Genomic DNA, 87,393 nt, shown 5'->3' on the forward strand with positions numbered 1-87,393 from the left:
GCGCACACCTTGTGCCGCGCCGGTCCGCCCCTTTCATTCAGCTCGCCTCGATGATTTTGATTTGACTTGCTTTGAGCCCTGTCTCCTCCATCACGATCTCGCTGATTTTTGCCGTGTCTGCGTCGGCGAGCGGCGTTCCGTTGTTGGACACCACCACGCTGATGCTGTTATCGTTGAGAAACGCCACACAGTCGCTGTATCCCTTTGCCGTGACCAAATTTTCAATATTGGCTTCGGCCAGTGTATAGGTGGCCATCGCCTGGATCGTAACGTTGGCCTGGTCTACCGAGGCTTGATCCGCCTTCTCGTCGGCTGCGGCCTCCTGGAGGAGAGAGAGGGCGCTGTCCCTGGCCTGCTGACGGTTCAAACGCGCACTGGCAAAATAGCCGCTGGAGTTGCTCTGTCCCTCTTCTCCCGCCGCAGGACTCTCGGAAGGCGCGGGTGATGATGCGTTCTCTCCCTTGAGCAGCGGATCCGTGGCTTTGCCGCCCACCAGGGCCGCCTCTCCCAACACCTTCCCCGTATCCGCGGTCTCTCCGGCTCCATCCTGGCTGTAGGACCAGTTGAGATATACCGCCACACACACAAACAGCACGATGGCGGCCACCACCGCGTTCCGCTTCCAAAGTTTCATCTCAAGTCTCCTCCTTACTTTCCTTTACAAATTGAAATTTTATCGCTTCCCAGGCCGGTCAGGGCAGAGACCGCCTCCACTAGCTTGAGCCGTACCTCCGGGTCGCTTCCCCCGGGGCAGACCACCAGAGCGCCTTGAAACTGCGGATATATCTGCTGAAGCGGCACAGCCTCCTCCCTGCCGGAACCCTTGGAGACCACTACGGTGGTCCTCCCCTCATCCACCGCCCCTTCCTTTTGAGAGGAGGTGATGTCCTGGGCCAGCACTTGGCGCGTGCTGGCCTTCACAGTAAGGACCACTGAGACCTCTCCCGCTCCCTCTACTTCCGAGAGTGTATCGGACAGTTTTTTTTCCAGACCCTCCAGGTCGAAGGCCAACTCCGACGGAGGATCAGTTCTTCCTGAGCCTCCTGTTCCATCTCCCCCTTCAAAGGTGGGTAGCAGGAGCAGGAGAATACCAGCCAGCAGGACCAGCAGCACGAATTTATATTTTTCCAGCAGCTCCATCAGCCGCCTGCCGCCCTTGGCGGCCATATCCGTTCCCCTCATGATGCTCCATCCCCGCTTTCGTAAGTTTGACATTCCTCGGGAATCGCCAAGTCCGCCTCTATGATACGTGCCAGGAGGCGTCTCTCCTCCCCGCCAGGCGCTCCCGTGATGGACACTGCGGAGGGATAGGGCACGCCGTCCTCTCCTACTGTGCATGTTACGGTCACCCTCTTGCAGGGGACCCCCAGTGCTTCCGCCTTGTCCAGAATATATGCGCCCGTCTTCTCTCCTATGATGGTTTTCATCAGTTCCAAATCAGTTTTTTCCAGCTCATTCTGCGTACTCTCCAGCTCTATCTGGACGGCGGACGCTGCCAGAACGCTGAAATCCACATGCAGGACCGGCTGGACCACAGCAACCAGGAGCAATAAGCCTCCCGCCATCCTCCCGATCTTCCTCACGGTACCAGACGGTGTAAGACTGTCCGCCAGCGCCACGATCATAGCTGCGCAGGTGATCCCAACCAGCCACTGCCGCAACAATTCCATCATGGCGTCACCATAGACACTGCCGATACCATGGATACCAAGAGCAGCATTGCGGAAGCTCCCGTCATACCCAGGATGAGTCCGAATGCACCGCCAAGACCGTCGATCAGTCCGGAGGTCCTCCCATCCGCCACCGTGGCCGCCAGGGCGGCGGTCAGCTTATAGGCCAGGTAATGTATCCCCAGTTGCAGGAAAGGGACCACACACATGGAGAGAATCACCAGCATGCCGAACACCCCCACCGCATTTTTCAAAATTCCTGCGCCGGCCAGAACGGTCTCCGCCGCGTCGGAAAGGATACCGCCCACCACAGGCACCATGCTTGAGACCGTAAATTTGGCCGCCTTGACCGCCACTGCATCCGCCGTCCCTGCAATGACCCCGCTGACTGTGAGATAGCCCACAAATACCAACAGCAATACTGTAAGGATCGAGGTGACCGTCCACTTGAGCACCCCGGCAATGCGCTTGAGCCCCTCGTTCCCCACCGCCGCATGGGCCACACAAGCGGCAATATACCCATACACAAGGGGTAGGAGCAGCTTGGTGATCAGGCTCATCAGCACCGTGGAGAAGAGCATGGTAGCCATCTGTCTGGCCGCCGCCCCGCCGGGCGCCCCGCTGGCAGCCGTGGCCACCGCCATGGTAGGCAGCAGTATCTTGGAAAAAGCGGTCATATTGTCCAGCGCCTCTCTCCCCATTCCAATCAGGGAATGGACATCTGCGACGGAAATGGCCGTGATGGCCAGCGCCTCCACCAGCGGAACTACCTGAAGTCCCCCGGGATCTCCAATGGCCTCGCACGTTCCCTGCGCGAGAGAACACAAGAGCACCACGGTCAAAAGCAGCACACCGCTCCGCACCGCCTTGCGGAGGACACCCGCCAATTGGTCGCTGCCGGTATCCAACAAATCCTGAAGCCCGGCATCCAGATCCACCCCAGTCACAGTATCTCCGGGGCTGTACTCGCCCGCCGCCTCTGCCAGTTTGTCCAGCCCCAGCACCTTGGACTGCTCGTCCAATACGTCCTCAGATGAGGATGCCGCCGCCGGAAGAACAAAAAGGCAGGTGAAAAGGATCAGCATCAGAATTTTTTTAATTTTCCTATGTATTCCCGTCATCCGTCGCCCCTCTTCCCTCCGGCCGGACGCCGCTATAGGAGCCCTGTCACCATACTCAACACCGTCTTCAATAGAGGAAGAGACACAAGCAGCGCCGCCGCCGCGCCCGCCGTCTCTACGAACGCGGCAATCCCCCCCTCTTTCGCGTCCCGGCAGAGCTCTGCCGAGACTCTGGTCAGCACTGCGATCCCTACTGTTTTGACAACGGGCGCCAATACCGCAGGCGAGAGTCCCGCCGTATCCGCCAGGGTGTCCATCAGCTCCTTGACTCCCTCCAGCGCTCCCAGCGAGCAGCTCAGGATGATCGCTCCGGCGCACAGCGCCAGCACCATCCCCAGCTCGGCCACATTCTTTTTGACCACCACTGCGCACAGTGCGGCGGCCACCGCAATGGCCGCGATCTTTACCATATCCGGCATAGACTACAGCCCAAACAGGTTCTTTACCAGGTTGAAGAGATCGCTGATCTCCTGGACCACCATCATGAGAACCACCACAAGACCCGCCAGTGTGGTCATGGTGGCCTGCTCGTCCCGCCCGGACCGAGTGAGCACCTGGTTGAGCACCGACACCAGTATCCCGATCGCCGCAATTTTGAATATGAGGTCTACGTTCATGCCTTCTCCACATCCCCGCATTGATATCAGTCATAACAACAGAATAACCAGCATGGCCCCGGAGCCCAGTCCCAGCGTGGTGTAGACCCTTCCCAGCCTCCGCTGCTCTTCTTCCGCCCCGGCGAGACATCGCCCCAGCTCCAGCACCGAATTCCGCAGGGCCCCGCTCTGTCCTTCCACGTCATATCTCCCCAATACTTCGCCCAACTCGAGCAGGATCTGACTTTCCCGTTCGTCCAGTAGGAGGTCAGGTTCGCCGTCCAGCGCCTCTCTCCATAGCTGGCCAAAGCTCTTTTCGCCCAGCTCCCAGAGGTGGTCCCTGCAGTGTGCGAACAGATAGGCCGCCGGCCCCTGTGACTGCCGTGCCAGCCGCTCCATCAGCTCCGGCATCGGCGTAAGGCGAAACGTAAGCTCCCTCTCCAGTTGACCCAGGGCCCCCACCAGGGAGCGCAGACTGGCCACTCTTGTCCGAAGCTGTGCCGCCGCGCCTAAGCCCAGACCTGCCGCGCCCGCCATCAGGAGGAGCGCTCCAATCCACCGGATCATCTCAACCCCTCCTCCAGCGGCACTACTCGGTAGTTCCGCCTGCCCCCGCGCAGCTCGATGAGAACCGCCTGGCGAAAGATACCGCCTGCCAGAAGCCGGCGGTACAGAGGACGCCGCCGCAGGTCGTCCGGCGTCCCCCCGTGCGCGCTGCACAAGAGGGCGACTCCACAGCCGGCTGCCTGCTCCAGCGCCTCCACATCCTCCGGCGCCGTGATCTCATCCGCCGCCAGGACCTGAGGGTTCATCCCGCGCAGCAGCATCATCAGACCTGCCGCCTTGGGGCACCCGTCCATCACATCCGTTCTTATCCCCACTTGTGTCATTGGGACGCCGTTATACATGGCGGCAAGCTCCCCACGCTCGTCGACCACCCCCACTCGAAGGGGCGGCCCTCCAACACCGTCGGAAATGCGGCGAATCAAATCCCGCAGGAGAGTCGTCTTCCCTCCGCCGGGCGGCGAGAGAAGGAGCGTACTCTGCAGGGTGCCTGCCTCCCACAACTGCGGCAAGACCTCAGCTCCCGCCCCCGGGACCTCCCGGGCGATCCGGATGGCAAGCGAAGAGATCTGTTTTACATTGCATACTTCTCCATCCTTCATCACCGCACTTCCACATAGACCCACCCGATATCCGCCCCGGACAGTAACAAAGCCGCTTTTTACCCGGTCCAATACCGTATGTGTCGACGCCTGACTGGCAACCTCCAGTACTCCCGTCAGATCGGCGGCGGTGATCGGGCATTGACCGCAGCCCGGTACCGTCCGTTCCCCCGTCGGATCTGCAACCATCGGCGGTCTGCCCGCCCGAAGCCGAAACTCTTCTGCTCTGGCCTTCTCTGCTGTCGAAAGCCTCTGCACCCCTTCTCTGAGTTCATGCGGTAGCAGCGCCGCCGCCTGTTCAAACCGCTCGACCGCATATGCCTCTTCCGGAGCCCGCACCTTTTCCAGCTCCCTTCTTCTGTGTGATGCTCCATTCTATGTGGGGTTGTCCATGTCTATGACAGCCGGAGAAAAATTTCCCTCACTAAATGGCATAGCCGCCGGAATCACAATGATTCCGGCGGCTATGCCAAGGCAGTAAATCTATCTATGTTCGTTGTATTCCCGCACCCACCGTACTAATGATGCAAACTATCTGCGTCGTTTAAATTGCCATTCACATATGCTCGACTCAAGCATACCAACAGGCTGTATCACAGCAATATGAATCAATACTAGCTTCGATAACAGACTGTTGGGATCATTGGAAATCATGGCTATAGTTTCTGGCGGCGCTACTTTTGATAAAATAAAGAGTACTAACATTATGTACAAGTATATCTGAGCTACGATGGCAATAACACTAATCCTAATTTCCTTAAATGAAAATATGAGCAGCAAGTATCTACATTTGTCTGAGATTTTCACGCCAATATAGCTTCTATTATCCGCTATATACCGAACACTAATGCACATTGCTATAAAGTAGGAAAAGAAATAAAAAGGATCACTCATCTTAATCACTCCACATATATGAATTTAACCACATTATCTGTAACAATTATTTGCGTTAATGATCCTTTAGTCATCCCTTTGCTTAATGATTTAGCTGCGGCTTCGGCCGTTGCTCTTGAAGAGTATGTTAGATATACAACCGAAGTGTTAACACCTCCAGCACCAACTATTTTTCCATATACTGTTTTTACTGGAGCAGAAGCACCTTCTCCACCAACAAAACCAGCAAGTCCACCAATTCCTGCACTAATCCCAACTTGTTTCCAATTAATATCGCGTCCATAAAGTTTATCCTGTAACGCCGATTCTACACCACTAATCACGGCATTAAATCCCACTTGCCCTAATAGTCCAATCGGAGATCCAGCAATACCTCCTGAAACTGCACCTGCTGAAAACGATACTCCAACACTTGCCCAATTAAGATTTTGGAAAGAAACTCCATCACTTATTTGTCGCCATACGTTAACTCCCGCATTGATTACTCCGCCTATTATTGCACCTACAATAATACCAGTTAGTGCTATGCTTTCACCATCTAAATAGCAGCAAGAGTGATAAGGGACGGGCCGAGGGTGTTGCCCGTCCCTTATTTCTACAATTTTAAGAATTTCCGCATCCAGCAGATAATTTTTTGACTTCTACCAGTGCTTTCGATTTTTTACCATAGACAAATTCATAAGTCTCATTTGACTTTAGTTCAAAATATTCAACTGAAGTAAATATTTTAATTCCACTTCTAGTTTTTGCAACAACTTTGTACTGATATATTCTAACATTTTTAATATTTCTCTTTTCGTATACACATTTATCCAAATACGAAGTTGACCTAAAAATATATTGCTCCAAAAAACGGGCCGATTCTGTAATGTAATTTTTCGTTATTAAATCTACAACAACCAATATGTCGAATACAATAAAGGTAAAAACATATCCAATGAGCCAAATACTCAACAAAATTACAAATAAAACCACCGTTGTGGACCAGTTAATTCTAATTGCGTCTGTACATAGAAAAAAGAGATTTAATCCTATTACAATAGTTAAGAAAACAATAAATTCCTCTATATGTGGACCCAATTTTTTCCAATACATGCTCCACCTCATTGTATCGCAGTCGCTGTGGTAGATGATACAAATGCGCTTATGATAACATCATACCCATACCTACTTACCAATCGTGGCGTAAAGCCCCTGCCTTTAGGCATGGGGATATAAGCCACACCTTGCTCCCCCGCAAAGAGATTTTGCGCGGCTTGCATTAGATACCGTTGAATGGTATAATGTAGTCATGGAATATAAAAGTAATCATAATGTGGTGTACTCCTGTAAATATCATGTGGTCTGGTGTCCAAAATATCGCCGTAAGGTCTTGGTCAATGGTGTCGATGTGCGCTTAAAGGAACTCATAGAGGAAATCTGCAATGAGTACCATATCGATGTCATTGAGATGGAGATCATGCCGGACCACGTACATTTGCTCATGGAAGTAGATCCGCAATTCGGTGTTCATAAGGCTGTCAAACAGATTAAGGGCCGTACTTCTCGGGTGCTGCGGCAGGAATTTGGCTGGCTCCGCTCACGGCTTCCAACACTATGGACAAACTCGTACTTTGTATCTACTGTGGGTGGTGCGCCATTGTCGGTGATTAAGCAGTACATAGAGAATCAGAAGAATGTGTGAGGTGGGAAGATGGAATACAGCTATAAATTCCGCTTGTACCCAACAGCAACGCAGCAGGAACAAATGGCTCGGAATTTTGGTTGTTGCCGCTATGTGTTCAACCACTTTCTTGCCCAGCGGCATGAACAGTATAGGGAAAACGGAAAGGCCCCCACACGATTCCAGCAGGACAAAAGTCTCACGGCACTCAAACAAGAATTGCCATGGCTGAAAGAAGTGGATTCTACATCTCTGCAAGCAGCCCTGCAAGACCTGGATACCGCCTATCAGAACTTCTTCCGACGTATGAAGCAAGGGGAGAAGCCCGGATACCCCAGGTTCAAGAGCAAACACAACCACCGGCAGAGCTACAAGAGCAAATGCGTAGGGACGAACATCAAAGTTCTGGATCATGCCGTACAGTTGCCAAAACTGGGCAAAGTGAAGTGCCGTATTTCAAGAGAGGTCAAGGGCCGCATTCTCTCCGCCACGATATCCCGCAATCCCAGCGGCAAGTATTTTGTTGCCCTGTGCTGTACGGATGTGGAAATAAAACCACTGCCCTCCACCGGGGCCGCTGTGGGTCTCGATATGGGTATCAAGTCTTTCGCTGTCACTTCAGATGGCGTGGAGCATCCCAACCACAAGCATCTTGCAAAATCCGAGAAAAAGCTAGCCCGGCTCCAGCGGCAGCTCTCCCGAAAAACAAAGGGGAGCAACCGCCGGGAGAAAGCAAGGCTTCAGTTGGCAAGACTGCATGAGCACGTCGCCAACCAGCGACAGGATATGCTCCACAAGTTGTCCACTGACCTTATGCGCCAGTACGATCTGATCTGCATTGAGGACTTGGCACCCAAGAACATGGTCAAGAACCACAGGCTGGCCAAGTCCATCTCAGATGCATCGTGGGGTGAGTTCCGGCGGCAGTTGGAATACAAGTCAAAGTGGTATGGAAAACAGGTGGTCACGATAGACCGCTTCTTTCCGTCCAGCCAGCTTTGCTCTGTATGTGGTGCTCAGTGGCCCGGAACGAAAGACCTTTCTGTGCGGGAGTGGTTTTGCCCGGTTTGCGGTACAGTCCACGGCCGGGACATCAACGCCGCGAAGAACATCCTCAACGAAGGTCTGCGCCTGCTGGCGTAGATAGAATATATGGTAGGGCGGGACACGCCCGAACCGATACGCTCGGGGAGACCATGTAAGACCTCGCATGGTGCAGGCTGCGGTCAGCGAACCGAGAATCCCCCGGCTTTAGCCGTGGGGAGTGTCAATAGCTCATCTAATTCCGTACTACTAATACCTTGCTTAAATGCTTGCCTGATTTGTGTTAATTCTCTATTGGTTATATGTCCAATATTATTCAAAATATTTTTTTGTTGGGCTCTGGTTAATGTTTGAAAATAAAGTTGAAACTCTTTAGACAGCAAATCTGCTGAACCTTTACCTATAATTCCGGCCGCCGCCCCAGCTCCCAATGCAGATACCACATCTTTAGCTGACTTTACTTCTCCAGCAATCATTTGTCCAGTTAAGTTCCCAGCCGCACCAGTCACCGTGACAACTACCCACGCATTAACACCTGGAATTGGAATTACAGAAATTGCTCCGCTAACACCTCCCGCAAGAAGCGCTTTCCCCAGTCCCTTTGTCCAAGTTTCACCACTTTTGATATTTTTAAATATTTGAAGCCCTCCGCTTACCAATGCTCCTATTCCTGCTCCAATAGCAATTGTTGCAAGTACTCCTATCTCCCCATCCCTATCGACATACATTACCGGGTTATTCGCACAGTATGCATACAGATTCCCGCTTTGCATGACTGCGGTTACATCGGGTATAGGTCCGGAGGACATCTCGACCGGATTATCCCCATAGATTCTGTTTGTGGGATTCCAATGCGTATCCTCTGCAAGGAAGCGACCTATTGTCGGGTCATAATATCTAGCCCTGAGGTAGTAATTTTGAGTTTCCCTGTCCAGATATTCTCCGCAATAGCCAAAACCGCTCTTTACGATGCTGGAGTCCCTCACGCCAAATGCGTCATACCACTCCTGACCGCTAAATATGTACTCAAATTCGCTTGGGTCGGGTTTCCGCTGTACCGCCCCCTGATCCTCCTCTTCCAGTGCAGAATTAGCGGTATAATTGATCGCCCGGTGTGACGTCGTGACTACATTTCCGTGCGCATCATGAAAATAATATACCTCATCAAATTCATAATCAGTTAATTCTGCGATCAAATCCAGGCCATAGAAATACCGGGTATTTCCCTCCAGTACAAGCTCCCCGCCGCTCCACACATAAGAGACTGATCCCTTCCCGGTACGCAGTCCGTCGGGACCATAGGTGTAGCTGGTGCTCACCCCGTTCACAGTAGCGGAGGTCTGCCGGTTAAAGCCATCGTATCCATAGACGATACTGTTTGTCCCCTGACTCTTAGTAAGTCGTATAGCTATAATAACGCGAATCTGATCACATATTTCTTCCGGCGTGTACCCTCTCTCTGTCTCCTGCGCAGCATTGGCAGAAAGCGCTTTTGGTTCGTTTGTATTTCTGTAAAATTGCTGCGCGCCTGTGTATACGCAGTTTTCAGCGATTCGATGTTTTCGATAGAATCCTCCAAAAATGTATCCAGTGTGATATAGGGGATGCCCATCAGCGCCGCAAGTGCTTTCCGTTCCTCCTCCTGACCGTCTTCAACAAACACCTTCTCTGCACGTTCGCGTCCTTCCGTAATCTCGGTTTGCTTGTCACGAATAAGCTGATGTACCGACCTGTTCAAAATACCGCTCGATTACATATGCCGCGAAAGCCTGACTATTGGTATACCCTCCGAATATCAGGTCTAGAATGTCAGACTTTTCTCCCGGTTTCAGGCTGCAATATTTTTGTGCGGTTATGAATCCCTTTAATGACTTTTGGAGCGTTCCGATATTTCCATGATAAAAAATGGCGCTGTCGATTTCTTCATATGTGTATCCAAACCCATCCTGGATCATTTGGAGCTCTGGACGAATCTTAATATATCTGCACGATTTCTGCCTGAAGCTCATACACGGGGTCAAGCTCTACCGTATTCGCTTCTGCATATGTGATCTGGCCAAAAAGACTTTTTACTTCGCCTGGCGTCAAACCTGCATTCTGTTCCAGATGGACAGACGCCGTTCATCCGTTGCCATCCAGAGAAATATCTGTACAGGCCAACAGCTCCTCAAGGTCCCTGTCTACGGAAGTATCGATCCCAATGTGAAAATAATCGGCGTTTGTTTCTGCATACGGTTCAACGAATATATCGCCTTGCAAAACTTCAGAATCAGAATAAGAAGGAACATATGAGTACGCAGGATATTACGATCTTGAACATTCTTTTTCTTGACATATTATCCTCTCCCTATCGTTTCTTGTCCGCATACTAATTCCAAAGCTGTGTTGAGGCTTTCCAGGGTTGGCCTGCATTGAGGAGATGCACTCTATGACACATTCATTATATCGCCAAATTTTGTTCGTATCAACAATATTTTCTTGGGTTTATCCATGTTTTTTGTTGCAAATATACTTTTAATCCTGCAAAAAGCCGTGTGCAGATCAATCCGCACACGGCCTGTTTGTAGTAATAAACTTGGGGTCCAGTGCATCCCGCAGGCCGTCCCCTACCAGTTGAAGGCAAATGACAGTCAAGACGATGAACAGCCCTGGCGGGAGCCAGACCCAGGGCCTTCCGGTGAGGACCGCCAGATTGGATGCGTGCTGCATCAGATTTCCCCAACTGGCCTGGGGTGGACGGATACCCACGCCCAAAAAGCTCAGGCTGGACTCGGAGAGGATCGCCCTCCCCACCCGTTGGGCCAGGGCCGCCCAGACCGGGGCCACCGCATTGGGCAGCACGTTCCGGAACATGATGGTACGGCTCCTGGCCCCCAGTGCCTGTACCGCGATGATATACTCCTTTTCCCGGATCGCCAGCGCGTTCCCATACACCAGCCGGGCGATGGAAGTCCATCCCAAAAGTCCAATGACCAGAATGATATTGCACACGGACGGCCCTACGAGCGTCACCAGACACAGGATCAGTACAATGCTGGGAAAGGATTGGAACACATCGGCGCAGCGCATGATCCAGAACTCGCATTTCCCTCTGCGGTAGCCCGCCAAGAGCCCCAAAGGCACCCCCACCGCCATACTGATAGCGGCGGCGGAGAAGCCCACCAGCAGGGAAACGCGCCCGCCGTAAAGAAGCCTTGCGAAGACATCCCGCCCCACGTCGTCGGTCCCCAGCCAATGTTCCGCGGAAGGGGGCGCCCAGAAACCGGCGGCGCGGTCCGTCAAGTTGGGCTCCAGACCCAGCAGGGGCGGCAGTAAAAGAACGCACAGGACCTCCGCTCCCAAAATGCACAGCGCTGCAACGGAGCGCCGGTCCCGGCACAGGCGCCCCAGCGCGCGTTTAAATTCCCTCATAGCGCACCCTCGGGTCTACCATACCATACACCAAATCCAGCAACAGATTGGTACACAGCACCGCCAGCGCAATGACCACGGTGACGCCCATGATCACATTATAGTCCCGGCCGCTGATGGCGGAGAACATCAGACTTCCCATTCCGGGCCAGCCGAAGACCCGCTCCACTACCACGGAACCTCCAATGATGTGGGGGATATGGGTGAGAACGGTGGTGAGGACGGGAATGAGCGCCGTTCGAAATCCGTGGCGGAGCACCACCGCCGCTTCCTTCAGCCCCTTAGCCCTGGCGGTGGTAACATAATCCTCTCCCAGGACCTCCAGGCAGGCGCTGCGGGTCTGTTTCAGGATGCCTCCCACATTGCTCAGCCCGACAACGCCCGCCGGCAACAGCAGGTGTCGCAGCAAATCCGCAAGTGGGCCGGAGGAGCCGGAGGCGTACATACCGGAGGCCGGCAGCCATCTGAGCTTTACAGCAAAAAGGTAGATCGACACCAGTGCCAGGAAAAAGCCCGGGACGGCGGACCCTGCCACGGTGAAGAGATTGGAAAGGCGGTCCCAATGGGAACGCGGCTTCCAGGCCGACAGGATCCCCAACGGAATGGCCACCGCCACCGCCACCGCCACTCCGGTCCCTGTGAGAAGCAGTGATGGCCCAATGCGCTGCCCGATCAGGTGGGATACGCTCTGCCCCAGATGGTAGGACTCTCCCAAATCCCCGCGGAAAAGCCCCGCCAGCCACAGTACATAACGGGCCAGCAGGGGCTTGTCCAGTCCAAGGGCGGCTTTCAGCGCGGCCTGTTCCTCTGCACTGGAAGCCCCCTCCCCCATCAGGTCGGTGACCGAGCCTGGGGCCAGATTCATAAAGAAAAAAACAACAAGGGTAATACCAAAAAAGACGGGGACCGCGGTGATCAGCCGTCTGCGAATATAGTGCGCCATTCTGCTTCCTCCTGCACTTCCGGCCCCGCGCGGGGCACAGGCGGCCCCATAACAGGGGCCGCCCTACAGAGGTTATTTTTTATTCTTGTTTTTCCCACTCCCAGACATTCTCGTTGGAGAAGCTGGAGGAGGCGTAATCAATGCCGGACACCGTGGGCGACTGGGCATGAAGCGCTGTACCAAACCACAGAGGTACAAAGGGCCGCTCCTGGGCCAGATAGTCCTCCAGAGCCTGCACCAGATCCTGCTTGGCATCCGGATCGGTCTCCATTTGAATGCGTTGGATATAGACGTCGTACTCAGACAGGTCGGACACATGAAAGATATTATTGTTTTCCGTCAGGCGGGTCCCCACAAACCACAGAGGAAGCGGGCCGGGCGTATGGCTTGCGATCCCCATGTCGTAGGTGCCGTCCGACATGCCGGCGAACATGGTGGCCGAATCCACCGTCTCAATGGAAATCGAAATCCCGGCATCGGCCAGATTCTGCTGCATCAGGGCGGCCAATCCGGCCCGGTTGGAGGTACAGGCCAGACGGTAGGTCCTCCCGTCATAGCCCGCCTCTTCCAGCAGCGCTTTGGCCGCCTCTACATCCCGGCCGGCGGCGCTTCCCTCTCCCGCGTAGGGGCTGGTGGGCGGGATGCTGGAGTCCGTCACAGTACCCAGTCCGTTTGTGGAGTGCTGACACAACAGTTCCTTATCCAGCGCCAGCTCAACCGCACGGCGGATGCGGGCATCCGGGAGCGACGCCCCGTTGAGCATCAGCTCAAAAAAGGTGTTGGGTACCGTGCCGCGGAGTACGGTCAGCCCATTCTGCTCCGCCACCTGGGCGTCGTCTGCGGAGACGCTGCCGCCGAAAGCGTAGTAGTCCAAGTCTCCGGAAATCAGCGCCGTGAGAAGATTGGATTTATCCATCACGGTGATGACCAGGCGGTCAAACCCCGGCGTACCCAACGGATACGCCTTGTTTGCCTCCAGGATGAGCTGGCTGCCCGCCAGCTCAGAGACAAATTTACAGGGCCCGGAGCCCACCGGCGCCTTCCACAGGTCCAGGTCCATGAGGTCGGCGGAGGCGACCCCCTCCAGGAGGTGGGTGGGCAAAACATAAAACTCCCGGTTTTTATCCAGCAAAAAGTCCTCCGGAGATGTGGGATTCTTGAAGGTGAGCTTCAGCGTATACGCATCCACAGCCTCCGCCGCCACAGAATGTTCCGAAAGCGCATAGCCGTTCTCGTCTGTGCCGGCAAGGACGGAAAAGTTATCCCGCCCCAGCATGGGACAATCCGGATCGGTCATCAGGCGGAAGGTCTCCACCCAGTTTTGCGCCGTCACAGGGGTCCCGTCATGGAAGGAAAACCGCTCATCCAGCGCGAACTCTATCCCGTATCCGTCGTCCACGCTCTTCCAGCTCCTGGCTGCACGCGGGGACAGCGTGCCGTCGGCATGGACATAGGCCAGACGGTCATAGATCTTATCATAAATGATTCTGGCATAGTTGCTCCCCGATACACTGTTATAGGGCATCAGGGCATCCCAGGCGTTTGAGATCCCGTAGCGCACCACCACAGGATCGGCCGTGACCGTCCCAGTATCCTGCGGCGCCCCGTCGCTCCCGGCGGCACATCCCGCCAACAGCAGGGTAAAGGCCGCCGCCCATACAACAAACCGCTTTCTCATTCCACCGTCACCGACTTTGCTAGATTTCTGGGCTTATCGATATCACAGCCGCGCATCAGCGCCACATAGTAGGCAAAAAGCTGCATGGGCAGCACGTCCAGTGACGGGAGCAGCATAGGATGGGTGTCCGGCACCAAGATAGCGTGATCCACCGTCTTTTTCATCGCCTCTGCCCTGGACTCCACTGTAAGGCCCAGCACATCCGCCCCCCGGGATTTTACCTCCACCACATTGCTCATGAGTTTGTCAAAAAGCTGGGTACAACTGGCCAGAGCCACCACCAGCGTCCCCTGCTCAATAAGGGAGATGGTGCCGTGCTTCAGCTCGCCGGCCGCATAGGCCTCGGAGTGAATATAGGAGATCTCTTTGAGCTTCAAAGAGCCCTCCAGGCCGATGGCATAGTCGATGTTCCTGCCGATAAAGAAAATGGATTCGTGGTTAAAATAGATGGAGGCATAGTACTGGATGGCCTCCCGGTTTTCCAGGATGTGCTCCATCTTGGTGGGAATAGTCAGGAGTTCGGATACGATATGATCGTATATCTCCCCGCTGATGGTACCCAGCAACTCGGCAAAGCGGAGTGCGATCAGATAGATGACCGCCAACTGGGTGGAGTATGCCTTTGTGGTAGCTACGGCGATCTCCGGCCCCGCCCACGTATAGAGCACATCGTCGGACTCGCGGGCAATGGAAGAACCGACCACGTTGACGATGGAAAGTATCCGGGCGCCCAGACGTTTGGCCTCCCGGAGCGCGGCCAGCGTATCGATGGTCTCACCGGACTGACTGATGACAATGCAGAGCGTCTTCTCCGTCACCAACGGATCACAGTAGCGGAACTCGGAGGCCAGGCTCACCTCCACCGGTTTGCGGAGCAGCTTTTCCAGGATATACTTGGCCACCATGCCGACATGATAGGAGGACCCGCAGGCGATAATGTAGATCTTATCCGTCTCCCTCAGATAGTCTCCGTCCAGGTTCAGGTCGTCCAGCACCACTCTGCCGTCCTGGATGCGCGGAAATACCGTATCTCGAAAGGCCTTTGGCTGCTCCATGATCTCCTTTGCCATGAAGTGCTCGTATCCGCCCTTTTCCGCGGCGGACACCTCCCAGTCCACATGGTGTTTCTCTTTTTCCACCGGCTGAAGATAAGGGTGGTTAAAAACCCGGATACCGTCTCTGGTGAGAACGGCGATCTCGCCGTCCTCCAGATAGCACACCTCCCGGGTATACTTGATGACAGCGGTCACATCGGAGGCCAGAAAGTTGAACCCCTCGCCGTACCCTAGGATCAGCGGACTGTCCTTTCGGGCGGCGATCAGTTGATCCGGGCAGTCGGCGCAGATGATCCCCAGCGCATAAGCCCCCTCAATCCGGTGGAGGACCTTGGTGACCGCCTCCATGATGTTCCCACGGTAATAGTACTCCAAGAGCTGGGCCACTACCTCGGTATCGGTCTGGGAGACGAAGCCCACGCCTTTCGACTCCAGGAATTCCTTAATCTGTACATAGTTTTCAATGATGCCGTTGTGGACCACGGCGATGCGTCCTGAAGCACTGACCTGGGGATGGGAATTTACGTCTGAGGGCTCCCCGTGGGTAGCCCAGCGGGTATGTCCCAGCCCCACGGTCCCATGGATGTTCTTACCGCCCTCCACCAAGTCCGCCAGTACCCGGAGACGCCCCTTTGCCTTTACCACGCGGAGGCCGTCGTCCTGTGAATAGACTGCCAGTCCCGCGGAATCATACCCCCGATACTCCAGCCGCTCTAGGCCGTCAAGCAGGATCGGCGCTGCCTCTTCCGCGCCGATATATCCGACAATACCACACATAGCTTTATTCCCTCCGTTTTTCAGAGTCAACGGGTGATGTTGTGAACTGATGTATTATATCATTCCAGAACGGCCCCCACAACAAAAAATTTGAGAGGGGCGGCCTCAAACCAAGCCGCCCTCTCCCACGCATATACTGGCGTTCTTCACATCTGGCCGCTCAGGGCCTGGTCGAAATGCTCGTTGATCTGCTGAGTAAACGCCTGCGCCGCGTTATACCCCATTTTTTTGTGGCGGTTGTTCATCGCCGCCACCTCCACGATAATCGCCAGATTTCTTCCCGGCTTGACAGGCACCGTAAGGGCAGGCACCTTTACATCCAGGATCACCGTATAGAGCTCCTCCAGACCAAGGCGGTCATACATCGTGTTGTCGTTCCACTGCTCCAGATTGACCACCAGATCGATATCCTGGTCCTCACGCACGGCAGACATACCGAAGAGCTGCTGCACATCCACAACGCCGATACCCCGCAGCTCGATGTAATGGCGAATCAGTTCAGGCGCCGAGCCCACCAGCCGCTTGACGCCCACCCGCTTGATCTCCACCGCATCGTCCGCCACCAAGCGGTGGCCGCGCTTTACCAGCTCGATTGCCGTCTCGCTTTTCCCCACGCCCGATTCGCCCAGCAGTAGGACTCCCTCGCCGTAGACCTCCACCAGCACACCGTGGCGTGTGATGCGCGGAGCCAGGTAGTTGCGCAGCGCCGCGATCAGCGCGCCCATAAAGGCCGTGGTCGTCTCCTGCGTGCGGAGAATGGTACGGTTATACTTCTCAGCCATCTCCATGCACTCCGGAAAAGGCTCCATCCCGCGGGTGATGACCAGAGCGGGGATGTCATGGGCCAGGAGTTCGTCAAAGCTCTTGAGGCGCTCTTCCGGAGAGAGCTGGGCCAGATAAGTACTCTCCACTCTGCCCAAAAGCTGCATCCGTTTGGCGTCGAAGTAGTCAAAAAAACCCACCAATTGAAGGCCCGGCCTGTTCACGTCCTCCCGCTGGATCAGGACCTCCCGGTATCCCTCTGCACCTCGCAGCACATCCAGCTCAAAGTCCTCGATCAGTTTTCCCAGTTTGACGGAATAGTGACTGTCCACTTCCATCACCCCTCACACATTCAATGTCACGCTTAAGTATAACCGAATCTCCCAGATTTCGCAACTTCAATTCAAGTCATCCTATAAAAATAGAAAAAGAATGAAAATACTACTTGCATTTTTTCACTCAATCTGGTATTATATCATTCGATGCTTTGTGATAAGCTGATACTTTGACCAGCGAGGAGGTTGAAGGAAATATGGCCAAATGCGAGTTTTGCGACAAGGGTGTTGTATTCGGCATTCAGGTGTCCCACTCCCACCGTCGTTCCAACCGTCCCTGGAAGCCCAATGTGAAGCGCGTCAAGGCGATCGTCAACGGCACGCCCAAGCACGTGTACGTTTGCACCCGCTGCCTCCGTTCGGGTAAGGTCACCCGCGCTGTGTGAGTGATACTTGAAAAACTCCGCACCAGTTGGTGCGGAGTTTTTTTATGTCTGCCGGGAAGTAGCTTTAATTGTTAGTAAAGGAGCAGGACATCTTCACGGGGCACGCCCAACTCCTGCGGGAGTCCCTTTTTCCCATCCCGTCCGGGCCGGCTCCACCAGAGCTCCCCTTCCGTTTCCGCCTGACCCTCATACCGAAAACACATTTGCGTCTCAAACGGCAGCTCCATATGTCCGGTAAAGCTCACCGGGAAGCGATTCTCCGGGCATGTGTGGGAAAAAGCGCCGGCCCGCACCCCGACGGCCCGCACCCCCTCTTTCACCGGTCGCGCTGTGGCCAGGCGGATTCCCCACCCTGGGATTTCCACTTCATAGGCCCCCACCCTTCGGGCGGCCGAGGATATGTTCCGGCATCCGGTCAGGCGGGCTGCCGGGACGCTCCCCGGGTCCAGAAAAAGCAGCTCGGTTTCCCGGACGCCCAGGATGCGGCCCCCGTCCACCACCGCCGCTTTTTCACACATATGATAGGCCTCATCGTGGTTGTGCGTCACCAGCAGAATATCTCCGTCAAAGGTGTCCAGCAGTTTCTTCATCTGGATTTGCAGTTGATCCCGCAGATGTTCGTCCAGCGCGGAGAAGGGCTCGTCCAGCATCAGAAGCTCCGGCCTGCTCACCAGTATGCGGGCCAGCGCCGTCCGCTGCTGCTGCCCACCCGAGAGCTGGTCAGGCCGCTGCTCCTCGAGCCCTTGCAGGTGCAATAACTCCACCACCCGGCGGAGCTCCGCCGCGCGGCGGGCACGATCCCGTTCCCAGCGTATTCCGCACAGAATATTTTGCCGCACGGTCATATTGGGGAAGAGCGCATAGTTTTGAAAGAGATATCCGACCCGTCGTTTCTGCGGCGGCAGGTTAATCCACCGCTCTGAGTCGAAAAGCGTAACGCCGTTGAGCAGGATCTTTCCCCGGTCCGGCCGCTCGATCCCCGCGATACATTTCAGGGTAAGGCTCTTCCCGCTTCCGGAGGCGCCAAGCAGTCCCAGTGTTCCACCGTCAGCGCGGAAGGAGGCATCCAGGGAAAAGCGCCCCAGCTGCTTGTGGATGTCCACCGTAAGGCTCATGGCGCCGTCCCCCTTCTGTTTCTCCGCTCCAGCAGATTGACCGCGAGCAACACAACCGCGCTGATGGTCAGATTCACCATCACCCATCGAAAAGCGCCGCTCTCGTCATTGGTGCGCCAGAGCTGATAGACCGTGGTGGATATGGTGGCCGTCTTTCCGGGCGTATAGCCGACGAGCATGCTCGTCGCTCCATACTCTCCCAGCGCTCTCGCGAAGGCCAGCACAGCCCCCGCCAGGATGCCCTGACGGCACACCGGCATGCGGATGCGCCAAAAAATATAGGAATTGCTGAGCCCCAGGGTCTTCCCCGCGTAAGCCAGCGTCCCGTCGAAGCTCTCAAAGGCGCCCCGGGCGGTGCGGTACATGAGAGGAAACGCCACCACCGCAGCGGCCAGCACGCCGCCGTACCAGGTCATGACAAACTTGAAGCCGAATTGCGCCAGAAAAATCCCGAGGGGCCGTCGGTTTCCAAAGAGCAGCAACAGAAAGTAGCCGCACACCGTCGGCGGCAGTACCAGCGGCAGGGTGAGGACTACGTCCAGCAGCCCTTTCAGCGCCCGGGGAAGCCGGGCCACGTAATAGGCTGCGGCGATCCCCGCAAAAAAGACGATCACGCTGCTGATGGCCGCAATGCGCAGCGAGTTCCAAAGGGGATACCAGTCCATGCTGTCAGGAGGCCGAGAAGCCCACGCTCTCAAAGACCGCCATGGCCTCGCTTCCCGTCAGATAGTCCAGGAATGCCTGGGCTGCCTCGGCATGGGCGCTGCCTTTGAGAACGGCCGCCGGATAAATGACCGGTCCGCACATCTCCGCCGTGGCCGAATCCACCACGGTGAGTCCGGCGCTGAAAGCGTCTGTACAATAGACCACACCGCAGTCCACGCTCTGCTCAGAGACCTGTGTGGTGACCTCCTTCACATTGGTGCCGTAGCTGAGAACGCCGGAGGGGGCCAGCGCGTCCTCGTCCAGACCGTAGTAGCGCAGGATTTTTTGGGTGTACTGGCCCACAGGTACATCGCTGTTCCCCATCGCCATCAGGATCGATCCGTCGGAGAGCCCGGCGGCCATATCGTCAAAGCTCTGAATATCCTTGGGATTCCCATCAGGGACCACCAGGACTACGCGGTTCTCCAGCAGATCCACACGGCTGTCCGTGTCCACAAAGTCCAGCCCCTCGGTGTTCACCTCGGGGGAGGACGCGATATCCAGCTGATCCATCTGTTTCTGACCCGCTGAGATGAAGAGATCACAATCCGCCCCTTCCTGTATCTGTGTCTTCAAGGTACCAGAGGAGTCAAAGTTGAAGGTCAGGGTCACATTGGGAGCTGCCTCTGCATAGAGCCCCGCAATCTCCTGGAGCGTCTCCGTCATGGAGGCTGCGGCATACACGATGAGTTCGATGGATGCGTCGGAGGGTTCCGCCGGCGCAGGCGTATCCGCCTGGGACCCGGAGGTGCCTCCGCAGGCTGCAAGGGATAGAGTCAGCATCAGCGCAAGGGTAAGGGAGCACAGCCTTTTCATGAGTAACGCCTCTTTCCTTTTGATTCTTATGGATCACGCGCCTACTGCGCGTCGACCGATCGGGTTCATCCCTCCATCCGGGACATGCCACAGTCCACGGCTTCCCCCCGGAGTACCTCCAAACCATGGGGCAGCACCTCCAGGAAACAGTCCAGACTCTCTTCCACAGCCTTGACGCTCCCCGGCAGATTGACGATCAACGTCCCGCCCCGCAGTACGGACACACCGCGGGACAACATGGCTCTGGGCGTAATGGAAAGGGAGTGGGCGCGGATGGCCTCGGCTATGCCGGGCGCCTGCCGCTCGGCCACAGCCAGGGTGGCCTCCGGCGTCACATCCCGGGGGCTGAAACCTGTTCCGCCGGTGGTGAGGATGAGGTCCGGCTGCCGCTGGTCGCAGAGCCGGATGAGTTGTCCCCGCAGTGGTTCCAACCCATCCGGGAGAAGCAACCGCTCGATGATCTCATAGCCGGAGGCCTCCAGGCGGGCGGCTATGGCCGGGCCGGAACGGTCCTCCCGTCTCCCCGCCGCGCCTTGGTCCGAAAGGGTGATCACCGCCGCCCGATAGGGCCGGCCGCCGAAGCGCGGCTCCACCGTCAGCACATCTCCCTCTGCGAGGTCGCCGCCTTCCACCACGCGGGCAAATACCCCTTCCCTGGGCATGATGCACTCCCCCATCCGCTGGTGAATGGCGCAGTGGCTGTGGCATTCCTTTCCAATCTGTGTGAGCTCCAGCAGGACCTGGCCGCAGCGCATCCGAGTCCCCACCGGAAGGGCCCGCAGGTCCACCCCTTCCACCACTAAGTTCTCACCAAAGGCGCCGTATTCTACCCCGGCCCCCCGCGCATTGAACGCCTTGATTTTCTCCGCGCTCAGCAGGCTGACCTGCCGGTGCCAGTCTCCGCCGTGGGCATCACCCACAAGCCCCCACTCCGGGGTGAATCGGCCGGCCCCCACGCGCCTTTTCTCCGTGCCCCGGGCGGGGCTGGCGCAGACCGCAAGAATCCTTCCCATCCGTCATCCTCCAATTTCATGCATGCCCCGCGCCTCGGTCACGGCGCCGCCCTCGCCGAAGCCGTGGGCATCCGGCTTTTGCAGGATACAACAGGCCATCGCTTCACGGAGGGCCCGGTCCGTCCCGCCGTTGCGCAGCAAAGCTCGTAGATCCGTCCCGCCGCCGTAGCAGAGGCAGGGCTTGAGTTCCCCCGTGCTGGTGAGCCTCACTCGATTGCAGCTGCTGCAAAAGGCCCGGCTCACCGCGCTGATCAGCCCCACCCGCGCCCGGAGACTGGTACTGCCGTAATACCGGGCGGGGCCGTTCCCTCTGCGCTCCCCTGTGGGCTCCAGGTCGGGCCAGCGCGTCCGCAGACGCTCTAGCGCCTCAGAGGCTGGGAGACCTTTCCTTCCCTTCCCTGCGCCAATCGGCATGAGCTCAATAAAGCGAATATCGGCAGGTACCGTATCCGCCGCCGCCGTCAATTCCACAATTCCCTCTACCGTTTCCGGAAGCAGGACCGCATTGAGCTTCGTATGGATTCCCATCGCGGCGGAGGCCGCCGCCGCGCGCCATACCAGGGCAGCGGTGCCGGGCGGCGCTCCGGTGAGACTGCTGTAAAGGCCGTCGTCCAGCGTATCCAGGCTCACATTGATCCCGTCCACCCCCGCCGTCCTGAGCGCCTCCAGATGGTCAGGCAGCAGGATGCCGTTGGTCGTCAGCGTAACCTGCTCCACACCCCGCAGTTTTTTGAGCTCGGCCAAAAAGCTCATGCAGTCCCTGCGGACCAGCGGCTCGCCTCCGGTCACCTTGAACGCATGGATACCCAGCCCCGCGGCCAGGCCGCACAGGCGCAAAAGCTCTTCATACCGCAGCACCTCGGCATGCTCCACACTGGGGACCCCGCCGGGCATGCAATACCGGCACCGCAGGTTGCAACGGTCTGTAACGGAGACCCGAAGGTAATCGATCTCCCTCCCCATCCGATCCCTCATGGCGCGCTGCTGAAGAGAAAGCGCCCGCTCTTGCCGCCCTCCTTCTCCACGAGATGGATGTCCCTCAGCACCATGCGCTTGTCAATGGCCTTGCACATATCGTAGATAGTGAGCAGGGCCACCGTTACCCCGGTCAACGCCTCCATCTCCACTCCCGTTTTTCCGTCGCACTGTATGGTACAGACCGCCTCGATCTCGCTGCTTTCCGGGTGGAGGAAAAATTGCAGGCCGCTTGCAGTCAGTCCCAGGCCGTGGCACAGCGGGATGAGTCTGGAGGTCTCCTTCGTGGCCATGATGCCGGCCACCTGCGCCACCCCCAGCACATCTCCCTTGCGGGCCGTCTTGTCCCGCACCGCGGCGAAAGCCTCCTCGTTCATGCGGATGGATCCGGCGGCCACGGCCCGGCGATGGGTGGCCGCTTTCTCCGTCACATCCACCATCACGGCGTTCCCGTCGGCGTCAATATGGGAAAAACACATGGGTCTATCCCCCTTTTCCAAAGCCGCAGTTGGGAAAATGGCACTCAGGGCAGTCCAGGCACAGTCCCCCCTGCCCCAGCCCGGCCAACCAGTCTGCCGTGATCGGCACATCCGCCAGAAGCCGGGGCAGCGCCAGATCGAAGATGGTGCGCTTGGCGTACATCACACAGCCGGGCAGGCCGCAGATGGGCCGGCCGTCCCCCGTGTAAGCCACCAGAAACATGGCGCCCGGCAGCACGGGAGCGCCGTAAGAGATCACGTCCGCCCCGGTGTTCCTGATGGCCAGTGGGGTGTGGTCGTCCGGGTCCACGCTCATACCGCCGGTACACAGCACCAGCTCCGCCCCCCGGTCCAGCATGTCGGTAATAGCGGCGGTGATGGCGGCGGGGTCGTCGTCCAACACCGTATGGAACGCCATTTCGCACCCATACTCCCCCAGCTTTTCCAGTATCACGCCGGTAAAGGTATCCCGGATACGCCCGTGGAACACCTCGCTCCCCGTGACGACGAGCCCATACCGCTTGGGACGCATGGGCAGCAGCTTCAAAAGCGGCTCCGTTCCCACCACCGCCTTGGCCCGCTCCATCCTTTCCCGCGCGATGACCAGCGGGATCACACGGGTGCCGCAGAGCTTATCTCCCGTTTTGACGGGGAAACCCGCAAAACGGGTAGCGATCATCATATCCCCCAGTGCATTTACCGCCCGCAGACGCTCGGTGTCCACCAGAAACAGGCCGTCACAGCCGGCGGTGAGTTCAATCTTTCCCTCCTTGGGGGCGGAGGCCTTCATATTCGGTCCCTGGCAGAGCCCCCGCAGGATCTCCGCCGCCTCGTCCTCATGGAGAATCGTCTCATCGTTTTCCCATATGTACAGATGCTCTTTGCCCACACTGAGGAGGATGGGGATATCCTCCTCAGTGACGATATGCCCTTTGCGGAAAACAGGCCCTTTCGAAATGTCCCGGATGATCTGTGTAATGTCGTGGCACAGGACCTGCCCCACGGCCTCCTCGGTTCTGACCAGTTTCATCTCATGTTCTCCCCCTCTTCTCTCTTCCATACCCGGCCTTTCCTCTCGGCCCTGAGCTGTACAAGCTGGGCGGCCACGCTCAAGGCGATCTCCGCCGGCGTCTCGCCACCCAGCGGGAGGCCAACAGGCGTTACGATACGGGAGAGCGCCCGGTCTGAGAATCCCGCCTCTCTCAGCCTTTCAAAAACAAATTCCTTTTTCTTGCGGCTGCCCATGACTCCGATATAGCCAACGGGGGTGGTAAGCAGTTGTTTCTGCACCTCCAGGTCAAAGAGGTGGCCTCGGGTCATCACAACGGCATAATCCCCCGAGCCTGGGGCAACCGCATCAAGAATATGTCCGAAATCAGCACAGAGGACCCCCTTCGCACCCGGAAAATCTGCAGGTACCGCAAATTCCGCCCGGTCATCCAACACCATAAAGCAAAAATCCAGGCGAGCCAAGAGCGGGGCCAGCTCACGGGCCACGTGGCCGCCGCCGAACAGATATACCGCGCCGGACCTTATCAGGCGCTGCGCAAACCATGGGTTCCCTTCCGCCTCAAACAGAACCTCGTCTGCCGCCTGCTGCCTCAAGGCCGAAAACCGTATCTCCGCCGCCTCTTTCTCCAGAAAAGAGAGGTCTCCCGCCTCTGCCGTGGACAGCCGGGAGACCAGCCAGCCGTCTCCACCGGCCCGGAGGCATCTCAGTGCGGCGTCCGTCGCTGCCAGCGGTCCCGCAGCACCGCCTGGGAGATACTGCACCGCCAGCGTCACGTCTCCGCCGCAGACCATTCCAATGCGCTCCAGCCCCTCCGCCCGTAGGCAGAACTCCCGCAAAGCCGACGTCCCCGAGCGCAGCGTCTCCATCGCCAGAAGCTCCGCCTCGTGCTCCACCAGCCCGCCGCCCACTGTTCCCCAGAGACGCCCCGAGCGCCCGACCAGCATTCGCGCGCCGGCGTCCCGGGGCGCGGAGCCAGAGCGCGCCACCACCGTGGCCAAGGCCACCCCATCTCCATCGGCAAGCAGGCCCCGAAGCGCCTCCAGAAACTTTTCCATTCGGTCTCCCTTCCCCGTTGGCTCTGCACTCAGTCGGCTTCCCCCTGAAAATATTTTATGTTTCCATTATATTTGTTTGACTTTGGAAAGTCAATATGTTATTCTCAAATGAGAATAACGATTGCGTGAGGAGGTCTGGAACATGCGCCTCTGCGAGGCACTTGGTCTCCCTGAAAGCGGTGTTCTTTCCCTGGTGGGCGGCGGCGGAAAGAGCTCACTTCTCCTCCGCCTGACAAAGGAGTGGTCGGTGGACCGGCGGGTCGTGGCCGTCACCACCACTCACATCACTCGCGCGCAGGGTGAGGCTCTTGGATTGCTCCTGCTGGGAGGATCGCCCGACGCCCTGCACGCCGCTCTGCGGGAGCACAGCGCAGTCTGCGCCGCCTTATCTGCGGAGGGCGACAAGCTCTCTCCTCCCCCGCCCGCCCTGCTGCGCGCCGCGCCCACTTTAGCGGATTGGGTCCTGGCGGAGGCCGACGGCGCCCACGGATTCCCCGTCAAGGCGCCCGCCTGTCACGAGCCGGTCCTGCTGCCGGGCGGATATGTTGTCGGCGTGGCCGGGCTCTCCGCCCTGGGCCGCCCCTTGTCAGAGGTGTGCCACAGGCCGTCGCTTGCCGCGGCACTCCTTGGCGTCCCCCCGGGTGCGGCGCTGACGCCATCGCTGCTGGCTGGATTGCTCACCTCTGAACACGGACAACGCAAGGGAGTAGAGGACCCCGCCCGCTTTCGGGTTCTACTCAACCAGGCCGACATGGTCCCCCGCCATCTGGCGTGCGCCGCGGCGGCTGAAATCGAACGTCTCCTCCCCGGTTGCCGGGTCGTCATTGCCTCACTCCGGGAAGAGGACTGCATCAAAGAGGTGTTTGACGGATGCTCGTAGTCATCAAAGGGGCGGGAGATCTGGCGACAGGCATCGCCTGCCGTCTGTTTCGCTGCGGCTTTGCCCTTGTTATGACGGAAACAGCACGGCCCACTACCGTGCGGTGCACGGTAGCCTTTTCACAGGCGGTTTACCGGGGAAGCGCTCAGGTGGAGGACATCCCGGCCCGCCTGGCCGCCGCTCCTGAGGAGGCGCTGGCCCTCACAGGGCGCGGATTCGTCGCCGTGCTGGTCGATCCCAGCGGGACCAGCGTGGAGGCCCTCCGTCCGGATGTAGTGGTCGACGCCGTCCTGGCAAAGCGAAACCTGGGCACGCATCTCACCGACGCCTCCTGTGTGGTGGGCGTCGGGCCGGGCTTTCTCCCGGGACGCGACTGTCATGCCGCCGTGGAGACCCAGCGCGGGCACGATCTGGGCCGCGTCCTCTGGGACCGAGCGCCGGCCTCCAACACGGGCGTTCCCGGTGAAATCGGCGGCTATACCGTGGAGCGCCTCCTGCGAGCCCCGGCAGACGGCGTATTTCTGCCCGCCGCGCGGATCGGCGACCTGGTGGAGGCCGGGCAGCCGGTTGGATACGTGGAGGGAACTCCTATGCGCGCCCAGATCTCCGGTGTCCTGCGGGGACTTCTGCCCGATGGCACTCCCGTCCACACCGGAATGAAGGCGGGCGATATCGATCCGCGCTGCCGCCGGGAACACTGTTTTTCCGTCTCAGACAAGGCAAGAGCAGTGGGAGGCGGCGTACTGGAGGCCATTTTGACGCAATATCATCGAAAGGAGGGCGGCACTTATGTCCGCTGATATCAAACTGACCCGGCTGGCCGAGTGCGCCGGCTGCGGCGCCAAGGTCGGTGCAGGAGTATTGGCACAACTGCTGGACGGGCTCCCCACCCGTACCGACGAGCGTCTTTTGGTGGGCTACGACACCAGTGACGACGCCTCGGTCTACCGCCTGTCCGACCAGCTCGCCCTTGTTCAGACCGTGGATTTCTTTCCGCCGATCGTGGATGATCCGTTCCGCTTCGGACAGATCGCCGCCGCCAATGCCTTCAGCGATGTCTATGCCATGGGAGGCGAACCCAAACTGGCGCTCAATCTGCTCTGTGTCTCCCCTGAGATGGATGATGAGGCGGTGCGTGCGGTGCTGCGCGGGGGATATGACAAGGCCTATGAGGCCGGCGCCATCATCACCGGCGGCCACACCATTCGGGATCTGGAGCCCAAATACGGCCTCGCGGTCTCCGGTTTTGTCCACCCCGACCACATTTTGCGCAATGACCGGGCGAAAGTGGGAGACATTCTGATTTTGACCAAACCTCTGGGCATCGGCGTTACCACCACCGCCGCTAAGGCCGGCCTTGCGGAGCCGTCCCTCCTGCGCCTTGCAGAGGAACAAATGGCCATGCTCAATCGGGCCGCCCGCGACATCCTGACGGATTTCCCAGTGGAGAGCTGTACCGATGTGACCGGCTTCGGCCTGTTGGGGCACACACTGGAGATGGCGAAAGGAGGCGGCGTTACCGCTGTTTTGGACAGCAGGCGCATCCCTCTGCTTCCCGGCGTTTTGGAGCTGGCCGTCATGGGGTTCCTTCCCGAGGGTATGTACCGCAACCGCCGTTTTGCAGAGCCCTATACCCGCGCGGACGACGGTATCTCCCGCGCCCTTTTGGATCTGCTGTACGACCCACAGACCTCAGGTGGCCTCCTGATATCCGTTCCTGAGAAGAGCGCCCCTCCACTCCTGCGCGCCCTTCGGGATCATCTGCCCTGCGCCGAGGAGATCGGTCATGTCGAGCCCAAGCAGGGCGACACCTTCCTGTGGGTGCGGTAACATGGAGGCGTGCTACTACCTTCTGACCTTCGATCGCTCTCAAAGCGCGCTCTCCGCCGAGCGCGTCCTGCGCCCTCGGGTCCCCGTCCAGGTGATGCCAACGCTCCGCCAGCTCTCGGTGAGCTGCGGTATCTCCCTGCGGGTGGAGCGGGAACACTACCCCGCGCTGGTAGCTGCCCTGAGGGATGCCCTTTTGTCCCCGGAAGAGTATCGGCTTTACTATGTGGATCACACGCAAATCAAAGAGATGAAAGAAGGCTGACCAAATGACACTGGAAATCGACGCGCTGGGCAAAGCCTGCCCTATGCCTGTAGTCTTGGCCAAACAAGCGTTGGATCAAGGCGCACGGGATATCACGGTCCTGGTCGACAACGACATTGCAGTCCAAAATTTGACCCGTCTGGCGGAAAGCCAGGGGATGACGGTCCGATCCGCTGCGGAAAGCGGCCGCTTTTCCGTCCGGATCTCAGGAGAGGGCGTAGCGCCTTCTCCCGCAGCAGCGGTCAAATGTTCCATCGGACCCGGCGCGCCCACCTTTTTCATCAGCCGTAGCTTTATTGGTAACGGTAGCCCAGAGCTGGGCCGGAACCTGATGAAAATGTTTCTCTATACGTTGGCCGAGGGCAGCATACCGCCCCGTGCGCTTATTTTTATGAATGGAGGCGTACAGCTCCCCGCCGGCGAAGACGAACAGATCGTCGCACATCTGAAGGCCCTGGAATCCAAAGGCTGCACAATTCTGGTGTGCGGGACCTGCCTCAACTTTTTTGGCTTGGCGGAGCACTTGAAGGTGGGCGTGATCAGCAATATGTATGACATCGTCGAGCAGATGCAGCACACTGAAAGGGTCATCACCGTCTGAAGCGGCTGACTTCCCTGCATGGACCGTTCCTGGCAATTCTTAATACAATATATCTGAGATAAGGCCGCCCTATTAAAGGGCGGCCTTATGATCTATCTATATGAAAAAGGGTGCCGCCCCCGGTATTTGCGTACCGGGGACGGCGGAAAGGAGCAGAAAAGCTTGGGGGCTATCTGCTCTTTTATTTTACCAAAAGATAGGAGGAAATGCAAGGGAAAGAGGGAAAAAGACTGTTTCCTCCCAGGCGCAGTTACGCTGCCATACTCTCTGCATGCGGAACAAGAGGGTCAACGCCCTCGAGGTAAAATCAAACCCAAGGCCATATAGGCTAATTTTTTACGACATTTGATAGTCGTAAGCAGCGGTTTTTCAGTAGTTGACAGCGACACACAAAAAACATAAGAAAACCCTTGCAATCACTAGTTTTTCTAGCAACTGCAAGGGTTTTCTTTTTGGCGGAGAAGGAGGGATTTGAACCCTCGCTCCGGTTTCCCGGACTACTCCCTTAGCAGGGGAGCCCCTTCGGCCAACTTGGGTACTTCTCCATGCCGACGGCAGGATGTGTGATTCATTTGAATAAAATTGGCGGAGAGAGTGGGATTCGAACCCACGGCTCTTGCGAGTCACCGGTTTTCAAGACCGGCTCCTTAAACCACTCGGACATCTCTCCACAAGCCGAGCGCCACCAAGCACACCAAACGCGAGTGTTATCTTACCATATCAGACGCGCTATGTCAACAGTTTTCAGGAAAAAACCGGGACCTCGCGGCCCCGGTCCCTTTCCTGTCACCCGAAAAATGCGTGCGCGCCAATTGTGGTCACGTAGGGCCGGTTCCGCTGTGCCCAACTGTTGGGCGATATACTGGGATTTACAAAATACAGGCTGTTTCCTCCCACTCTGACCCCTTCCAGGATCAGCTTGGCCGCGATCACGCTCTCAGCGTTGGGCTCACGGTAAATCGCACCATTCTGTACCGGCGTGAACTGGTTGGGTGCGCAGACGACCTCGTAAATCGTATTGGGAAAACGTGGGCTGTCTACACGGTTCATGATGACCGTGCCTACAGCCAGCTTTCCATCCAAAGACTGATTCCCACTCTCAGCGTTGATGATATGGGACAGCCAGTAGAGGGAATCGCTGTCGTAGTAACTCTCACCTGAGACGATGGCGCCGCTGCCGCTGTAGATCTCCACCTCTCCGGTTTCAGCGTTCCAGCCCACCCATGCGCCCATGGCCTGGGCAATGGTCCGCACCGGGACCAGAACACGGCCATTCATCGCAATCACACCGTTGAGGACATACAGATACCGGCCATTGGCTTCGACGTATTGATCCCCCACTCGGACACGGATCGTCAGGCCTTCGGCGCTGACCACCGCGTATTCCCCTTCCCACGTAATGACGGCGTCCGGCCGCAGAGCCAGAACCGCGTTCATCAGGGATACATAGGTGATATTGTTATATACCGTAAGACCAGGATCCTCATAGGCTATGCCATCCACAAGAAAATATGGGGCAGCTTCTTCCTCCGCCTGGATTCCCTCCGCCGCCAGAGCAAAGCTTCCCACCGGGAGTACGATAGCCAGGCAAAGCATGAGACATAAAAAACGCTTCTGCATGTCGCGTGCTTCCTCCTTACTGTTTCGTTGTAGTTTCTTGTTGCTATTGTAGCTTGTTATTTACTTTTTGTAACCAGATTGTAACCCATTTCCGAATAAATTGCAAGCCCAATTTTTTCTTTTATTTTGTCAAATGCCATGTATCCATTGCAGCACAATGTGTTCATCCTTCAAGCTTCCTTGCCCTCGCTTGCAAATTCAGAAATAATTTGTGGCGATTTTGCAAGAATCCCACTCATCTGCGGGGCCCGGATTCCCGGCCCGAATCCGTGTTCCCTGCCGGGCCAAACCGCCTCTCTGCCCCACGAATGATCCGAAGCAGTCCGTGGGTGTGTCGTGAGAGCATCACCAGGGTCAGCACCGCAGCAATCCCTCCGGCTTCGGCCCCCAGAAAAGAACCTGCAAATAGTAAAAACGTGCCTGGGATCACCACAGCGCCCAAGGGCAGGTATCCTGTGATCCATACCACGGCGAGCCCCGCCAAACAGCTTACGGCTCCCCATATGGGTGCGCCTAAAATCAAACATGTGCAGGTCACAGCCACCCCTTTCCCGCCCCGGAATCGGTTCCAAAACGGGAAATTATGTCCAAGTACAGCTCCCAATCCGGCCCAAAACACCCCCAATTGTCCCAGCTCCCGACACAGGAGCGCCCGACATAGCAGACATGCAAACGCGGTCTTGCCCACATCGCCCGCCAATACCGCTGCGCCGCATCGCAGACCGAGGTGCTCGGTGATGTTGGCCATGCCCGGGTTTCCCGAGCCGACGTCCTGCGCCCGTTTTCCCGTTTCCTTCCTGGCTACCAGCTCTGCAGTCAGGAAACAGCCGCAGAAATACCCTGCCAATAAGCAGAACGCTCGTTCCATTGGCCTCCTCCTCCAGGCAAAAGATGGTTTTTTCGCCCTTAGCATATTCTTTTTCCGCACTTTTATACGGGGACTGTCCGGACACATTCCCACGAGGAGCAGGGCTCCACTCGTGGACAGCGCTTCCGGCTTTGATGCCTTGCCCCTGCTATTTCCCGCAAAAAAGTCGAAGCAAGCGATATGACGCTTGCTTCGACCTGTCCTAAGCTCTGTTTTTCTACATATTAAATACGTTAAATACGGACTAAAAAGACCGGCAGGAACGCGCCAACTTCTCCAGGAAGTGTCTCCAACCTCATCTCGTTGCAAATCGGTTCATAAAGAAGTCGGTAAAAGCGGCCAGTTCTTCATCCTGTGACACATAAACATACAGCTTTTCATCTTCCAACCAATCATAGGCATTGATGCCGATATAGCTTTTTTTATCTGGGTAAATGATAAAGGCATCGGTGGGGTACTTGTTCCGGTAGGCTTTAAAGATTGCAGAACGACGGTAGTAGGTCGGGTCTCCACAGGCGGAAAGATCGGGGACGGTGGGTACGACTGTGATCGTCTGACCAGTCTCGTTCCAGCCGACAATCAAATTCCCAATTTTCGTTTTGCTTCCATGAACAAATCCGTAATTGAAACGGCTCACATCCGCGGTATATCCAAAAATCAGCCTGTAATCGTCTCCCCCTTCTACGACTTGGTTAAATAATACACGCATTTTCTCCGCGTTGGCGTCGCTCTTTTCCCTATCGATTTCGGGCCCCTTAAACAATTTGTTGAAAAATCCCATTATTTTTTCCTCCTAAATTTTGTTATTTTATGATCTGATTTTGCCTAGGTGCAAAAATAAATATAAATTTTTAATTTGTCTTTATTTGATTCAAAAGAAATCCGTCCGAATACAACGCCGGAACATCAGATTCAGACGGATCTCCTAATTTCCATTATTGGGGTTGCGGATTCTGCTCTTTTAAGATCTCCAGTGCGTCCACGATTGCATTGATTTGGAAGTCAACCGTTTCATCCACAACTTCGGGTATAAGCAAAGGAAGCGTATTGGGGATGGTTCTGCGTACGACCATCACTGTCAAACTTAGATTTGTGAATAGGCTGACCCTGGCCGTGTCCGCCCTGATTCCGAAGTTCTCCAGAATCTGCCCAAAAAGGCGGAGCTGCCTTCCACGGAACACCTGACAACTTTCCTTTGACAGGCGCTTAAAATAAGCTGTTGCTCCTCGATTGTCAAAACGGCAATCCCGTTTTTCTCTCCATAGCAGCAGGCATGGAGAAATTGCTTGACAGCGTCGCGCCAGCTTAAAGCGGGATCATTCATCAGTTCCTGCACATATGCAATGATTTTAGGCTGTTGCAAATACAGAGTTTCAACGATCAGATCTTCTTTCGTTGGAAAAAAAGAATAGAAGAAGGTTCGTGAAATACCGACTTTTTTATAGATCTGCGCAACGGTTGTATGCTGTATACCTTGCTTTGCCATCAGTTCAAGCCCAACTGTAATAAGCGCAGTCCTGATGCGCTCTCTATCCTCTTCGGAATAAGCCACCTTTGGCATTCCATTACCTCCACGCGCATAATAAAAACGAATCTAAAGTTTTGACTTTATTTTAACACAACCAAAATGATAACACAAGCGTAGAATACCATTGAAGGTTTTCCGTCCTCCCATCCATCCGTACGCTGGTGCTGCTACATCCAAATGGTGACGAAATGGCATCCAACCTTTGGAAAGCTCCTTGCGGCTCTTGTGCAATTATGTACGGACCGTCACCCCTCTTTATCGTTCCACCCATTTTCGGTCAGATAGGTATCGATCGTATTTATACTGGATGCTCTCGTGAACAGTCCATTGTGGACAACCGCACCTGCGGCGCTGTTCCGCACGAACTCCATAGAGTTTTCAAGCTGTTCGGTGTCCATGGAGGCGGACTGGGCAAAGGGATACACATCCACGTCGGTCAGGTCATAGTTTTCAAGGAATGTGCCGACGATCATGGACGCGGTGTGCCACCAGATATGGTAGCTGATGAAGAGTGTGTCATATTCCGCAAGCAATTCCGGCTCCGAAGGTACCGCCGGCTCCGGTCCTTCGCGAACAGCCCCGCTCTGTAAAGCGCGCGCTACCTCGCGGAGCGCCGCCCCTGTGCAGCCTTCTTTTCGAGAACTGCCGTTGACCAACAGAACCTTCATCGCCATCGTCCTCTCCTCTTGCAGTTTTGTTTTTCGTGTAGTATTCTGTGGTTGCTTGAATCGCTTGTTGAAACCGATTATAATTTGCGGTTGTTACAATCGTTCAAGCGTTTTTTGCGTTTTTGAAAATTTTTTGTCCCCCGCAGGAGGGATAAATTATGTATACGTTGATGCAGGTCTGTCGGGAACTGGACCTGACCTATCAGACCTTAAAATTTTATTGCAACGAGGGGCTTGTCCCCAACGTCAAGCGGGATAAAAACAACCGCCATGTTTTCGGTGAGCGGGATGTCAAGTGGATCCGCGACCTGTCCTGCCTGAAAAAATGCAGCATGACCATTCAGGAGATGAAGGAGTATCCGGCGCTGTGCCTGGAGGACAGTATCGCCTAGATCGACTGGAAGCAGAATTTTTACGACGAAGTACTTGCGGGGAAACGCTCCTATGTCAGCAACTTGATTCAGACGGAGACCGACCCTGAAGAATAACGGCAGATGCCAGTCCCGCAGAGCGGGATGGCCTCCGAATCAATGCGCCTTTTCGGTTTGCAAGCGTGCCCCTTTTGCCCATTCTCAATGAACATGCTATCAGGGACAGAAAACAATCCTTAAAAAAGCGCCGGAAGTCATTGAAAATCAATGACTTCCGGCGCGCATATTGTGAAATCCCGAACATTTTTGTGGACTCTTGTAGCTCGGTATGCTATAATCGGAGAAACAAATTGGAAGTTGTGGAGAAGTCGAAAATGCGAAACGCAGTGATTTATATACACGGAAAAGGCGGCAGTCCAGATGAAGCGGAGCATTACAAAGCCCTGTTTCCCCAAAATGATGTGTTTGGTTTAGATTATCATGCTCAAACGCCGTGGGAAGCAAAGCGGGAATTTCCCACCCTGTTTCATAGGGTTTGTGAGGGTTATCGTTCGGTTGTTCTTATTGCGAATAGCATTGGCGCCTTCTTTGCTATGAACGCTTTGTATGAAGAAAACATAGAACGGGCTTTCTTTATCTCTCCTGTTGTAAACATGGAGAAGCTAATTTGCAATATGATGTTGTGGTCCAATGTAACAGAGAACGACTTGCGGGAAAAGAAAGAGATTGAAACGGATCTTGGCGAAACCCTGTCATGGGCATATCTCTGCTATGTTAGGGAAAACCCTCTTGTATGGACTGTTCCAACGGCTATATTATACGGAGCAAAGGATAATTTAACCTCTTATGATACAGTTTCAGAGTTTGCCCTGGAACATGGCGCATCGCTTACTGTTATGAGGAATGGCGAGCATTGGTTTCACACCGAGGAACAAATGAGTTTTCTTGATGATTGGTTAAAGGGGGCATTTTGACAAGTGGGAAGTTGCAAAGGGGGTGAAGTTGAAATGTGTATGGAATGTTATGTTGATGAAAACAGGATAACGCCACTATTAAATCCGTTGGATTGTTTAGAAAATCACACACAATACATTTGTGGAACTTGTGGGCGGTGCATTTGCATTGAACATGACCCCAATCGTGGATTGCAACGGTGGAATTTCCCTTTTAAGTCGTTAGAAATTGCAAAATTGTATTTGCGTACTGCTGATTATAGTATGAAAAAGCCATGTGGTATTTATGAGCTGAAAAGTGAAAGTGGCAGACTTTCATACAAAATCTTTGTGGACAGCGAAAGCTTACAGTTATATCTAAAAAAGAACAAAGGAAAAACTTGTGAGGATATGAAACCTGTTTTCATTGTTGAAGAATATAGAGAGTATGCAAAAACACAGATAAAAAAGTTGACTTCTGATGAAATACAAAAATATATGTCAGAGCGATAACTCCCAGTTTGTTGATTTGATTAGCCCCGCTCCGGCAGGGCTTTTGCGTCCCCTTCGGCAATGAAAAAAGATATGTTTTAAGGCTTTTTGAGCTTGCTTTTTGACCGATGGTGTGTAATTCAAGGCCACCGCCGAGGCCCACGGCCCCCACATTGAGAAGCACGACAAATATCACAACATCGACAGCCGAGGCAGATGCCTGGATCAGAAAATCCTTGGGCAAGGATAAAATCAACGCTAGCCGCCAGCCAGTGGAAGGCACGACAAAGGGCGGGAGCAAAAAATCCAAGAACCGCAGTATCAAGCATGTATGCCCCTGTTGCGGCACCATCATCCGGGCGACGCGTGAGGTCAATGTGATCTGCAGGGATTGTGGAGAGCCTTTCAAGCGGGCAGAAAATAAAGAAGGAGGCAAGCCCGCTGGCGAGCTGCATCGCCAAGCTACCTGAAAATAGAAAAAGCCTGGAAAGCCCACAATATTAGGCTTTCCGGGCATAGATACAAAAACAGCCCTCCAAAAAGGAAGGCTGTTTTTGTATTAAAGGTTTGTCCCTTAATATGGCGGAGAGAGAGGGATTCGAACCCTCGAGACGCTATTAACGCCTACACGATTTCCAATCGTGCGCCTTCGACCAGCTCAGCCATCTCTCCATAGTGCTGGACAACGTTGATTATTATAAGCGTTCTTTCTGCTTTCGTCAAGAGCTATTTTAAAAAACCTGTGAAAAATTTGCCGCCGTTGCAAAGTGCCTTTAACTATGCTATAACTGTAAGAAACATCGAGGTGCGATATCTGTTTTTACTAAGGAGTGTTCAGCATGGATCTCACACGTACACAGGCATTGGATCTGCTCAAGCAGTACAACAAGGACCCTTTCCACATCCGCCACGCTCTTACCGTGGAGGCCGTGATGGGATGGTTTGCCCGAGAGCTGGGCTATGGCGATGAAGCGGACTTCTGGTCCGCCGCCGGACTGCTCCACGATCTGGATTTTGAGATGTGGCCGGACGAGCACTGCATCAAATCTCAGAAGCTGATGCGTCAGGCTGGTTTGGACGAGGCACTGATCCACGCCACCGCCAGTCACGGCTGGGGGCTGGCCTGCGATGTCAAGCCGGAGCACGAGATGGAGAAGGTCCTTTTTGCTTGTGACGAGCTCACGGGGCTCATCGGCGCCGCCGCCCTCATGCGTCCATCCAAGAGCTGTACCGACATGGAACTCAAATCTCTGAAAAAGAAATTCAAGGACAAAAAGTTTGCGGCTGGCTGTTCCCGCGAGGTAATTGCCCAGGGCGCGGACCTGTTGGGCTGGGAGCTGGACAAGCTGCTGGATATGACGCTTCAGGCTATGCAGGATACTGAGGCCGCTGTGCAGGCTCAGTTGACCTGATATCGTTCCCTCTCAAAGCGGGTATACTATTGACGATTCATTATTATTTTAAAGGAGCTACTATGGAAAACAAAAAGCAGCGAGGGCCTAAAAGCAAGCTCGGCGCCGTCCTTCAGAGCCTGCTGATCACCGCCGTGGTTGGTTTCATCTACTTTTATGTCTCCCTCCCCGCGCTCAACCTCCAGGACAGCAATTTCTACGTGTTTGTTTTTGTGCTCTGCCTGGTCTTTGTGATCTCGGCGCTCTTCACCACCGGCTTTCACATGGACCCGGGCGGCGGACTCAAAGAATACTTCCGCTTCATCAAGTCCCAGTGTCTGCCGGTGGGTATTCTCATGGCCGCTCTCATCCTGGTCGGCGTGGTAGGCAGTGTGATTTCCATGCCGCTGTTTCGCGCCAGCGCTTATCGGCAGCTTCTCCAGGTGGAAGAGGGCGATTTTTCAACAGATGTAAAGGAAATTTCCTTTAATGAAATTCCTCTGCTGGACGAGGACTCCGCCCGATATCTGAGCACCACACAGATGGGTACCATTCCCGACATGGCCAGCCAGTTTGAGGTGGCCTACGACTCCACCCAGATCAACTATCAGGGCAGTCCCGTCCGTGTGGCCCCCCTGGAATACGCCGATCTTATTCGGTGGTTCACCAACCGCTCCAACGGTCTGCCCGCTTACATTGTGGTGGATATGGTCTCCCAGGAGGTCAAGGTGGTCCGCCTTCCCGATGGCCAGGGAATCAAATACTCCCCTTCCGAGCCTTTGAATCGCAACGTGATGCGCCATCTGCGCTTTCAGTATCCCACCTTTCTTTTCGCCACCCCCTCTTTTGAGATTGACGAGTCCGGCAATCCCTGGTGGGTCTGTCCCCGTGTGGTCAAGACCATCGGTCTTTTTGGAGGCACGGATATCCGGGGAGCGGTGCTCATGGACGCTGTTACCGGCGAATGCTCCTACCATGAAGAGGTCCCGCAGTGGGTGGACAGAGTTTACCTCGCCTCTCTCATCATGGAGCAGTACGACTATTACGGCACGCTGGTCCACGGGTTCATCAACTCCGTGTTCGGCCAGCGGGACGTGAAGATCACGACCGAGGGCTATAACTATATTGCGCTCAACGACGACGTATATATGTACACCGGCGTCACCTCCGCTACCAGCGATCAGTCGAATCTGGGCTTTCTCCTGTGCAACCAGCGCACCAAAGAGACCAAATTCTACACCATTCCCGGTGCCACCGAGCAATCTGCCCGGGCTTCCGCCGAGGGGATGGTCCAGGATCAGGGCTACCGTTCCACCTTCCCGCTCCTGCTCAATATTTCCGACCAGCCCACCTACTTCATCGCCCTGAAGGACGACCGGCAGTTGGTAAAAAAATATGCCATGGTCAATGTGGGGCAATTCAATCTGGTGGGCATCGGCGACACTGTGGCGGCCTGTGAGCAGGATTATCTGCGCCTGCTGGGTGAAAAGGGCATTGCCGCTCCGGAAGAACGGATCGAGACCCAGGTCTCGGGTACGGTAGCGGAGATCCGATCCGCCGTGCTGGACGGTACCACCTATTACTTCATCCGTCTGGAGGGCGAGGAGGTATTCTATTCCCTGTCCGCCGTGCAGAATCCGGTGGCTGTTCTTCTCAACGCCGGGGACCTCGTCACGATCGACCACGCCCCTCAGGCCGAGGGGGAGTCCTCCTCCATTCTAGACGGCTACACGCTCACTGTGGAGGGGAAAGCCGCCCCGGAGCCCTCCTCTGTACCGGAGGCGGGTTCCGGGACGGAGGACTGGGCCGAGGTGCCTATTCTCTCTTAGCGTTTCTCTTTTGCCAAGCAAACACGCCCAGGACTGCCATTCCGGCGGTCCTAGGCGTTTCTTTTCCCTTCGGATGGCACGCCGCCGCGTATCTCTTTCTCTCTTTCAGATGCACCCGCAATACTCGTGCTATCTTCCGGAAACGCCTCCCTGGCCTTTTCGGGCCTTTTTCTGCCGCAGCGACCACTGAAAAATCATCCGCAGGGCCTCCGGCGACAGGAGCAGCAGCGCGGCCAGATTGGGCAGAGCCATCATACCGTTGCAGATGTCCGCCACCTGCCACACGCGTCCCACGTCTCCCACGCTGCCCGCCACGACAAAGAGAAGGAATACCATTCGATAGCACCCAACCCACCGGTCGCTGCCTGTAAGATATGCAAGACCCCTCTCCCCATAATAGCTCCAGCCCAGGAGTGAGGAAAAGGCAAACATCAGAAGGCACACCGCCACAAAGGGGCCGCCCCAGGCCCCCATGACAGTGGAAAATGCCGCGGCGGAGAGCGCAGAGCCCAGCATGGAGCTGTCCACGCCTCCACTTTGAATGGCCAGAAGCGCCGCTGTCTCGTCATAGACGCCCGAGGTCAGAATGACCAGCGCCGTTACCGTACAGACCACCAGCGTCGCTACAAAGACCTCAAACGCACCCCACATCCCCTCTTCCGCCGGCTCTTCCACATCCGCCGCGGCATGGGCCATAGCGGAGGAGCCCAGACCCGCCTCATTGGTGAACACTCCCCTGGCCACACCGAAGCGCATGGCGGAGGCCATGGAATAGCCCAACGTCCCCCCCAGCGCGGCTTTGGGCGCAAAAGCGCTCGCCACAATTCGGGAAAGGGCGGCCGGAACGGCCGTAGCGTGGACCCACAGCACAGCGGCCCCGCCCGCCAGGAACAGAACCGCCATGGCGGGCACCAGCTTTTCGCTGACCCTTCCAATGCGGCCGATCCCGCCCAGGATCACCAGCCCCGTAAGCAGGGCGGTGACCGCACCCACGGCCAGCCGGTCCCAGCCGAACGCCGCCTCCAGGGCGGTGGCAATGGAATTTGCCTGCACCATATCTCCCCCGCCGATGGAGGCGCAGACACAGAAGAGAGAGAAGGCCAGCGCCAGGCCCCGAAGTCCCAGGCCCTTTTCCATATAATCCATGGGGCCGCCCTCCCAGCCCCCGTTTTTCCCACGGTGGCGGTAGCGGACGGCCAACGTCTTTTCCGCACACCCGGTCATCATCCCCAGGAACGCCGAAATCCACATCCAGAAGACAGCCCCCGGTCCCCCGTAAAAAATCGCGGTGGCCACACCTGCGATGCTGCCCGTACCAATGGTGGAGGCAAGCGCCGTAGACAGGGCCTGAAATTGGGTGATCCCTTCCGCCTCCCCCCCGCGCTTCGAGTGCAGAAGAGACCCTACCGTAGCGCGCATCCAGAGCCGGAACTCAAAAAGCTGGAAGAATCCGCTGCGTATGGAGTAATAGAGCCCCAACAGCAAGAAGGCACCCAAAAGCCATGGATTCCAGATCCAATCACCCAGGCGCTCCAAAAAAGACATGTCCGCATACCCCCTCGTACAAGGGGTATGCGGACCGGCCCCCAAAGATGCGCTTGATCCCTCCGCCGTGCTACAGGCTCCAGTCGATCTCTTCCCCGCCTTTTTCCCGCAGGAAGGCATTGACACGGCTGAATGGCCGGCTGCCGAAGAATCCTCTGCCCGCAGACAGCGGGCTTGGATGTGCGCTGACGAACACGCCTGCCCCCGAGCGCGGAATCCCCGCTCCCGCAGCGGTGTTTTGAGCATGGCCGCCCCACAGGAGATAGGCCACCGGCTGCGGAAGTGCCCGGGTAAGCCGGAGGGCCTGCGCGGTAAACTGCTCCCAGCCCCAGCGGCCATGGCTGCCCGCAGCCCCCTCATACACGGTGAGCGTCGTGTTGAGCAGCAGCACACCCCGATCGGCCCATACAGACAGATCTCCGGCTCCATGAGAGGGCGTTACCCCTACATCCTCTCTCAGTTCCTTCAGGATGTTCTGTAAAGAGCGCGGGAGCGGACGAATTCCCTCCCGCGCGGAAAAGGCCAGTCCATCGGCGTGTGCCTTTGTAGGATAGGGGTCCTGGCCGAGGATGACTGCCCGAACCCGCTCCGGCGGTGTACGAGAAAACGCACGGAAGAGCGCCTCCCTGGGCGGAAATACCCTGGGATCCCCACGGGAATAGGCCGTATCAACCCGTTCGGCCAGCCGGAGGAAATACTCCTTTTTATACTCCTCCTGCAACAGCGGTCCCCACTTGCCCAGTCCTTCCAGCTCCATGCCCGCTCCCCCTCCCGCATCAGATCAGGCTCATCTGACATCCACCCGCAGAATAAACCCCACGCCCGCATGAAAAGAAAGACGCCTGCCCGAAGCAGACGTCTTTCTTTTTGGAGGCGCCACCCAGACTCGAACTGGGGGTAAAGGTTTTGCAGACCTCTGCCTTACCACTTGGCTATGGCGCCATATGGATAGCAGGAGCAAAACGCTCCTGCTATCATTTGCTGGAGCAGGTGACGAGGCTCGAACTCGCTACCTCCACCTTGGCAAGGTGGCGCTCTACCAGATGAGCTACACCTGCAAATCACAGTCTATCTTATGCATGTGATCTGCCATTGATACTGCAAAAGAGGGAAAGTTCCCCCGGAGGATACACAGCGTATCCTCCGGAGAAGCCTTGGTGCCTCCGGCCGGAATCGAACCAGCGACACGGGGATTTTCAGTCCCCTGCTCTACCAACTGAGCTACAGAGGCAAATGGCGACGCGGAAGGGACTTGAACCCTCGACCTCCGGCGTGACAGGCCGGCGTTCTAACCAACTGAACTACCACGCCATTTGACACTTTGGGTTTATCAACCCATGGTGGGAACAACAGGGCTCGAACCTGTGACATCATGCTTGTAAGGCATGCGCTCTCCCAGCTGAGCTATGCTCCCCTGTTGGCCATTCTTTTCAGACGGCGAAAGTTATTATACTAAACCAGCCTCAATCTGTCAACACTAATTTGACCATTTTTTGAGATTTTTTTCTCATGCCGCGGAAAAGGTCCTTCCGCGGCATGAGAGCTTTCTGCTACGCCTTGGTCGCCTCCTGCAAGATTGTCTTCAACTCCTCTTTTGAGAAGTGATAAACCGCGTCGCAGAACTGGCAGGTGAGGTCCGTCTCCCCCTGCTCTTCGATCATATGCTCCAATTCGTTTCTGCCCAAACTGATCAGGGCCCTGGACACCCGCTCCCGGCTGCAATAGCACCGGTAGGACACCGGCACGCTCTCCAGCAGCTCCGCTCCCATCCCCTCCAGCAGCTGCTCCAGAAGGGTCTGCGCGTCGGCGCCGCGGTTGAGTACATCTGTCACCGGTCCCAGCCTGCCTACAGCACCCTCCAGCCGGCCCGCCACAGCGTCGTCGGCACCGGGCAGGAGCTGCACGATATAACCACCGGCGCAGAGGACGGATTGATCAGTATTGATCAAGACGCCCAGACCACAGGCGGTGGGGATCTGCTCACTGACCGCAAAATAAGACGTGAGATCCTCCGCGATCTCCCCACTTACCAGCTCCACGCTGCCCACATAGGGTTCTTTGAGCCCAATGTCCTTGATGACCGTGAGATACCCGTCTGTTCCCACGGCAGAGCCCACATCAAGCTTCGCAGGCGCCTTCCGGGGCAGATCCACCTGCCCGTTCTGGAGGTAGCCCCTGGCATTCCCATGGCTGTCCGCCACAGCTGTAATACTGCCCAGGGGGCCTCCGCCCTGAATGCGCAGGGTGACTGAGCCGTCCTCCGTCTTCAGATCCGAGCCCATCATGGCGCATCCCATCAAGGTGCGTCCCAAGGCGGCGGTCGCCACAGGCAGCGTCTTGTGGATCTGCCGTGCCCGCTCTGCCATATCTTTTCCGGTTATGGCCACGGCCCTCACCGTGCCATCGGCTGCAATCATGCGTACGATCTCATCCATGGATCTCTATCATTTCCTTTCGCGCTGCAAAAAATATACGCTGCTCATCCTCGCCGGGCGGGCGTAACTTCAGTTCGCCGTACTGCCGCACCTTGGAAAATCCCGCTCCATAGAGGTAGGCTTCCAGCTCCTCCAGCTCATAAGCCCGTTCTTCATGGACCTCCTCCTCCCGGCGCCAGAGGCCGCCTTCCTCCCGGAAGAAGAGGTCCATTCCGTAGGTGCAGATCTTTCTCCGTTCAGACCAGTCCGCCCGCCAGACACAGTAAGTGTCCTCTGTCTCGTCAAGAAATATGCCCCCGTCTAGTCCCCGCAGCTTCCCCGGCGCGTTTATGTCGAAGAGGAACAGTCCGCCCGGCATCAGAAAAAGATGCACCCGATCAAACGCCCGGCGCAGATCGGCCGGGCGGGTTACATAGTTGACGCTGTCCAGACAGCAGATACAGGCGTCGATGGTGCCGTACAGATCCAACTCCTGCATGGACTGCTGGAGAAAGATCGGGGCTTCTCCCCTTACCTGTCGGCCCTTTTCCGCAGCCACGGCCAGCATATCCTGAGATTGATCCACGCCGATCATCTCGTAACCCCGTTCCGCCAGCAGACATGTCATCTCCCCTGTCCCACAGGCCAAATCCAGCACGGTATGAATGGGAATGGGGCATTTCTGGAATTGCTTTTCGATATAATCCGCCCACCGACGATGGTCCACGTCAGCGGTAAGGGCATCGTACCGGGCCGCCAGGGCCTCATAGCTGCTCATTCGTCCTCCTGTTCATACCTCTTCCGGATCTCCTTGGCGCGGGGCAGTACATTCTTGTAGCCGTCCGCGCCGTAGTTCAGCGAGCGGTTGACTCGGCTGATGGTGGCGCTGCTGGCCCCGGTGCGTTCCAGAATATCATTGTAGATCATCCCATCGCTGAGGAGGAGCGCCACCTCAAACCGCTGCTCCATGGCCCTCAGCTCCGCCACCGTGCAGAGATCTTCAAAAAATTTCTTGCACTCGTCCAGATCCTTTAGGGTCAGGATGCTCTCGTAAAGCAGGTCGCCATGCTCCTTATCGGCTTTTTTCGTCATAATTGGGAAGACACCTCTTTCATTATCCTTGGCATCGAGCCGCTTCTATTTTACCACTGTGAAGTATGAAAGTAAAGGATGATTTCCAGATTTTCACCACTTTCTACGCGCCACATAGGATAGAAACGAGGTGGTTAAGTTATGTGGAAATCACAGCATTGGACGCAGACGTTGGAGCATGAGGGGGAGCCGGTGCTCTCCCTCTCCCAAGCCCTGCCCCTTCCGGTTGAGGAAAGGCGTCCAGACCGCCGGATGGAACGGTATTACCGGCATCTGGGAGAGCTCTGGAAAAACCGCTGGGCCGCCGTCCTCTACCCCCGTGCCTGTGCCGCCCTCCAGGAGGCCAGAGCCGGCTCCCGTCCCTTCCTGCCCTGGGAGGCGGAGCTGGTCTATCATGTCACCTTGGAGCGTGACGGCCTCTCCAGCCTCTATGTAGATGTGACCGAGCGTCAAAACGGCACCCGCCCTCTCACAGTCCGCACCGCAGAGACGTGGGAACTTCGATCAGGCACGCCCAAGACCCTCTCTGAATTTTTCCCGCCCCGTCTGTTTTGGAAAAAACCGATCATCGAAGCGCTGCAACATCAGGCTCTGGACCGCCTCCAAGGGGGAGAGTCCCTTCTTTTTGAGGATGTAGAGACCAGAGTGGCCTCTTATTTTTCTACAAAGCGGTTTTACCTTACAGAAGAAGGCTTATCCCTCTTCTACCCCATGTGGTCCCTGGGTTCCCCCGCAGAGGGTATCCCCGTCTTTCTCCTGCCGCTCCCCACTTCCCTACAAAAACTTTCCCCAGAAAAATCCTGAAAAATACTTTAATTGGCTAATTCTTTCTTGCATCCCGGTCCACATTAGTATATAATACCTCAGTTCTCAGAATGAAAAAACACAGGAGGAATCATTATGGTCAGAGCAATCGTCGGAGCCAACTGGGGCGACGAGGGCAAGGGCAAGATCACCGATATGTTCGCTGAGGAATCCGACGTTGTCGTACGGTTCCAGGGCGGTGCCAATGCCGGCCATACCATCATCTGTGACTATGGGAAGTTCGCCCTGCACCAACTTCCGTCGGGCGTGTTTTATCCCCACATCACCAATATCATCGGAAATGGCGTTGCACTGGATGTGCCGAAATTTTTAGAAGAGTTGGAACACCTGGAGGCGGGAGGCGTCCCCGCCCCCCACATCATCATCTCCGAACGGACCCAGGTGCTGATGCCTTACCATGTGCTCCAGGATCAATATGAAGAGGAGCGGTTGGGCGGTCATGCGTTCGGTTCCACCAAGTCCGGAATCGCCCCCTTCTACTCCGACAAATATGCCAAATATGGCATCCAAGTCTGCGAGCTCTTTGATGAAAAGAGGCTGATGGAGCGTCTGGAGCAGGTCTGCCAAATCAAGAACGTGCTCTTTGAACATCTCTACCATAAGCCGCTTTTGGACCCCAAAGCGCTCTTCCAGCAGCTTATGGGTTATCGTGAGCAGATCGCCCCTTATGTCGGCAATGCCCTGACCTTTGTGAAGGGAGCCCTTGCGGATGGGAAAAAGGTCCTGCTGGAAGCGCAGTTGGGCGCCATGAAGGACCCGGACTTCGGCATCTATCCGTTCACCACCTCCTCCCATACGCTGGCCGCCTTTGGCTGTATGGGCGTAGGCGTCGCGCCCAGCGACATCCAGACTATCACGGCCGTTACCAAAGCCTATTCCAGCGCTGTAGGCGCGGGCGCCTTCGTGTCCGAGCTTTTCGGGGATGAGGGCGATGAGCTGCGCCGTCGGGGCGGAGACGCGGGTGAATACGGTGCCACCACCGGGCGTCCCCGGCGGGTGGGCTGGTTCGATACCGTGGCCACCCGTTACGGCTGCATGGTACAGGGGGCCACCGAAGTTGCCCTCACTGCGGTGGATGTGCTGGGCTATCTGGATGAAATCAAGGTCTGCACCGGCTATGAGATCGACGGTAAGGTCACTCGTGATTTTCCCGTTACCCGCCTGCTGGAACAGGCAAAGCCGGTCTATACCACGCTGCCCGGCTGGAAGTGCGACATTCGCGGCGAAATCGACTACGCCAAATTGCCCCAGGCGGCCAAAAACTATGTGGACTTTCTTGAGGGGGAGATCGGCGTTCCCATCACACTCGTCTCCACCGGTCCCAAGCGTCACGAAATTGCCCGTCGCTGATTAAAATCTCTTTCTTTTGAAACGTGCAGAGGTTTTTCTCTGCACGTTTTTCTATTCCGCCCGCAAGCATCCCCTCTCGCCGCTCCGTTTTGTCTGCAATTCCCTGTTAATATTGGTACTACCATTTTAAAATTTAATTTTTTGTCACTTTTTTCGTCAAAAAAGTTCTGTTTTTTATATGTTTAAAATGACGGTTTATTGTTCCGCGAACCAGAACGCAAGTCTTTCATCTTTCTTTCCATTTACTGAAAAAAACCTTGTATCCATTGCACTGCAATCTATTTTCCGTTTCATCCTCGTGTCTTCCTCCCCTCGGTTGACAAACTATATTTTTCGTATATAATGTAGTCCGTAATTGTGAACAAATTGTGTTGGGATTCGTTCACAATCAGTTTTGTAAGGAGGGAAAAACGCATGTTCAAAAAGTTTACCAATGGCTGCGTACGCGTAGTCAACCGATGGCTGCCGGATCCGTTCCTGTTCGCCATCATCCTGACCATCGTGGTGTTTATCGGCGCCATGATCGGTACGCAGCAGACTCCTATGGCTCTTGTCGATGCCTGGGGTAACGACAAGGGCTTCTGGGGGCTGCTGTCCTTCTCCATGCAGATGGCCCTGGTTCTGGTCCTCGGCTCTGCCATGGCGTCCGCCAAGGTCTGTAAAAGAGTCCTAGGCGCCATTGCCTCTCTGGCCAAGGATAAAAAGAGCGCCATCCTCATCACCACCTTCGTGTCCACCGTCTGCTGCTGGCTCAACTGGGGCTTCGGCCTCATCGCCGGCGCTCTGCTTGCCAAAGAGATCGCCCGTCGGGTCCGTGACGTGGACTATCCGCTGCTCATCGCCTCCGCCTATTCCGGCTTTGTGATCTGGCACGCCGGCCTTTCCGGTTCCATTCCTCTGCAGCTCTCCAGCACCACCGAGATTCTGGGGGTGGCCTATCAGGCTCCCACCACGGCTACCATCCTTCATCCTATGAACCTCATCATGTGCCTTGTCATTCTGGTGCTGATGCCTTTTGTCAACTATGCCATGCATCCTGATGCCGCACACACCATCGTCGTGGACCCCGCCCTCCTCGTGGACGAGGAAGAGAAATCGTATGTCGTTGACACCCCTGCCGCAAAAATCGAGCACAACAAGATCCTGTGGATCATCACGCTGGTGCTCGGTTTTGCCTACATCGTCTATTACTTTGTAAATAATGGCTTCAACCTGGGGCTCAATATCGTCAACATGATTTTCATGTTCTTGGGCATCCTGCTCCACGGCGACCTGCGGAAATATGTAGACGCCATCGGAGAGGCCGCCTCCGGTGCCGCCGGTATCCTGCTCCAGTTCCCCTTCTATGCCGGCATCATGGGCCTGATGGTGGCCGCCAACAGCGACGGCGTTTCTTTGGCCTCCATTATTGCCAACTTCTTCACCAACATCTCCAATAACGTCACCTTCCCCATGCTCACCTTCCTGTCCGCCGGCATCGTAAACTTCTTTGTCCCCTCCGGCGGCGGCCAGTGGGCTGTGCAGGCTCCCATCGTGATGCCCGCTGCCACCGAAATGGGCATCGATTATGGCCGTGCCGCCATGGCCATTGCCTGGGGCGATCAGTGGACCAATATGATCCAGCCTTTCTGGGCCCTGCCTGCCCTGGGGATCGCCGGGCTGTCCGCCCGCAACGTAATGGGTTACCTTGTCATCGTTCTTCTCTTTACCGGCGTGGTTGCCTGCCTGGGCTTCCTGGGCTGGGCGATGTTCTTCTAACTCGACGATCGGGTCCGAAAGGAGCCCGCACGATGGATCTCGTGCGGGCTCCTCCTTTTTATCCCCGCGCCGTACACCACTTTCCGCAGCGCACACGGCGCACCAATCCGCCTCTAAGACATAGAATGGGATGGAAGCCCCAGGCAGAGGGAACAGCCTCTCTGCCTTCCCCATCCTGACACTATTCTTAGGAGGTATTGCAATGCCTGAAAAGGTCGTGCCCGGTCCCGTGCAGGATGCCGCCTGTATCCGGGAGGCCGTGTGCATACACACGAAAAAGATTTATGATAGCTGCCGCGATAAGGACTGTATCGAAGATCTTCGCTTCTACCCCACGCAGAGCTCTCAATGCGCCATTGACCGCGCCATCAGCATCAAGGCCGGAACCGCGGAGCTGTTGTACGTGTACATCGATGTGGAGCCAGTCGGCTTTAACCGCGGCTTCTATACTGTAGACGTCCGCTATTTCTACCGCGTAACCGCGGATGCCTTTGTGGGCGCCGCCCGTCCTGTGGAGATCTGCGGCCTTGCCGTTTTTGACAAGCGCGTCATTCTCTTCGGCAGCGAGGGTAACGCCAAGATTTTCAGCTCTGAAGCCGCCTTTGAGGCGCTGGACGAGCAGAACATCCGCAAGAGCAACCTGCCTACCGCTGTTGTGGAGGCCGTAGATCCCATCGTGCTCAATATGAAGCTGGTGGACGTCTGCGAGTGCCGTCCCTGTGACTGCGAGCTCACCGAGATCCCGCCCTGCATCTGCGCCTGCTTCGGCAGCGACCTGTGCTTCGGCGGCGAGGGCAAGCGGGTCTATGTCACCCTGGGTCAGTTCTCCATCATTCGCCTGGAGCGCGAGACTCAGCTTCTGATGCCGGTGTATGATTACTGCATGCCCGACAAGGAGTGCGCCTGCGGCGGCGGCGAGGATGACCCCTGTGAGATTTTCCGCCACGTCAAATTCCCCGTGGATGAGTTCTTCCCCCCCAATACCATCGCCTGCGGAGACGCTTTCCGCGACGTGCAGTCCGGCTGCTGCAAATAATCCCGCCCCTATTCTCCACATGCAAAAAGGAGGAGACGCCCGAAAGGCGTCTCCTCCTTTTCATGAAAAAGCGGATTTTAGATGACGTTCAGGTTCACATTGGACCACTCGGTGGTCTCCAGCTTAGTGAAGTCGTTGTCCACCACCAGGGTGCCATCCAGCACTTCCTGATACAGAGCCTCGTACTCCTCCACGGGGTAATTCTCCAGGCTCCAGGTGTCGGTGGGAAGACCAACGGAGTTCTCGTTAACGCCCAGAGAGGTCGCCACGCCGCCGATCTCGGAGAAGGTGCCGTCATAGACCTTGGCCACGGCCCATTCGACAGCGTCGGAAAGGCCCTTCATGGCGGAGGTGATGACAGTGTCGGACTGGCTGGACTGATCTACGTCCACGCCGACCACAAACCCGTCGTTGGCGGAAGCAGCAGCGGCGATGGACTGGAACATGGAGCCGCCGCAGGCAAAGATGACCTCGGTGCCGCTCTCATACCAGCCATTGGCCATGGTCTGCAGCTCAGGAGAGGCGCTGAAGCTGGAGCCGTACTCCCAAGAGTAGTTCATATCCACGGTAACGCCCATGTCCGCCGCAGCGGCGTTGGCGCCCTGGACAAAGCCATAGCCGTAACGGCAGCAGGCATCGTTGGTGCCGCCGCCGCCGCCGGAGAAGCCCAGCTTGGTGAAGCCGTCCTTCACAACGGCATAGCCGGCGAAGTAGCCGCACTGCTCTTCCTTAAAGGCCACAGCCGCCACATTGGTCAGGGTATTGCCGGCCTCATCGGAGAGGGGATAACCATCGATAAAGACAAAGGGGGTGTCGGGGAACTCGGCAGCTGCCTTCTTCAGGGCGTTCTCCTGCATAAAGCCGGCGGCCACAACCACCTTGGCACCGGCGTCAACGGCGGCCTTCATGGCGTCGTAACGGTCGTCGTCGGTGGCCTCGTTGCCGTTGGCGGGCTGATAATACTTGTAGCTCAGTCCATTGGCGACGGCGTACAGCTTCACGCCGTCAAAAGTGCCCTGGTTGAAGGATTTGTCCTTGAGCTGGCCCACATCGGTGATAAAAGCGACCTCATAAGTACCGTCGGCAGAGGTCATGCTGTCCTCGATCTCGTCCGGATTGGTGACTGCCTCAGGGGCGGTGGTATCGGCGGGGGCAGAGGTGTCGGCGGGAGCGCTGGTGTCCGCAGGGGCGGGCGTGGGAGTGCTGGCGCTATTGCCGCCGCAGGCCGCCAGCGAGAAGACCATTGCACCAGCCAGAACAAGAGCGGAGAGTTTCTTAAAATTCTTCAAACTGATCTACCTTCCTTTCAAAATCAATGCCCGGTACGGTACAGACGTTACGATAAGGTCCATTCCTCCGAGCACGGGCTTATTATAACGCACATTTTACCAAAGCGCAACTGCAATTTCGCCATTATCAAAAAAAGTTTACAGAATTGTTTCAAAAGTATTAACCGCATTAAGGGACCGGCTCCGGTTTCTCCTGAACCGCAGCCGGTCCTGCCATTCAATATCCTTCCCCTTGCTGTCCCTTCACCAGCTTGACGATCCGGGACGTTCCCAGACGGTCCGCGCCCAGCGCCAGAAAGTCCTCCGCGTCCTGAAGAGTGGAGATGCCGCCTGCCGCCTTGATCTTCACGCCAGATCCGATGTGCCTGGCGAAGAGGGCCACATCCTCCCGGGTGGCCCCGCCGGTGGAAAAGCCGGTAGAGGTCTTGATATATTCCGCGCCCGAGGCGGTGACGATCTCGCACATCTTGATCTTCTCCTCCTCCGTGAGCAGGCACGCCTCCACGATGACCTTTAATATCCTTCCCTGACAGGATGCCTTGACGGCTTTGATCTCTGTGAGCAGGTCCTCCCAGCGCCGGTCCTTCACCCAGCCGATATTGATGACCATATCGATCTCGTCGGCCCCGTTGCGGATGGCGTCCTCCGTCTCAAATACCTTGACGGCAGTGGTGGAATAGCCATTGGGGAACCCGATGACCGTGCAGATCTTCAGCGCGTTGCCCACGTGCTCCGCCGCCCGGCGCACATAGGCGGCGGGAATGCAGACCGAGGCGCAGCGGTATTTGAGGCCGTCGTCGCAGACCTCCCTGATCTGTTCCCAGGTAGACTCCTGCTTGAGCAGGGTATGGTCGCAGTGGGCCAGGATTTTCTCGGTATCCATGGTGATACTTCCTTTCCGAATCGGTTTCCGCCCTTACGGGCGGCGCTCTGTCCTATTTCCGCTCCCGCAAATCGGACCGCCCCACGAGGTAGTCCAGGGAAACGTCAAAAAAGTCAGCAATAATAATCAGCCTTTTAAATGTTGGATATCCTTCCCCGTACTCGTAAAGCTGATATGCACGCAGGGTCAGCCCAACTATTTTCGCCAGTTCCTCCTGCGTAAGCTTTTTTTCTTCTCTTAGCTCCTTTAATCTGTCTGGAAAAGACATTTTATGCACGCTCCTCTTGACATGCAGAATTTATTCATATATAATTACGTAGAAATTCTACATATGAGGTGAAGTCATGGACAAGCTTCTGCAAAGCCTGCTGCGGGAGTGGGATTATCTGCTCCAGCTTCAGGATGAGACGCTGAAGGCGCTGCCGGAATACCCCCTGGTCTACTCGGAATACACACGTTTGGCTGACGAGCTGGAGCAGCAGTTGGGCGAGGCGGGAAACAAAGCACTTTACCGGCGCTATGAGGGCGCACATTCCGCTTACCTCGCGCTGTGCGAGCGCGCCTCCCTGCTCTGCGGCGCCCACACGGCCCTGCGGCTGCTGCTCACACTGTTATGAGCGTATAAGAGCGGCTCCCCAGGCCGATTTTCTCCGCATGCTCCAGACAGCTCTCCCACTCGGCTTCTGGTGTGGTGTTGATGAAATGGTCGTGGTGGTCTACGAACCCCTCCTCATGCATCCGGTCGTCCAGCAGACTGCCAGGCATGACGGGAAGCTTGAGGCAGGCGTCGGCACAGGCCTGGTCCAGCGCCACCGGGTCGAAAGAGGCAAACATGCCCACATCGGGCAGGATGGGCGTATCGTTTCCGTCGTGGCAGTCGCAGTATGGGGAGATATCGATGACCAGACTGATGTGGAACTGCGACCGGTCCTGCACCACAGCCTTGGCGTACTCCGCCATTTTACGGTTGAGCTCGGCATTGGCCGCGTCGTCGGGGGTGCGGATGGCGTCAAAATTACACGCGCCGATGCAGCGCCCGCAGCCCACGCATTTCTCCTGGTCGATGCCGGCCTTACCGTCCTCGCCGTAGGAAATGGCGTCCTGACCGCACTCCCTGGAACATCTCCGGCAGCCCACGCAGCGGCTCTGACGCACCAGGGGTTTGCCCGCATTGTGCTGCTCCATCTTGCCTCTCCGGCTTCCGCAGCCCATGCCGATATTTTTGATGGCCCCGCCGAACCCTGTGGCCTCATGGCCCTTGAAATGGGTCAGGCTGATAAACACATCCGCGTCCATAATGGCCCGCCCGATCTTGGCGGTCTGGATATACTCCGCCCCCTCCACAGGGACCTCCACATCGTCGGTGCCCCGCAAGCCGTCGCCAATGATGACATGACAGCCGGTGGAAAAGGGTGAAAAACCGTTTTCATAAGCGGCCTCCATGTGCTCCAGGGCGTTTTTCCTGCGCCCGGGATACAGGGTGTTGCAGTCGGTGAGGAACGGCACCCCGCCCAGAGACTTCACCACGTCGGCCACCACCTTGGCATAGTTGGGCCTGAGATAGGTGAGATTGCCCGGCTCGCCGAAGTGGAGCTTGATGGCCACCAGCTTCTTTTCCATGTCGATGTCCCCGATGCCCGCTCTGCGGATCAGTTTTTCCAGCTTGCGCAGCAGATTGGTGCCCACCGGGGCCCTGAGATCAGAGAAATATACCTTCGATTGTTCCAATGTTGTGTCCCTCGTTTCTTTTCGTCTCTCAGACGGCGAAATAGGCCGCCTTTCCGCCCTGGAGCTCCTTGCGTATGCGTCCCTGCACCATCAGGTGATCCAGATGGGACATACACTCCCCCACTGCGAACCACTTCTGCGCCACCGGGAAGGTGTCCCAGGAGCTGGCACGGATCTTCCATGTCATTTTTCCCGCCAGGAAATAGGCCGGCTGGCCCGGGTGGTTCTTTACCGCGGAAAAGGCCTCCTCCAGGCGGCGCTTATGGTGCTCGAGGAGTTGGTCGATCCGCAGGCGCATATCTCCGCCCCGGCGATGACCGGGCAGGGCCAATTTCACGTCATATGCCCTGATCTTCTCCAGGCTCCTGAGATAGGACCCAAGGGCGTCCGGCATCCGTGGCCAGGCGGTAATATTGGGCGTGATATCAAAAAGCACGTGGTCTCCCAGGAACATGCAGCCCTCCCGTTCCATCCAGAAGCACATCTGGCCCGGGGTGTGCCCGGGCATCAGCAGGCACTGCAGCCGGTAGTCCCCGGCCTCCAGCACATCGCCGTCCTCCAGGCTGGAATAATGTCCCCCGGTGGGTGGAGCCATGGAGCGGGCGGGATTCTTGTCCCTGATCTGCATCATCATGGAGATGGGAAATCCCTCTTCCCGGAACCGGTTGTCCGCCTCTTCCCAGTACTTCTGGCGCTCCGCCATGTTGTCCAGCGTGAGACGGTCCACCGAGCTGACAAAGATCGTTCCCGTCTCCCCCGCCGCCTCCGGAGCCAGTCCCGCGTGGTCCGAATGCAGGTGTGTCAGCAGCACGTCCACATCTCCACGGCGCAGCCCCAGCTCTCTCAGCCCCGCGAAGAGGGCCTCCCGGCAGGCCGGCTGGCGGAACCCCGTGTCGATGAGCAGATTACGGTCCTTCCCCCGAATCAGATAGGCGTTGAGCTCCTTGAGCGGATTTCCCGGCAGGGGAACGGGAATCCGATGGATATTTTGCATGATTTCCTCCGGCATGAGGCACCTCCCAATTAAAGTGTTCTATTTTTAGATATGTATAAACATACCACATCCTTCTCCAAAAGGAAAGGGTGGAATTGCCCGAAAAGCTCCCCTCGCCGCGATAAAAGGTGGCCCGCCGCAGTATGCGGCGGGCCACCCGTATGGATGATGCTGCAGATCAATAATTCTCAGCCTTGATCTCAAAATAGGCGCGGGGATGACCGCAGACGGGGCAGACCTCAGGGGCCTCTACGCCGTACTCCAGGTGTCCGCAGTTGCGGCAGTACCACACCTTGACCTCAGCTCTCTTGAACACCTCGCTGTTGGAGAGGTTCTCGGCCAGCTTCACATAGCGGTCCTCATGGCTCTTCTCGATCTTGGCCACAGCGGCAAACGCATCGGCCAGAGCGTGGAAGCCTTCCTCACGGGCGGTCTCGGACATCTCCTTGTACATCTCGGTCCACTCTTCATGCTCACCCTCGGCAGCGGCCAGCAGGTTCTCAGCCGTGGTGGCGATGCCGCCCAGAGCCTTGAACCAGAGCTTGGCGTGCTCCTTCTCATTGCCGGCGGTCTCCTCAAAAATAGCTGCGATCTGCTCGTAGCCCTCCTTGCGGGCTACGCTGGCAAAATAAGTATATTTGTTGCGGGCCTGGGACTCCCCGGCGAATGCTTTCCACAGATTGGCCTCCGTCTTGCTGCCTTTCAGTTCCATATGATATAAATCTCCCTTCATCAAAATATCTATTTTTTATGTACCAGTTCGGCGCACCGCGCCGCAGGACGCCTTATTCCTCGCCCTTCCAGAAGCCGTGGAGATTGCAGTACTCGTAAGCGGTCACAGGCTCGCTGCTTCCCACCTTCAGGACAGGCTCGTCACCGGGCTTGGGCAACTGGAAGGTCACCTTATTGCCGCTGACAGCCGCAATGATCTGGATATAGTGCTCAGGGAGCATGGGGTGAATGGTGGAACCCACCTGCACGGTCACATGCGCGCCGTCACGGGTGATCTGGGGAACATGTTTCTCCACAGCGCCGTCGGTGACGTTGGCCTTCAGCTCCTGCATGGGCTCGCCGCAACAGACCAGAGGCACACCCTTATCCACCAGTTTGAACGCGATATTGCCGCAGTGCGCACAACGATAAAGTTTCAGTTCCATGGCAACATAACCTCCTAAAAAAATTTTTGTGTTTTAACACAATCTAATTTTACCATATTCTGTATTGGAAATCAATGCTTTTCGACACAATGGGCACAGATTCCGGAAAAGACCACCTCATGGCGCTCTACCTCATGCCCGCTGCACCTGGCCGCCTCCTCGTCCAACCCATGGTCGTACTCCAAGCCCTCCAGGTCGTATACGCCTCCGCATTTGCGGCAGCGGAAATGTGGATGGGGCTCCTTAACGGCGTCATATCGCTCCACCGGAAAGGGCATCCGCACAATGATTCCTTCCTCTGAGAGCAGGTTCAGGTTTCGGTAGACCGTACCTAAGCTCAAATTGGGGTTTTCCGGCTTGAGCCAGCTATAGATCATCTCCGCAGTGGGATGCTGATCCGTATGCAACAGGCACTGATAAATCAGTTCTCTCTGTCGAGAATATCGTTTGCCGCTCATGCTCATCTCCTCTTCTCAATAATCAGTAATTGTTCCTTTTACTGCGTTAAGTATAACAGTAATTATTCTCGATTGCAAGCCTTTTTTCAAATCTTTTAAAAAATTTTTCCGGGCGTAAGGACACGGCGTACGCACATAATAAGACACGGATGGAATCCTATTTTTTGTATGATGCAGGAGGCAATGATATGAAGCGCAATCAAATCGCTCTGGTCTGTGGTCTGGCGCTGATCGGTGCGCTGGCCGGATGCAGCAAAAATGAGACACCCAAAGTGACTCCCACGCCCACTACGGCCCCCACCGCCACCGTAGCCCCGGAACCCACCCACGCGCCGACCACGGAACCGGTGAATCCCACCGATACCGTAGCCCCCACCGACCATTACGACGCCAATGCCGACGGGCAGGTGAGCGGCGGAACCACCAATCCTGAGACCGGCGTGGGCGATGCCGCCCGGAATGCCGTGGATCAGGCGGGTAATGTGGTCGGCGGCGCGGTACGGGGCACCGGCCGCGTCATCGAGCGCGTGGGCGAGGATATCGCCGACGCCGGCAGACGATAACGCAGTCTTACAGGACGTCTTTCGATTTCTGAAATGAATTTGTCAGGAATCTGACTGCTCCGCTTAAAAACACCTCCTTTCTGTTGGATTATGATAGTTCCAACAGTTAGGAGGCGTTTTTTATGTCAAAATGCAGGCTGGCCGTTCTCTTTGGCGGCTGCTCCCCGGAGTATCGCGTGTCCCTCCAATCGGCCCATGGGGTGCTCACACACCTGGACCCGCAGAAATATGAGCCCGTCCCCCTTGGCATCACCCGGGATGGGCGCTGGTTTCTCTACACCGGCCCCTATGATGCGCTGCCGGACGACACCTGGCACCTGGGCCCCTGCTGTGTCCCCGCCGTCCTCTCACCGGACCGGGAGCTCCATGGGCTGCTGCTTCTGAACGCCGCAGGGCCCTCCACGCTGCGGCTGGATGCCGCGCTTCCCGTCCTTCACGGCCGCAACGGCGAGGACGGTACCGTGCAGGGCCTGCTGGAACTGGCCGGTATCCCGGTGGCAGGCTGCGGCGTACTCTCCTCCGCTCTATGCATGGACAAGGAGCTCGCCCATCAGGTGGCGCGTGCCTCGGGTGTGGAGGTCCCCCGCTCTGTGGTTTTCCGTGCGGGGGAGGACTTTGTCCTACTGCGCCAGAGGACTGCCGCGCTTTCCTGGCCCCTTTTTGTAAAGCCCGCCCGGGCCGGCTCCTCCTTCGGCGTAACCCGTGTTACCGCCCAATCCGAACTCTTCGCCGCCGTTTCAGCCGCGCTGGAGCGAGACGACAAAGTGGTCGTTGAGGAGGAAGTCTCAGGATTTGAAGTCGGCTGTGCCGTATTGGGGGACCGGGACCTCACGCTGGGCCGCCCCGATGAGATCGAACTCCAGAAAGGCTTTTTCACCTACGATGAGAAATACCATCTCATCACCGCCAGAATCCACACGCCTGCCAGAATCTCTCCGAGTCAGGAACAGGCCGTGCAGGCGCTCTCGTCCAAACTCTACCGCGCGCTTGACTGCCGCGGCATGGCACGGGTGGATCTCTTCCTTACGCCCGACGGACGGTTGATTTTCAATGAGATCAACACCATCCCCGGCTTTACGGCGCACAGCCGCTATCCCGCCATGATGGCTGCGGCAGGTCTCTCCTTCTCCCAGGTGCTGGACCGGCTCATCGAAACGGCGGTGGGCACATGAGCGGTTTTCTCGTACTGGTCAACCGGGAGCATCCCCTGTCTGCTCCTCCGCCCGCTTCGGCCCTGGTCCCTGCTCTTCCGGACCGGCCAGACGTGCTTCTCCTTCGCCCTGCGGCCGACGCACTTCGCCGCCTGCTCCAGGCGCTGGACACCGGGACCCGCATTGTCCCGGTAAGCGGGTGGCGCTCCCGTGCCGAACAGGAATCTCTCTGGGCATCGTCCCTCCGGGAAAACGGCCCGGCCTTTACCCAGACCTATGTGGCCCGCCCGGGGTGCAGTGAACACGAGACTGGACTCGCCATTGATCTGGGCGAAAATGTCCCTGAGCTGGATTTTATTCGCCTCTCCTTCCCCGATACCGGCATATGCGGAACGTTTCGGGCCCGGGCGGCGGAGTTTGGCTTTATTCTCCGCTATCCCAAGGGCAAGGAGGCCGTCACTGGAATTGGTTGGGAGCCCTGGCACTTTCGGTATGTGGGCGTCCCTTTTGCCCGCGAGATTGCAGACCGCGGCCTCACGCTGGAGGAGTATCTGCTATGAGCCGCTCTCCCCGCTCCGGGGGTCTGGACTGGTTCCGCCTGCCTGCCGCGCTGCTGGTCGTAGCCAACCACACCTCTCCGCTTCTCGCCTTTTCCCCCGAGGCCGATCATGTGCTGACCCAGATCCTGGCACGGGTGGCCGTCCCCTTTTTCCTGACCGTTTCGGGGTATTTTCTGTTGCCGAAGGCGGAACGGGAGGGCCGGCGCGCCGTGTGCCCCTTCCTCCGCCGGACGCTGCTTCTCTATCTGTGCGCCACACTTTTCTATCTGCCTCTCCAGCTCTATAAGGGACATCGTCCCGGCCTCCTTGGCGCGTTGCGCGGTTTCGCCCGCCTGACCGGCCTGACCACTCTGCTGATGTACAACGATTTTCTTCACTTTCTCGCCGTAGCTTGCCTCTCTCTGGCCGCCGGAGCACTGTTCTGCCGATTCCTGCGGCCGCGGCCATCCCCTGCTCCCGCCCGCTGCTGGGCCGAGATCGACCTCTCCGCCCTTCGGCATAACTTAGGGGCGCTCCGGGCTCGAATCCCGCCGGAGTGTGCCCTGATGGCCGTGGTCAAGGCGGATGGCTACGGCCATGGCGCCGTCCAAATCGCCCGTTTCTGTGCCGGGGAGGGTGTGGGCGCCTTCGCAGTGGCCACCGTAAATGAGGGGGCTACCCTGCGGCGTGCCGGGATCAAAGGTGATATTCTGGTGCTGGGGCGGACATTTCCTCCGGAATTCTCCGAAGCGCACCGCCGAAACCTCATCCTTACTGTTGCAGATCCCGTCCACGCCGAAGAGCTTGCCGCCTTTGGAAAATCCCTCCGGCTCCATGTGGCTGTGGATACCGGAATGCATCGTCTGGGATTTCCCTCTTCGGAGGTTGACGCGGTGGCTGCGGTATACCGGGCTCCCCGCCTGCGGGCAGAAGGTCTTTTCACCCACCTTTGTGCCGCGGACAGCGACACACCCTCCGACCGCGCATTTACTCACAGTCAGATCGACGCCTTTTTCGCGCTTGCAGCGAATCTGAAGGCCCGCGGGATCGATCCGGGCGTGCTCCATATCCAGGCCAGCGCCGGCATCTACTCTTGTCCGGCTCTCCCCTGTTCCCTTGTCCGCCCCGGACTGGCACTTTACGGGGTGGGCAGCTCCGGACTTCGTCCCGTACTCACACTGAAATGCAGGGTCGCGGCGATCCATGTCCTGGCCCCGGGCGATACGGCGGGCTATGGCCGGACCTTTACAGCCAGCCGCCCCACCCGTCTGGCCGTGCTCTCCATTGGCTATGCCGACGGCTTTCCCCGCGCATTGGGCGGACGGGGCCACGCGCTGATCGCCGGAAAAAGCGCGCCTATCGTGGGACGTGTCTGCATGGACCAGACTCTGTGTGATGTTACCGCTATCCCCGCCGCAGTGCCTGGATGTGAAGCCGTCCTCATCGGCTCCGGTCTGGACGCCGCAGCCGTGGCCGGCGCTGCGGAGACCATCCCCAATGAGCTTCTTTCACGGCTGGGCGTCAGGGTCCAGCGGGTCTATCGCATGCTCTCATAAAAACAACCCTGTTTTCTTCCCTGCCGGACGATACAGCCCTGCTGCCTAAGCGGGATTTCCGGGAAAGCATCACATGCGGATGGAACTTGCTCCGGCAGCTCCATCCGCATGTTTTTTGATCCATTACGCCCTGATCCAGGTCCGAAGGCCATATTCGCAAGGGGAGCTTCTATTGTCGGACCATGTTTACAAGCTCTAAAAACAGATCCTGACTGGGCAGCCACTTTTTCTCTCTCTCCGGAAATGTTCTGTCAAAGCGGGCCGCCGCCTCTGGATCGGTCCGGAATGCCTCCGATTCTAAAAAGCGGCCTTCCACCTTCTCTAATGCGCCCGGGCGCAGTTCCCGCCCTTGCAGGGCCGCCGCCCATTGCCCCTCTCCGTTTCGTATTCCAAACTGTTCACCGGGCAGAAAACCCAACCGACGATAATAAGAGGGGTCCCCATAGAGGAAAATGGAGCCAAAACCCATCTCGCTCGCCAGCGTGGTCACGCGCTCCACCAAGATGCGACCCACACCGTACCGCTGATATTCCGGTAGCACACCCAGCGGCCCGAGGCACAGCGTCTCCCATGCCGTTTCGCGTGCACTCACAATACGGGCATGGGTACACATAACGTTTCCCACCAGGCGCCCCTCCGCTTCGGCCACCAGGTCCAGCTCCGGAACAAAGTCCCGGTGTTTCCGCAAAATATGGGCCAGATAGTGCTCCTCACAGCCCGGCACATAAACATTCCAAAAAGCCTCCCGTAGCAGACACTCTACCGGTCTAGTGTCCTCCGGCCCCTCTTTCCTCAGTTTAACATCCAAGGCCATACCCTCCTCAGGAAAATACAGGGCCCTCCGGATGTGGAAAGCCCTGTATCGACTGCTATTTCGTCTCTTCGTCCTCCGCCGGCTCCCGCGGCTCATCAGAGGACCCTTCCCGATGGTCCGGGAGGGCGGCATTGATGCCGAAGGCAATTGCCACCCCAACCACGGTCTCGATGATGCGGGCCGCCGCATAATAATACCGTTCCACCCCTGTCATCCCGTTGACCAGAATCACGCAGGGTACGATACAGGCCATGGCACAGGCGGCCGGCCGCTTGAGTAGCAGGCATAGCCAGACGCCTGCCACACAGACCACGCCGAGCATCAGCGCCTTGACCAGCGGATAACGCACCGGTTCTCCCAGCGCCAGCACCAGGACCCCAAGCGTGCCGCCCACAGCTACGCCGATAAAGCGGGAAATGCCCTGCTGCATCGTCTGCCCCAGTGAACTCTGCATACACACCACACAGGCAATGCAGGCATACAGTGGGCCCATCTGCCCCCATACTCCTCCCAGCTCTTCACGGTACAAGAGACCGAACGGCACGAAGACCAGATAAGAAATCATGACCGACACCGCTGTTTTAACGGTGCGCATACCCACTTTAGGGATAAGAATGCTCATTTTTTCTTAGAACGGCAGATTCAGCCCGCCGGTGAGCTGTCCCATGGAGGCGGCCGCATCAGAGGACGCCGTCCGCATGGCCTCGTTGACCGCAGCTACAATGAGATCCTGCAACATCTCCACATCCTCGGGGTCCACAGCCTCGGGATCGATAGCAAGGCTCTTGAGCTCATGTTTACCCGACACCGTGGCCGAGACCACGCCTCCGCCCGCCTGCGCGGTGTACTCCTTGTTCTCCAACTCCTCCTGCATCTTCTGCATATCCTGCTGCATCTTCTGGGCCTGCTTAATCATATTCATATTGAAACCACCGCCCATGCCGCCTATACCGCGGCTGTTGAATCCCTTTGCCATAATCCGCTCACTCCTTGATGGTAATATTGTCGAACCGCCGCCCGAAGGCCAGCAAATCATCCAGCTTATCATGCACGGCCACCGACTCCGGACGACCTACTTTTACAGACACACGTACCTCATGCCCCAGTCTGCTCTGTGCGAGAGTTCCCACCGCCTCCAGCACAGTGGGACGGCTCACGACACCCTTTACCAACTCGTCGTCCGCCCAAAGAGTGAGCACCCCATCTGCATATTCCCCCCGCACCATCGAGGGATTTCCAAGAAAAGACCATGCGTTGCGGCTCACTTTATTCTTAAGTCCGGCCGCCAGCGCAGGCCAGATATCTCCACCCGGAACAGGTGATACGGGCGGCACCGTGTCGGCCGTAGGTTTCGGATCGGACGCGGCGGCCATCGGCTCCACACGCGGTATGCCAGCTGCTTCCCACGGGGGCAGATCCTTCTGGGAGCGGGCATCATCGACAGGCGTTTCTCCTTGCATACAGCTTTGCGATATGGAGATTTCCGCTTTCTCCCCCGAAATTATCTGACAAGTGTTTTCACTTTTCACTTTTGGAAGTGGGACACCACTGGACAATTGTGCTTCCACGCGGTCCAACCGCGCGGCCAGCCCGCCTGCGCTGTCATCCAGCCGCTCGTCACACAGTCGGATCAGACACAGTTCTGCATCCGTCCGCCGGTTGCTGCTGCGCGGCAGCTCTGCCAGAGCGGCTTGCAGAACAGTGAGCATCCACACGAGCCGGGGTGCCGTGAACTTCTCTGAGAGTCCCCGGATCGTGGTCTCATCGAACCCGCCGTTCAGAAGCGTGCCGCCGGACCTGGGCGCTGTCTTTCGGATCAGCAGGTCTCTTGTCAGCGAAGCCAGCTCCCCCAGGATCGCAGAAATATCCTTGCCGCCTCCGTAGAGCCGTGCGATGTCCTCCAGCGCCCCTCCGGCATCCCGGTCCGCCACGCGGCCCATCAGGCGGGCGGTCTCCAGATTTCCGGCAAGCCCCAGCGCATCCAGTACCTGCTGCTCTCCGATGGGCCCCGCCGGCCCGGCACACTGGTCCAGCAGGGAGAGCGCGTCCCTCAGGCCGCCGTCCGCCAGTCTGGACAACAGCGCCGCCCCCCCGGAGGTGAGCGCAATTCCCTCACGTTCCGCCACATATAAGAGGCGCTGGGCTATATCGCCCGGCAAGATTCGCTGAAAAGAGAACTGCTGGCATCTTGATTTGATGGTCGCCGGCACCTTATGGAGCTCCGTGGTGGCCAGAATAAACATCAAATGCGCAGGGGGCTCCTCCAATATCTTCAGCAGCGCATTGAAGGCAGCGGTCGAAAGCATGTGCACCTCGTCCACGATGTACACCCGCTTGCGCACTGCCGCCGGGGTATATACCGCTTCATCACGCAGGGCGCGTACCTGGTCCACTCCGTTGTTGGAAGCTGCATCCAGCTCCAGCACATCCAGAATGGAGCCGTTTTCAATGCCGCGGCAGGAATCGCATGTATTACAGGGATTCCCGTCCACCGGATGCTCACAATTGACGGCTCGGGCCAAGATCTTGGCGCATGTCGTTTTGCCCGTCCCCCGCGTACCAGTAAAGAGATAAGCATGAGAAAGCCGGCCCGTCGCCACCTGCCGCTTGAGTGTATCGGTGATATGGGTCTGGCCTACCACATCATCAAATGTGCGGGGCCGCCATTTTCGATAGAGCGCCTGGTACAATCCAATCACCTCAAATGAAAAAAGAGGGGCGCGGCGTACCGTACCCCTTCCCTTTTATTCCGGCGCAAAACAAGGCCGCACACCGGCCTTTGAACACTGCGCTATGTCCGTGACCCTGGCAGCCAACTCAAGAACGGCAGCCCCGCGGCACACGGGAGGTTCCGCTTAATGCTGCTCGGTTCCCCGCCTGACATGGTTCACGGGTTCCCGTTGCGCGGGACCGATCTATCATCGCCACTTACCGGGGGCAGACGACACAGCGCAGCTCCGGGGGCCGGGATTCATCCCTGCTGTAGCGGGTTGCAGGTACAGGGCACCGCTATCTCCCCAACTAGTGCGGCCTTATTTCGCACCGGACCGGACAAGGGTCCAGCAAAACCGGTATAGGATATTGTACTACACTCCTTTCAATTTATCAATCCCGGATTTTATTTTTGCGAAAAAAAGGTCTTTACAAAATCGCGGAGTATGCTATAATAAGTAAGCATTCGGCTCCGATCGGGTGTGTCATATAGGATTATAATTTTGATATGGGCCTGTAGCGCAGTTGGGAGCGCGTTCGGTTCGCATCCGAGAGGTCGAGGGTTCGAATCCCTTCAGGTCCACCAAAAAGGAAGGCATCTGCAACAGCAGATGCCTTCCTTTTTGGGTCCCACTTCCGTTGGACATCCCACTCTCTGGTATTAAAAATACGTGGACCAAAGTGAATTCGCTCTGCGTAATTCCCGCTCCGCTCGAATTCACGGCGCAAAGACACCGTCTGCTCTGAGGGACGCTGGGCAAACAAAAGGTCTTTTTGCTCCATTTGTGCGATTTTTGCAGGCTTGACTGAGATGTACCGGAATCCACCCGTGTCTTTTTCATGGGTCCGAGTACTCATATCGCCTGCTTCAGCGCTTCTTCATTCGCTCAAGCAGGCACGCCTCCACCCTGTCCCCGTATTTGAGCCCCACCAGAAACAGGATCGCCCCGGCAATGCCTATCAATACCATGCCCCACAGAGGAATGGATATCACCGATCCCCCAACACCACAGGCCACCAGAAGTCCCCAGGGACGAAATAAAACCACAATCATTGCAAAGCGTGTGCGCTTGATGTCAGTGAGTCCAGCTAGGATACAAATGATATCATCCGGGAAGAAAGGGAACAAAAACACCAGACATAAAAAAACGTCCCTTTTCCTTTTCATAAGGCCCAAATAACGCTCCGACACCTTTTCGCTCACAAATCGCTCCACAAATTTTTGTCCCAGAGCCCTTGCCAAACAAAACACAACGAGCGACCCCAGGGCCACAGCCGCCCAAGTGAGCAAAAAAGCCGGCCACATGCCAAATAGCAGCGCTCCTGCCGCCGCTGTAATGTTGCTGGGGATCGGCGCTAAAATGACGGAGGCCAGTTGCACGGAAAAGAAAACCGCCTGTGAATAAGGAGAAAACTCTTCTATATATGCCCGGATTCCTTCCAGAGAGGTCGCCGCAGCAAAAAAGCCGGTCTGCCACAGGAAGAGTAAGCCGCCCCCCAGCAGTAATACTGTAAGCGCAAGCGTAATATTCCACCTATGCTTTTTCATATGTACCGAGCTCCTCTTATCTGTCTTTCCTTCTTAGGTTATCACAGGTTTCTTTGCAGCACTATAGGAATTCCTTAAAAATTTATGAAAAAAAGCAGCGGGCGACCTCACGGCCCATCCGCTGCTTTCCGTGCCTTGCGACACGCAGGCTGTTATCTATCTATCATGAGCCCGGTAACAAAAAAGCCACACCTAACGGTGTGGTTGCTTCCTTGTCCGGCCAATCATCGATCGCTGACGGTCTGTTCTCCGCTGTCACCGAAAATCAAATCATCGACGTCCAGAGCCTGCACTCGAATGTTCTGCAACATCATGCTTCACAACACCTCCTTTTTTATTGTAGCTTCATTATAACAGCTCTTTCTTCTAAAATCAAGAGAGCATATGTATATAATATACAAATTATCTGCATCTAAATTGTGAACTATGCCGATTCACTTTAAATAATTTGAAAAATCCATCTTGCAATCCCCGTCCAAGTGTGCTATACTAAGCACGCTGATTCAAAGTGCAGGTGTAGTTCAATGGCAGAACGTCAGCTTCCCAAGCTGAACACGAGGGTTCGATTCCCTTCACCTGCTCCACGTCGGAGCAAAGTCCGCTTTGCTCCGACGTTTTTTGTCTATGGCAAAAACGTCATCCGCCCGCTCCCTTGCTCCTCCGTTTCAAACCGAACCCGCTGTTGCTGGGCTTCGGTTTGGGGCCGCCGCTTCGCGGCGGTTTTACCTTTTTACACGGAAATATCGCTTTTAACCGTCCCCTCCGTTTTGCGATCTTGAAATAGTATACGCCACAGATCTGTTATTCTTTGTTGCAAAAACCCGGTGTGTGTGCTATTGTGATTTGTAAAATTGTTATCCGTATAGGGCGGGGGTAGTTTATATCCGGCAGATATCAAAGTCAATCACCCTTCGTGATTAGAACTGGACTGTAAGCCTATACACACTTTTTCGGTGTGCATAGGCTTATTTTTTGTTCCGACACCCGGAAAGCAGGATAAGAAAGGAATTATAGATCAGCGGCAGTAACTTTTTTACGTCGCTCCTGTCTTTTGTAAGCACCAATATTGACGATATTTTCGTGCTAATGATACTTTATGCGCAGTCGCAAAATTCCAAGCGGATTTTGCCGTTGCATTCCTTGTATTTACTGCAATGCTCGCTCTGTGGTGCTATCTTGGATTTGCGCTGGCAAATTACCCGTGTGTTAAGGAAAAAATTGCACGTTATCAGCACATCCTTGTTCCATTCCTTCTGATGGCTCTGGGGGGCTGGTATTCTTGCAAAAAATCATATATAGTACATCAGGAAGAGGCCGCCAGAAATTTTCTGGACGCCTGCGCTTCCCTGTTTTAAAAAATAGGCCGTGAATACCCCGCGGCCAGCAAATTTTTTCTTGACAGGCGGCAGGATCAGTTGTATGATGATTGCAAATTTAATAAGCTAAACCGATGATGTGAAGATAACGTCTGTTGTGCCCTTACAGAGAGTCCGGGCGGCTGAGAGCCGGATAGAACGCAGGCAGGCAAATGGATCACGGAGGGCGCGAGGAACAGCCGAAGGGCTCAGTATTTCGCGATGTGTGGGCATACATCAGTTGCCGGGGATATGTTGGTATCCCGCAAAGCGCACGGCGTACAGCCGTGAATCAAGGTGGCACCGCGAGTGTGATAACGCTCGTCCTTGACAGTTTTATGTCAGGGACGGGCGTTTTGTTTTTCGGCCGTCCCGATGAAGGAGGTCAGGCATCATGTATTACCCAACCTTGGAGGAAGCCAGGCAGATTGCCGGGACGGGGGATTTTCGAAGCATTCCCATTACCCGGGAAATTCTCTCCGACTTTACCACCCCTATTCAGGCCATGCGGATCCTGCGTACCGAGAGCAGCCACTGCTTTTTGCTGGAATCCGCGGCGGACAGCGCGCAGTGGGGCCGATATACCTTTCTGGGCTTTGACCCCACGCTGGAGGTCACCTGTGCCGACGGGATTCTTCGGCTGAAGCGGGGGACACAAACTGCAGAGGCCCCCGCTTCACACCCGGGCGGCACGCTGCGCAGGCTTTTGGCGGAACATAAAAGTCCAAGACTCCCGGGGCTGCCCCCGTTCACCGGCGGACTGGTGGGGTATTTCTCCTATGATTACATCAAATACGCCGAGCCCTCCCTGCATTTGAACGCCGAGGATCAAGAGGGCTTTCACGACATGGATCTGATGCTCTTTGAAAAAATCATCGCCTTCGATAACTTCCGGCAAAAGCTGGTGCTGATCGTCAATGCGGATGTCGGAGACCTGGATCGCTCCTACCCCGCCGCCTGTGCGGAACTGGACCGCATCGACGCCCTGCTTCACAGCGGCAATCTCCTCCCCAGCCGCCCCGCCCATCTGACCACCCCTTTGCGTCCCCTATTCGACCAGGCGTCCTACTGCGCAATGGTGGAACGGGCCAAACAGTACATCCGTGAGGGAGATATCTTCCAGGTCGTGCTCTCCAACCGCCTGGAGGCCGGTTTTGAAGGGTCCCTTCTGGACACCTACCGTATCCTGCGCACGGAAAATCCCTCTCCCTACATGTTTTACTTTACAAGCGATGACATCGAGCTGGCCGGCGCCTCTCCAGAAACCCTGGTGAAGCTGGAGAACGGCATCCTCCATACCTTTCCGCTGGCCGGCACCCGCCCCCGGGGCAGGACTGCAGAAGAGGACCTCGCTCTGGAGGCGGAGCTGCTTGCCGATGAGAAGGAGCTGGCGGAGCACAACATGCTGGTGGATCTGGGCAGAAACGACATTGGCAGGATCAGCCGATTCGGCACCGTGGAAGTGGAGCGATACCTGTCTGTCGAGCGTTTTTCTCATGTGATGCACATCGGCTCCACCGTTCGGGGGGTGCTTCGCGAGGATAGAGACGCGGTGGACGCAGTGGACGCCATTCTGCCCGCCGGGACGCTCTCCGGCGCGCCCAAGCTGCGGGCCTGTGAGATCATCAATGAGCTGGAGAACAACAAGCGGGGCGTCTATGGAGGCGCCATCGGCTATCTTGACTTCACCGGCAATATGGATACCTGTATCGCCATCCGCCTGGCCTTCCGAAAAAACGGGAAAGTGTTTATCCGGTCCGGTGCGGGTATTGTGGCAGATTCCGTTCCGGAGAAGGAGTACTTGGAATGTATCAATAAAGCCAAGGCCGTGGTAAAGGCGCTGGAGCTGGCGCAGAAGGAGGCCGACCTATGATTTTGCTGATCGATAACTATGACAGCTTTTCCTACAATCTCTATCAGCTCGTCGGCAGCCTCAACCCCGACATTTGGGTAGTGCGCAACGATGAGTTGAGTGTGGAAGAGATCCGCCGCTTGTCCCCCAGCCATTTGATCCTCTCCCCCGGCCCCGGCCGGCCGGCGGAGGCCGGCGTCTGCGAGGCGGCTGTGCGGGAGTTGGCGGGCAGCATCCCCCTTCTCGGTGTCTGTCTGGGGCATCAGGCCATCTGTGAGGCTTTCGGCGGTGCAGTGTCCTACGCCGGGCATCTCATGCATGGAAAGCAGTCCCAGTTGACCCTGTCCACGGACTGTCCTCTTTTCCGCGGTCTCCCCGCAGTCATTCCAGCCGCCCGATATCATTCTCTCTCCGCCGTGGAGGAGCGTCTGCCTGACTGTCTGCGTGTCACGGCCCGTTCGGAGGACCAGGAGATCATGGCGGTCCAGCACAGAGTTTATCCCATTTATGGCCTGCAATTTCACCCTGAATCGATCCTGACGCCCCAGGGCACTGTCATTTTAAAAAATTTTTTGGAGGGATAATACCATGATCAGAGAAGCCATTATACAGCTTGCCGCCAGGCAGGACCTTTCCTATGATACCGCCGCCGCCGTCATGGATGAGATCATGAGCGGCCAGGCCAGCCAGATCCAGATGGCCTCCTTTCTGACCGCTCTGGCCATCAAGGGAGAGACCATCGACGAGATCACTGCCTGTGCCGCCGGGATGCGGGCCCACTGTGTGCGTCTGCTCCACGACGTGGACGCGCTCGAGATCGTGGGGACCGGAGGTGATGGGGCCAATTCGTTCAACATCTCTACCACCTCTGCTTTCGTTATCGCCGCCGGAGGCGTGCCGGTGGCCAAGCACGGAAATCGCGCCGCTTCTTCCAAATGCGGTGCCGCCGATGTGCTGGAGTCCCTTGGCGTCGACATCACACTGGCGCCGGAGCACAGCGCCCGGCTCCTGGCCGAACAGAACTTCTGTTTCCTGTTCGCACAGAACTACCATATCTCCATGAAGTATGTGGCCCCAGTACGCAAAGAGCTGGGCATCCGTACGGTATTCAATATTCTGGGCCCCCTGTCCAACCCGGCCGGCGCCAACCGGGAACTGATGGGCGTATATGACGAGGCCCTTGTGGAGCCGCTGGCCCAGGTCATGAGTAAGCTCGGGGTTACCCGCGGTATGGTCGTGTACGGTCAGAATAAGCTGGACGAGATCTCCATGAGCGCGACCACCTCCGTGTGCGAGATCAAAGACGGTTGGTTCCAGTCCTATGAGCTGAGCCCCGAGCAGTTCGGCTATGCCCGGTGCGGAAAGGATGCGCTGACCGGCGGATCACCGGCAGAAAACGCTGCCATCACCCGCTCCATTTTGGATGGCACCGACCGTGGTGCCAAGCGCCAGGCTGTGTGCCTCAACGCAGGCGCTGCCCTGTACATTGGCGGCAAGGCGGACACCGTGACGGAGGGGGTAAAGCTGGCGGAGACCCTCATCGACTCCGGCGCAGCCAAGTCGAAGCTGGAAGAGATCATCCGCCTGACCCGGGGGTGACAGGATGTCCGAGACGATTTTAGAGACCATTGCCGCCCATACCAGACGCCGGGTGGCGGCGGAGCAGGCGGAGCTGCCTCTTGCCGCGCTTGCACATATGTGTGAGTTGAGAGGCCCCGCCCAGGGACACAGATTTCTGGAGGCCCTGCGAAAGCCAGCTATGAGCTTTATCTGCGAGGTCAAAAAAGCCTCCCCCTCCAAGGGAGTCATTGACCCGGATTTTCCCTATCTGGAGATTGCCCGGGACTACGAAAAGGCCGGCGCCGACTGCATCTCCTGCCTGACAGAACCCAGATGGTTTCTGGGCTCGGATCAGATCTTCCAGGAGATCCGGTGTTCCGTCTCCCTTCCCATGCTCCGCAAGGACTTTACTATAGAGGAATATCAGCTCTATCAGGCCAAAGCGATAGGGGCGGACGGGGTACTGCTAATCTGCGCGCTGCTGGATACCCGCACCATCGCCCGATACCTGGAGCGATGCGGAATGCTGGGGCTTACCGCTCTGGTGGAAGCCCACAACGCGGAGGAGGTTGGCTCCGCCGTTTCCGCCGGAGCCGAGATCATCGGCGTCAACAATCGCAATTTGAAGGACTTTACCGTGGACTTCGCCAATGCCGCCCGTCTGCGGGATCTGATCCCGGCGGAGGTCGTCTATGTAGCCGAAAGCGGCGTCACCGGCCCGGAGGACGTCGCCTCACTGCGGGCCATTGGCGCCGACGCAGTTCTGATTGGCGAGGCGCTGATGCGTTCTCCGGACAAAGAATCCATGCTTGCGGCCATGAAGGAGGCGGTGAAATGACAAAAATCAAAATCTGCGGCCTGTACCGCCCCTGCGACATCCAATTCGTCAATGATGCGCGTCCGGACTGGTGCGGTTTTATCATCGACTTTCCCAAAAGCCATCGAAATGTGTCGCCCCATGAGGTCCGGTCCCTGCGGGCATGCCTCGCACCGGGGATCATTCCGGTTGGAGTCTTCGTGGACCAGCCTGTGGAGCAGGTGTGCGCCCTATTGAACGAGGGAACGATCTCCATTGCCCAGCTTCATGGGCACGAAGACGCCGCTTACATCGCCGCCCTGCGGGCCAGTTCTCCCGGCCACGCGGTCTGGAAAGCCTTCAAAATACGTTCCCTGGATGATTTGGACGCCGCCAATGCCTCTTCTGCGGATCTGGTGCTGTTGGACAACGGCTATGGCACCGGCCGGACCTTCGACTGGTCGCTGGCCGGCGGGGTAAATCGCCCCTTTCTGCTGGCGGGTGGCCTGGCACCGGACAATATCCCGGAGGCCGTCGCCGCCCTTCACCCTTACGGGGTGGATATCTCCAGCGGCGTGGAGACCGGTGGTCAGAAGGACCGGGGCAAGATACTGGCGGCGGTCAGCGCTGCAAGGAGGAACGAAACATGATGTCAAGAGGACGCTTCGGCATCCACGGCGGGCAGTATCTGCCCGAAACGCTGATGAATGCCGTCATTGAGCTGGAGGAGGCCTACCGTCGCTACAGGGAGGACCCGGATTTTAACCGGGACCTCTCCGAACTGTTCTGCGAATACGCCGGGCGGCCCTCCCGTCTGTACTTTGCCAAACACATGACGGCGGACCTGGGGGGCGCCAAAATCTATCTCAAGCGCGAGGACCTGAACCACACCGGAGCCCACAAGATCAACAATGTGCTGGGACAGGCGCTTCTGGCCCAGAGAATGGGGAAGACCCGGCTGATCGCCGAGACGGGCGCGGGGCAGCACGGTGTGGCCACCGCCACCGCCGCCGCGCTTCTGGGGATGGAATGTGTGGTATTTATGGGCGAGGAGGACACAAAACGCCAGGCGCTCAATGTCTATAAGATGCGGCTGTTGGGCGCAGAGGTGGTCCCTGTCTCCACCGGAACCGCCACCCTGAAGGATGCGGTCTCCGAGGCCATGCGGGAGTGGACCGGACGCATCAGCGATACCCACTACTGCCTGGGCTCCGTGATGGGGCCCCACCCCTTTCCCACCATAGTGCGTGATTTTCAGTCTGTCATCTCCAGGGAAATCAAGCAGCAGCTTCTGGAAAAGGAGGGGAAGCTCCCCGATGCCGTCATCGCCTGTGTGGGCGGAGGTTCCAACGCCATCGGGGCCTTCTACCACTTTATCGGCGACGCCTCGGTCCGGCTCATTGGCTGCGAGGCCGCCGGGCGGGGCGTGGATACGCCGGATACCGCCGCCACCATCGCCACGGGGCGGCTGGGCATCTTCCACGGTATGAAATCCTACTTCTGCCAGGATGCCTATGGACAGATCGCGCCGGTCTACTCTATCTCCGCTGGCCTGGATTATCCCGGCGTCGGGCCGGAGCACGCCTGGCTCCACGACACCGGCCGTGCGGAATACGTGCCCATCACCGATAACGAGGCCGTGGATGCTTTTGAATACCTCTCACGCCTGGAGGGCATCATACCCGCCATTGAGTCCGCCCATGCGGTGGCCTATGCCAGGAAGCTGGCTCCTTCTATGGGCGGAGATCAAATCATCGTCATCAATATTTCCGGACGCGGAGACAAGGACTGTGCGTCCATCGCTCGGTACAGAGGGGAGGAGATTTCCGAATGAGCAAAATCAAGGCTGCCTTTGCAGACGGAAAGGCATTTATCCCCTTCCTCACCTGCGGCGACCCGGACCTGGAGACCACGGAAGCCCTGGTGCGCGTCATGGCAGAAGCGGGCGCCGACCTCATCGAACTCGGTATTCCCTTCTCCGACCCTACTGCAGAGGGGCCGGTCATCCAGCAGGCCAATATCCGGGCGCTCTCCGGCGGCGTTACAACCGACAAGATATTGGAAATGGCCCGGAAGCTGCGAAGCGAGATCTCCGTCCCGCTGGTCTTCATGACCTACGCCAACGTCGTCTTTTCCTACGGGACAGAACGGTTCCTCTCCGCGGCGGCCCAGGCAGGTATTGCCGGCCTGATCCTGCCGGATGTTCCCTTTGAAGAGAAGGACGAGTTTGGCCCTGCCTGCCGCAGGCACGGTCTGGAACTCATTTCCCTCATCGCCCCAACCTCGGAGGGACGTGTCGCCGAGATCGCCAAAGCGGCGGAGGGCTTCGTATACTGCGTGTCCTCCCTGGGTGTGACCGGGGTGCGCAGCCAGATCACCACGGATATCGGCGCCATGGTACGCCTGGTAAAAGCGGCCAACCCAGACATTCCATGCGCTGTGGGCTTTGGTATTTCCACTCCGGAGCAGGCACAAAAAATGGCCTTGCTCTCCGATGGAGCCATTGTCGGTAGCGCCATTGTCAAACTGGTGGCACAGTATGGCCGTGCGGCTGTCCCCTATATCCGGGACTATACTTCTGCAATGAAGGCCGCTGTCACATCGTCCCTCTGAGCGGGCGACAGAATTGGAGCCCGAATCGGTGAATTTGCAGGGTCCACCGTCTCCAACTCCGGATCCGCAACTTCCCAACAGTATGTCCAGATCGATCGGAGGAATGGGCTATGAAAGATCCAGGCATTCCCCGAACGCCCGGCGGACTTGGCCGAGCGGCGTTCCCCATCAAGGCCAAGGGGGTAAGAATCAAGCACGGGCCCCGGATGAATCATCCGGGGCCCGTGCTCTGCGGTTATTTGGAGAGATAGACCGCCTTGATACCCTTATAGGTCATATAGCAGTCCAGCTTGGACACGGTCTCAAAGGGGGCGTGCATGGACAGCACCGGTACGCCGGCATCCAGAGTGTCAATGTCCCGATTGGCCATATAACAGGCCACCGTACCGCCGCCGCCGGCATCCACCTTGCCCAGCTCGGCCATCTGCCAGATCACACCGGCATCATCCATGATCCGCCGGACCATGGCCACCACTTCGGCGGAGGCGTCAGAAGAGCCGGATTTGCCCCTGGCCCCGGTATATTTGCAAAAACCGATGCCGTAATTGATCCGGGCGCTGTTGCGCTTCTCATAGACCTCCGGGAAGTTGGGGTCATAGGCTGCGGTCACGTCGGTAGAGAGGCAGAAGGACTTCTCATAACAGGCTTTCAGGGACACCTTTTGCGCATCGCACAGGTCGGACATAAAGGTGTCGAAGGCCGCAGACTGCATCCCCGTGACGCCCTCTGATCCGATCTCTTCCTTGTCTGCCAGCATGCATACGGCGGTCCTGGCCGGCGTCTCCTCCAGATCCAGCAGCGCAGCCAGAGCGGCATAGGCGCACACCCGGTCATCATGGCCATAAGCGCCGATGAGAGAGCGGTCAAAGCCGATGTCCGAGGCGTGGAAGGCGGGCACGACGGACAGCTCGGCGGAAATGAAGTCCTCTTCCACAATGCCGTATTTCTGATTAAGGATGTCCATGATCGCCAACTTTACCCGCTGATCTCCCTCGTCATCCTGGAAGGGGCGGCTGCCCACCAGAATGTTCAGATTCTCGCCGGGAATGGCCTCACCCAGGGGTTTCTTGCTCTGCTCCGCGCCCAGGTGGGGCAGCAGATCGTCAATGGTAAAGAGCGGGTCCCCGGCGGCGGAGCCGATGGCCACCTTAACGACGGAACCGTCTTTGAGGGCCACAACACCGTGGAGCTCCAGAGGTATGGTGACCCACTGGTACTTGCGGATGCCGCCATAGTAATGCGTCTTGAGGAAGGCCAACTCCGCATCCTCATAGAGGGGGCTGGGCTTCAGGTCCAACCGGGGAGAGTCGATGTGGGCAGCGCCGATCTTGGCGCCCTGGTCCAGAGGCTGGCTGCCCACCACAGCCAGCATAACGGCCTTGCCCCGGTTGGAGCGGTAGACCTTATCTCCGGGTCTGAGCTCCATGCCGCGGACCAGAGGCTTGAATCCCCGGGCCTCGGCCAAGGAAATGGCGGTATCCACCGCCTCCCGCTCCGTCATGCTGCTGTCCAGGAACTTCTTGTAGTCCTCTGAATAGGCCCTCATGGCGGACTCGTCGGCCGGGCTCAGGCAGTCATAGCCATTCTTCTGTTGATAGAGGAGCGCCTCACGGCGCTTCTCTCCCGTAGTCTTCTGCTTTTCTTCCATGGGATTCCCTCCTATTTTGCATTCAATAAACCGGCAAAAAGGGCGCGGGCACGCAGCCTGAAGGTCTCCGGCGTGTCGCCCTCGTCATTTTCCAGGATATAGTCGCAGTGAGAGCGAAAAAAATCCTCCCCCTTCTGCGCGCTTACCCGTTTGCGGGCATAGTCCTCCGGGATGCCCTCCCGGTCCATGATGCGCCGGACCCGCAGCTCCGCCGGCGCCAGCACCCCTACTACCGCGTCGCACCGCCGGCCCAAGCCGCTCTCAATGAGCGCGATGGCGTCAATGGCAGCGGCGGGCCGCCCACCGGCCTCCGCCTCGCGGAGCTGGCGGTCGATCTCCTCGCCCACAAAGCGGTGGGTGATCGTGTTGAGATCCGCAAGCGCCTCCGGATCGTCGAAGACCAGATTCCCCAGCCTCTTACGGTCTATTGTGCCCCCTTCGCCGCAAATATGCTCGCCAAAGCGCGCGGTCAGCGCCTCCCGCAGGGAGATGCTGTTTGCCAGAAGCCCATGGTAGACCGCATCTGCATCCACAATATGGGCTCCCAAGTCGGTGAGCACATACAGCGCGGTGGTCTTTCCCGCCCCCGTAGGGCCGGTGATGCCGATGGTTTTCACCGTCGCTCCTCCTTTGCTGCAGGATTCCCTTTTATCATAACACTACTGCATCCTCCGCGTCTACGGCGGATCCGGCAATTCTTTGTCTTTTGCACCCTCGCTATCTCCCCATTTCGTCCACATTGATAATATGGAACCCCGCTGCCTTACTCAGGCGGTTTGCCACCGCCAGGCCGATACCGGCATCATCGGGGCACTGGGCCCAAATGGCGCTCACGTCGGTATCATCGAAGGCGCGGAGGGCATCAAAAACATGGCGCGCCTGGGCCGCCTTGTCCCCGGCGGGCCCCAGCCGCTCCACCACATGGCCGGGATACTGCCCGGCAAACTCGTCAAAGCAGGCCACACCGTCCCCCTCTTCCAGATGGGTCCGGATATAATCCGCCCCCCGCGCCGGATCTCCTCTGACCACGGTCACCGGGGCCTTGGGGGCGTAATGCCGATACTTCATACCCGGGGCCCGGGGGTGCTCTCCCTCCCCCATCAGGCGGCGTACCGCCGGGTCCACCGCTACCTCGCCCAAGGTCTCCCGGAGCTCCTCCAATGTCACCCCGCCGGGGCGCAGAAGGCGCGGGGGCATCACAGTGAGATCGATAATGGTGGACTCCACCCCCACAGTGCAGGGGCCGCCGTCCACAATGCCGTCTATCTTCCCATCCATATCCTCCAGCATGTGCTGAGCGGTGGTGGGGCTGGGCCGCCCGGAGGTATTCCCGGACGGGGCCGCTACCGGCAGATCCGCCGCGGTGAGAATGGCTCTGCATACCGGATGGGCCGGACAGCGCATCCCCACCGTGTCCAGGCCCGCAGTCACCACATCGGGCACCATGTCTCCGCGCTCCAGAATCATAGTGAGCGGCCCGGGCCAGAAGCGGTCTGCGAGGGCATAGGCCGCATCCGAGATATTCCGGCAGTACCGCTCCAGCCACGCAGCCGAAGGTATATGGAGAATGAGAGGGTTGTCCTGGGGCCGGCCCTTGGCCGCGAAAATATTGGCCACTGCCTCTGGGTCCAGTCCGTTGGCCCCCAGGCCATAGACGGTCTCCGTGGGGATACCCAGCAGACCGCCCCCCCGGATGATCTCCGCCGCCGGAACAACGTCATCCGGACCAAAACGTTTTGTGTTCAAATCGCTTCACCTGATTCCAGCGCCAGGAAGCGCCGCTTATTCGTAGATGCCCACCGGTACGCCCGCCAGTTCAATGGTGGTCTCCGGGGCAAATTTGGCTTTTTGCAGGTAGCCCTTAACGGTGAGGATGCCGTACTTGGGGTTGGCCTTTTCGTCCTCCAGTTCCAGCTCGATGTACCCCCCTGCCGGACTCTGGGCAGAGCCCGTGAGCCAGCCGTCCTCCTCCAGGAGGACAGCCAGATCGGATTTCACATCGTCCAGGCTCATCCCCTCCGGCAGGGTATTGAAATGGATGCACAATTCCACGGTGATTTCTCCTTTTTCGTTTGATGGCGCGGCGGCCTTTATTCCCCGCCCTCGCCCCGCTTCATCCGTTCCGCCTGGTCGGCGGTGACCAGCGCGTCGATGACCTCGTCCAGATCTCCGTTCATGATCGCATCTATCTTGTACAGCGTGAGGCCAATGCGGTGATCGGTGACCCGTCCCTGGGGGAAATTGTAGGTGCGGATGCGCTCGTTGCGCATCCCTGTGCCCACCTGGCTGCGGCGCTCCGCCGTAAGGGCCTCCTCCTGTTCCCGCACCTTCTCCTCGTAGAGCCGGGATCGAAGCAGCTGCATGGCTTTGTCCCTGTTTTGGAACTGGCTGCGCTCCTGCTGGCACTCCACCACCGTGCCGGTGGGTCTGTGGATGAGCCGCACGGCGGAGGAGGTTTTGTTCACATGCTGCCCCCCCGCGCCGGACGCCCGGAAGACCTGCATCTCGATATCGGCGGGGTTGAGGGCAAAGTCCACCTCGTCCACCTCGGGCAGCACCGCCACCGTAACGGTGGAGGTGTGGATGCGTCCACCGGACTCGGTCTCCGGCACCCGCTGTACCCGGTGGACACCGCTCTCAAATTTCAGGCGGCTGTAAGCCTCTTCTCCGTCAATGGTAAAGCAGATCTCCTTGATCCCGCCCAGCTCGGTGTCACTGAGACTGGTGACCTCCACATTCCAGCGCCGGGCCTCGGCGTACATGGCATACATACGGTAGAGGGAATTTGCAAACAGCGCCGCCTCCTCGCCGCCCACGCCAGCCCGAATCTCTACGATGACGTTTTTCCCGTCGTTGGGATCCCTGGGCAGCAGCAGGACCCGGATCTCCTCCTCCAGACGGGCCACGTCAGCCTTGGCCTCGGTGTACTCCTCCTGGGCCAGCTCCTTCATATCCGGATCGGAGAGGAGGGCTTCCGCGTCGGCAAGGTCCCGCTTGCGCCTTTCATAGGCCCGGTAGGCCGTTACCACCGGCTCCAGCTCCCGCTGCTCCCGGTTGAGCTGTGCCACCCGTGCCGGGTCGGCGTAGGTCTCGGGCGCCGCCAGGCGGGCCTCCAGTTCGGCATATTGATTTTCCAACGCTCTGAGTTTCTCTTCCAGCATACGATATCCTCAAATCAATTTTAATTGCGGTCCAGGAGCCAGGATTTCACCAGCGCGGGAGCTTCCCTCAGATAGCTCTGTACCCGCGCGCCCATATGGCTTTCCGGCGCGGCCAGCGTAGAGAGGGTGTAGGTCCCCTCCCAGACCCGGGCCCACAGAATACGGACCCGGGCCAGATGGAACCCGTTTGTCACCACCAGGACCTGTCCCATCCGCTCTCCATAGCCCTTCTCCTTCAGGAGGGCAAAGGTATTATTGATGTTCTGCCAGGTGTTATGAGATGCCTCCTCCAGCAGGATACGGCTCTCCTCCACCCCGTGCTCCACCAGATAGTCCCGCATGGCGGCGGCCTCGGTGGTGGGCTCGTCGGGTCCCTGTCCGCCGGTCACGACTACGGGCAGTTCCGGGTGCTCCTCCAGATATGCCAGTGCGGTATCCAGGCGGTCCCGGAGCAGAACAGAGGGGCCCCAGGACTGCACCTGACAGCCCAAAATGACCATCATGCGCGGCTCTCCCTTTATCTCCGTGCGCGCGCCGGCCAGGATCACCCCTTCCAGCACCCCGAAGACGGCCACACCGAGACACAACAGAATGGTCAGCGCCCGCCGCAGCGTCCGGCCCCTCCCGGCGGGGCAGCGTGCCGTCAGCGCGAAGAGGATCAGAAAGAGCCCGCCCAGGGCCGGGAAGGCGGCAAACTTCCGAATGCTGAAGGGGGCCGCCAGGAACGTTACGGCGGAGGCCGCCAGCACCAGGACGCCCACCCAGAGCAGCATCTCCCCCCAGCGCCTGCCCTGATAGGGGCGGTACGGCTTTCCTCTCACTCCGCCTTTACCTCCTCCAGCTCGGCGCTCAGCCGTTCCCAAGTGGCGTAGAGATGGGCGATCTCCTCTTCCAGCGCTTCCCGCTGCTCATAGAGCTCGGTAAGCTTCAGATAGTCACTGGCGGCATCCTCGATCTCCCTCGTAAGATCGTACATCCGCTCCTCCGCTCGGGCGACCTCTCGCTCGGCGGTGGCCACCTCTTTTTCCAGCAGCTTTGTGCCGCCGGTGCGCCGGGGCCTTTCTTTTTTCGGCTCCGCCTCCTCCTTCTTGGACGGAGAAACGGCCAGCTTTTTCTCCTTCCAGGCCCGGTACTCCTCAAAGGTACCGTCAAAGTCGGTGATTCGCCCATCCTCCAGCATCCAGATCCGGGTTGCGAACTGACGGATAAAATACCGGTCATGAGAGACAAAGAGCAGATTTCCCGTGTAATCCGCCACCGCTTCCTCGATCCATTCCCGGGAGGACAAATCCAAATGATTGGTGGGCTCGTCCAGGATGAGTAGGTTGATCTTGGCGTCCATCAGCATACACAGCCGAAGCCGGGACTGCTCCCCTCCGGAGAGCGTGGAGACGCTTTTGAACACATCCTCCCCCCGGAAATTGAAGGCCGCCAGCCGGTCCCGCGCTTCCTGGGTCGAGCAGTTCTGGTCATAGAGCATGGTGTCCACCAGATTCCGCTCCGGGTAGGAGAAGTGAATGATCTGGGGCAGATAGCCGAGGCGCACAGTGGGCCCCAGGCGGATCTTGCCGCTGTCCGGCTCCTCTTCCCCCAAGATCAGTTTGATGAGGGTGGACTTGCCCGTGCCGTTGTCCCCCAGCAGGGCAATGCGCTCGCCGCCTTCCACCTCCAGGTCTACGTGATCGAAAAGAGTGCGTGCTCCAAAGGACTTTTTCAGGTCCTTGATTACCATGACCTCGTCTCCACGGAACTCCCGTTCGCCGAATCTGATCTCCAGTTTCCGGTCCTTTTTGGGCTTGTCCGTCTTGCGCAGGCGCTCAATGCGCTTTTCCATGGAAAAGGCCCGCTTGTGAAGCTTATCGTTGCCCATGAAGGCCCACAGGTGGAGCTTGTCCGCCGCAGCCTGGAGCTGCTCGATCTTGGCCTGCTCCTTTTCATACTGCTTCAGCTTTTCCTCGTAACGGCGCTCCTTTTCCTCTACGTAAAAGCTGTAATTTCCGGCATAAAACTCCGCCTTGCCGTTTTCCAGCTCAATGACCCGATTGACCACCTTGTCCAGGAAGTACCGGTCGTGAGAGATGGTGAGAACGGTGCCTTTGAACCGGGCCAGATACTCCTCCAGCCATTCCGTGGCCCGGAGATCCAGATGGTTGGTGGGCTCGTCCAACAGGAGCACGTCGGTGTCCTCCAGAATAAGACGGCCCAGGTTCACACGGGTCTTTTCCCCGCCGGAGAGGTCGGAAAACTGCCGCTCCCGCATTTCTCCCGGAATATCCAGGCCGTTGCAGACCTTATTGAGGGCGGTCTCGGTGTCGTATCCGCCACCGGACTCGAAGGCGGCCGCAAGGGCGTCATACCGCTTGAGGAGCGCGGTCTCATCCTCCCCCTGCTCCATACGCCCTGCAAGGAAGGTCATCTCCCGCTCCAGCTCCTTCAGCCGGTCAAAGGCGGTGCGGAGCACCCGATCCACCGTATATCCCACAGGATATACCGGTATCTGGGAGATGAGGCCCACCCGCTTCCCGGAGGCCGTGGACACCTGCCCCTCGTCCGGCTCCAGTTCCCCGGTGAGGATACGGAACAGCGTGGTCTTGCCCGCTCCGTTTTTTCCCAGCAGGCCGACCCGCTCCCCGGTGTCCACCTGAAAGGTCAGTTCGTCCAGGATCCGGTTGCCCACCTCAAACTCTTTACTGACGTTTGACACGGATATGTCTATCATTCGTTTACTCCCGCTGCACAATGTGGTATGATATTACTGAATAAAAAAGAGGAGGCCATTGTAATGGATGCCATTCGCTGGCAGGGAGATTCCCTTGCACTGCTTGATCAGACCAAGCTTCCCGTGGAGGAGGTCTGGGAGGACTACACCGATTATCGGAAGGTGGCCGACGCCATCCGCCGTCTGGTGGTCCGCGGCGCCCCCGCCATCGGGATCGCGGCGGCCTATGCCGTTTGTCTGGCCGCCATGGAGCTCCAATGTCAGGATACCGCCCAGTTCCGCGCCGGCATGGCCCGCGCCGCCAAGGTGCTGGCTACCAGCAGACCCACCGCCGTCAACCTCTTCTGGGCCCTGGACCGGATGACGCTGGCCCTGTCCGCCGGCGGCGGCGGGCCGGAGGCCATCCCTGCGCTGGTCCGGGAAGCGGAGGCCATCCACCGTGAGGATATCTCCATGAACCGAAAGATCGGCAAATATGGAGCGGAGCTGGTGCCGGAGGGAGCCCGCATTCTTACCCACTGCAACGCCGGGGCCATTGCCACTGGCGGCTTCGGTACCGCTTTGGGCGTGGTCCGGGCCGCCCACGCCGCCGGCGGGGTGGAGATGGTCTACTGTGATGAGACCCGTCCGCTCCTCCAAGGCGCCCGCCTCACCGCCTGGGAGCTGATGAGGGATGGAATCCCCGCCACACTGATCACAGACAGCATGGCGGCCTCGCTCATGGCCCAGGGCAAGATCGACATAGTCTTTCTGGGCTGCGACCGCATGGCGCGCAACGGCGACTTTGCCAACAAGATCGGCACCTACGGCGTGGCGGTCCTAGCCGCCTACCACGGCATCCCCTTCTATACCGTGCTCCCCTCCTCCACCATCGATATGTCCATTCCGGATGGGAAACATATCGTCATCGAGGAGCGGGACCCGGCGGAGGTCACCCACTTCGCCGGCGTCCAAACCGCGCCGGAGGGGATCCGTGTCTGTAACCCCGCCTTCGACGTGACGCCCCACAAACTGCTCACCGGCATCGTCACGGAAAAGGGCGTCATCCATCCACCCTTTGGCGAACGCCTTCTGGAGCTGTTCGGCTGACTTACGGCTCTTTCGTGATCCTCTTCAAATCGTCCACCAGTTCCTCAAATGCCATGCCGCGGGAGGCCTTGACCAGAATGGTGGAGTTGGGCTTTACCAGCTCCGCCAGAATGGGCTTGGCCTCCTCTTTTGTCTCGCACCAGTAGACTTGGGGCACCATAGCGTCCTTGGCCGCGTCATAGATGTGCCTCGCCAGCTCCCCCACCGCCACCAGACAGTCGATCCCGGCCTTGCCCAAGTAGGCTCCCACGCCCGCGTGGAGGGTGGGTGCGAATGGGCCCAGCTCGAACATATCGCCCAGCACGGCAATCTTATAGTCCCCACCGCTCTTGGATAGGACCTCCACTGCAGCCCGCATGGACTGTGGATTGGCATTATATGCGTCATTGAGGATAGTGATCCCGTCCCCGCGCTTGAGGATATTCATGCGCATTTTGGTGGGCGCGAACCGGAGAACTCCTCTGGCGATCTCCCCGCCCGTCATGCCGAAATGCTCCGCCACCGCTGCGGCAGTGAGCGTAGGATAGAGCATATGGTTCCCAAGGGCAGGGATCTCCACGTCAAACCCGCTTCTCGGCGTCCGCACATGACAGCGGACGCTTTTCTCTCCGTCGCTCTCCACCCCGGTGGCCCGGTAATCCAGACCTTCGGCCGTACCCACGAGCACGCTCTGGAAGGGCAGCGAGGCCCGCAGAGGCTCCAGCAGCGGATCGTCTCCGTTGAGGATCACATAGCCCTTTTTCGGATCCATGTGCGAAAAGATCTCGCATTTTGCCTTCAAAATGTTCTCCCGGGAGCCCAGATTCTCAATGTGGGAATCCCCGATGTTGGTGATAACGGCCACGTCGGGCTCCACGATGCTGCTGAGATACTCGATCTCCCCGAAGTGATTCATGCCCATCTCGACCACGCAGATCTCGTGGTTGCTGTTGAGCCGCAGAAGGGTGAGGGGCAGCCCAACCTCATTATTGAAATTTCCCTCCGTCTTGAGGACCTTGAACCGCTCTCCCAATACCGCGGCCACCATATCCTTGGTCGTGGTCTTGCCCACGCTGCCCGTAACGGCCACAAAGGGGATGCGGAACTTCTGCTTGTAATGCCGGGCCAAATCCCGCAGCGCCTTTTGGGTACTGCCCACTTTGATATAGAACTTGCCGGGCAGATAGCTCTCCCGCTCCCGCTGGGTAAAGCAGCCCGCCGCCCCGCCCTCCAGGGCTTCGTTCAGGAAGGCGTGTCCGTCAAACCGCTCCCCCACCAGGGGAATGAACAACGCGCCCGGATCGGGATTACGGCTGTCGGTAAAGACGTGCTTCACTGTAAGGTCCAGGTCGCTGAACTCTCCCAGCAGCTTTCCGTCTACAGCTTCCAGTATCTCACGTATTGTCATGGGCTCCATAGCGTACTTCTCCTTCTTTCTGCTCTCAGGGTCACCGGCCCGCCCTTCTGGCCTCCAGGGAGGCCAGAAGGATGCGCTCGCACAGCGCGGCGTAGTCCACACCCACCGCCGCGGCCTCCTGGGGCAGCAGACTGGTGGGCGTCATGCCGGGCAGAGTGTTGATCTCCAGGAACCAGGGGGTCCCCTCCGCATCCAGAATAAAATCGGCTCTGGAGTAGACCGAGAGTCCAAGCGTACGGTAGACCTTCAGCGCCGCCGCGCGGAGCTTGGCCTCGGCTTCCGAAGAGATCTCCGCCGGGCAGACTTCCACGGCCGCACCAGGCTGATACTTGTTCTCATAGTCATAAAAGCCGCTTTTGGGAATGATCTCAATGGAGGGCAGCGCCTCATCCTCCAGGATGCCCACCTGGATCTCCCGCCCCGCCACGTACTGCTCTAACACGCTACGTCCGCCAAACCGCAGGCCGTCCAGCAGCGCGGCCCGCAGCTCCTTTTTGTCATGGGCGATCGATACGCCGATGGAAGAGCCGCTGTCCACCGGCTTTACCACACAGGGTACAGGAGTCTGGCTGGTGAGCCGGTCCACGTCCCGTTCGGTATACCGCACCGCCTTCCACCTGGGGGTATCTACCCCCGCTCCGGCAATGAGCCGTTTGGTGAGGTCTTTGTCCATGGCGAGGGCACTGCCCAGATACCCCGCGCCGGTGTATGGGATGCCCATAAGATCAAAGGCGGCCTGGACCCGTCCATCCTCCCCACACTGGCCATGGAGGGCCAAAAATACGATGTCGGCCATGGCGCACAACTCCAGGACCCCGGGTCCGAACTGACTTTTTCCCTTCCCTTTGCGGGAGGCCTTCACGGCCTCTAGGTCAGGGGCGTCCCGGTCCACGTGCTTCCCCGCATCGGGAAGAGGGGCGTCAAAGCGGTCCTCCAGGGTCTTCCCATCATCCTCCAGGCCAAAATACATGTCTACCAGCGCCGCCTTGTGCCCCCTGCCCCGCAGCGCCTCCGCCACCATGACCCCCGAAGACAGGGATACATTTCTCTCCGGGCTCAGTCCGCCCGCCAAAACAACAATCTTCATCAAATTCCTCCCGAACCGGAACGCTCGATTTCATTTCAGGATATGCGGCACGTCACCCGAATCATACCGTTTGCCGCAAAAGGGATACCGTCTTCACGTAATTAATTATTTTACCACACACAGGAAAAAACCACAAGTATCCCATTCCCTGCTGGCGCCTGTGTTTTCCGGCTCAATTTGCAAAAATATTTTGCTCCATATCCAGATTTTTCCCCGCTGTAAAAAATTCTTGCTCTATTTTTGCCCCCTCTTCCCCGTCGGAGAAACGGTTTCCCCTGTTTTTTCAATATCTTTCACTTCTGTTCTAAAGCTGGCACAGCGTTTGCGGAGTAAGAGGGCACCTGCAAAAAGAGAGGAACCGAACCATGCATGAACAGCTCTATCGAGAAATTGAGGGCATGCAGGACCGGCTGGCAGCCTGGCGCCGCGTGCTGCACCAGATTCCAGAGGTGAGTATGGACCTGCCCAATACCCTGGCCTATATGAAAGACCGGCTGAACGAGATGGGCGTGGGCTACACCCAGGCGGGCCGCTGCGGCCTCTACGCCCTGCTGGGCCAGGGGGACGGCACCATCCTGCTCTGTGCCGCATGCGGAACTGCGGTATTTATATTTCAGTTCGTCGAATTGCCCATACAACATCGTGCCGCTCTTGCCATTCAGATATCCCATGAAACCCGACACCGCTATCTTCGGTGGTATTTCCTCCAACATGTGGATATGGTCTGCACATACCTCTGCTTCCACTATCCCAACACCTTTCCATTCGCATAATTGCCTTAGTATTTTTCCTATTGCCTCTCGCTTTTTTGCTAAAATACTTTCCTGAGATACTTTGGTGCAAACACTATGATGTCATTTAGTCACATCTGAATGTCCTCCCTTTGCTATCTTTAGTTGCAGTTGGCTGACCGCTTCTTCCGTATAGTAAAGGGAGTTTCTTTCTCTTGCTTATCGCCGCAAGCTCTTTTGAATCACTGGCTTAGACCAGTGGTCTTCAATATACAAAATACAAAAAGAGTTCCGGCCCTGGGAACTTCCCCGGGCCGGAACTCTTTTACTTTTCCAGATCGCTCCGGATCACCATATGGATGTGGTCTTCCCACACCCCGTTGATTTGCAGATATTTGAGGGCCAAGCCCTCTTCATAAAAGCCTGCCTTTCGGGCTACACCAAGAGAGGCCAGATTTCGGGGCATGATATTGGCCTCTATCCGGTGCAAGTCCAGTTCCTCAAAAGCAATGCGCACAGTCTCCCGGACCGCCTCAGTCATATAGCCGCGCCTCAGGAACCGCTGGTCCAGCTTATAGCCCAGAAAACAGGATTGAAAGGCCCTGCGCACAATCTGTCCCAGCGAGGTGAGCCCGATGATCTCTTCCGGCGCCTCCCTGCGGGCAATATAAAACCGATAGCCCCGGTCAGAGAGCACGTCTCTCTGCTCCTCCAGCAGCAGGGGGCGCTGCCCGGCTTCACTGAAAAACGCATCCTCCCTCATAGGTTCAAACGGGGTAAGGAACGTCCGATTCCGGCGGTAATAATCCGCGACACGCCCCGCCAATTGAGGGGAGGTCATGGTCAGCAGGAGCCGTTCCGTCTGATAGACCGGCCCGATCACTTATTTCGTGCCGAAGATACGGTCTCCGGCGTCGCCCAGCCCCGGGACGATATAGCCGTGGTCGTTGAGCTTCTCGTCCAGGGCCGCGCAGTAGATGGCCACATCGGGATGGTCCTTGCGGACGCGCTCCACGCCCTCGGGAGCGGCGATGATGTTCATCAGCTTGATGTGCTTGACCTCATAGTTCTTGATAAACTGGATGGCTGCGGAGGCGGAACCACCGGTGGCCAGCATGGGGTCGAGGACGATGACGTCCCGCTCGGCGATGTCGGAGGGCATCTTGCAGTAATACTCCACAGGCTCCAGTGTCTGAGGATCGCGATAGAGACCGATATGTCCCACCTTGGCGGAGGGGATCAGTGTGAGGATTCCATCCACCATGCCCAGGCCCGCTCGGAGGATGGGGACGATGGCCAGCTTTTTGCCCGCCAGGGTCTTGAAGGTGCCGGTGGCCACGGGAGTCTTGATCTCCACCTCCCGGGTGGGCAGGTCACGGGTGGCCTCGTAGCACATCAGGGTGGCGATCTCGGAGACGATCTCCCGGAACTCCTTGACACCGGTATTCTCATCCCGGAGTATGGCCAGCTTGTGCTGGATCAGCGGGTGGTCAAAAATGTGTACCATTTCATCCATGTTGTTCTTCCCCTTTACTATTTTCAACTTTGGCAAGCCGTTCACGCTCGGCTTGGGACAGACGATGGTAGACGGGCGCCAAGGCCGCCGCCGGGACCAGCGCCCCCTGCCGGGCCAGCTCCAGTGCCCCGCGCGCTACGCCCCATGCGCTCTGGAGGCGCAGGTGCGGCGGAGCAAGCGCCACCGCGAGCCCTCGTTTCGTCAGTTCATTATAACACAGCTCGGCTCCGTCTCCAACCAGTATTTGCGGTTTTTTGCGGTTTTCCAGCTCCAGGGCCAATTCTTCTACAGGGATGGCCCGGTCCGGGCACAGCCGCTCCAGTATACCGCCGCAGGCCTGAAAGCGGGCATTGTAGACCTGATTCCTCCGGGCATCCATAACGGCGCAGAGATCCGCCTCCAGATGGGCCAGCGGCCACGCCATGGCTTCCAGCGTGGAGACGCCCGCGCAGGGCTTGTCCCCCGGCCAGGCCAGCCCCTTGGCCGCGGCCACGCCGATCCGAAGTCCTGTAAAGGACCCTGGCCCCGCCGCCACGGCCACGACCTCCATCTCCTCCAGCGTCAGCCCGCAGTTTTCCAGGAGATCCCGGCACATGGGCATCAGCGTTCGGCTGTGCGTGAGGCCGCTGTGCTGGAAGGATTGGGCCAAGAGCGTCTCGTCCTCACACACCGCCACTGAGGCCGCTGTAGCGGAGGACTCCAGAGCCAAAATCTTCATCTCTCTCCCCCCTCGGTCATCGTGATGAACCGCTGTCCGTCGTTGGCGCCCCGGCGGATATCTACCCGGACACAGTCCCCTTCCAGAGCCTCGGCCACATTTTCACTCCACTCCACGGCACACACGCCGCCCCGGCCCAGGTAGTCCTCCCATCCGATCTCGAAGAGCTCGTCGGCGGAGCCCAGGCGGTACATATCGAAGTGGAACAGAGGGAGCCGCCCTCCATCGTACTCATTGACGATGGTAAAGGTGGGGCTGGTCACCCGGTCCGCTATCCCGAGCCCCCGGGCCAAGCCCCGGACAAAAGCAGTCTTGCCCGCCCCCAGGTCCCCGGTAAAGGCCACCACTGTGCCCGCTTTCAGCCGCGCCCCCATGGACGCGCCCAGCGCCTCGGTCTCTTCGGGACTGTTGGTTGTGTACTCCATCGGCTCTCCCCCCACTATACGCACCACATAAGTCGAAATATTATAACACAGATTCCCCCGCCTGTAAAACCTGTTTACGAAAGCCGTCCGAAGTGGTAAAATATATGTTCCATCACTCCGCAAAGGAGGTGAGGCCCTTTGTGGCTCACCGATAGCATCAAAGAATTTTTCCGCAAAGCGGACGTGCTTCTCCTTGTGCTCATTGTGGCGGCCTCGCTGTTCGGCGTGGTGCTCATCTACAGCGCCACCCGCTGGATGGGTGCCGCCGGCGCGCGGTTCGTCCCCATTCAGCTCGTCGCCATAGTCCTGGGTGTGGCGGTCTATTTCGTCATGTCCTTTGTGGACGTGGAGCTCTTTACCGAGCGAAGCTGGAAATGGATGCTTTTCTTCAATGTATGCATCATTCTCATGCTCCTCACCCCCTTCGGCGTGGGCAAAGAGCAGACCGGGAACAACAGCTGGCTGGCATTTCCCTTCCTTCCCATGAATATCCAGCCGGCTGAGGTGGCCAAGATTTTCTTTGTCCTGCTGCTAGCCTTTCAATGCCGCAAGCTCCAGGACTGGGGCATCAGCCGTTTCACCTCGGTGGTGCAGCTGGCCGGGCACTCCCTCTTTATGGCGGCCCTCATCGCCGTGGTCTCCGGGGACTTCGGCATGGTCCTGGTCTATTTGGGCCTCTTCGTCATCATCGCCTGGACGGCCGGGGTCAAAAAGCGGTGGTTTCTCCTTGCCCTGGTGCTCGGAGTCGCTGCGGTCATCATTGTCTGGCCCCATGTCCCCGGCTACATCCAGGGCCGCTTCACCGTAGTCATCGACCACATCACCGGCAACCCGGACACCTATGTGGAGCAGACCCAGGGCCGCGGCTGGCAGCAGACCCGCAGCATCCTGGCCATTGGCAGCGGCGGCCTTTTCGGTCAGGGCTATCTGCAGGGCACGCAAACACAGAGCGCTTCGGAAGAGGCGCTCCCCGCCCGGCATACCGACGAGATCTTTGCCGTCTGCGGAGAGGAGTTCGGCATGGTGGGCTGCATCCTGGTCATCCTGCTCCTCACCGCCATCATCCTCCGCTGCGTGTGGGTGGCCCGCCGGGCCAACAGTCCCATGGCGGCCTATGTCGCCATGGGTTACGCCGCCATGCTCCTCCTTCAGACGGTCATTAACATCGGCATGTGCCTGTATGTCTTTCCCGTGGTGGGGCTCACCCTCCCCTTTTTCAGTTCCGGAGGCTCCTCCATCATCACTCTCTATGCCTGTATGGGCATCGTCTCCGGCATCAAGATGCGCTCTCTCCCCAGTTGGCTGCGGGACCGGAGCCAGCTATAGCCACGCGAACGATACGTTGAAAGGCGGTCCGGCATTTGCCGGACC

The 87,393-nt window shown here is 57.6% G+C and carries 92 protein-coding genes, 10 tRNA genes, 1 other RNA gene and 1 pseudogene; 32 read left to right on the plus strand and 72 right to left on the minus strand.

All coding sequences use genetic code 11. The annotated features are described in order from the left end of the window. Positions 1–37: 37 nt before the first annotated feature. The 10 genes from ABUA09_RS01300 to ABUA09_RS01345 all read right to left on the minus strand — a co-directional run bounded on the left by ABUA09_RS01300 (position 38) and on the right by ABUA09_RS01345 (position 6,542). A complete protein-coding gene (locus tag ABUA09_RS01300; protein ID WP_075703891.1) occupies positions 38–634 on the minus strand; it encodes a SpoIIIAH-like family protein in 597 nt (198 codons plus the stop codon). Between the two features lie 14 nt (positions 635–648). Beyond that, a complete protein-coding gene (locus ABUA09_RS01305; protein ID WP_242943923.1) occupies positions 649–1,182 on the minus strand; it encodes a SpoIIIAG-related protein in 534 nt (177 codons plus the stop codon). Beyond that, a complete protein-coding gene (locus ABUA09_RS01310; RefSeq protein ID WP_075703893.1) occupies positions 1,179–1,673 on the minus strand; it encodes a stage III sporulation protein AF in 495 nt (164 codons plus the stop codon). The genes ABUA09_RS01305 and ABUA09_RS01310 overlap by 4 nt, the downstream gene beginning before the upstream one ends. Beyond that, positions 1,670–2,791, minus strand: a complete 1,122-nt coding sequence (locus tag ABUA09_RS01315; RefSeq protein ID WP_083630885.1) for a stage III sporulation protein AE — start codon at positions 2,789–2,791, stop codon at positions 1,670–1,672. The genes ABUA09_RS01310 and ABUA09_RS01315 overlap by 4 nt, the downstream gene beginning before the upstream one ends. A gap of 32 nt (positions 2,792–2,823) precedes the next feature. Then, a complete protein-coding gene (locus ABUA09_RS01320) occupies positions 2,824–3,210 on the minus strand; it encodes a SpoIIIAC/SpoIIIAD family protein (protein WP_075703894.1) in 387 nt (128 codons plus the stop codon). A gap of 3 nt (positions 3,211–3,213) precedes the next feature. Next, positions 3,214–3,408: a stage III sporulation protein AC gene (gene spoIIIAC, locus ABUA09_RS01325; protein WP_033116648.1), complete on the minus strand. Its 195-nt coding sequence runs from the start codon at positions 3,406–3,408 to the stop codon at positions 3,214–3,216. Between the two features lie 30 nt (positions 3,409–3,438). Beyond that, entirely contained in the window at positions 3,439–3,954 is a 516-nt protein-coding gene (gene spoIIIAB / locus ABUA09_RS01330) for a stage III sporulation protein AB (RefSeq protein WP_075703895.1), read from the minus strand. Beyond that, complete coding sequence (locus ABUA09_RS01335; RefSeq protein WP_279204836.1) at positions 3,951–4,892, minus strand: AAA ATPase domain-containing protein; 942 nt, start codon at positions 4,890–4,892, stop codon at positions 3,951–3,953. The genes spoIIIAB and ABUA09_RS01335 overlap by 4 nt, the downstream gene beginning before the upstream one ends. Positions 4,893–5,452: 560 nt before the next feature. Beyond that, positions 5,453–5,770, minus strand: coding sequence for a hypothetical protein (locus ABUA09_RS01340; protein WP_147586126.1), 318 nt, complete (start codon positions 5,768–5,770; stop codon positions 5,453–5,455). 280 nt (positions 5,771–6,050) lie between these two features. Next, positions 6,051–6,542 (minus strand): hypothetical protein, encoded by a 492-nt coding sequence (locus tag ABUA09_RS01345; protein ID WP_279204834.1) that lies wholly within the window; start codon positions 6,540–6,542, stop codon positions 6,051–6,053. Between the two features lie 196 nt (positions 6,543–6,738). Between ABUA09_RS01345 and tnpA (ABUA09_RS01350) the strand changes: the two genes are divergently transcribed. Together tnpA (ABUA09_RS01350) and tnpB are read left to right on the plus strand one after the other, a co-directional pair. Next, positions 6,739–7,131: an IS200/IS605 family transposase gene (gene tnpA, locus ABUA09_RS01350; RefSeq protein ID WP_082635958.1), complete on the plus strand. Its 393-nt coding sequence runs from the start codon at positions 6,739–6,741 to the stop codon at positions 7,129–7,131. 9 nt (positions 7,132–7,140) lie between these two features. Next, on the plus strand, positions 7,141–8,253 hold the full coding sequence (gene tnpB, locus ABUA09_RS01355; protein ID WP_058116759.1) for an IS200/IS605 family element RNA-guided endonuclease TnpB: 1,113 nt from the start codon (positions 7,141–7,143) through the stop codon (positions 8,251–8,253). An 83-nt stretch (positions 8,254–8,336) separates the two neighbouring features. On the opposite strand, the gene ABUA09_RS01360 is transcribed toward tnpB, so the two are convergent. From ABUA09_RS01360 to hprK, 7 genes are all read right to left on the minus strand, one after another. After that, positions 8,337–9,473 carry an RHS repeat-associated core domain-containing protein gene (locus ABUA09_RS01360; protein WP_279204830.1) on the minus strand — a complete coding sequence of 379 codons (1,137 nt, stop codon included), beginning with the start codon at positions 9,471–9,473 and terminating at the stop codon, positions 8,337–8,339. 89 nt (positions 9,474–9,562) lie between these two features. Then, positions 9,563–9,892 carry a hypothetical protein gene (locus ABUA09_RS01365; protein ID WP_349949023.1) on the minus strand — a complete coding sequence of 110 codons (330 nt, stop codon included), beginning with the start codon at positions 9,890–9,892 and terminating at the stop codon, positions 9,563–9,565. A gap of 803 nt (positions 9,893–10,695) precedes the next feature. Then, positions 10,696–11,565, minus strand: coding sequence for an ABC transporter permease (locus ABUA09_RS01370; RefSeq protein WP_349949024.1), 870 nt, complete (start codon positions 11,563–11,565; stop codon positions 10,696–10,698). Continuing rightward, complete coding sequence (locus ABUA09_RS01375; RefSeq protein WP_349949025.1) at positions 11,552–12,508, minus strand: ABC transporter permease; 957 nt, start codon at positions 12,506–12,508, stop codon at positions 11,552–11,554. The genes ABUA09_RS01370 and ABUA09_RS01375 overlap by 14 nt, the downstream gene beginning before the upstream one ends. A gap of 79 nt (positions 12,509–12,587) precedes the next feature. Further along, entirely contained in the window at positions 12,588–14,186 is a 1,599-nt protein-coding gene (locus tag ABUA09_RS01380; protein ID WP_033116640.1) for an ABC transporter substrate-binding protein, read from the minus strand. Continuing rightward, positions 14,183–16,018 carry a glutamine--fructose-6-phosphate transaminase (isomerizing) gene (gene glmS, locus ABUA09_RS01385; RefSeq protein ID WP_058117748.1) on the minus strand — a complete coding sequence of 612 codons (1,836 nt, stop codon included), beginning with the start codon at positions 16,016–16,018 and terminating at the stop codon, positions 14,183–14,185. Before glmS ends, ABUA09_RS01380 begins: the two co-directional genes overlap by 4 nt. 146 nt (positions 16,019–16,164) lie before the next feature. After that, positions 16,165–17,118 (minus strand): HPr(Ser) kinase/phosphatase, encoded by a 954-nt coding sequence (gene hprK, locus ABUA09_RS01390; RefSeq protein WP_264464812.1) that lies wholly within the window; start codon positions 17,116–17,118, stop codon positions 16,165–16,167. Positions 17,119–17,312: 194 nt separating this feature from the next. Between hprK and rpmB the strand changes: the two genes are divergently transcribed. Then, positions 17,313–17,501, plus strand: a complete 189-nt coding sequence (gene rpmB, locus ABUA09_RS01395; RefSeq protein WP_033116638.1) for a 50S ribosomal protein L28 — start codon at positions 17,313–17,315, stop codon at positions 17,499–17,501. 71 nt (positions 17,502–17,572) lie between these two features. On the opposite strand, the gene ABUA09_RS01400 is transcribed toward rpmB, so the two are convergent. The 8 genes from ABUA09_RS01400 to ABUA09_RS01435 form a co-directional block, all read right to left on the minus strand. Next, the gene (locus tag ABUA09_RS01400; RefSeq protein ID WP_058117749.1) at positions 17,573–18,616 is read right to left on the minus strand and encodes a sulfate/molybdate ABC transporter ATP-binding protein; all 1,044 of its coding nucleotides are present in this window, start codon (positions 18,614–18,616) and stop codon (positions 17,573–17,575) included. Beyond that, a complete protein-coding gene (modB, locus tag ABUA09_RS01405) occupies positions 18,613–19,281 on the minus strand; it encodes a molybdate ABC transporter permease subunit (RefSeq protein WP_058117750.1) in 669 nt (222 codons plus the stop codon). The genes ABUA09_RS01400 and modB overlap by 4 nt, the downstream gene beginning before the upstream one ends. A gap of 4 nt (positions 19,282–19,285) precedes the next feature. Further along, on the minus strand, positions 19,286–20,137 hold the full coding sequence (modA, locus tag ABUA09_RS01410; RefSeq protein WP_058117751.1) for a molybdate ABC transporter substrate-binding protein: 852 nt from the start codon (positions 20,135–20,137) through the stop codon (positions 19,286–19,288). 65 nt (positions 20,138–20,202) lie between these two features. Further along, the gene (locus tag ABUA09_RS01415) at positions 20,203–21,150 is read right to left on the minus strand and encodes an MOSC domain-containing protein (RefSeq protein WP_058117752.1); all 948 of its coding nucleotides are present in this window, start codon (positions 21,148–21,150) and stop codon (positions 20,203–20,205) included. Positions 21,151–21,153: 3 nt separating this feature from the next. Next, on the minus strand, positions 21,154–22,113 hold the full coding sequence (moaA, locus tag ABUA09_RS01420; RefSeq protein WP_349949027.1) for a GTP 3',8-cyclase MoaA: 960 nt from the start codon (positions 22,111–22,113) through the stop codon (positions 21,154–21,156). An 8-nt stretch (positions 22,114–22,121) separates the two neighbouring features. Then, positions 22,122–22,604 carry a cyclic pyranopterin monophosphate synthase MoaC gene (moaC, locus tag ABUA09_RS01425; RefSeq protein ID WP_279204821.1) on the minus strand — a complete coding sequence of 161 codons (483 nt, stop codon included), beginning with the start codon at positions 22,602–22,604 and terminating at the stop codon, positions 22,122–22,124. Between the two features lie 4 nt (positions 22,605–22,608). Then, entirely contained in the window at positions 22,609–23,634 is a 1,026-nt protein-coding gene (locus ABUA09_RS01430) for a molybdopterin-binding protein (protein WP_279204820.1), read from the minus strand. After that, positions 23,631–24,671, minus strand: a complete 1,041-nt coding sequence (locus ABUA09_RS01435; RefSeq protein ID WP_279204818.1) for an XdhC family protein — start codon at positions 24,669–24,671, stop codon at positions 23,631–23,633. The genes ABUA09_RS01430 and ABUA09_RS01435 overlap by 4 nt, the downstream gene beginning before the upstream one ends. A gap of 142 nt (positions 24,672–24,813) precedes the next feature. On the opposite strand from ABUA09_RS01435, the gene yqeC reads away from it, so the two are divergent. Genes yqeC through yedF form a run of 5 tightly spaced genes read left to right on the plus strand, consistent with a single transcriptional unit; the run spans position 24,814 to position 28,244 of the window. Then, a complete protein-coding gene (gene yqeC, locus ABUA09_RS01440) occupies positions 24,814–25,551 on the plus strand; it encodes a selenium cofactor biosynthesis protein YqeC (protein ID WP_075703912.1) in 738 nt (245 codons plus the stop codon). Next, on the plus strand, positions 25,542–26,351 hold the full coding sequence (gene yqeB, locus ABUA09_RS01445) for a selenium-dependent molybdenum cofactor biosynthesis protein YqeB (RefSeq protein ID WP_208318392.1): 810 nt from the start codon (positions 25,542–25,544) through the stop codon (positions 26,349–26,351). The genes yqeC and yqeB overlap by 10 nt, the downstream gene beginning before the upstream one ends. Further along, entirely contained in the window at positions 26,341–27,381 is a 1,041-nt protein-coding gene (selD, locus tag ABUA09_RS01450) for a selenide, water dikinase SelD (protein ID WP_033116628.1), read from the plus strand. Before yqeB ends, selD begins: the two co-directional genes overlap by 11 nt. 1 nt (position 27,382) lies before the next feature. Further along, positions 27,383–27,643 (plus strand): putative Se/S carrier protein, encoded by a 261-nt coding sequence (locus tag ABUA09_RS01455; protein ID WP_279204816.1) that lies wholly within the window; start codon positions 27,383–27,385, stop codon positions 27,641–27,643. Between the two features lie 4 nt (positions 27,644–27,647). Next, positions 27,648–28,244 (plus strand): sulfurtransferase-like selenium metabolism protein YedF, encoded by a 597-nt coding sequence (yedF, locus tag ABUA09_RS01460; RefSeq protein WP_279204815.1) that lies wholly within the window; start codon positions 27,648–27,650, stop codon positions 28,242–28,244. Positions 28,245–28,697: 453 nt separating this feature from the next. On the opposite strand, the gene ABUA09_RS01465 is transcribed toward yedF, so the two are convergent. From ABUA09_RS01465 to ABUA09_RS01495, 7 genes are all read right to left on the minus strand, one after another. Further along, positions 28,698–28,789, minus strand: a tRNA-Ser gene (locus ABUA09_RS01465). Between the two features lie 38 nt (positions 28,790–28,827). After that, a tRNA-Ser gene (locus ABUA09_RS01470) sits at positions 28,828–28,914 on the minus strand. 116 nt (positions 28,915–29,030) lie between these two features. Beyond that, complete coding sequence (locus ABUA09_RS01475) at positions 29,031–29,864, minus strand: cell wall hydrolase (RefSeq protein WP_033116626.1); 834 nt, start codon at positions 29,862–29,864, stop codon at positions 29,031–29,033. A 235-nt stretch (positions 29,865–30,099) separates the two neighbouring features. After that, positions 30,100–30,732 (minus strand): glycerol-3-phosphate acyltransferase, encoded by a 633-nt coding sequence (locus tag ABUA09_RS01480; protein WP_052082476.1) that lies wholly within the window; start codon positions 30,730–30,732, stop codon positions 30,100–30,102. 295 nt (positions 30,733–31,027) lie between these two features. Next, complete coding sequence (locus ABUA09_RS01485) at positions 31,028–31,513, minus strand: hypothetical protein (protein ID WP_033116625.1); 486 nt, start codon at positions 31,511–31,513, stop codon at positions 31,028–31,030. A gap of 303 nt (positions 31,514–31,816) precedes the next feature. After that, entirely contained in the window at positions 31,817–32,293 is a 477-nt protein-coding gene (locus tag ABUA09_RS01490; protein WP_349949028.1) for a TetR/AcrR family transcriptional regulator, read from the minus strand. 212 nt (positions 32,294–32,505) lie between these two features. Beyond that, positions 32,506–32,934 (minus strand): flavodoxin, encoded by a 429-nt coding sequence (locus ABUA09_RS01495; RefSeq protein ID WP_052082474.1) that lies wholly within the window; start codon positions 32,932–32,934, stop codon positions 32,506–32,508. 152 nt (positions 32,935–33,086) lie between these two features. On the opposite strand from ABUA09_RS01495, the gene ABUA09_RS01500 reads away from it, so the two are divergent. Beyond that, positions 33,087–33,320: a MerR family transcriptional regulator gene (locus tag ABUA09_RS01500; RefSeq protein ID WP_341349245.1), complete on the plus strand. Its 234-nt coding sequence runs from the start codon at positions 33,087–33,089 to the stop codon at positions 33,318–33,320. A gap of 353 nt (positions 33,321–33,673) precedes the next feature. Next, positions 33,674–34,273, plus strand: coding sequence for an alpha/beta fold hydrolase (locus ABUA09_RS01505; RefSeq protein WP_033116623.1), 600 nt, complete (start codon positions 33,674–33,676; stop codon positions 34,271–34,273). Positions 34,274–34,655: 382 nt separating this feature from the next. On the opposite strand, the gene ABUA09_RS01515 is transcribed toward ABUA09_RS01505, so the two are convergent. Further along, positions 34,656–35,240, minus strand: a complete 585-nt coding sequence (locus ABUA09_RS01515; RefSeq protein WP_208318394.1) for a hypothetical protein — start codon at positions 35,238–35,240, stop codon at positions 34,656–34,658. A 63-nt stretch (positions 35,241–35,303) separates the two neighbouring features. Further along, a tRNA-Ser gene (locus ABUA09_RS01520) sits at positions 35,304–35,395 on the minus strand. A 167-nt stretch (positions 35,396–35,562) separates the two neighbouring features. On the opposite strand from ABUA09_RS01520, the gene ABUA09_RS01525 reads away from it, so the two are divergent. Both ABUA09_RS01525 and ABUA09_RS01530 read left to right on the plus strand, forming a co-directional pair. Then, complete coding sequence (locus ABUA09_RS01525) at positions 35,563–36,135, plus strand: hydrolase (protein ID WP_195607523.1); 573 nt, start codon at positions 35,563–35,565, stop codon at positions 36,133–36,135. A 62-nt stretch (positions 36,136–36,197) separates the two neighbouring features. Further along, positions 36,198–37,943, plus strand: coding sequence for a CvpA family protein (locus tag ABUA09_RS01530; protein WP_279204142.1), 1,746 nt, complete (start codon positions 36,198–36,200; stop codon positions 37,941–37,943). A gap of 129 nt (positions 37,944–38,072) precedes the next feature. Here ABUA09_RS01530 and ABUA09_RS01535 read toward each other — a convergent pair whose 3' ends face one another. From ABUA09_RS01535 to ABUA09_RS01580, 10 genes are all read right to left on the minus strand, one after another. Further along, positions 38,073–39,488, minus strand: coding sequence for an alanine/glycine:cation symporter family protein (locus tag ABUA09_RS01535; protein ID WP_033118518.1), 1,416 nt, complete (start codon positions 39,486–39,488; stop codon positions 38,073–38,075). 70 nt (positions 39,489–39,558) lie between these two features. After that, positions 39,559–40,245 carry a uracil-DNA glycosylase gene (locus tag ABUA09_RS01540; RefSeq protein WP_033118530.1) on the minus strand — a complete coding sequence of 229 codons (687 nt, stop codon included), beginning with the start codon at positions 40,243–40,245 and terminating at the stop codon, positions 39,559–39,561. Positions 40,246–40,356: 111 nt separating this feature from the next. Then, a tRNA-Cys gene (locus ABUA09_RS01545) sits at positions 40,357–40,430 on the minus strand. A 40-nt stretch (positions 40,431–40,470) separates the two neighbouring features. Continuing rightward, a tRNA-Gly gene (locus ABUA09_RS01550) sits at positions 40,471–40,546 on the minus strand. Between the two features lie 97 nt (positions 40,547–40,643). After that, positions 40,644–40,719: transfer RNA gene (locus ABUA09_RS01555), tRNA-Phe, on the minus strand. A 3-nt stretch (positions 40,720–40,722) separates the two neighbouring features. Next, positions 40,723–40,799 (minus strand) — tRNA-Asp (locus ABUA09_RS01560). A 27-nt stretch (positions 40,800–40,826) separates the two neighbouring features. Further along, positions 40,827–40,902 (minus strand) — tRNA-Val (locus ABUA09_RS01565). Between the two features lie 136 nt (positions 40,903–41,038). Beyond that, complete coding sequence (gene hslO / locus ABUA09_RS01570; protein ID WP_227152126.1) at positions 41,039–41,923, minus strand: Hsp33 family molecular chaperone HslO; 885 nt, start codon at positions 41,921–41,923, stop codon at positions 41,039–41,041. Continuing rightward, the gene (locus ABUA09_RS01575) at positions 41,916–42,680 is read right to left on the minus strand and encodes a class I SAM-dependent DNA methyltransferase (RefSeq protein ID WP_033118520.1); all 765 of its coding nucleotides are present in this window, start codon (positions 42,678–42,680) and stop codon (positions 41,916–41,918) included. Before ABUA09_RS01575 ends, hslO begins: the two co-directional genes overlap by 8 nt. Then, positions 42,677–42,994 (minus strand): YerC/YecD family TrpR-related protein, encoded by a 318-nt coding sequence (locus ABUA09_RS01580; RefSeq protein ID WP_033118521.1) that lies wholly within the window; start codon positions 42,992–42,994, stop codon positions 42,677–42,679. Before ABUA09_RS01580 ends, ABUA09_RS01575 begins: the two co-directional genes overlap by 4 nt. 141 nt (positions 42,995–43,135) lie before the next feature. Between ABUA09_RS01580 and ABUA09_RS01585 the strand changes: the two genes are divergently transcribed. The 4 genes from ABUA09_RS01585 (at position 43,136) to ABUA09_RS01600 (ending at position 47,963) form a co-directional block, all read left to right on the plus strand. Then, entirely contained in the window at positions 43,136–43,798 is a 663-nt protein-coding gene (locus ABUA09_RS01585) for an RsiV family protein (protein ID WP_143433266.1), read from the plus strand. Positions 43,799–43,894: 96 nt separating this feature from the next. Then, a complete protein-coding gene (locus ABUA09_RS01590; protein ID WP_033118522.1) occupies positions 43,895–45,169 on the plus strand; it encodes an adenylosuccinate synthase in 1,275 nt (424 codons plus the stop codon). A 414-nt stretch (positions 45,170–45,583) separates the two neighbouring features. Continuing rightward, a complete protein-coding gene (locus ABUA09_RS01595; protein ID WP_075703927.1) occupies positions 45,584–46,927 on the plus strand; it encodes a short-chain fatty acid transporter in 1,344 nt (447 codons plus the stop codon). Positions 46,928–47,129: 202 nt separating this feature from the next. Continuing rightward, complete coding sequence (locus ABUA09_RS01600; protein ID WP_033118524.1) at positions 47,130–47,963, plus strand: hypothetical protein; 834 nt, start codon at positions 47,130–47,132, stop codon at positions 47,961–47,963. A gap of 77 nt (positions 47,964–48,040) precedes the next feature. Here ABUA09_RS01600 and ABUA09_RS01605 read toward each other — a convergent pair whose 3' ends face one another. The 3 genes from ABUA09_RS01605 to ABUA09_RS01615 form a co-directional block, all read right to left on the minus strand. Beyond that, complete coding sequence (locus tag ABUA09_RS01605) at positions 48,041–49,252, minus strand: BMP family ABC transporter substrate-binding protein (protein WP_058117769.1); 1,212 nt, start codon at positions 49,250–49,252, stop codon at positions 48,041–48,043. Positions 49,253–49,469: 217 nt separating this feature from the next. Continuing rightward, positions 49,470–50,135, minus strand: coding sequence for a deoxyribose-phosphate aldolase (gene deoC / locus ABUA09_RS01610; RefSeq protein ID WP_058117770.1), 666 nt, complete (start codon positions 50,133–50,135; stop codon positions 49,470–49,472). A gap of 52 nt (positions 50,136–50,187) precedes the next feature. After that, positions 50,188–50,403, minus strand: a complete 216-nt coding sequence (locus tag ABUA09_RS01615) for a helix-turn-helix domain-containing protein (protein ID WP_033119025.1) — start codon at positions 50,401–50,403, stop codon at positions 50,188–50,190. A 76-nt stretch (positions 50,404–50,479) separates the two neighbouring features. Here ABUA09_RS01615 and ABUA09_RS01620 point away from each other — a divergent pair, with 76 nt between their 5' ends. Continuing rightward, positions 50,480–50,752 (plus strand): hypothetical protein, encoded by a 273-nt coding sequence (locus ABUA09_RS01620; protein WP_033119024.1) that lies wholly within the window; start codon positions 50,480–50,482, stop codon positions 50,750–50,752. On the opposite strand, the gene ABUA09_RS01625 is transcribed toward ABUA09_RS01620, so the two are convergent. The 5 genes from ABUA09_RS01625 to ABUA09_RS01645 form a co-directional block, all read right to left on the minus strand. After that, entirely contained in the window at positions 50,739–51,863 is a 1,125-nt protein-coding gene (locus ABUA09_RS01625) for a DUF362 domain-containing protein (protein ID WP_058117771.1), read from the minus strand. The genes ABUA09_RS01620 and ABUA09_RS01625 overlap by 14 nt on opposite strands. A gap of 28 nt (positions 51,864–51,891) precedes the next feature. Beyond that, a complete protein-coding gene (locus ABUA09_RS01630) occupies positions 51,892–52,872 on the minus strand; it encodes an MBL fold metallo-hydrolase (protein WP_033119022.1) in 981 nt (326 codons plus the stop codon). Positions 52,873–53,035: 163 nt separating this feature from the next. Next, a complete protein-coding gene (gene rbr / locus ABUA09_RS01635; RefSeq protein WP_033119021.1) occupies positions 53,036–53,569 on the minus strand; it encodes a rubrerythrin in 534 nt (177 codons plus the stop codon). Positions 53,570–53,642: 73 nt separating this feature from the next. Next, positions 53,643–54,014, minus strand: a complete 372-nt coding sequence (locus ABUA09_RS01640) for a desulfoferrodoxin family protein (protein WP_033119020.1) — start codon at positions 54,012–54,014, stop codon at positions 53,643–53,645. Between the two features lie 71 nt (positions 54,015–54,085). Then, positions 54,086–54,472 (minus strand): Fur family transcriptional regulator, encoded by a 387-nt coding sequence (locus tag ABUA09_RS01645; RefSeq protein WP_081959972.1) that lies wholly within the window; start codon positions 54,470–54,472, stop codon positions 54,086–54,088. Positions 54,473–54,660: 188 nt separating this feature from the next. Here ABUA09_RS01645 and ABUA09_RS01650 point away from each other — a divergent pair, with 188 nt between their 5' ends. The 4 genes from ABUA09_RS01650 to alr all read left to right on the plus strand — a co-directional run bounded on the left by ABUA09_RS01650 (position 54,661) and on the right by alr (position 58,281). After that, a complete protein-coding gene (locus ABUA09_RS01650; protein WP_033119018.1) occupies positions 54,661–55,035 on the plus strand; it encodes a hypothetical protein in 375 nt (124 codons plus the stop codon). Positions 55,036–55,157: 122 nt separating this feature from the next. Further along, complete coding sequence (gene vanG / locus ABUA09_RS01655) at positions 55,158–56,207, plus strand: D-alanine--D-serine ligase VanG (RefSeq protein WP_033119017.1); 1,050 nt, start codon at positions 55,158–55,160, stop codon at positions 56,205–56,207. After that, on the plus strand, positions 56,204–56,746 hold the full coding sequence (locus tag ABUA09_RS01660; RefSeq protein WP_279204746.1) for a M15 family metallopeptidase: 543 nt from the start codon (positions 56,204–56,206) through the stop codon (positions 56,744–56,746). The genes vanG and ABUA09_RS01660 overlap by 4 nt, the downstream gene beginning before the upstream one ends. After that, on the plus strand, positions 56,743–58,281 hold the full coding sequence (gene alr / locus ABUA09_RS01665) for an alanine racemase (protein ID WP_279204748.1): 1,539 nt from the start codon (positions 56,743–56,745) through the stop codon (positions 58,279–58,281). The genes ABUA09_RS01660 and alr overlap by 4 nt, the downstream gene beginning before the upstream one ends. Before the next feature lie 169 nt (positions 58,282–58,450). On the opposite strand, the gene ABUA09_RS01670 is transcribed toward alr, so the two are convergent. The 5 genes from ABUA09_RS01670 to ffs form a co-directional block, all read right to left on the minus strand. After that, positions 58,451–59,089 carry a GNAT family N-acetyltransferase gene (locus ABUA09_RS01670; protein WP_058117775.1) on the minus strand — a complete coding sequence of 213 codons (639 nt, stop codon included), beginning with the start codon at positions 59,087–59,089 and terminating at the stop codon, positions 58,451–58,453. A gap of 61 nt (positions 59,090–59,150) precedes the next feature. Further along, complete coding sequence (locus tag ABUA09_RS01675) at positions 59,151–59,717, minus strand: FUSC family protein (protein ID WP_081959971.1); 567 nt, start codon at positions 59,715–59,717, stop codon at positions 59,151–59,153. A gap of 6 nt (positions 59,718–59,723) precedes the next feature. After that, positions 59,724–60,071: a YbaB/EbfC family nucleoid-associated protein gene (locus tag ABUA09_RS01680; protein ID WP_033119014.1), complete on the minus strand. Its 348-nt coding sequence runs from the start codon at positions 60,069–60,071 to the stop codon at positions 59,724–59,726. Positions 60,072–60,078: 7 nt separating this feature from the next. Then, the gene (gene dnaX / locus ABUA09_RS01685; RefSeq protein ID WP_058117776.1) at positions 60,079–61,785 is read right to left on the minus strand and encodes a DNA polymerase III subunit gamma/tau; all 1,707 of its coding nucleotides are present in this window, start codon (positions 61,783–61,785) and stop codon (positions 60,079–60,081) included. Between the two features lie 75 nt (positions 61,786–61,860). Then, positions 61,861–62,125: signal recognition particle sRNA large type (gene ffs / locus ABUA09_RS01690), an RNA gene on the minus strand. Between the two features lie 192 nt (positions 62,126–62,317). On the opposite strand from ffs, the gene ABUA09_RS01695 reads away from it, so the two are divergent. Next, positions 62,318–62,393, plus strand: a tRNA-Ala gene (locus ABUA09_RS01695). A 282-nt stretch (positions 62,394–62,675) separates the two neighbouring features. Here ABUA09_RS01695 and ABUA09_RS01700 read toward each other — a convergent pair. Next, on the minus strand, positions 62,676–63,356 hold the full coding sequence (locus ABUA09_RS01700) for a TVP38/TMEM64 family protein (RefSeq protein WP_033119012.1): 681 nt from the start codon (positions 63,354–63,356) through the stop codon (positions 62,676–62,678). A gap of 510 nt (positions 63,357–63,866) precedes the next feature. Between ABUA09_RS01700 and ABUA09_RS01705 the strand changes: the two genes are divergently transcribed. The 8 genes from ABUA09_RS01705 to trpA all read left to right on the plus strand — a co-directional run bounded on the left by ABUA09_RS01705 (position 63,867) and on the right by trpA (position 71,532). Further along, positions 63,867–63,940, plus strand: a tRNA-Gly gene (locus tag ABUA09_RS01705). A gap of 1,165 nt (positions 63,941–65,105) precedes the next feature. Next, on the plus strand, positions 65,106–66,584 hold the full coding sequence (locus ABUA09_RS01710) for an anthranilate synthase component I family protein (protein WP_279204753.1): 1,479 nt from the start codon (positions 65,106–65,108) through the stop codon (positions 66,582–66,584). Continuing rightward, complete coding sequence (locus ABUA09_RS01715) at positions 66,581–67,147, plus strand: anthranilate synthase component II (protein ID WP_058117778.1); 567 nt, start codon at positions 66,581–66,583, stop codon at positions 67,145–67,147. The genes ABUA09_RS01710 and ABUA09_RS01715 overlap by 4 nt, the downstream gene beginning before the upstream one ends. Before the next feature lie 4 nt (positions 67,148–67,151). Beyond that, positions 67,152–68,162 (plus strand): anthranilate phosphoribosyltransferase, encoded by a 1,011-nt coding sequence (gene trpD, locus ABUA09_RS01720; RefSeq protein WP_279204756.1) that lies wholly within the window; start codon positions 67,152–67,154, stop codon positions 68,160–68,162. Between the two features lie 4 nt (positions 68,163–68,166). Next, on the plus strand, positions 68,167–68,961 hold the full coding sequence (gene trpC, locus ABUA09_RS01725; protein ID WP_279204758.1) for an indole-3-glycerol phosphate synthase TrpC: 795 nt from the start codon (positions 68,167–68,169) through the stop codon (positions 68,959–68,961). Continuing rightward, positions 68,958–69,569, plus strand: a complete 612-nt coding sequence (locus ABUA09_RS01730; RefSeq protein ID WP_279204760.1) for a phosphoribosylanthranilate isomerase — start codon at positions 68,958–68,960, stop codon at positions 69,567–69,569. The genes trpC and ABUA09_RS01730 overlap by 4 nt, the downstream gene beginning before the upstream one ends. Next, positions 69,569–70,753, plus strand: a complete 1,185-nt coding sequence (trpB, locus tag ABUA09_RS01735) for a tryptophan synthase subunit beta (protein ID WP_279204784.1) — start codon at positions 69,569–69,571, stop codon at positions 70,751–70,753. Before ABUA09_RS01730 ends, trpB begins: the two co-directional genes overlap by 1 nt. Beyond that, positions 70,750–71,532 (plus strand): tryptophan synthase subunit alpha, encoded by a 783-nt coding sequence (trpA, locus tag ABUA09_RS01740; RefSeq protein ID WP_058117782.1) that lies wholly within the window; start codon positions 70,750–70,752, stop codon positions 71,530–71,532. Before trpB ends, trpA begins: the two co-directional genes overlap by 4 nt. Positions 71,533–71,767: 235 nt before the next feature. Here the strand turns inward: trpA and ABUA09_RS01745 are convergent, their stop codons facing one another. The 7 genes from ABUA09_RS01745 to abc-f all read right to left on the minus strand — a co-directional run bounded on the left by ABUA09_RS01745 (position 71,768) and on the right by abc-f (position 79,060). Next, complete coding sequence (locus ABUA09_RS01745; protein ID WP_058117783.1) at positions 71,768–73,180, minus strand: aminopeptidase; 1,413 nt, start codon at positions 73,178–73,180, stop codon at positions 71,768–71,770. Positions 73,181–73,191: 11 nt separating this feature from the next. Next, complete coding sequence (coaE, locus tag ABUA09_RS01750) at positions 73,192–73,797, minus strand: dephospho-CoA kinase (protein ID WP_279204761.1); 606 nt, start codon at positions 73,795–73,797, stop codon at positions 73,192–73,194. Positions 73,798–73,897: 100 nt separating this feature from the next. Next, positions 73,898–74,926, minus strand: coding sequence for an L-threonylcarbamoyladenylate synthase (locus ABUA09_RS01755; protein WP_208318467.1), 1,029 nt, complete (start codon positions 74,924–74,926; stop codon positions 73,898–73,900). Positions 74,927–74,962: 36 nt separating this feature from the next. Beyond that, on the minus strand, positions 74,963–75,232 hold the full coding sequence (locus ABUA09_RS01760; RefSeq protein WP_033119002.1) for a hypothetical protein: 270 nt from the start codon (positions 75,230–75,232) through the stop codon (positions 74,963–74,965). Positions 75,233–75,270: 38 nt separating this feature from the next. Further along, positions 75,271–76,341 carry a peptide chain release factor 1 gene (gene prfA, locus ABUA09_RS01765; RefSeq protein WP_371744283.1) on the minus strand — a complete coding sequence of 357 codons (1,071 nt, stop codon included), beginning with the start codon at positions 76,339–76,341 and terminating at the stop codon, positions 75,271–75,273. Between the two features lie 20 nt (positions 76,342–76,361). Further along, complete coding sequence (locus ABUA09_RS01770; protein ID WP_227152141.1) at positions 76,362–77,162, minus strand: ElyC/SanA/YdcF family protein; 801 nt, start codon at positions 77,160–77,162, stop codon at positions 76,362–76,364. Then, complete coding sequence (gene abc-f / locus ABUA09_RS01775) at positions 77,159–79,060, minus strand: ribosomal protection-like ABC-F family protein (protein WP_195614447.1); 1,902 nt, start codon at positions 79,058–79,060, stop codon at positions 77,159–77,161. The genes ABUA09_RS01770 and abc-f overlap by 4 nt, the downstream gene beginning before the upstream one ends. Positions 79,061–79,123: 63 nt before the next feature. Here abc-f and mtnA point away from each other — a divergent pair, with 63 nt between their 5' ends. Further along, on the plus strand, positions 79,124–80,149 hold the full coding sequence (gene mtnA, locus ABUA09_RS01780; RefSeq protein ID WP_058117787.1) for an S-methyl-5-thioribose-1-phosphate isomerase: 1,026 nt from the start codon (positions 79,124–79,126) through the stop codon (positions 80,147–80,149). 1 nt (position 80,150) lies between these two features. On the opposite strand, the gene ABUA09_RS01785 is transcribed toward mtnA, so the two are convergent. The 7 genes and pseudogenes from ABUA09_RS01785 to tsaE form a co-directional block, all read right to left on the minus strand. Next, the gene (locus ABUA09_RS01785) at positions 80,151–81,545 is read right to left on the minus strand and encodes a UDP-N-acetylmuramoyl-tripeptide--D-alanyl-D-alanine ligase (RefSeq protein WP_033118999.1); all 1,395 of its coding nucleotides are present in this window, start codon (positions 81,543–81,545) and stop codon (positions 80,151–80,153) included. 31 nt (positions 81,546–81,576) lie between these two features. Further along, the gene (locus tag ABUA09_RS01790; RefSeq protein ID WP_058117788.1) at positions 81,577–82,632 is read right to left on the minus strand and encodes a D-alanine--D-alanine ligase family protein; all 1,056 of its coding nucleotides are present in this window, start codon (positions 82,630–82,632) and stop codon (positions 81,577–81,579) included. 596 nt (positions 82,633–83,228) lie between these two features. Continuing rightward, positions 83,229–83,485 (minus strand): annotated as a pseudogene (tnpA, locus tag ABUA09_RS01795) (IS200/IS605 family transposase); the annotation flags it as partial. A 203-nt stretch (positions 83,486–83,688) separates the two neighbouring features. Further along, the gene (locus ABUA09_RS01800; protein WP_033118996.1) at positions 83,689–84,246 is read right to left on the minus strand and encodes a GNAT family N-acetyltransferase; all 558 of its coding nucleotides are present in this window, start codon (positions 84,244–84,246) and stop codon (positions 83,689–83,691) included. Then, a complete protein-coding gene (upp, locus tag ABUA09_RS01805; protein ID WP_033118995.1) occupies positions 84,247–84,879 on the minus strand; it encodes a uracil phosphoribosyltransferase in 633 nt (210 codons plus the stop codon). Continuing rightward, the gene (tsaB, locus tag ABUA09_RS01810) at positions 84,872–85,597 is read right to left on the minus strand and encodes a tRNA (adenosine(37)-N6)-threonylcarbamoyltransferase complex dimerization subunit type 1 TsaB (RefSeq protein ID WP_208318469.1); all 726 of its coding nucleotides are present in this window, start codon (positions 85,595–85,597) and stop codon (positions 84,872–84,874) included. Before tsaB ends, upp begins: the two co-directional genes overlap by 8 nt. Next, a complete protein-coding gene (gene tsaE, locus ABUA09_RS01815; RefSeq protein WP_058117789.1) occupies positions 85,594–86,022 on the minus strand; it encodes a tRNA (adenosine(37)-N6)-threonylcarbamoyltransferase complex ATPase subunit type 1 TsaE in 429 nt (142 codons plus the stop codon). Before tsaE ends, tsaB begins: the two co-directional genes overlap by 4 nt. A 138-nt stretch (positions 86,023–86,160) precedes the next feature. Between tsaE and ABUA09_RS01820 the strand changes: the two genes are divergently transcribed. After that, the gene (locus ABUA09_RS01820) at positions 86,161–87,348 is read left to right on the plus strand and encodes an FtsW/RodA/SpoVE family cell cycle protein (RefSeq protein WP_033118992.1); all 1,188 of its coding nucleotides are present in this window, start codon (positions 86,161–86,163) and stop codon (positions 87,346–87,348) included. Positions 87,349–87,393: the final 45 nt, after the last annotated feature.

The organism is Intestinimonas sp. RTP31139st1_F5_RTP31139_211217 (assembly GCF_040226735.1).
Lineage (GTDB): Bacteria > Bacillota > Clostridia > Oscillospirales > Oscillospiraceae > Intestinimonas > Intestinimonas butyriciproducens.

Excerpts from the sequence above, each read along its gene's own strand:
- ABUA09_RS01415 (WP_058117752.1), bottom strand. The coding sequence starts at position 21,150 with ATGGGAAGGATTCTTGCGGTCTGCGCCAGCCCCGCCCGGGGCACGGAG.
- ABUA09_RS01650 (WP_033119018.1), top strand. The coding sequence starts at position 54,661 with ATGAAGCGCAATCAAATCGCTCTGGTCTGTGGTCTGGCGCTGATCGGT.
- ABUA09_RS01540 (WP_033118530.1), bottom strand. The coding sequence starts at position 40,245 with ATGGAGCTGGAAGGACTGGGCAAGTGGGGACCGCTGTTGCAGGAGGAG.
- ABUA09_RS01715 (WP_058117778.1), top strand. The coding sequence starts at position 66,581 with ATGATTTTGCTGATCGATAACTATGACAGCTTTTCCTACAATCTCTAT.
- glmS (WP_058117748.1), bottom strand. The coding sequence starts at position 16,018 with ATGTGTGGTATTGTCGGATATATCGGCGCGGAAGAGGCAGCGCCGATC.
- ABUA09_RS01345 (WP_279204834.1), bottom strand. The coding sequence starts at position 6,542 with ATGTATTGGAAAAAATTGGGTCCACATATAGAGGAATTTATTGTTTTC.
- yqeB (WP_208318392.1), top strand. The coding sequence starts at position 25,542 with ATGCTCGTAGTCATCAAAGGGGCGGGAGATCTGGCGACAGGCATCGCC.
- ABUA09_RS01575 (WP_033118520.1), bottom strand. The coding sequence starts at position 42,680 with ATGAGCAGCTATGAGGCCCTGGCGGCCCGGTACGATGCCCTTACCGCT.
- trpD (WP_279204756.1), top strand. The coding sequence starts at position 67,152 with ATGATCAGAGAAGCCATTATACAGCTTGCCGCCAGGCAGGACCTTTCC.
- trpC (WP_279204758.1), top strand. The coding sequence starts at position 68,167 with ATGTCCGAGACGATTTTAGAGACCATTGCCGCCCATACCAGACGCCGG.
- ABUA09_RS01475 (WP_033116626.1), bottom strand. The coding sequence starts at position 29,864 with ATGCAGAAGCGTTTTTTATGTCTCATGCTTTGCCTGGCTATCGTACTC.
- ABUA09_RS01305 (WP_242943923.1), bottom strand. The coding sequence starts at position 1,182 with ATGAGGGGAACGGATATGGCCGCCAAGGGCGGCAGGCGGCTGATGGAG.
- vanG (WP_033119017.1), top strand. The coding sequence starts at position 55,158 with ATGTCAAAATGCAGGCTGGCCGTTCTCTTTGGCGGCTGCTCCCCGGAG.
- ABUA09_RS01480 (WP_052082476.1), bottom strand. The coding sequence starts at position 30,732 with ATGGAACGAGCGTTCTGCTTATTGGCAGGGTATTTCTGCGGCTGTTTC.
- ABUA09_RS01495 (WP_052082474.1), bottom strand. The coding sequence starts at position 32,934 with ATGGCGATGAAGGTTCTGTTGGTCAACGGCAGTTCTCGAAAAGAAGGC.
- ABUA09_RS01640 (WP_033119020.1), bottom strand. The coding sequence starts at position 54,014 with ATGGAACTGAAACTTTATCGTTGTGCGCACTGCGGCAATATCGCGTTC.
- ABUA09_RS01315 (WP_083630885.1), bottom strand. The coding sequence starts at position 2,791 with ATGACGGGAATACATAGGAAAATTAAAAAAATTCTGATGCTGATCCTT.
- ABUA09_RS01730 (WP_279204760.1), top strand. The coding sequence starts at position 68,958 with ATGACAAAAATCAAAATCTGCGGCCTGTACCGCCCCTGCGACATCCAA.
- ABUA09_RS01645 (WP_081959972.1), bottom strand. The coding sequence starts at position 54,472 with ATGAGCGGCAAACGATATTCTCGACAGAGAGAACTGATTTATCAGTGC.
- moaA (WP_349949027.1), bottom strand. The coding sequence starts at position 22,113 with ATGGGGAGGGAGATCGATTACCTTCGGGTCTCCGTTACAGACCGTTGC.
- ABUA09_RS01680 (WP_033119014.1), bottom strand. The coding sequence starts at position 60,071 with ATGGCAAAGGGATTCAACAGCCGCGGTATAGGCGGCATGGGCGGTGGT.
- ABUA09_RS01490 (WP_349949028.1), bottom strand. The coding sequence starts at position 32,293 with ATGCCAAAGGTGGCTTATTCCGAAGAGGATAGAGAGCGCATCAGGACT.
- prfA (WP_371744283.1), bottom strand. The coding sequence starts at position 76,341 with ATGCTGGAAGAGAAACTCAGAGCGTTGGAAAATCAATATGCCGAACTG.
- ABUA09_RS01500 (WP_341349245.1), top strand. The coding sequence starts at position 33,087 with ATGTATACGTTGATGCAGGTCTGTCGGGAACTGGACCTGACCTATCAG.
- spoIIIAC (WP_033116648.1), bottom strand. The coding sequence starts at position 3,408 with ATGAACGTAGACCTCATATTCAAAATTGCGGCGATCGGGATACTGGTG.
- ABUA09_RS01310 (WP_075703893.1), bottom strand. The coding sequence starts at position 1,673 with ATGATGGAATTGTTGCGGCAGTGGCTGGTTGGGATCACCTGCGCAGCT.
- ABUA09_RS01590 (WP_033118522.1), top strand. The coding sequence starts at position 43,895 with ATGGTCAGAGCAATCGTCGGAGCCAACTGGGGCGACGAGGGCAAGGGC.
- ABUA09_RS01435 (WP_279204818.1), bottom strand. The coding sequence starts at position 24,671 with ATGGAAAAGTTTCTGGAGGCGCTTCGGGGCCTGCTTGCCGATGGAGAT.
- ABUA09_RS01615 (WP_033119025.1), bottom strand. The coding sequence starts at position 50,403 with ATGTCTTTTCCAGACAGATTAAAGGAGCTAAGAGAAGAAAAAAAGCTT.
- yqeC (WP_075703912.1), top strand. The coding sequence starts at position 24,814 with ATGCGCCTCTGCGAGGCACTTGGTCTCCCTGAAAGCGGTGTTCTTTCC.
- trpB (WP_279204784.1), top strand. The coding sequence starts at position 69,569 with ATGTCAAGAGGACGCTTCGGCATCCACGGCGGGCAGTATCTGCCCGAA.
- ABUA09_RS01585 (WP_143433266.1), top strand. The coding sequence starts at position 43,136 with ATGTGGAAATCACAGCATTGGACGCAGACGTTGGAGCATGAGGGGGAG.
- deoC (WP_058117770.1), bottom strand. The coding sequence starts at position 50,135 with ATGGATACCGAGAAAATCCTGGCCCACTGCGACCATACCCTGCTCAAG.
- rbr (WP_033119021.1), bottom strand. The coding sequence starts at position 53,569 with ATGGAACTGAAAGGCAGCAAGACGGAGGCCAATCTGTGGAAAGCATTC.
- ABUA09_RS01380 (WP_033116640.1), bottom strand. The coding sequence starts at position 14,186 with ATGAGAAAGCGGTTTGTTGTATGGGCGGCGGCCTTTACCCTGCTGTTG.
- ABUA09_RS01455 (WP_279204816.1), top strand. The coding sequence starts at position 27,383 with ATGGAGGCGTGCTACTACCTTCTGACCTTCGATCGCTCTCAAAGCGCG.
- alr (WP_279204748.1), top strand. The coding sequence starts at position 56,743 with ATGAGCCGCTCTCCCCGCTCCGGGGGTCTGGACTGGTTCCGCCTGCCT.
- ABUA09_RS01745 (WP_058117783.1), bottom strand. The coding sequence starts at position 73,180 with ATGGAAGAAAAGCAGAAGACTACGGGAGAGAAGCGCCGTGAGGCGCTC.
- ABUA09_RS01535 (WP_033118518.1), bottom strand. The coding sequence starts at position 39,488 with ATGTCTTTTTTGGAGCGCCTGGGTGATTGGATCTGGAATCCATGGCTT.
- ABUA09_RS01785 (WP_033118999.1), bottom strand. The coding sequence starts at position 81,545 with ATGGAGCCCATGACAATACGTGAGATACTGGAAGCTGTAGACGGAAAG.
- ABUA09_RS01400 (WP_058117749.1), bottom strand. The coding sequence starts at position 18,616 with ATGAGCCTTACGGTGGACATCCACAAGCAGCTGGGGCGCTTTTCCCTG.
- ABUA09_RS01630 (WP_033119022.1), bottom strand. The coding sequence starts at position 52,872 with ATGCCGGAGGAAATCATGCAAAATATCCATCGGATTCCCGTTCCCCTG.
- ABUA09_RS01675 (WP_081959971.1), bottom strand. The coding sequence starts at position 59,717 with ATGAGCATTCTTATCCCTAAAGTGGGTATGCGCACCGTTAAAACAGCG.
- ABUA09_RS01580 (WP_033118521.1), bottom strand. The coding sequence starts at position 42,994 with ATGACGAAAAAAGCCGATAAGGAGCATGGCGACCTGCTTTACGAGAGC.
- ABUA09_RS01505 (WP_033116623.1), top strand. The coding sequence starts at position 33,674 with ATGCGAAACGCAGTGATTTATATACACGGAAAAGGCGGCAGTCCAGAT.
- tnpB (WP_058116759.1), top strand. The coding sequence starts at position 7,141 with ATGGAATACAGCTATAAATTCCGCTTGTACCCAACAGCAACGCAGCAG.
- mtnA (WP_058117787.1), top strand. The coding sequence starts at position 79,124 with ATGGATGCCATTCGCTGGCAGGGAGATTCCCTTGCACTGCTTGATCAG.
- ABUA09_RS01375 (WP_349949025.1), bottom strand. The coding sequence starts at position 12,508 with ATGGCGCACTATATTCGCAGACGGCTGATCACCGCGGTCCCCGTCTTT.
- tsaE (WP_058117789.1), bottom strand. The coding sequence starts at position 86,022 with ATGGAGTACACAACCAACAGTCCCGAAGAGACCGAGGCGCTGGGCGCG.
- selD (WP_033116628.1), top strand. The coding sequence starts at position 26,341 with ATGTCCGCTGATATCAAACTGACCCGGCTGGCCGAGTGCGCCGGCTGC.
- ABUA09_RS01620 (WP_033119024.1), top strand. The coding sequence starts at position 50,480 with ATGGACAAGCTTCTGCAAAGCCTGCTGCGGGAGTGGGATTATCTGCTC.
- ABUA09_RS01320 (WP_075703894.1), bottom strand. The coding sequence starts at position 3,210 with ATGCCGGATATGGTAAAGATCGCGGCCATTGCGGTGGCCGCCGCACTG.
- ABUA09_RS01530 (WP_279204142.1), top strand. The coding sequence starts at position 36,198 with ATGGAAAACAAAAAGCAGCGAGGGCCTAAAAGCAAGCTCGGCGCCGTC.
- ABUA09_RS01430 (WP_279204820.1), bottom strand. The coding sequence starts at position 23,634 with ATGAAACTGGTCAGAACCGAGGAGGCCGTGGGGCAGGTCCTGTGCCAC.
- modB (WP_058117750.1), bottom strand. The coding sequence starts at position 19,281 with ATGGACTGGTATCCCCTTTGGAACTCGCTGCGCATTGCGGCCATCAGC.
- abc-f (WP_195614447.1), bottom strand. The coding sequence starts at position 79,060 with ATGATAGACATATCCGTGTCAAACGTCAGTAAAGAGTTTGAGGTGGGC.
- trpA (WP_058117782.1), top strand. The coding sequence starts at position 70,750 with ATGAGCAAAATCAAGGCTGCCTTTGCAGACGGAAAGGCATTTATCCCC.
- ABUA09_RS01370 (WP_349949024.1), bottom strand. The coding sequence starts at position 11,565 with ATGAGGGAATTTAAACGCGCGCTGGGGCGCCTGTGCCGGGACCGGCGC.
- ABUA09_RS01710 (WP_279204753.1), top strand. The coding sequence starts at position 65,106 with ATGTATTACCCAACCTTGGAGGAAGCCAGGCAGATTGCCGGGACGGGG.
- spoIIIAB (WP_075703895.1), bottom strand. The coding sequence starts at position 3,954 with ATGATCCGGTGGATTGGAGCGCTCCTCCTGATGGCGGGCGCGGCAGGT.
- ABUA09_RS01525 (WP_195607523.1), top strand. The coding sequence starts at position 35,563 with ATGGATCTCACACGTACACAGGCATTGGATCTGCTCAAGCAGTACAAC.
- ABUA09_RS01700 (WP_033119012.1), bottom strand. The coding sequence starts at position 63,356 with ATGAAAAAGCATAGGTGGAATATTACGCTTGCGCTTACAGTATTACTG.
- upp (WP_033118995.1), bottom strand. The coding sequence starts at position 84,879 with ATGGATGAAATGGTACACATTTTTGACCACCCGCTGATCCAGCACAAG.
- rpmB (WP_033116638.1), top strand. The coding sequence starts at position 17,313 with ATGGCCAAATGCGAGTTTTGCGACAAGGGTGTTGTATTCGGCATTCAG.
- ABUA09_RS01300 (WP_075703891.1), bottom strand. The coding sequence starts at position 634 with ATGAAACTTTGGAAGCGGAACGCGGTGGTGGCCGCCATCGTGCTGTTT.
- ABUA09_RS01515 (WP_208318394.1), bottom strand. The coding sequence starts at position 35,240 with ATGCCCGGAAAGCCTAATATTGTGGGCTTTCCAGGCTTTTTCTATTTT.
- hslO (WP_227152126.1), bottom strand. The coding sequence starts at position 41,923 with ATGGATGAGATCGTACGCATGATTGCAGCCGATGGCACGGTGAGGGCC.
- ABUA09_RS01790 (WP_058117788.1), bottom strand. The coding sequence starts at position 82,632 with ATGAAGATTGTTGTTTTGGCGGGCGGACTGAGCCCGGAGAGAAATGTA.
- yedF (WP_279204815.1), top strand. The coding sequence starts at position 27,648 with ATGACACTGGAAATCGACGCGCTGGGCAAAGCCTGCCCTATGCCTGTA.
- tnpA (WP_082635958.1), top strand. The coding sequence starts at position 6,739 with ATGGAATATAAAAGTAATCATAATGTGGTGTACTCCTGTAAATATCAT.
- ABUA09_RS01660 (WP_279204746.1), top strand. The coding sequence starts at position 56,204 with ATGAGCGGTTTTCTCGTACTGGTCAACCGGGAGCATCCCCTGTCTGCT.
- tsaB (WP_208318469.1), bottom strand. The coding sequence starts at position 85,597 with ATGAAGATTTTGGCTCTGGAGTCCTCCGCTACAGCGGCCTCAGTGGCG.
- moaC (WP_279204821.1), bottom strand. The coding sequence starts at position 22,604 with ATGTGTTTTTCCCATATTGACGCCGACGGGAACGCCGTGATGGTGGAT.
- ABUA09_RS01595 (WP_075703927.1), top strand. The coding sequence starts at position 45,584 with ATGTTCAAAAAGTTTACCAATGGCTGCGTACGCGTAGTCAACCGATGG.
- ABUA09_RS01600 (WP_033118524.1), top strand. The coding sequence starts at position 47,130 with ATGCCTGAAAAGGTCGTGCCCGGTCCCGTGCAGGATGCCGCCTGTATC.
- ABUA09_RS01485 (WP_033116625.1), bottom strand. The coding sequence starts at position 31,513 with ATGGGATTTTTCAACAAATTGTTTAAGGGGCCCGAAATCGATAGGGAA.
- modA (WP_058117751.1), bottom strand. The coding sequence starts at position 20,137 with ATGAAAAGGCTGTGCTCCCTTACCCTTGCGCTGATGCTGACTCTATCC.
- hprK (WP_264464812.1), bottom strand. The coding sequence starts at position 17,118 with ATGGAAGTGGACAGTCACTATTCCGTCAAACTGGGAAAACTGATCGAG.